Source organism: Virgibacillus chiguensis, assembly GCF_900129865.1.
Classification (GTDB): Bacteria; Bacillota; Bacilli; order Bacillales; family Amphibacillaceae; genus Virgibacillus; species Virgibacillus chiguensis.
In genome coordinates this window covers 115343-230685 of record NZ_FQXD01000003.1, presented here as the reverse complement: position 1 = coordinate 230685, position 115343 = coordinate 115343, and the positions used below count along the sequence as shown (strand labels likewise).

General features: G+C 36.4%; 96 protein-coding genes, 1 tRNA gene, 2 pseudogenes and 1 riboswitch (1 of these 100 cut by a window edge). Of the genes and pseudogenes, 26 read left to right on the top strand and 73 right to left on the bottom strand.

The features are described 5' to 3' along the window. Positions 1 to 44 precede the first annotated feature (44 nt). From BUB45_RS05420 to BUB45_RS05405, 4 genes are all read right to left on the bottom strand, one after another. Positions 45 to 917 (bottom strand): glycine betaine ABC transporter substrate-binding protein, encoded by an 873-nt coding sequence (locus tag BUB45_RS05420; RefSeq protein WP_073006217.1) that lies wholly within the window; start codon positions 915 to 917, stop codon positions 45 to 47. A gap of 171 nt (positions 918 to 1088) precedes the next feature. Then, positions 1089 to 1988 (bottom strand): glycine betaine ABC transporter substrate-binding protein, encoded by a 900-nt coding sequence (locus tag BUB45_RS05415; RefSeq protein WP_073006083.1) that lies wholly within the window; start codon positions 1986 to 1988, stop codon positions 1089 to 1091. Between the two features lie 68 nt (positions 1989 to 2056). Then, positions 2057 to 2914 carry an ABC transporter permease gene (locus BUB45_RS05410; RefSeq protein WP_073006080.1) on the bottom strand — a complete coding sequence of 286 codons (858 nt, stop codon included), beginning with the start codon at positions 2912 to 2914 and terminating at the stop codon, positions 2057 to 2059. Next, entirely contained in the window at positions 2907 to 4106 is a 1200-nt protein-coding gene (locus BUB45_RS05405; protein WP_073006079.1) for a quaternary amine ABC transporter ATP-binding protein, read from the bottom strand. The genes BUB45_RS05410 and BUB45_RS05405 overlap by 8 nt, the downstream gene beginning before the upstream one ends. 357 nt (positions 4107 to 4463) lie before the next feature. On the opposite strand from BUB45_RS05405, the gene BUB45_RS05400 reads away from it, so the two are divergent. Further along, on the top strand, positions 4464 to 4949 hold the full coding sequence (locus BUB45_RS05400; protein WP_073006077.1) for a GbsR/MarR family transcriptional regulator: 486 nt from the start codon (positions 4464 to 4466) through the stop codon (positions 4947 to 4949). Between the two features lie 100 nt (positions 4950 to 5049). Here BUB45_RS05400 and BUB45_RS05395 read toward each other — a convergent pair whose 3' ends face one another. Continuing rightward, a complete protein-coding gene (locus BUB45_RS05395) occupies positions 5050 to 5385 on the bottom strand; it encodes a DUF1878 family protein (protein WP_073006075.1) in 336 nt (111 codons plus the stop codon). A gap of 333 nt (positions 5386 to 5718) precedes the next feature. Between BUB45_RS05395 and BUB45_RS05390 the strand changes: the two genes are divergently transcribed. Together BUB45_RS05390 and BUB45_RS05380 are read left to right on the top strand one after the other, a co-directional pair. Further along, positions 5719 to 6270, top strand: a complete 552-nt coding sequence (locus BUB45_RS05390; protein ID WP_073006073.1) for a DUF3267 domain-containing protein — start codon at positions 5719 to 5721, stop codon at positions 6268 to 6270. Between the two features lie 895 nt (positions 6271 to 7165). Next, positions 7166 to 8056, top strand: a complete 891-nt coding sequence (locus BUB45_RS05380) for a peptidylprolyl isomerase (RefSeq protein ID WP_073006069.1) — start codon at positions 7166 to 7168, stop codon at positions 8054 to 8056. A gap of 49 nt (positions 8057 to 8105) precedes the next feature. On the opposite strand, the gene BUB45_RS05375 is transcribed toward BUB45_RS05380, so the two are convergent. Beyond that, positions 8106 to 8303 (bottom strand): sporulation YhaL family protein, encoded by a 198-nt coding sequence (locus BUB45_RS05375; protein ID WP_084723544.1) that lies wholly within the window; start codon positions 8301 to 8303, stop codon positions 8106 to 8108. Between the two features lie 278 nt (positions 8304 to 8581). On the opposite strand from BUB45_RS05375, the gene BUB45_RS05370 reads away from it, so the two are divergent. Further along, positions 8582 to 9802, top strand: a complete 1221-nt coding sequence (locus tag BUB45_RS05370) for an HD domain-containing protein (protein ID WP_073006067.1) — start codon at positions 8582 to 8584, stop codon at positions 9800 to 9802. A 285-nt stretch (positions 9803 to 10087) separates the two neighbouring features. Here BUB45_RS05370 and BUB45_RS05365 read toward each other — a convergent pair whose 3' ends face one another. From BUB45_RS05365 to BUB45_RS05335, 7 genes are all read right to left on the bottom strand, one after another. Then, a complete protein-coding gene (locus BUB45_RS05365; RefSeq protein ID WP_240458772.1) occupies positions 10088 to 10633 on the bottom strand; it encodes a GbsR/MarR family transcriptional regulator in 546 nt (181 codons plus the stop codon). Positions 10634 to 10692: 59 nt separating this feature from the next. Further along, on the bottom strand, positions 10693 to 13653 hold the full coding sequence (locus tag BUB45_RS05360; protein ID WP_073006065.1) for an ATP-binding protein: 2961 nt from the start codon (positions 13651 to 13653) through the stop codon (positions 10693 to 10695). Between the two features lie 9 nt (positions 13654 to 13662). Next, entirely contained in the window at positions 13663 to 14886 is a 1224-nt protein-coding gene (locus BUB45_RS05355) for a metallophosphoesterase family protein (protein WP_073006064.1), read from the bottom strand. A 273-nt stretch (positions 14887 to 15159) separates the two neighbouring features. Next, a complete protein-coding gene (locus BUB45_RS05350) occupies positions 15160 to 16410 on the bottom strand; it encodes an ABC transporter permease (protein WP_073006062.1) in 1251 nt (416 codons plus the stop codon). After that, positions 16403 to 17299, bottom strand: a complete 897-nt coding sequence (locus BUB45_RS05345) for an ABC transporter ATP-binding protein (protein WP_073006060.1) — start codon at positions 17297 to 17299, stop codon at positions 16403 to 16405. The genes BUB45_RS05350 and BUB45_RS05345 overlap by 8 nt, the downstream gene beginning before the upstream one ends. A 339-nt stretch (positions 17300 to 17638) precedes the next feature. After that, positions 17639 to 17962 (bottom strand): hypothetical protein, encoded by a 324-nt coding sequence (locus BUB45_RS05340; protein WP_073006059.1) that lies wholly within the window; start codon positions 17960 to 17962, stop codon positions 17639 to 17641. Next, the gene (locus tag BUB45_RS05335; RefSeq protein ID WP_073006058.1) at positions 17952 to 18161 is read right to left on the bottom strand and encodes a helix-turn-helix transcriptional regulator; all 210 of its coding nucleotides are present in this window, start codon (positions 18159 to 18161) and stop codon (positions 17952 to 17954) included. The genes BUB45_RS05340 and BUB45_RS05335 overlap by 11 nt, the downstream gene beginning before the upstream one ends. Positions 18162 to 18457: 296 nt before the next feature. Between BUB45_RS05335 and BUB45_RS05330 the strand changes: the two genes are divergently transcribed. Beyond that, positions 18458 to 18643: a YhzD family protein gene (locus tag BUB45_RS05330; RefSeq protein WP_073006056.1), complete on the top strand. Its 186-nt coding sequence runs from the start codon at positions 18458 to 18460 to the stop codon at positions 18641 to 18643. 92 nt (positions 18644 to 18735) lie between these two features. On the opposite strand, the gene BUB45_RS05325 is transcribed toward BUB45_RS05330, so the two are convergent. Together BUB45_RS05325 and BUB45_RS05320 are read right to left on the bottom strand one after the other, a co-directional pair. Then, positions 18736 to 19509, bottom strand: coding sequence for an enoyl-CoA hydratase-related protein (locus BUB45_RS05325; RefSeq protein ID WP_073006054.1), 774 nt, complete (start codon positions 19507 to 19509; stop codon positions 18736 to 18738). Positions 19510 to 20364: 855 nt separating this feature from the next. Next, positions 20365 to 20718, bottom strand: coding sequence for a YlbF/YmcA family competence regulator (locus BUB45_RS05320; protein WP_073006042.1), 354 nt, complete (start codon positions 20716 to 20718; stop codon positions 20365 to 20367). 158 nt (positions 20719 to 20876) lie between these two features. Between BUB45_RS05320 and BUB45_RS05315 the strand changes: the two genes are divergently transcribed. Together BUB45_RS05315 and BUB45_RS05310 are read left to right on the top strand one after the other, a co-directional pair. Beyond that, positions 20877 to 21776 carry a PucR family transcriptional regulator gene (locus BUB45_RS05315; protein ID WP_073006041.1) on the top strand — a complete coding sequence of 300 codons (900 nt, stop codon included), beginning with the start codon at positions 20877 to 20879 and terminating at the stop codon, positions 21774 to 21776. A gap of 91 nt (positions 21777 to 21867) precedes the next feature. Further along, positions 21868 to 22965: an ABC transporter ATP-binding protein gene (locus BUB45_RS05310; protein ID WP_073006039.1), complete on the top strand. Its 1098-nt coding sequence runs from the start codon at positions 21868 to 21870 to the stop codon at positions 22963 to 22965. A gap of 320 nt (positions 22966 to 23285) precedes the next feature. On the opposite strand, the gene BUB45_RS05305 is transcribed toward BUB45_RS05310, so the two are convergent. Beyond that, complete coding sequence (locus tag BUB45_RS05305; RefSeq protein ID WP_073006037.1) at positions 23286 to 23483, bottom strand: alpha/beta-type small acid-soluble spore protein; 198 nt, start codon at positions 23481 to 23483, stop codon at positions 23286 to 23288. Between the two features lie 424 nt (positions 23484 to 23907). Then, positions 23908 to 25293 (bottom strand): class II fumarate hydratase, encoded by a 1386-nt coding sequence (fumC, locus tag BUB45_RS05300; RefSeq protein ID WP_073006035.1) that lies wholly within the window; start codon positions 25291 to 25293, stop codon positions 23908 to 23910. Positions 25294 to 25582: 289 nt separating this feature from the next. On the opposite strand from fumC, the gene BUB45_RS05295 reads away from it, so the two are divergent. Beyond that, positions 25583 to 26494 (top strand): zinc dependent phospholipase C family protein, encoded by a 912-nt coding sequence (locus tag BUB45_RS05295; RefSeq protein ID WP_073006033.1) that lies wholly within the window; start codon positions 25583 to 25585, stop codon positions 26492 to 26494. 30 nt (positions 26495 to 26524) lie between these two features. Here BUB45_RS05295 and BUB45_RS05290 read toward each other — a convergent pair whose 3' ends face one another. Beyond that, complete coding sequence (locus BUB45_RS05290; protein ID WP_073006031.1) at positions 26525 to 27820, bottom strand: MFS transporter; 1296 nt, start codon at positions 27818 to 27820, stop codon at positions 26525 to 26527. Positions 27821 to 28137: 317 nt separating this feature from the next. Here BUB45_RS05290 and BUB45_RS05285 point away from each other — a divergent pair, with 317 nt between their 5' ends. The 4 genes from BUB45_RS05285 (at position 28138) to BUB45_RS20110 (ending at position 30382) form a co-directional block, all read left to right on the top strand. Beyond that, on the top strand, positions 28138 to 28866 hold the full coding sequence (locus BUB45_RS05285; protein WP_073006029.1) for a MerR family DNA-binding transcriptional regulator: 729 nt from the start codon (positions 28138 to 28140) through the stop codon (positions 28864 to 28866). A gap of 21 nt (positions 28867 to 28887) precedes the next feature. Further along, positions 28888 to 29496 carry a GNAT family N-acetyltransferase gene (locus BUB45_RS05280; protein ID WP_073006028.1) on the top strand — a complete coding sequence of 203 codons (609 nt, stop codon included), beginning with the start codon at positions 28888 to 28890 and terminating at the stop codon, positions 29494 to 29496. A 260-nt stretch (positions 29497 to 29756) separates the two neighbouring features. Then, positions 29757 to 29906, top strand: coding sequence for a hypothetical protein (locus tag BUB45_RS20115; protein ID WP_176087306.1), 150 nt, complete (start codon positions 29757 to 29759; stop codon positions 29904 to 29906). Between the two features lie 299 nt (positions 29907 to 30205). Next, complete coding sequence (locus BUB45_RS20110; protein ID WP_212590746.1) at positions 30206 to 30382, top strand: hypothetical protein; 177 nt, start codon at positions 30206 to 30208, stop codon at positions 30380 to 30382. A 104-nt stretch (positions 30383 to 30486) separates the two neighbouring features. Here the strand turns inward: BUB45_RS20110 and BUB45_RS05275 are convergent, their stop codons facing one another. Then, positions 30487 to 30720, bottom strand: a complete 234-nt coding sequence (locus BUB45_RS05275) for an IDEAL domain-containing protein (RefSeq protein ID WP_073006026.1) — start codon at positions 30718 to 30720, stop codon at positions 30487 to 30489. A gap of 311 nt (positions 30721 to 31031) precedes the next feature. Between BUB45_RS05275 and BUB45_RS05270 the strand changes: the two genes are divergently transcribed. Then, positions 31032 to 31904: a cation diffusion facilitator family transporter gene (locus BUB45_RS05270; RefSeq protein WP_073006024.1), complete on the top strand. Its 873-nt coding sequence runs from the start codon at positions 31032 to 31034 to the stop codon at positions 31902 to 31904. A gap of 317 nt (positions 31905 to 32221) precedes the next feature. Here BUB45_RS05270 and BUB45_RS05265 read toward each other — a convergent pair whose 3' ends face one another. The 3 genes from BUB45_RS05265 to BUB45_RS20105 all read right to left on the bottom strand — a co-directional run bounded on the left by BUB45_RS05265 (position 32222) and on the right by BUB45_RS20105 (position 33678). Beyond that, a complete protein-coding gene (locus BUB45_RS05265; RefSeq protein ID WP_073006023.1) occupies positions 32222 to 32512 on the bottom strand; it encodes an AzlD domain-containing protein in 291 nt (96 codons plus the stop codon). Continuing rightward, positions 32509 to 33192 (bottom strand): AzlC family ABC transporter permease, encoded by a 684-nt coding sequence (locus tag BUB45_RS05260; protein ID WP_073006212.1) that lies wholly within the window; start codon positions 33190 to 33192, stop codon positions 32509 to 32511. The genes BUB45_RS05265 and BUB45_RS05260 overlap by 4 nt, the downstream gene beginning before the upstream one ends. A 285-nt stretch (positions 33193 to 33477) precedes the next feature. Beyond that, complete coding sequence (locus BUB45_RS20105) at positions 33478 to 33678, bottom strand: hypothetical protein (RefSeq protein WP_212590745.1); 201 nt, start codon at positions 33676 to 33678, stop codon at positions 33478 to 33480. Between the two features lie 206 nt (positions 33679 to 33884). On the opposite strand from BUB45_RS20105, the gene nhaC reads away from it, so the two are divergent. Continuing rightward, the gene (nhaC, locus tag BUB45_RS05255) at positions 33885 to 35261 is read left to right on the top strand and encodes a Na+/H+ antiporter NhaC (protein WP_073006021.1); all 1377 of its coding nucleotides are present in this window, start codon (positions 33885 to 33887) and stop codon (positions 35259 to 35261) included. A 212-nt stretch (positions 35262 to 35473) separates the two neighbouring features. On the opposite strand, the gene map is transcribed toward nhaC, so the two are convergent. From map to BUB45_RS05230, 5 genes are all read right to left on the bottom strand, one after another. After that, positions 35474 to 36226, bottom strand: coding sequence for a type I methionyl aminopeptidase (gene map / locus BUB45_RS05250; RefSeq protein WP_073006019.1), 753 nt, complete (start codon positions 36224 to 36226; stop codon positions 35474 to 35476). A 459-nt stretch (positions 36227 to 36685) separates the two neighbouring features. After that, positions 36686 to 36793, bottom strand: coding sequence for a YjcZ family sporulation protein (locus BUB45_RS05245; RefSeq protein ID WP_073006017.1), 108 nt, complete (start codon positions 36791 to 36793; stop codon positions 36686 to 36688). Positions 36794 to 36968: 175 nt separating this feature from the next. Further along, entirely contained in the window at positions 36969 to 37727 is a 759-nt protein-coding gene (locus tag BUB45_RS05240) for a (S)-benzoin forming benzil reductase (RefSeq protein ID WP_073006015.1), read from the bottom strand. A gap of 76 nt (positions 37728 to 37803) precedes the next feature. After that, positions 37804 to 39171, bottom strand: coding sequence for a dipeptidase (locus BUB45_RS05235; protein ID WP_073006013.1), 1368 nt, complete (start codon positions 39169 to 39171; stop codon positions 37804 to 37806). A gap of 165 nt (positions 39172 to 39336) precedes the next feature. Beyond that, a complete protein-coding gene (locus tag BUB45_RS05230) occupies positions 39337 to 39957 on the bottom strand; it encodes a YhcN/YlaJ family sporulation lipoprotein (RefSeq protein ID WP_073006011.1) in 621 nt (206 codons plus the stop codon). A 310-nt stretch (positions 39958 to 40267) separates the two neighbouring features. Between BUB45_RS05230 and BUB45_RS05225 the strand changes: the two genes are divergently transcribed. Beyond that, positions 40268 to 40504: a YhdB family protein gene (locus BUB45_RS05225; protein WP_073006010.1), complete on the top strand. Its 237-nt coding sequence runs from the start codon at positions 40268 to 40270 to the stop codon at positions 40502 to 40504. A 58-nt stretch (positions 40505 to 40562) separates the two neighbouring features. Here BUB45_RS05225 and BUB45_RS05220 read toward each other — a convergent pair whose 3' ends face one another. Further along, positions 40563 to 41300 carry an anti-sigma factor domain-containing protein gene (locus tag BUB45_RS05220; protein WP_073006008.1) on the bottom strand — a complete coding sequence of 246 codons (738 nt, stop codon included), beginning with the start codon at positions 41298 to 41300 and terminating at the stop codon, positions 40563 to 40565. After that, positions 41297 to 42025 (bottom strand): RNA polymerase sigma-I factor, encoded by a 729-nt coding sequence (gene sigI / locus BUB45_RS05215; protein ID WP_073006006.1) that lies wholly within the window; start codon positions 42023 to 42025, stop codon positions 41297 to 41299. The genes BUB45_RS05220 and sigI overlap by 4 nt, the downstream gene beginning before the upstream one ends. A 1137-nt stretch (positions 42026 to 43162) precedes the next feature. Between sigI and BUB45_RS05205 the strand changes: the two genes are divergently transcribed. Next, a complete protein-coding gene (locus BUB45_RS05205) occupies positions 43163 to 44740 on the top strand; it encodes a BCCT family transporter (RefSeq protein WP_073006003.1) in 1578 nt (525 codons plus the stop codon). A gap of 208 nt (positions 44741 to 44948) precedes the next feature. Here BUB45_RS05205 and BUB45_RS05200 read toward each other — a convergent pair whose 3' ends face one another. The 4 genes from BUB45_RS05200 to BUB45_RS05185 form a co-directional block, all read right to left on the bottom strand. Further along, positions 44949 to 45770: a S1C family serine protease gene (locus BUB45_RS05200; protein WP_073006001.1), complete on the bottom strand. Its 822-nt coding sequence runs from the start codon at positions 45768 to 45770 to the stop codon at positions 44949 to 44951. A 31-nt stretch (positions 45771 to 45801) separates the two neighbouring features. Next, a complete protein-coding gene (locus BUB45_RS05195; protein ID WP_073005999.1) occupies positions 45802 to 47823 on the bottom strand; it encodes an ABC transporter ATP-binding protein in 2022 nt (673 codons plus the stop codon). After that, on the bottom strand, positions 47823 to 49571 hold the full coding sequence (locus BUB45_RS05190; RefSeq protein ID WP_073005997.1) for an ABC transporter ATP-binding protein: 1749 nt from the start codon (positions 49569 to 49571) through the stop codon (positions 47823 to 47825). Before BUB45_RS05190 ends, BUB45_RS05195 begins: the two co-directional genes overlap by 1 nt. A 450-nt stretch (positions 49572 to 50021) precedes the next feature. Continuing rightward, a complete protein-coding gene (locus tag BUB45_RS05185; RefSeq protein WP_073005995.1) occupies positions 50022 to 51092 on the bottom strand; it encodes an undecaprenyldiphospho-muramoylpentapeptide beta-N-acetylglucosaminyltransferase in 1071 nt (356 codons plus the stop codon). A gap of 392 nt (positions 51093 to 51484) precedes the next feature. Between BUB45_RS05185 and BUB45_RS05180 the strand changes: the two genes are divergently transcribed. Beyond that, entirely contained in the window at positions 51485 to 52843 is a 1359-nt protein-coding gene (locus BUB45_RS05180; RefSeq protein ID WP_073005993.1) for an MATE family efflux transporter, read from the top strand. Positions 52844 to 53034: 191 nt separating this feature from the next. Here the strand turns inward: BUB45_RS05180 and BUB45_RS05175 are convergent, their stop codons facing one another. The 8 genes from BUB45_RS05175 to BUB45_RS05140 all read right to left on the bottom strand — a co-directional run bounded on the left by BUB45_RS05175 (position 53035) and on the right by BUB45_RS05140 (position 64884). Beyond that, a complete protein-coding gene (locus tag BUB45_RS05175; RefSeq protein ID WP_073005992.1) occupies positions 53035 to 54222 on the bottom strand; it encodes a NupC/NupG family nucleoside CNT transporter in 1188 nt (395 codons plus the stop codon). A 694-nt stretch (positions 54223 to 54916) separates the two neighbouring features. Then, a complete protein-coding gene (gene odhB, locus BUB45_RS05170) occupies positions 54917 to 56167 on the bottom strand; it encodes a 2-oxoglutarate dehydrogenase complex dihydrolipoyllysine-residue succinyltransferase (protein WP_073005990.1) in 1251 nt (416 codons plus the stop codon). Further along, positions 56160 to 59015, bottom strand: coding sequence for a 2-oxoglutarate dehydrogenase E1 component (locus BUB45_RS05165; protein ID WP_073005988.1), 2856 nt, complete (start codon positions 59013 to 59015; stop codon positions 56160 to 56162). Before BUB45_RS05165 ends, odhB begins: the two co-directional genes overlap by 8 nt. A 1005-nt stretch (positions 59016 to 60020) precedes the next feature. Then, positions 60021 to 60494: a tRNA (uridine(34)/cytosine(34)/5-carboxymethylaminomethyluridine(34)-2'-O)-methyltransferase TrmL gene (gene trmL / locus BUB45_RS05160; RefSeq protein ID WP_073005986.1), complete on the bottom strand. Its 474-nt coding sequence runs from the start codon at positions 60492 to 60494 to the stop codon at positions 60021 to 60023. A gap of 260 nt (positions 60495 to 60754) precedes the next feature. Beyond that, positions 60755 to 61606 carry an amidase domain-containing protein gene (locus tag BUB45_RS05155; RefSeq protein WP_073005984.1) on the bottom strand — a complete coding sequence of 284 codons (852 nt, stop codon included), beginning with the start codon at positions 61604 to 61606 and terminating at the stop codon, positions 60755 to 60757. Positions 61607 to 61684: 78 nt separating this feature from the next. Then, positions 61685 to 62827, bottom strand: a complete 1143-nt coding sequence (gene queG, locus BUB45_RS05150) for a tRNA epoxyqueuosine(34) reductase QueG (protein ID WP_073005983.1) — start codon at positions 62825 to 62827, stop codon at positions 61685 to 61687. An 11-nt stretch (positions 62828 to 62838) separates the two neighbouring features. After that, positions 62839 to 64542, bottom strand: coding sequence for an ABC-ATPase domain-containing protein (locus tag BUB45_RS05145; protein WP_073005981.1), 1704 nt, complete (start codon positions 64540 to 64542; stop codon positions 62839 to 62841). Positions 64543 to 64810: 268 nt separating this feature from the next. Beyond that, a tRNA-Gly gene (locus BUB45_RS05140) sits at positions 64811 to 64884 on the bottom strand. Between the two features lie 253 nt (positions 64885 to 65137). On the opposite strand from BUB45_RS05140, the gene dat reads away from it, so the two are divergent. The 3 genes from dat to BUB45_RS05125 all read left to right on the top strand — a co-directional run bounded on the left by dat (position 65138) and on the right by BUB45_RS05125 (position 68734). After that, positions 65138 to 66010, top strand: coding sequence for a D-amino-acid transaminase (gene dat / locus BUB45_RS05135; protein ID WP_073005979.1), 873 nt, complete (start codon positions 65138 to 65140; stop codon positions 66008 to 66010). Positions 66011 to 66105: 95 nt separating this feature from the next. Beyond that, positions 66106 to 66609, top strand: coding sequence for a DNA topology modulation protein (locus tag BUB45_RS05130; protein WP_073005977.1), 504 nt, complete (start codon positions 66106 to 66108; stop codon positions 66607 to 66609). 124 nt (positions 66610 to 66733) lie between these two features. Beyond that, positions 66734 to 68734 (top strand): S9 family peptidase, encoded by a 2001-nt coding sequence (locus BUB45_RS05125; RefSeq protein ID WP_073005976.1) that lies wholly within the window; start codon positions 66734 to 66736, stop codon positions 68732 to 68734. A gap of 27 nt (positions 68735 to 68761) precedes the next feature. Here the strand turns inward: BUB45_RS05125 and carB are convergent, their stop codons facing one another. The 11 genes from carB to BUB45_RS05070 form a co-directional block, all read right to left on the bottom strand. Further along, entirely contained in the window at positions 68762 to 72007 is a 3246-nt protein-coding gene (carB, locus tag BUB45_RS05120) for a carbamoyl-phosphate synthase (glutamine-hydrolyzing) large subunit (RefSeq protein ID WP_170861715.1), read from the bottom strand. Next, positions 71986 to 73077 carry a carbamoyl phosphate synthase small subunit gene (locus tag BUB45_RS05115; RefSeq protein WP_073005972.1) on the bottom strand — a complete coding sequence of 364 codons (1092 nt, stop codon included), beginning with the start codon at positions 73075 to 73077 and terminating at the stop codon, positions 71986 to 71988. The genes carB and BUB45_RS05115 overlap by 22 nt, the downstream gene beginning before the upstream one ends. 382 nt (positions 73078 to 73459) lie before the next feature. After that, positions 73460 to 74407, bottom strand: a complete 948-nt coding sequence (locus BUB45_RS05110; protein ID WP_425303953.1) for an alpha/beta hydrolase — start codon at positions 74405 to 74407, stop codon at positions 73460 to 73462. A 226-nt stretch (positions 74408 to 74633) separates the two neighbouring features. Further along, positions 74634 to 76829, bottom strand: coding sequence for a YhgE/Pip domain-containing protein (locus BUB45_RS05105; protein ID WP_073005969.1), 2196 nt, complete (start codon positions 76827 to 76829; stop codon positions 74634 to 74636). 364 nt (positions 76830 to 77193) lie between these two features. Continuing rightward, complete coding sequence (locus BUB45_RS05100; RefSeq protein WP_073005967.1) at positions 77194 to 78306, bottom strand: ABC transporter permease; 1113 nt, start codon at positions 78304 to 78306, stop codon at positions 77194 to 77196. Then, positions 78303 to 79559, bottom strand: coding sequence for an ABC-2 transporter permease (locus tag BUB45_RS05095; RefSeq protein ID WP_073005965.1), 1257 nt, complete (start codon positions 79557 to 79559; stop codon positions 78303 to 78305). Before BUB45_RS05095 ends, BUB45_RS05100 begins: the two co-directional genes overlap by 4 nt. A gap of 11 nt (positions 79560 to 79570) precedes the next feature. After that, positions 79571 to 80503, bottom strand: a complete 933-nt coding sequence (locus tag BUB45_RS05090; RefSeq protein ID WP_073005963.1) for an ABC transporter ATP-binding protein — start codon at positions 80501 to 80503, stop codon at positions 79571 to 79573. 192 nt (positions 80504 to 80695) lie between these two features. Then, entirely contained in the window at positions 80696 to 81337 is a 642-nt protein-coding gene (locus BUB45_RS05085; RefSeq protein WP_073005962.1) for a response regulator transcription factor, read from the bottom strand. After that, a complete protein-coding gene (locus BUB45_RS05080) occupies positions 81315 to 82421 on the bottom strand; it encodes a sensor histidine kinase (protein WP_139300092.1) in 1107 nt (368 codons plus the stop codon). Before BUB45_RS05080 ends, BUB45_RS05085 begins: the two co-directional genes overlap by 23 nt. A 215-nt stretch (positions 82422 to 82636) precedes the next feature. Then, complete coding sequence (locus BUB45_RS05075; RefSeq protein WP_073005959.1) at positions 82637 to 83482, bottom strand: SAM hydrolase/SAM-dependent halogenase family protein; 846 nt, start codon at positions 83480 to 83482, stop codon at positions 82637 to 82639. 1224 nt (positions 83483 to 84706) lie between these two features. Beyond that, positions 84707 to 85207, bottom strand: a complete 501-nt coding sequence (locus BUB45_RS05070; protein ID WP_073005957.1) for a DNA-deoxyinosine glycosylase — start codon at positions 85205 to 85207, stop codon at positions 84707 to 84709. 75 nt (positions 85208 to 85282) lie between these two features. On the opposite strand from BUB45_RS05070, the gene BUB45_RS05065 reads away from it, so the two are divergent. Continuing rightward, positions 85283 to 86218 carry an NADP-dependent oxidoreductase gene (locus BUB45_RS05065; protein ID WP_073005955.1) on the top strand — a complete coding sequence of 312 codons (936 nt, stop codon included), beginning with the start codon at positions 85283 to 85285 and terminating at the stop codon, positions 86216 to 86218. A 224-nt stretch (positions 86219 to 86442) separates the two neighbouring features. On the opposite strand, the gene BUB45_RS05060 is transcribed toward BUB45_RS05065, so the two are convergent. The 10 genes and pseudogenes from BUB45_RS05060 to pruA form a co-directional block, all read right to left on the bottom strand. Continuing rightward, positions 86443 to 86838 (bottom strand): hypothetical protein, encoded by a 396-nt coding sequence (locus tag BUB45_RS05060; protein WP_073005954.1) that lies wholly within the window; start codon positions 86836 to 86838, stop codon positions 86443 to 86445. Positions 86839 to 87098: 260 nt separating this feature from the next. After that, a pseudogene (locus BUB45_RS05055) lies at positions 87099 to 88530 on the bottom strand (MDR family MFS transporter). Positions 88531 to 88785: 255 nt separating this feature from the next. Beyond that, positions 88786 to 90078: a nucleobase:cation symporter-2 family protein gene (locus BUB45_RS05050; protein ID WP_073005952.1), complete on the bottom strand. Its 1293-nt coding sequence runs from the start codon at positions 90076 to 90078 to the stop codon at positions 88786 to 88788. Between the two features lies 1 nt (position 90079). Beyond that, positions 90080 to 90661, bottom strand: coding sequence for a xanthine phosphoribosyltransferase (locus tag BUB45_RS05045; RefSeq protein WP_073005950.1), 582 nt, complete (start codon positions 90659 to 90661; stop codon positions 90080 to 90082). Between the two features lie 285 nt (positions 90662 to 90946). Then, a riboswitch (purine riboswitch) is annotated at positions 90947 to 91048 on the bottom strand. Positions 91049 to 91127: 79 nt separating this feature from the next. Then, positions 91128 to 91496 carry a VOC family protein gene (locus tag BUB45_RS05040; protein ID WP_073005948.1) on the bottom strand — a complete coding sequence of 123 codons (369 nt, stop codon included), beginning with the start codon at positions 91494 to 91496 and terminating at the stop codon, positions 91128 to 91130. Between the two features lie 161 nt (positions 91497 to 91657). Beyond that, positions 91658 to 92008 (bottom strand): hypothetical protein, encoded by a 351-nt coding sequence (locus tag BUB45_RS05035; protein ID WP_073005947.1) that lies wholly within the window; start codon positions 92006 to 92008, stop codon positions 91658 to 91660. Between the two features lie 226 nt (positions 92009 to 92234). Next, positions 92235 to 93425 carry an MFS transporter gene (locus tag BUB45_RS05030; RefSeq protein ID WP_073005945.1) on the bottom strand — a complete coding sequence of 397 codons (1191 nt, stop codon included), beginning with the start codon at positions 93423 to 93425 and terminating at the stop codon, positions 92235 to 92237. A gap of 581 nt (positions 93426 to 94006) precedes the next feature. Then, positions 94007 to 94177: a hypothetical protein gene (locus BUB45_RS05020; RefSeq protein ID WP_181917331.1), complete on the bottom strand. Its 171-nt coding sequence runs from the start codon at positions 94175 to 94177 to the stop codon at positions 94007 to 94009. 59 nt (positions 94178 to 94236) lie between these two features. Beyond that, entirely contained in the window at positions 94237 to 95154 is a 918-nt protein-coding gene (locus tag BUB45_RS05015) for a proline dehydrogenase family protein (protein ID WP_073005939.1), read from the bottom strand. A 264-nt stretch (positions 95155 to 95418) separates the two neighbouring features. Further along, positions 95419 to 96966, bottom strand: coding sequence for an L-glutamate gamma-semialdehyde dehydrogenase (gene pruA / locus BUB45_RS05010; RefSeq protein ID WP_073005937.1), 1548 nt, complete (start codon positions 96964 to 96966; stop codon positions 95419 to 95421). Positions 96967 to 97371: 405 nt separating this feature from the next. Between pruA and BUB45_RS05005 the strand changes: the two genes are divergently transcribed. Next, the gene (locus BUB45_RS05005; protein WP_073005935.1) at positions 97372 to 97920 is read left to right on the top strand and encodes a helix-turn-helix domain-containing protein; all 549 of its coding nucleotides are present in this window, start codon (positions 97372 to 97374) and stop codon (positions 97918 to 97920) included. 399 nt (positions 97921 to 98319) lie between these two features. On the opposite strand, the gene BUB45_RS05000 is transcribed toward BUB45_RS05005, so the two are convergent. The 6 genes and pseudogenes from BUB45_RS05000 to BUB45_RS04975 all read right to left on the bottom strand — a co-directional run bounded on the left by BUB45_RS05000 (position 98320) and on the right by BUB45_RS04975 (position 105363). Next, positions 98320 to 98865, bottom strand: a complete 546-nt coding sequence (locus BUB45_RS05000) for a helix-turn-helix domain-containing protein (RefSeq protein ID WP_280157340.1) — start codon at positions 98863 to 98865, stop codon at positions 98320 to 98322. A 611-nt stretch (positions 98866 to 99476) separates the two neighbouring features. Then, the gene (locus BUB45_RS04995; protein WP_073005931.1) at positions 99477 to 101144 is read right to left on the bottom strand and encodes a glycoside hydrolase family 13 protein; all 1668 of its coding nucleotides are present in this window, start codon (positions 101142 to 101144) and stop codon (positions 99477 to 99479) included. 55 nt (positions 101145 to 101199) lie between these two features. Then, positions 101200 to 101988, bottom strand: coding sequence for an endonuclease/exonuclease/phosphatase family protein (locus tag BUB45_RS04990; protein ID WP_073005929.1), 789 nt, complete (start codon positions 101986 to 101988; stop codon positions 101200 to 101202). Then, positions 101985 to 103619, bottom strand: coding sequence for a PTS transporter subunit IIBC (locus BUB45_RS04985; protein WP_073005927.1), 1635 nt, complete (start codon positions 103617 to 103619; stop codon positions 101985 to 101987). Before BUB45_RS04985 ends, BUB45_RS04990 begins: the two co-directional genes overlap by 4 nt. A gap of 398 nt (positions 103620 to 104017) precedes the next feature. Next, positions 104018 to 104403, bottom strand: a pseudogene (locus BUB45_RS04980) (RidA family protein). A gap of 45 nt (positions 104404 to 104448) precedes the next feature. Next, positions 104449 to 105363, bottom strand: coding sequence for a hydroxymethylglutaryl-CoA lyase (locus BUB45_RS04975; protein ID WP_073006210.1), 915 nt, complete (start codon positions 105361 to 105363; stop codon positions 104449 to 104451). A 792-nt stretch (positions 105364 to 106155) separates the two neighbouring features. Between BUB45_RS04975 and BUB45_RS04970 the strand changes: the two genes are divergently transcribed. The 4 genes from BUB45_RS04970 (at position 106156) to BUB45_RS04955 (ending at position 109092) form a co-directional block, all read left to right on the top strand. Beyond that, complete coding sequence (locus BUB45_RS04970; protein ID WP_084723540.1) at positions 106156 to 106638, top strand: MerR family transcriptional regulator; 483 nt, start codon at positions 106156 to 106158, stop codon at positions 106636 to 106638. Between the two features lie 37 nt (positions 106639 to 106675). Continuing rightward, the gene (locus BUB45_RS04965) at positions 106676 to 106882 is read left to right on the top strand and encodes a YkvS family protein (protein WP_073005924.1); all 207 of its coding nucleotides are present in this window, start codon (positions 106676 to 106678) and stop codon (positions 106880 to 106882) included. 362 nt (positions 106883 to 107244) lie between these two features. After that, positions 107245 to 108030, top strand: a complete 786-nt coding sequence (locus BUB45_RS04960) for an enoyl-CoA hydratase-related protein (RefSeq protein ID WP_073005923.1) — start codon at positions 107245 to 107247, stop codon at positions 108028 to 108030. Between the two features lie 21 nt (positions 108031 to 108051). Next, a complete protein-coding gene (locus tag BUB45_RS04955) occupies positions 108052 to 109092 on the top strand; it encodes an enoyl-CoA hydratase/isomerase family protein (protein WP_073005921.1) in 1041 nt (346 codons plus the stop codon). A gap of 58 nt (positions 109093 to 109150) precedes the next feature. On the opposite strand, the gene BUB45_RS04950 is transcribed toward BUB45_RS04955, so the two are convergent. The 5 genes from BUB45_RS04950 to BUB45_RS04930 form a co-directional block, all read right to left on the bottom strand. Next, positions 109151 to 110611 carry a CoA-acylating methylmalonate-semialdehyde dehydrogenase gene (locus BUB45_RS04950; RefSeq protein ID WP_073005919.1) on the bottom strand — a complete coding sequence of 487 codons (1461 nt, stop codon included), beginning with the start codon at positions 110609 to 110611 and terminating at the stop codon, positions 109151 to 109153. After that, positions 110608 to 111504: an NAD(P)-dependent oxidoreductase gene (locus BUB45_RS04945; protein ID WP_073005917.1), complete on the bottom strand. Its 897-nt coding sequence runs from the start codon at positions 111502 to 111504 to the stop codon at positions 110608 to 110610. Before BUB45_RS04945 ends, BUB45_RS04950 begins: the two co-directional genes overlap by 4 nt. Positions 111505 to 111622: 118 nt before the next feature. Continuing rightward, entirely contained in the window at positions 111623 to 113287 is a 1665-nt protein-coding gene (locus BUB45_RS04940) for an acyl-CoA dehydrogenase family protein (RefSeq protein ID WP_073005915.1), read from the bottom strand. Positions 113288 to 113689: 402 nt separating this feature from the next. After that, positions 113690 to 114109 (bottom strand): GNAT family N-acetyltransferase, encoded by a 420-nt coding sequence (locus BUB45_RS04935; RefSeq protein ID WP_280157339.1) that lies wholly within the window; start codon positions 114107 to 114109, stop codon positions 113690 to 113692. 179 nt (positions 114110 to 114288) lie between these two features. Continuing rightward, a protein-coding gene (locus BUB45_RS04930) for a sigma 54-interacting transcriptional regulator (RefSeq protein ID WP_244527655.1) crosses the window boundary here: on the bottom strand, positions 114289 to 115343 show its 3' portion. The gene runs 703 nt beyond the window's last position; the window shows 1055 of its 1758 coding nt (coding positions 704-1758); its start codon lies beyond the right edge, outside the window; the stop codon is at positions 114289 to 114291.

Sequence of the window (115343 nt, the reverse complement as noted above, 5' to 3'; positions counted from 1 at the left end):
AAAAACAGAACGAGCATTTCATAGCTCATTCTGTTTCTAGAAATCTATTTAGCTTGTATATCTTCAATAGAATCTATATCCATATAATCAGGTACAACTAAACCAATCTTTGCCCCTTCTAAATTTGCTCCTAAATCCTCAAAATCATCTTCAAACTTCTCATAAAAATCTTTATGAGTTGCTGGCATCCAAGCAGCTAATGTAGCATCTCCGTCCCCATTAGCAACTGCTTCAAACATGACGGCGACATCTACAGGAGTAATTGTCACTTCAAACCCTTTTTGACGCATGACTTCAGCGACAACATTCGCCGAAGCTCGTTCCGAATCCCAAGGTGTAGAAACAAGTTCGAATTCAACACCATCCACATCTTCTACCCCTTCTGTCCACGCTTCTACTTTATCCGGATTAGCCTTAACCCACTGTTTTGCTACTTCAGCAACTTCTTTCCCGCTTTCAGAAGCTTCATACATAATTCCTTCCATATCTTCTACAGACCATTCAAATTGGTCAATTAGCTTATAAGCATTCGGTTTATCTTTTTCCAGCCCTTTTCTTGCTAGTGATTTAATAACCTCTACGTCACCATAAATACCTTTTGGATCTTCCAAGTATTTCAGATTATCGAATTTTGCAAATTTCCAATGTGGATTCCACCCGGTCACAATAATTGGGCTTTCACTTGCAATTGCTTCTTCTAATTCCGTTACCATGGCTGCCGTGGAAGACTGTTCAAGCTCCCAACCTGACAAACTATCATATTCTTCTATCGCCTTCTCTGTTGCTACTGTAATCCCTGCCCCGGGCTCAATCCCCGTGATCGTATAATCTATTTCTTCGCCATAATTCGTCTCACCTGAATCCCCTTCTGCATTGCCTTCTTCTTTCTCCTCAGAACCGCAAGCCGCTAGTAGCATCACGGCAATAATTGAACTAAATAATAACAGTTTACTCCAGCCATTTGCTTTCTGCACTAAACCCTCTCCTTATTCCTTATACTAATTTTTATTAGAAAGCTGATACAGGATAGTATCAGCTTCACATATATATTTCTTTGTGGCTGTTATTTAAACAAAATACATTTCAACTTACTCTACACCTTTTAGCCATTCATCCACTTTATCTTGATTTTCTTCTATCCAATTTGCAGCAGCTTCTGTAGGCTTAGCGCCATCTGAAATCTCAAGCATAACAGCTTCCATATCTTCAGCCGTCCAGCTGAATTGATCTAAAATCTGGTACGCATTTGGCATATCTTCTTCCAATCCTTCACGCACCATCGTTTCAATGGTTTCAGCCTCTCCAAATGAACCTTTTGGATCTTCTAAATATTTCAAGTCATATTTTGCAAATTTCCAATGCGGCGTCCAACCTGTTACTACAATTTCCTCTTCATTTTCAATCGCAGACCCTAACTCCGTTGCCATTGCACCACTTGAAGAGGTCTGTACAGTCCAATTACTTAAGTTCTCATAGTCCTCAACCGCTTTTTCTGAAGCAGCTACAACACCTGCCCCCGGCTCAATACCAGTAATAGTTTGATCAGCTTGTTTATCTAAATCCTCAATACTAGTGACATCCATATATTCTGGTACAACTAAGCCAATCTTTGCACCTTCCAAATTTACGCCTAGTTCTACTACTTGGTCGCCATATTGCTCATATTGACTTTGATGTGTACCAGGAAGCCATGCTGCTACCATACCGTCTGCCTCTCCATTGGCTACCGCTTCCCACATAACGGCATTATCTAGTGGGGTTAACGTAACATCAAAGCCTTGATCTTCCAATACTTTTCCAATTACATGCGTAGAAGCTACTTCAGAATCCCACTCTACATAGACTAATTCTATTTCTTTACTTTCACCTTCGCCAGATGTTCCTTCTTTTGAATCAGATGATTCATCATCTGACCCACATCCAGCTGCAAATAAAGTTAATGAAAGCCCAGTAACTAAGCCAAGGCGTTTCCAATTAAATTTTAACATAATCTAATACTCCCCTTTTTCTTCATAGTTATATGGAAACTTTTCTTTAAGAAAAGGTACCAATGAGCTTATTTTTCTTTTCGATTATTCATACTTTGCGTGAAACGATCCATAATGATCGCTAAAATCACTATACCAATTCCTGCAACAAATCCAGCTCCCGCTTCTGCACGCTGTAATGCTGAAAGAACGTCTCTACCTAAACCAGGTGCTCCGATCATAGATGCAATGACAACCATAGATAAGGCTAACATGACCGTTTGGTTAATTCCTGCCATAATGGTTGATTTCGCCATCGGAAGTTCGACTTTAAACAACTTTTGAGCACCTGTGCTTCCGAAAGCTTCTGAAGCTTCTACTAACTCAGCAGAAACTTGACGAATTCCTAAATTTGTAAAGCGAACAGTAGGTGGGGTAGCAAAAATTAAGGAAGCGAACACACCCGGTACCATTCCGATACCAAAGAACGCTACTGCCGGAATCAAATAGACAAAGGCCGGCATGGTTTGCATAAAATCGAGAATTGGTGTAATAATTGCGGTTGCAATATTACTTTTAGACATGAGAATACCGATAGGAACACCAATAATGACGGATAAAATACTCGCCAACAATACGAGTGTAAATGTGTTAATTAGCTGATCCCATAACCCTTGGTTGTAGATCAACCACAGACCAACAATGGAAAATGCAGCAAGCCCAACTTTCTTTCCTGATATAAAGAACGCTATAATTGCTACAACAAGAATAATAATAAGTGGCGGGACACCCATCAAGGCTTCAGAAGTAACATCCATAAATTTCTCAAACTGTTCTTTCACAGGATCAAATAGAAAGGAAAATGATTCTGTAATCCAATCTGTAGCGTTATCAGTCCATTTAGCTAATGGCATATTTGGTACAGCGTCTAAGACATTATTAAACATGTAAATTCACCTCATTCTCACTGGATAAAGCGGCAATTACTGCCCCTCTAACGATCACGCCTGCTAACTTTTCATTGTCTACAACTGCAACTGGAATAGGTGAATTATAAATTAAATCAAAAATATCATGCATCGGTGTTTCTTTTTCTACAGTTGGAATATCATTTTTCAATATTTCTTTTAAATCCTTGATCCCTGATTTTCTTGCTTCAGATGCATTATCTGCTGTGATATACCCCTTAAGATTTCTTTTACTATCTACCACAAAAATACTTGACAACCCTTCTTCACGCATTCGTTCCAGCGCCACTCTTGGTCCATGCCTATCTAAATTAACAGTTTCCGGTCGCTTCATGATATGTTGTGCTGTTAACACTTTCGAACGATCCACATCCTCGACAAATTTTTCTACATAATCATTCTCTGGATTAACTAAAATCTCTTCTGGTGTACCAATTTGGACAATCGATCCGTCTTTCATAAGTGCAATTCGATCACCAATACGTAATGCTTCGTCTAAATCATGCGTAATAAAGATGATCGTTTTTTGCATTTTATTTTGTAAGTCCATTAATTCATCTTGCATTTCTTTACGAATTAGCGGATCTAAAGCAGAAAAAGCTTCATCCATTAACAGCACTTCCGGGTCATTCGCTAACGCACGTGCGAGGCCGACACGTTGTTGCATACCTCCTGATAACTGGTTTGGTTTTTGATGCATATAACCTCCTAAACCTACCAATTCTAATGCTTCTTTTGCTTTGCTTTGCCGTTTTTCTTTATCCACCTTTTGAATTTCTAAACCGTATTCAGCATTTTGTAAAATGGTACGATGAGGAAATAAACCAAAGTTTTGAAAAACCATGCTTAGCTTTTGTCTACGAACATTACGTAGCGCTTGCTTATCCATTGCTACTAAATCCTCACCATCGATCAAAATCGTACCTTCTGTCGGTTCAATGAGTCGGTTCAACATTCGAACTAAAGTAGATTTCCCGCTACCAGATAACCCCATAATTACAAACACTTCACCTTGCTCTACCGAAAAAGAAGCTCGATTGACTCCAACTGTATTACCAGTCTCTTTCAATATTTCTTCTTTCGATAAACCCTGATCCAATAACTTAATGGATTGCTTCGGATTCTTTCCAAATATTTTAGATACATTCTTTGCCTCTATTACTATCGGCACACTTTTCACCTCGTTATTTAGTTTGCGCAAATGATCATGCAATCGTACTACTACTTTTTGATCATTGCGACTACATACCAAGCCCCTTGAAAAACTAGCATGAAGTTTTCATAGTTTTTCAACAGTTCGGAACATGTCATTTACTTACTTTACAACTATAACTATTTTGTATTTACAACACAAACTTTAAATTCTTTAAGTTTTGTACATATTTTTTATACAGTTAAAACTGAACAAAAAATATGTACGTTATTCTTTATATAACTTCAATATGCTTTAAATTACTACCCAATGACAAAGTTTTAATCGTTTGCTATTTAGTGTAACCTTTATATATCAAGGTTTTAGGAGGATTTTATGAATAAACCTCAAACAGAGAATATAAACAATAAAATTTTACTTGAATTTACAAAGACTATCGAAATGTTTGGACTAACACCATTAGAGTCAAGACTATTTACATATTTATATTTAGCTGACAAACCGATGACACTAGATGATATGGCGGAGGCCCTAGGAAAAAGTAAAACGGCGATGAGTACAAGTATTCGAACGCTCGCAGACCAAAATTTAGTCACACGCGTTTGGAAGAAAGGCGTGCGTAAAAGTCTTTATAGAGCGCATACACAATTATTTAAAGCATTTATGATTTCTTATTTGAACAAGTGGGTAGAAGCGGTGAATCAACAAAAAAGCGCATTTATAGAATTGGAGCAAATGATGAAAGAAATAAAGAGGAATCATACTAATTTAAAATTAAAAGCTACGGAAGAACGTCTTCAAGAGATAATTCAGTTTCACCAGAAAATGGAAGATGTATTTCGTGAGGTAAAAAAGGATTAGCAAAATGACAATAAAGCTGTAAAGCAGGCAGTGGAATTCATTATTTTACCGTAAAATAAGATTGCCAGCTTCTCAGAAGAAAACACATGTATGTTGTATGCTAATCCCCTAAATTTTCCATGATTTTTAAAAACTCATTCATTAAAGAAGGATAATATCCTTCTTTTTTTAGTGCATAAATAGTTTGATGAGGTGCTAATTTTTCAGTTAGCATACCAGCAAAATGGATCAATAAGGAAGAAAAATCTAATAATCCTGCTTCTTTTTGTTTTTTTAATTGGTTTTCTAGCAGATCAAGTAAGTGAATTAAGCGATTGTATTCATCTTCTGTTACACCTTGTTCTATAATTAGCTTTGTAAACGGGTGTGTTTCCTTATCAATAATTTTGGAAAGTAAATGCAAGTGAAAAGCAAACGTTTCTGCCTCATTTTTCATAGGTATTCCCTCGTTTCTCCTTTCCAGCCTATTTTTCTATTATAGCATAAGTAGGAGCACACCCGTATGGTAAAAGGCGTTTCATCTGATGTTCGCAAATAAAAAGATTTCACCATAATATTCGCCGATAAGCTATGTTTTTCTAAAGCTCCTGACATTCAGGGGGAAGAAAGAACCCCCAACTAATTGTAGATTCAATTACTGTTCTATGAGGTAAATGTAAACATTTTTTAACAAGTAAAAAATTTGCTTCAAACCTATTGCTTTTTGCAGCCATTTTTACTATGATTCTTGAAGGATAAGTAACATTTTATAGGAATTGGAGGGATCCACATGAATTGTTGGAAATCCATCAACCTTGCAAAAGACTTTGGTCGTAATCGATTATTTCTTATGTCAAGCTTAATTACGTTGTTCTCTTTTATTCTTTTATATGTAGTAATAACTATGGCACAAGGTTCAACAGCAGAAGTCAGTGAGATCGGAATTTTACCTTTCTTCTTATTTCTCATGCTTCTACCAATGATTCATTCGTCCATGCACATACTTCCTTTAATTCTAATGAATAAACGTATGAAAATCGTCTTTAAATTTAAAAATAGATGCTTTCCTGTGTTCTATTATTATACAAAATATCACTTAACCAAAAAAGCGTATTTACTTGCAACTATAGCACCAACCGCTTTATTAACTATTCCAGGAGTTGTTGCCAGTTATTACTTTCACTCCTATTCGGTGTACATTTTATTACTTACATCCGTAAATATCGGCATTGCTTTCATTGATTTACTATATATTTGTCAGCTCTGGAAAGCGCCCAAATGTTCACTCATAGAGAATAATGAAGACGGCAATGGCTTAGATATACTAATTCAAGGTTCATAACCTAAAGAAGTGCTTACGCTTTATCCAAACAGCTAACTAAAAAATTTCAACCCGCAAATTATATACTCCCTATAATGTGAACAAAGGCTCGGGGGGCCCGTTTAGCAACATAGCGAGTGTAGCGAATTAACGAATGTTTTAGGAATCACGCTCCGGCGCCCTAAGGCAAACCCGTCTTTAGTAGGCCTTCCTATTGAGGCACGAACCGATGATAACTTATCGTAAGGTGATTCGTGAAATCGCCTAGTTGCTTGGCGATGAAGCCGGCCCCATAGCATCAAACTTTTATACTTTCTTATCTCTTAAAAAAGCCGAACAATACCAATTTTATTGTTCGGCTTTTACTATATCGCATTTGTTTATCCCCTACGTTCTGAGAATAGTAGGATTGTTTCATGCTTAGATGGTACGGCAACATGATGTTCTAATCGGATAAAGAAACCAATTAACCCCTATTCAGATGATTAAACTTTTGATACAGTAAAGAATATGATATTTTAAAATGACAAGGAGATTAACAGCCCTTCGTCGTTCCTTTTTAGAGCCAATAAGTATAATCTGTTCTTTAAATATAGGGGGGGGTACCATGAATATCATTTTTCTCATTTATGGATTTATAATATTTCTTATTTTTAATTCTTTAACGCATAAATTGTGTATTAAAATGGAAATGGAAGCACTAAAACAAGGCAAGATGTTCCGAGTCATTAATCTAATGATTACAATTCTTCTAGTCAGTTCCTACTTGCGATTGATGAACGCAATGGTATAACCAAACTATTGACGAAAATTTTTTGTTGTTATTTTAGAAATGAACTGTATTTTTAACTTCATTTTATGTTATATTAATTGCTAGGGGAGAATTATTGTACAAGCAGATTAGGAGTGTTTGAGTATGAAGAAAATAGCAATTGCTGCTACGTTAACTGCTAGTGTATTAGCACTAGGCGCGTGTAGTTCTGGAGATGACGAAGCTGTCGTTGAAACTGGAGCTGGAAATATAACGAAAGATGAGTTTTATGAAGTACTAAAGGATCGCCATGGCGAAGAAGTTTTACAGGAATTGGTGACTGTAGAAGTACTTAACGATAAGTACGATGTTTCTGACGATCAAGTTGATAAAGAAATTAAAAAAATGAAAGACCAACTTGGTGAGCAATATGATATGGCTATTGAACAGCAATTCGGTAGTGAAGATGAATTGCGTAACATGATAAAAATTAGCTTATTGCAGGAAGAAGCGATCGCTGAAGATGTAGACATTAAAGAGGAAGAATTGAAACAGCTTTACGACCGTAAAAACAAAGAAATAAAAGCACAGCATATTTTAGTAGAAGACGAAAAGACTGCTAAGGAAGTTAAGAAGAAGTTAGACGATGGCAAAAAATTTAGTGACTTAGCAAAAGAATATTCTACAGATGGTAGTGCTGAAAAAGGTGGCGACCTAGGTTACTTCTCTGCGGGACAAATGGTGCCAGAATTTGAAGATGCTGCCTATAGTATGAAAAAGGATGAAGTTAGTGATCCAGTCAAAACACAACATGGTTTCCATATTATTAAAGTAAATGATATTCGCGATAAAGAAGAACAACTTGGAAAATATGAAGATGTAAAAGAAGACTTACGTCGTGAGCTATTAACAAAGAAAATGGATCCTACTAAAATGCAGGAAAAAATTGATAAGCTAATTAAAGACGCAGACGTTAAAGTGAAAATTGATAAATACAAAGATTTGTTTAAACAAGACAAGAATAAAGAATCTGAAGATACAGAAGCAAAAGGTTAATATTCAATGTAAAACAGAGGCTAGGCCATTCGTTGGCACTAGCCTCTGTTTATTCATCAGTTGCTTGTTTCCCCCTTTCTTTCAACTCCCTCCCCTTTCTAACACGCTCCATGTATACTTCCCCTTCTTGCTCAATGAAATGCTGTTCCATTCTTCTTTCAGCAACCATTCCCCGAAAAGCCATATATCCGCTAACAAAAATGAGTAAAATCATAGCAAACACCCACCAAGGTACACCGAGTATCATATTATCTCCTCCTACTTGTCTCTTGTACAAGTATATGTTTTCTAAGGGAAAAAATAACCTTCGATATGAAATATCACTTTTCCTTATAAAGGATAGTATCTATGCTCGTTCAGAACAAGGATGCAACAAACAAATAGGAATTTTTCAAACGAAGTTAAGAGCCTTTTTTTCACTCTAGGAAATTTTTAAATTTTTAAGGTTTATAGCAAATTATTTTCGATAAAACATGATTTAAGATACACTTAATTAAGCTTAGTAAAATGGAGTGATGATACATAATGACATTATCTTATTTTTACAATTTTGTTCCTATCACCTTTAACTGCAATGAAGCAGAACGAAAAGAAATTCTTAACCAATTCCCAACGCCCGTTTTACCTGATTCTACGGAGTTTTTTAACATAGCAGATGAATCCCCTGGTAACCATGTGAAAGTTCGAGTACTTCTTAATGAATTTCATGTACAAAAAACAAAAACAAACAAGCAGTATCTTAAAATGCTGTTCAGCAATAATGCTGGTACGATAAATACAAAAATGTGGGATAATCAAGGTGCTGTAGAGAAGTATCAACCTATTTTAGAGAAATACGCTGTTTTTGACATTGAAGGAATAGTCGATGATTTTCGCGGACATAAGTCTTTAACAATTCATCAATTAACTCCTTGCACAGAAGAGATAGACCCGTTCTCATTATTAGCTTATACCCAACAAAATATAGACGATTTAACTATTGAACTATTTTCCTATCTAAATGAATTAGCACTACCATATAAAGACATCGCATTAGGGGCAATGCGTCAATTTTGGGATCAGTTTAGAATTAGACCTGCCGCAAAAGGGTACCACCATAATTATTTAGGTGGCCTATTAAAGCATACGGTTGGCCTAATGAGATTTGCTAGATATATAATTAAAATGGAAGAAAATCATTATAAAGCTGTCATGAAGCTAATTAGTGTAGTAGAAAAAGCTTATAAAAATGAATTATGGTCGCAATTTCAAACAAGTGAAAATCAACAACTTATCTGGAAAGGTACCATAGATCACCTCTACGATATGTTGCAAGGTATGATGGTCTATAAGGAACAAGAACCTAACTATGATGTAATCATGACGAGCATTCTATTTCACGATATTGGTAAGTTATTAGAGTACGACCATGCTGGAAAAACATTTGAAGCATTTAAATTTCTCTTCCCTACAGCTGTCCATTCTGATTTAGAAAATAGAAAGCAAGCGGGAATTACAATGGATGAATTAGGAGTAATGGTTGGTCATATTCCCTATGGCGTATTGATCCTTACAAAGATAATCGAAGCAGAAGGCATAGAATTATCTTTAGGAGCTATTCATCAAATGTCACATTGCATCCTCTGCCATCACGGGCTACCAGAGTGGGGAGCCTGTGTTCGAAAACCGCAATCTATTGAGGGGTATATTATTCATATTGTGGATTTTTTAGACAGCCGATATGAAAATGCTGAAGAGATAAAGTAATTCTTCATTCTCTATTTGTTCCTTTCAAGAGAAACCTAGGCTTGCCATTCATGCTTTATGGAGAAGACTGTTTTTTAAGTACACAGTAAAAAACAGCTTAGGAAAACTTGGCTTTTCGCCAATTCTTATAGCGGAAAACGCGCCGCCGTTTTACTTATACTATAAACCCTATAAAAACCTGATACTTTCCTATAGTGTAAAAAATCCTTGCTATAAATGATAAGCAAGGATTTTTTACATCATTGGTAAGGAGACACCGGATATTTGTTTTACCTTAAAAGATGATTAATGTTTTGGTATATAGTTAAATATTTCACCTGATTCAATCACTTGGATAAATTTCATTAACCATTCATAGTAATTTTTAGCATACTGTAACCGTTCTATATCCGCCTGAATCTTTGCTTTTAATTGTTCATCTTCTGTTTCTTTTGCTATCTGTTGAAGTTCCGCCATTGCTTCTTCCGCTTCTTCAATATTTGTTTCCGTATGGTGACGCCAACGATTGCCAAACAAAGAAGTAAAAGATTTATACCAATCTTCTTCTGATTGATAAAGGTCTTTCCGAATACCACGTTTAAAAGTGGATTCCACCATTTTCATCTCTGACAGCGTCCTCACACCTGTCGACATGCTTGTTTTACTCATTTCAAGTGCATCACGCATATCGTCTAAAGTCATTGGCTTATTAGAAAAATATAATACACCATATAATCTGCCCACTGAAGATGTAAGGCCATAAAGGTTCATATTTTTGGCAATGACTTGAATGAATTTTTCAATTGTTTCATCATATTTTTCCCAGTCTTTGTATTCATTTTTCTCTGGCACTGGATGTCCCTCCACATGCATTATAATCATATAATCTGCAAATAGTTTATCATTTATTGTCAATGAATGCGAATAGAATTTAACATTTGAACAAAACTTCTTTTTTTCGCTACTTCAACAAGGCCTTGCTTACACGTGAAAACGATCACTTGTTGCTCTTGTGCAATGCGTTCAAGTAGCATTGCGACACGCTTTGTACGTAACGAATCAAAATGTACAAATGCATCATCAAGAATAAACGGTAAAGCATGTTCTTCACTCATACTTACACTAACCGCTAAACGTAATGCAACATATAATTGATCCATCGTACCTTGAGATAACTCTTTCACATTTAAACGTGTACCATCCTCTTTTTCTACCGTAAAAAATCGCCCTACAGTCGGTGGGTAAACACAGCGATACTTCTCTACGGTTAATTCGCGAAAATAGACTGAGGTTTTTTCCATCACCTTACTTATATACTTACTCTGATAAGATCGCTTCGCCTGTAATAGCATTTCTTTTGCTACTTTTAATGTCGCCCAATGTCTAGCTTGTTGATGTAATGCTTCCTGCTCCATTTCTTTTTGATGAATCAATGTAGAAAAATCTTCTTTGTTCTCCAATATATCTACTTCCGTATGAACCTTTGCTAATTTTTGCTGTTGTTCGTCTAAATGCGTCTCTAATTCTGTAATGATTTGATGCACTTTTTCCCCTTCCTGTTCCAAGTCAAAAACAGATGGGGTATTAGATAGCAATGCTTGCCACTTTTCTTTAGGAAACAAGGAATCAAGTTGCGCTACTAATTCTTCCTCTTGTTGCTTGAGTGATTGCAATCGTTGCTTCTGCTTTCCTTTCTCGTAATACGCTTCTTCATTTTCTACCAGAGCTGCTTTTAATAAGTGATTCATTTCCAATTCTAAAGGCTTCATTTGTTCGTATACCTGTTGCAATGCCCATTCATTTTCCGCTAACTGATTCTCATAATACGATCGTTGGTTCAGATGTGCTTCATTTTGTGTCAAGGCATCTTCTACATATTGAAATTGCGTTTGCACAGTCTGATCCAACCATTCCCCATTTATACGTTCGATAAACGCGCTTAGTTTCGTATGAATTGTCTGCATCTGTTGTGCTTGTTCATTGTAAATGGTTTCATCTTCTTCCATTCGTTTGTGAATAAACTGTAACTGTTTTAAACTATGAAAGACATCTACCCAATATTGGGGGGCAAGTTGTGCTAAAAATGGATAAATACGTTGCTCAGCAAGAATACGTTCATCCATGCGCCTCATTTGCTCCGATAAAAGTAGTTGTTGTTCTTCTTGTTGTAACGCTTTTACATCGACCGATTTCAATTGTTCGTCCATTGTATCACGCTTTGTGCGAAACTGTAATTCTTGAGCCACAGATTGTTCTAGACGTTCTCTCTCGTCATCTGTTATAGAATAACGCAGCTCACTTGTCGACGCTGTAAACCATCTGTCCATCTCTTTTATCGACTGTGTCCGCATCTTCCATTGAAAAAAAGCTAAAATCACTACAAACGGAACCACAAATAGAAGCATGTTATAATTCGTAACACTACCCGCAAATGCTAAAACGAATGCAACAATGATCCCGCTAAGCAAGAATGATCGTGCTTGCTTTTGTTTTCGCTGCTTTTCTTGCTGCCAATTAACTGCGTTTCTTTTTTGTTGATCCATGGATAAGGAAGGATCAGACGTTTGTGCTTGTTGTAGTTGTGCTTTCCATTGCTTTAATTGATGTTCTTTAGCCATCCGTTCTTGAATAGCTTGTTTCTCTTCCATCAGTTTCTGCCGCTGCTTTGCCAATTGTTGTTTTTCTAGCTGTAGTTGCATTTGTTTTGCATCTAATTGGTCTAAATCCTCTTTTATTTTCTTCCAATTCTTTTCCGTAAAGATAGACAACTCTAGTTTACTTACCTCTTCACGATTTATCGGTAATTGGAGGTCGCTACAAATGGTCTGAAACTGTTGTTGCTGTTTTTGTATTGATTGCGACAAATTATCTGTTTGATCCCGGAAATGTTCATATCGTCCCATTTCTTCCAACACGTTTTTTCCATCATGATTTAAATCCACTGGTAACAATGTTTCGTCTAATAATTTTATTTCATTATGGTAACGCGATTGGTTTGCTTCTAAAACAGCTTGTTTACTCTTTAAAGGCAAGAGCTTCTCTTTTACCTGCTCCCAGCGCTCTATTCCCGCTTCAGGAAAACAAATTTTCTCTGGCATCTGCTTCAATTGCTTATAGATAGATTGAAAAGCTTGAATAGTTGGCAAGGCATGTCTTTGTTTTTCTATAAAAAATCGTTCTTCATATTGATCACTAATACTTTGTTTTATATCCTTTAACGATTGCTCTAATTCCTTTATATGCTTTTGTTTTTCTTGGTACGTTAATTCTATCCGTTTCCAATCGATGGCCTTTGTTTGAATTTCTTGAAGCTTGGTTAATTGTTGATTGATACTTGGGTTCTTTCCAGAAGGTTTAAATAACGCTCCTAGTTGCTGATCCAATCGTTTTTCTACTGTATATAAATTTTTCACCCCTGTTAACCCAATTCCAAGGATAACCTCTCCTAGGTCATCCGCCTGCATGTCGGATATGCCCATTAAATCTTTAGCAGAAAAAGAATAAATAGACTGATAAGTTGCTAACGTCATTCCTTTCAGCTTATCTTGAAGCCAAACTTCTCCTTTTTCATCCCCATCTGCTGTATAAATAACCGCTTCGCTATGCCTACCTTTGTATAAACGTTCAATTATACACATATCCCCATGAAGAGAAACATGCAATCTACCTCCAAATTGTCCGCTTGTCTTCGGGCGATATAATTCACATTGTTTAGGTGGTAAGCCAAATAACATAAATAGAATAAATGTATGCAAAGTAGACTTGCCTGATTCATTTTCTCCGTAAATATAATGGACTGGACCATTAGAAAAATTAAAGGTCTCATTCACCCATTTTCCAAACCCAAAAATGGTTGCTCGTTGAATAATCACATTTCTCCCTCATTCCTTTAACAGTTCATGAACAAGAAGTTGTTTTGCCGCTGTTTTTATCGCTTGTTGTTCTTCCTCTGTTAACGGCGGCAAAAACTTGCGTGCTAGCTTTTGCTTATAAAGGTCTGTTAACAACGGTTGCACTGGCTGTTTTTCAGCTTCACGGAGCATTTCTCCAATGAAGTGGTTGCCATCATATAATGTTTCATCAATATTTGTTTGCCCGTAAATTGTAAAGTGAAAAATGTACGACCAAGGATGAAATTGCTGAAGTGTTTCATTGACTACATCGATCACATCTTCTACGTGTCCATCGCGTTCCCATTCATAGATATGCTCATTCTTACTTTCTAGTTGTACATCGATTAACTGTGGTGTTACAGCTGTCATCTCTTTTAGTGTTGCTAATAGCACGCTCTCCATATCAAAAACAGTGTCACACGCTGTAATGTCTACGGATACATGTTTAATTTGAATAGCTTGTAGTGGCAAAAATTCCAGCTGTGGTTCATTTTTTGTAAGGCGAACATAATAACAGCCTTTTTCTCCTGTTTCTTTACGATGTCGACCTTGAATATTTCCCGGATATATAATTGGAGGTGTCTGTTTTACGATTTGTCGTTGATGAATATGTCCTAGTGCCCAATAATCCATATCTATTTCTGTAAGATCCGATATTTTAAAAGGTGCATACGTATCGTGCTCTGTATTACTTTGCACACTTCCGTGTAACATAGCAATATGAAAGGTTACAGCTGGATTCTTTATCTCATATTCGCCCACTTTATTATCTAACACGGCTCGTTTTTCGTAACTAAAACCGTAAATTTCTGCAACGGGTTCGCCGTTTTTGACATATGTATACGAAGATACCGTTTCATTTGAAAATTCAATCACATTATTAGGATAAGGAACAAAACGAGGATTCCCCTCCACATGATCATGGTTACCATAAGATAAAAACACGGTAATATTATATTGTTGGAGCGTTTCAAAAGCCCGTTTTAGTCGAATTTGCGCTTGCAAGCTTTGTTGCTCATTGTCAAACAAATCTCCTACAAGTAATATAAAGTCTACTTGGTATCGAATCGCCTTATGAACCAAATGTTCCAAAGCTGTAAATGTACTTTTCCGTACTTCTTGAAAGATAGCTTCAGGTGCAGAAGCTAACCCCTTAAATGGGCTGTCTAAATGTAAATCAGCCGCATGAATAAACGTGATTTCTTCTAACACATTTCCACCTCCAGTTCGTTTACTATTTTAGCAAATTCATTATCAGAATGCACGTTCGTCCATTTGTTAGAATCATTGTCGCTCCCATTTCTAAAGGAATTCCTAAATCGTTCGAAAAAAAAGCTAAGAAAGCGTTGGCATGGTTGACTACTTCTCAACAAATTCTCTTTAAAAATATTTGCGAAAACCCCCTATTCTTTATTCTTCCTTTTACTGGAAAAAAGCTCTGCCTTAAAGCAGAGCTTCGACACTTACTGTATTATTTTCAATAAGTTATTTTTCTTTTTTTGATAATGCTAGTGCTTTTTTTAAATCTTTTAGTGAACTAGATCGACCATACAGGAGAACTCCTCCACGGTACACTTTAGCTCCTAGAATCGCTAAAATAATAATGGTTCCAACTAAAAGACCGATAGATAAGGCAATTTCCCAAACAGGAATATCTAACATACCGACTCGGAGAAACATTATCATCGGTGTAAAAAATGGAATGAACGACGTGATTTTAATAAACCCGGCATCTGGTGTAGAAAGACCACTTATTGCGATGATAAATGCGATAACAATTAAAAATGTCATCGGCATAATGATTTGTTGCGCATCTTCAATTCGACTAACTAACGAACCTAACATGGCTGCAAGTGTCGCATAGAGAAGATAACCTAAGAGAAAAAATACGATCGCATAAATATAAATCGACGCAGAAGAAGAACCAATCCCAAACTGCGCAAATAGCTCTTTAGTTGCTTCATCTTTGGCAGTAATAAGCGCATAACCAGCACCTAAAAACAGTACTATTTGTGTTAATCCGACTAACGCTACACCAATAATTTTAGCAAACATATGTGTCACAGGCGATGCACTGGAAATAAGAATTTCCATTACTCGAGATGACTTTTCCGTTGCTACATCTGTGGCAATCATATTGCCATACACAATAACAGTCATGTATAACAAAAATAACATGATGTATACAATGCCACGAGCTTGATTCAGTTCTTCTTCCGTTTTAGCTGATTCATCTAAAGCAATGGTATCAAACACTACTGGTTCATTAATCATAGCTAGTGTCGCTGGATCAACACCAGCTTGCTCTGTAGCATACATTGTTTTCAGCTGCTGTAGCTGTTGCTCTAACGTTGTTTGTAAACTTGACTCGGAAATACTATTCGCGTAATAAGTTGCTTTTGGCAGTTGCTTTTCATTTTTACTCAAAAGGATAAGAGCTGCATATTCTTCTTCCTCTACCGCTTGTTTTGCTTTTTCTTCTGTGTCCTCATAAAGCGTAAGTTCTATATCTTCATTGGTTTGTTCCACATTTTCGGCAAGTGGCTTAAAAAGTTCATCTGTCTCATCAATAACAGCAATTTGATCTTTTTCCCCATCAGAAAAAACATCAATAATCGTTTTTATATTCGTTAAAGCAAATATAAAGACGAGTGTAATGAGTGTTGTAATGATAAATGATTTCGATTTCACTCTAGTCGTATACGTATGCCCTAAAATAATCCAAAACTTATTCATAGGAAGCACCTACTTTCGCAATAAAAATATCATTGAGAGACGGCTCTTCCAACTCAAATTTTCTTACAAATCCCTTGCCTTGTATAGCAGTGAAAATTCCTTGAGACACTGCTTCATTTTCAATTTGCAACTCGCACCCTTCCATAACGGATTTATATTTCGTAACACCAGGAAAATTGCTAAGAAAATCAACGGAAAAGTCAGCATAAACACTTAAGTTTTTCTTACCAAAGGAACGTTTTATCTCCCGTAATGACCCTTGAACGACTTGCTTGCCTTTATGTAATATGCATAAATGCTCACAAAGCTCTTCCACATGCTCCATGCGATGAGAAGAAAAAACAATCGATGTCCCTTGTTCTTTTAAATCCACTACCGCTTCTTTTAGCATTTCCACATTTACTGGATCCAGTCCGGAAAAAGGTTCATCTAAAATTAATAGTTTTGGTTTATGGATAACCGCAGAAATAAACTGGATTTTTTGTTGATTGCCTTTGGATAATTCCTCAACTTTCTTATTTAGATATTCTGGAACTTGAAATCGATCAAGCCAAGATTTTAACTCTTTAATTGCTTCTGTCTTTCCCATTCCTCGAAGCCTTGCTAAATAAGTAAGTTGATCTTTCACAGTTAACTTCGGATAAAGTCCCCTCTCCTCAGGAAGATAGCCAATTAAATGACTCTTTTCATAATTAACTGCCTTTCCCTCCCATGATATGTCTCCAGATGTTTTGTCTAATAATCCTAAAATCATACGAAATGTTGTTGTTTTCCCAGCACCATTTCCGCCCAAAAACCCATACATTTCTCTTTCAGGTATTTCCAACGACAGCTGGTCAACAGCAGTATGAGTCCCAAATTTCTTTGTTACTTCTTTTAGTTGTAACATATTTCGTCTCCTCTCTAACTATATTTAGGCGTTAATATACGCCTTTATTAATAACAGTTTATTTGTTTTCCGAATCGAAATTGTATACGTGCTTGAACCCGTCGCTTCCCCCCCAAGGCATGACTTGTCTGCCAAAAAAAGTTCGGGGTCTCATCCTTTTCCCACAGGAGTCTCTCACATGAAGTTCCAAACGATTGATTACCTGCTCCTACTATTACTGGATATGTCAATTCCTTTGACATTTCTAAGATGTACCTAAATATTGATCTTAGGATCATGTGAGACAATTCTTTCATTCATCTAATAGCATATACGTAAAATAACGGCAAAAGATTCATATCATTCTACTTTTGATCTAAAATAAACGGAAGCAACCATAAAAGATCCACAATGTAATTGGAAAACAATAGACATTACAATGAGATGCAGATAATAATAATTAAACAGCATCATAACAATATATGCGAAAAAAAGGACAAAAAAAGTAATATTCCAAGACTTCGCTTTTGCTTGGTTCATTATTTCTTTATGTCGTTCATCAAATAAACGTTTCTTTTTACCAATAGTTCGGGTGATAAAATAAACAATCGGAAGTAAGAGCAAATTTCCTACAAGAAATATCCAAATGACAATAGGTTTTTCGAGATAAATGTCACTTAACATTCTCATCCCCCTCAAAAATAAAAATATCTTCTATTGTACAGTTAAATGTCTGTGCCAATTTATGAGCCAGTATGAGCGACGGTTTATATTTCCCTTTTTCTAAGGATATGATCGTTTGTCTTGATACTTCCAACTTTTGTGATAATTCCTCTTGTGTCATATCGAACTGAGTACGTTTTTCACGAATAAGTGTTTTCACTTCTCTCAACCTCTTTAGTAAAGTAAGCTTTACGCACAGCTTCCTTTACATTTATTATGCTGTCAATAGAGACAGATTAGAAAAACTCGATTATCCCCAATACCTTTCCCATCGTTTTAAACTTTCTATGGATAAAATAGAAAGAAGGAGTTTCCTTTTCTTTGTCGAATTAACACTATAAAGTCAAAACACATTTTCAATATATATCCAAAGACTTAGGTGAACACTGTAATTAAAATAGAACAGCCTAGATGCGAACTTTAATACTTTAAAACGCAATAAAGGAGAAAGATACTATGCCAAATTATACATTGACTGTGTTTGATCCATCTGGTGAAAAATTGCTAGATGAAACATTTACAGCTACAAATGATGAAGAAGCGAAAAAAATAGGTACAGCTAAATTAGAAAAGGAAGGTTATTCCGAACATACACACCGTTGTGTTACACCAGATGCTAAACTTCTTTTGTTTCATCGTTGACGTATAGAATACTAAAAACGTAACGTCTATACGAAAATCTTTAAAGCTACACGAATAAACCGACCTTTTAACAGTCGGTTTATTCACTTCACCTAAATCCCTCGAAATTCGGGCTTTCGTTTATTTAAGAAAGCTTGTACACCCTCTTCGTGATCTTGTGTTTGTCGTAACTTCCACTGCGCCTCTTTTTCCGCTTCTAAAAAATCAAGAAGCGTTTCTTTTTGGCGTGAATGGTACATCATCTTTGTTTCCACCATAGATAGTATAGGTGTCTGTTTTAATTTATTTGCCAATTGAATGGCATATGGCATCACGCGCTCTGGCGCTAATTCATCGACCAATCCAAGCTTTTTAGCGCTGCTAGCATCTACTTGTTGTAAACTCCAAATAAATTGTTTTGCCCGTTGCGCTCCAATTCGCTCCTTTAACAGAAAATGCCCCCCTCCATCTGGAGCTAAACCAATGCCAATAAACAACATACCAAGCTTTGCTTCTTGCTGTGCTACAACAAAGTCCGCAGTCAATGCATAACTCAGCCCTAGACCTACAGCTGATCCTTGAATAGCGCTGATTACTATTTTTGGCATCATATATAACTTCAACGTAATTTCACCAATTAAATCCATAATGGATGCAAAATCGTTATAGTCTGCTAATTGATTCATCATGGAAATATCTCCACCTGAGCAAAATGCATTGCCTTCACCAGAAAGAATCACAACTTTATCGTCATTTGCCTCCACTTTTTCAATCGTCGTTAATAACTCATCTAACATCTCTAAATGAATCGCATTGTAACGTTCCGGACGATTCAAATGAACATACGAAATTCCTTCCTTACTTTCATAAATAACGGTCGTTCCCATTTCTACTCCCCCTTTGTTTGAACTACATAATAAACTTCATTACTTCCTTTTATTCGGTAAAGTTTTTCATATTCCTGCTTTATTGTTTAGAAAACTTAGCTTCATGCCAGAGCTTTATGGGGAAAATAGTATTTTTTCTTAAACTAAATGAACAAAGGCGCAAGCGCCCGTTCAGCAACATAGCGACTGGAACGAATCAACTGAGATAAAGGAATCACGGTGAGGAACGAACCGATGATGACTTAGCGTAGGTCCATTTCATGAAGTCGCCTCGTTGCTGGGCGCTGGAGCCAGACGTGGCTAAATAACTTAGTAAGTTTATCCACAGCTGCTAAATTTTATAATTTCCTAGACAAGAACAAAGGCGCAAGCGCCCGTTCAGCAACGTAGCGACTGGAACGAATCAACTGAGATAAAGGAATCACGGTGAGGAACGAACCGATGATGACTTAGCGTAGGTCCATTTCATGAAGTCGCCTCGTTGCTGGGCGCTGGAGCCAGACGTGACTAAATAACTTAGTAAGTTTATCTACAGCTGCCCCAGACCATAAAAAAACTGCAGAAATAACTGCAGTTTTTTCAGTGTATAGTAAATCACAAACTGAAGTGCTTGTGTATAACAAAATAACCGAATAGTCACTTTTGCCACCAATCGATGAACAACGAGAGGCCTTCGCTCCATTGCCCTAAGATAAACCATCATCGGTTCGTCCCTAAGAGGAAGGCAGGCTAAAAACGGGATTGCCATCAGGCGTCAGCGTATCCCTGTTTTAATGGCATAATTCCTTTATCTCCATTAATACCATCCATTCACTACGTTACTTAACGGACACCCCACGCCTTTATTGTGGTGTCCTATGCGTTTGCTTCTGGGCCGTAAAGCTCTTCTAAAGGTTTCGTAATAATTCGACTAATATCATTAATTACCATATTAAGCCGTTGTTCCTCTTCCATCAATTTAGAAATTGCTTCATGTTGCTGAACAACTTCAACAACTTGCCTTGCTTTTTCTACTTCTTCTTCCGATATTTCCTGACCTTGCATTTGTTTTTCTTGTAAAGTCATTTGTGTTTCTCGAAAGTTATCAAACATCTGTTTAGCAGATGAGTCGTTCATCACTTCATCATAAGCTTGTTTTAAAGCCTTAAACTCTTCACTTTCACGGATTGCTGTTTCTAATTCATATGCACTATCATAAATATTTGGCAAAATTGTTCCTCCTTCGAATCACTTTCTCATTTACTATAACAAACGAAGCCTTTCATGTATACCGTTTGTTTTAAGACAGGCTATTAGGTATTTTATTTTTTAAACTTGCTTTTACTGCTATAATGTAAAAAACAGCTTCTTAAAAAGGGGTTTTCAACATGAACGAACGTCTAAAAAAAATATTTCCTAATCTTATTATAGAACCAAAAGACGCCTCGCCAACATCAACCGTATATAAATGGTTTTTATTACAAAATGGTACGAAAGTAGGTATTCCTAAACAAGACTTAACAGATAAAGATATACATTTATTAGCAACATTTCTTACCCCTTACCGAGCCAACCTGCCACATCCCACGAAAAAAGAAATACGATGGCAAAGCATTGTCGAACAATCCATTGAACACGTCCCAACTGAGCCATTAACCTCCTACCGATTTGTTTATTTTTCTATGAAGGAAAAACAAATTGAACCGTTGATGTTTAAAGAATCGGTTCAAACACTATTCGATTATGAAATAGCCATTTTATGGAAAAACAGAAATGAAGGGGTATTTATTGAAGAAAAGATGGGAGCCCAAGATGAAAGCATTCCATATGAACAAATCATTGATGTATTAATGAATGACTTATCTGTAAACATACGCTTTTTAGTAGGACCTTATTTAAATAGCTATCAACAAGCAAGTATTCAATATATGCATATATTGACCTACGCGAAAACGGCGTTCAAATATGCAACTAAAGCCGTTTTAAAATATCAAGAAGCATTGCCCTACATATTGTTAGAACAAACGGATGACACATTTCAACATCACTTGTCTGAAGTGGCTTTGCAAGAATTTGCGACCGATAAAGACTTTTTACAAACCATACGTACTTTTTTACAATGTAACTTGAATATATCCGTTACAGCCAAAAAATTATATATGCACAGAAATAGCTTACAATATCGAATAGATAAATTTATTGAAAAAACTGGAATTGATCTTCGGCAATTTCACGAGGCCGTCACTGTCTATTTTGCACTTCTAGCAAACATGCACAAAGACGAATAATATCTTTGTGCATGTTTGCTATTTTCGATTTCCTAACTTTTATCTATACTTAAGTTAGCTAATCAAACGCTTTCAAATCGGAGGAATAAAAATGGCTGAACTACGCTTAGAACATATTCAAAAAGTTTACGACAAAAAAAATGTTGCCGTTGATGACTTTAATCTTCATATCCAAGATAAAGAATTTATTGTCTTTGTTGGTCCATCTGGTTGTGGTAAATCAACAACGCTTCGTATGATTGCAGGATTAGAAGAAATTTCTGATGGCGACTTCTACATTGACGATAAGAAAATGAATGACGTAGCACCTAAAGATCGAGATATTGCAATGGTATTTCAAAACTATGCGCTATACCCTCATATGAATGTCTATGACAACATGGCATTTGGCTTAAAGCTAAGAAAATTTAAAAAAGATGAAATTGATAAGCGTGTAAAGAACGCTGCAAAAATATTAGGGCTAGAACCTTACTTGGATCGTAAGCCAAAAGCATTGTCCGGGGGACAGCGACAAAGGGTAGCGCTAGGAAGAGCTATCGTTCGTGATGCAAAAGTATTCTTAATGGATGAGCCTTTGTCCAACCTTGACGCAAAACTACGTGTGCAAATGCGTGCTGAAATTCAAAAGCTACATCGTCGCTTGCAAACAACTACGATTTATGTTACTCATGATCAAACAGAAGCGATGACAATGGCAACACGACTTGTTGTTATGAAAGACGGAATCATTCAACAAATTGGTGCCCCAAAAGATGTTTATGACAATCCTGATAATGTATTCGTCGGTGGTTTTATCGGATCACCTTCTATGAACTTCTTTACTGGAAAATTATCCGAAACACATTTTGAAATTGGTGATACGAAAATTGCAGTGCCTGAAGGGAAATTAAAGCCATTACGTGAACAAGGATATATAAATAAAGAAGTTACTTTAGGTGTTCGACCTGAAGATATCCATGATGAGCCAGTGTTTATTGAAGCATCTCCAGAAACAAAGATTACCGCTACCATAGAGGTGGCTGATTTAATGGGTGCTGAAACCTTCCTTTATTCCAAGATTAATGAGCAAGATTTCATCGCTCGCATTGATTCGAGAACAGATATTAATGTCGGCTCCAACATTGATTTAGCACTTGATATGAATAAAGCGCACTTTTTTGATATTGAAACAGAATTACGTATTCATTAAGAACATAGGCACGGAGCACCTGTTTAGCAACGTAGCGACTGAAACGAATTAACGAAAGTTTTAGGAATCATGCTCCTGCAACAGAAATATGCTGGTGCTCTTCGGCAAGCCCGTCTTTAGTCGGCCTTCCTATTTAGAACGAACCGATGATGACTTGTCGTAGGGCAATGGAGTGAAGTCGCCTATTTGCTGGGAGCTGAAACCGGACGTCGCTATTCGGTTATTTTTGTTATACAAAAGTACCTCATTTTATAATTTCTTATCTTTAAAAATAGGGAAAAGCTTCTTTTATGAGGCTTTTCCCTTTTCACCATTCATATTTATGCTTTTGGTCCTAATTGTTGTTGTGCTGTTTGCACAAGTCGTTTCGTAATCTCTCCTCCAACTGATCCATTAGCACGAGAAGTAGAATCTGGACCTAAATTCACACCAAATTCTTGAGCAATTTCATACTTCATTTGATCAAGAGCCTGCTGTACGCCAGGAACGACTAGCTGATTTGAACTGTTTCTAGCCATATTTATCACCTCCTGTACCTATAGTGTGAGCAGAATTTCTTTACTTATGATAAATTAGAGTTGGTAAATAATAGGGTTATTTCTGAAAAGGCGGGTTGCGTTGCATATAAAATCGCTGTTATTTATTATTGCGTGAATATGCAATAGCTCTTACAGACCTAAAAAAAAATTGGATAGCGTCAAGTATCAATAAATAAAGCCTCTTTTTGCTCAAACTCTAAAAAATCTGCTATTATGAAGAACATTGTGCTTTTTGCGGTCGTTCCTGTTTGTATGGAGTAGAAAAATTGGATTATCCTCGTCTCTTAGCAACAAAATTTACCGACCGTTTACTTATACTAAACGAGATATTCATGCTTTCTTATGATGCATAAAAAGGCTGTTGCACCATCAGAGTCTGATAGCGCAACAGCCCATTGTTCATTTACTTTGGATAGGTCATTTCCTTAGGATTTACATATTGTTCGAACTGTTCTTCGGTAAGTAAACCTAATTTGACTGCTGTATCTTTCAAGGTTGCATTATTTTCAAAAGCAGCTTTGGCTATTTTAGCTGCATTCTCATATCCAATATGTGGATTTAATGCTGTTACTAACATTAAAGAATCTTTTAAGTTTTTGTCAATATTCTCTAAGTTTGGTTCAATTCCTTTTGCACAACGCTCATCAAATGATACTATGCTATCTGCCAGAAGCTCACAAGATTGTAAGAAATTATATGCGATTACTGGTTTGAAGACATTTAATTCAAAATTACCTTGACTAGCAGCAATACCAATAGTTGCATCATTTCCCATCACTTGGGTGGCAACCATCGTAACTGCTTCGCTTTGCGTTGGGTTTACCTTGCCTGGCATGATGGAACTTCCTGGTTCATTCGCTGGAATATTAATTTCTCCAATCCCACATCTTGGTCCACTTGCAAGCCAGCGCACATCATTAGCTATTTTCATTAAATCAGCAGCCAACGCCTTTAAAGCTCCATGCGCATAAACAGACTCATCGTGACTCGTTAAAGCGTGAAATTTATTCGGAGCGGAAATAAAGTTTTTACCAGTGGTAGCATTTATCTGTTTACACACGTGCTCCGAAAATTCTGGATGAGCGTTTAAACCTGTACCAACAGCGGTGCCGCCTATTGCTAGCTCTTTTAAATAAGTAGTACTTTGCTCAATCATCATTTCTGATTTTTCAAGCATGCGATGCCAACCGCTAATTTCCTGTCCTAATGTAAGGGGTGTAGCATCTTGCAAGTGTGTTCGACCAATTTTTACAATATCTTGATAGTTGTCCATCTTTACTTTCAATGTATCTTTTAATGTGCGTAAAGCAGGCAGAACTTTATCCTCCAGCTTCAATACAAAAGCTATATGCATTGCTGTAGGATATGTATCATTAGAACTTTGAGACTTATTCACATCATCATTAGGATGTAAAGTCCATTCACTTCCTTGTTCTTTCAACCACTTGTTCCCTACATGTGCAATAACTTCATTCACATTCATGTTTGATTGTGTACCGCTACCTGTTTGCCATACTACCAAAGGAAAGTGTTCTGTTAATTCACCTCGAACAATTTGATCTGCAGCTACTTCAATTGCTTCCGCTTTTTTTGGTTCCATAAGACCTAGTTCTTTATTTGCAAGAGCTGCACTTTTTTTTAAAATCGCAAACGCTTTAATTATTTCTAATGGCATTGTCTCTTTACCAATAGGAAAGTTCTGTTTACTTCTTTGTGTTTGCGCCCCCCAATATTTTTCTTTTGGTACATGAATTTCTCCAAGCGTATCTTTTTCTATACGGTACTCCATTGTACATATCCTCCCTATGTTAAATACTCCATTTCTATTGTATCAGAAAATAGCTTAAATTTAATTATAAAGCCTGCCTACATTAACAATTATACTTTTTATTATCTTTTTTTAAAAAAACTTTCTGGTGATAAGCCAAGTTTTTCTATGGGACACAAAATTGTACGGGCTTTTTATTCCCTTCTTTGAAGAATATCTTTTATAATATGTAAAAGATGCCTTCCATAAATTTTATGCACAGTAAGGATATTTGCTTTTGTTAGAGAGTACTTTGAAGGAGGATTCAGTCATGCCCAATATTTGGACTCATATTATGTTTTGTGAAGAAATGGCTGATGCGGTAACAAAGACCCATCAATTTCCAAGTTACGAACCCATGATGAAATTAGGCGCCCAAGGACCTGATCCTTTCTTTTATCACCGTTTTTGGCCATGGATGAAAGAGGGAAAAGCTCAAGAAATAGGCTTAGCATTACATGAAACAAAATGTGGGCCATTTTTACTTGATTTAATACACACAGCTAAAACCATGGATAATCAAGTAAAAGCTTATGTATTTGGCTTCATTACACATCATATATTGGATCGCAATACACATCCATACATTCATTACTACGCAGGTTATGAAGGGAATAAACATCAAAAATTAGAAATCATTATTGATACGTTAATGCTGCATAAGTTCAATAACTTAAAGACATGGAAAACACCGGTTTATAAAGAAATTGACGTTGGAAGGAAATTAGATAAACAAATTGTTCACTTACTTTATCAAATAATTAATAAACACTATCCAGAGTTAAAAGCAACTCCATTCTATATTCAAAAATCATATAAAGATATGAAATTAGCCTTAAAAATATTATCAGATCCATATGGGTGGAAGAACCGTCTCTTCCCTTCCCTTATTTCATCCTATTCTCATCAACCGGTGGAAAATGAGAAGGATTATTTGAATGAGAAAAAAAATACTTGGTATCACCCCGCAACTAGAGAACCAAGCAACAAAAACTTTATTGAACTATATCAACAGGCAAAAACAGAAGGTGTAAAAATCTTAACTACTGTCCATAGTTATTGGAAAGAACAACATGATGAGCTGTATCATGAGTTAGCTCTGCAAATTGGCAACATATCTTATGATACTGGCAAGAGTCTTGCGTTAAAACTAGCCAACCAATATGCTGATCCAATTGTATAGGTACATTTAAATCATGTACTTTGCATGTGGCTATTTTAGTATAACCCCAGCTTCTGAAGCGGGGTTTTGCCTTGCAGCGTCCGCAATACCTTTTTCTATATTCACAAACTTTAATAAAAGGATACCGCCAATGAAAAAGACAAGTAACGAGATAATTCCATAGCGGCTTGATCCTGATAGCTGCCCCACAAGCCCAAATAAGAACGGTCCAAAAATAGCAGCAAACTTAGAGGAAATACCGTAAAAGCCAAAAAACTCAGCATGCTTATGTTCTGGAACCATTCGACCATAAATCGATCTACTTAACGACTGCGCTCCGCCTTGGACAACCCCTACACAAATAGCAAGCAAATAAAAATGCAAAGCGGATGTCATGAAATATCCAAGTAATACAATTCCTGTATATGCATATAAAGAAATCGACAGAGCTTTTTTTGCCGTTATTTTACTAGCAAGCCACCCAAAGAAAAAAGTACAAGGAATGCCTACAAACTGAGTAATCAATAAAGCTACAATTAAACTGTTTCCATCTATTCCAATGTCTCTTCCATAAATGGTAGCCATTTTTATAATGGTAGAAATGCCATCATTATACATCCAGAAAGCTAATAAAAAGATTAATAATTGTTTGTATTGTTTTATATCTTTAAATGTAGTACCAACTCTAGAAAAACCAATGGCTACATAAGATTTATCCCGTTTTACAGCTTGTTTCTTTTCTTCTTTAATATTACGAAAAAGTGGAAGTGAAAATAAAAACCACCATATTCCGACAGTTACAAAAGCTAGCTGACTTGCCGCTGTAGCATTTGAAATTCCAAACCAATCAAACTTTAAAATCATGAGTATGTTAATCGCTAAGAGCACTCCGCCACCTATATATCCCCAAGCAAAACCTGCAGCAGACACTTTATCCATATCGCCTTCTTTGGCGATTTCAGGTAAAAATGCATCGTAAAAAACATTCCCTCCTGAAAATCCAATCGTTCCAATAATGAGTAGTATGGACGCAAATATGTAGTCTCCTTCACCAACGAAAGCGAGTAAAATACTAGCGATCATTCCCATATAAGCAAAAAACTGCAAAAACTGCTTTTTCGCAGCTGAATAATCACTAATCGCCCCTAAGATTGGTGCTAAAATAGCTACGATTAATACAGCAAAAGATTGAGAATACCCCCAAAAGCTAGCCGCTAAGTTTTGATTTGCACCAACTGCTGCGACATCATAATAAAAAACCGGTAAAACCGCCGCCATAACCGTTGTCGCAAACGCAGAATTACCAAAATCGTAAAGCACCCAACTAAGGGTGGTCTTTTTCTTCATTTTGCTTCAACCTCCTTTTCAATTAGCATAACAAAAGTACGAATGAAAACGTCGGTTATTTACAAAAATTTAACACTTCTTTCCTATGTAACAAACATTCCCTTACGTAGTAACTGTACTTTTATTGTAATGCATAAAGTGATGCGTGAACAGTTATTTATATAATATTCTCACTATTAAAATTTTAGGTAAAAATTTTTGTACGTTTTTATTTTGCACTATTGACCTTAGAGTAACTCTAGGGTATATACTATAAGCCAAAGACGTGCGAAATTACAAGGATAGTAATAGACCACACATCTACGAGGAGGTGCAAGATGAAAGATACATACTCTGTTGGGGAAGTAGCAAAATTGCTTCAAATCTCCATTCATACCATTCGCTATTATGAAAAAGTTGGCTTACTTCCTAAAATAGAACGATTAGAAAATGGTTACCGTTATTTTAATACAGAATCGATATTACGCCTAAAAGGTATTGTTTTGCTTAGAGCGTGCGGAATGTCGATAGATAATATTTTAAAAATCCATCAAGATAATTCCATTGAAAATAATCTTAATTTAATGCTAGATACATCTAAAATGCTGGAAAGTCATATTGCAGAACTTCAAAATAAAAAAAGAGAGCTGGATGAAGCCATTATTGCCTCCGAAGAATTTCATACTACATCGAGTTCATCCATTGTAAAAGAGAAAATCACAGGATGGTTTACCCCTTACTTTAAAAATGAGATTTCTCTACCTGATTTTTTAGAGGATGACGATACAGCTTGGCTTCTCCAAGATGAAGAATTTGTTATGGGAAAAATGAACGCATCACAAGAATCGGAAGACTCCCTTTCATTGGAAGATCAGTTATATTTATGCTGTTACTTTTCATTTAATAATGAAGAAGCAATCGAACAAGCCTTAAAAAAGCTACTCGCTTATGCAGCAAATAAAAAGTATAATACGAAAGATTATGCTCTTTTGACAGTATTGTCGAAACCATCCATTTCCCTAGGACATCATTTAGCAGGACGACTGATGCTGGCATTACACAATTAAATTATTAAAGGAGACTATAACATGTATACCATTAAAAAAGGGTTTGACGAATTCAATAGACAAAGAGCAGCAAAACTTTATAGTGAAGCATTTGAGCGAAAATTTTCCAAAGTCGTTGGTAATAGAGAGGTTGTTGAAGGTCTGCTTGAACAATGTATGGACTCTCAGTTTTGTTTTGGTGCCTACAACGAAAACAACCAATTGGTAGGACTGATGGGGTTCCACGTTGACAATCAAGCTTTGATAAAATTAAAGATTTCTAGCTTCATTAAATCTTTTGGTGCTATTCGAGGGATCTATAAAGCATCTTTATTGCAATTGCTTTTTAATCACAAATCGGATAATGCCAAACAATTACTAATGAACGGTGTTGCTATTGAGTCTACTTATCGTGGCAGAGGCATCGGTAGTCAACTTTTCGAAGCGTTATTCACCTTTGTAAAAGCAGAGGGATATGAAAGTATAAAATTGCATGTTATTGATGAAAACCCACGAGCTAAAGCTCTCTACGAACGGCTTGGATTTGTACAAAAAAAACACGAAAAATTGCCTCGATGGGCGACAGATTTATTTGGTGTAAGCGGATTTTCTGCAATGGTATTACCAATAGGAGAAAAGGAAAAGAAATGAACATTCGTGTAAGACTTATATTAGGCGTAGGTATTGGTGTAATTTTAACGTTTTTAGCCAAGAAGTCTCCATCTTCAAGCGTGTGAAGGGTGAAATCCCAGCGGTAAGGTGGAGATGAATTGGCTTTCGGTCAAGTACGTCTTTAGACATGCTAATTGACCGAACGCATGTTACCATAAGAGCATGAAGTGTTCTTTGAAAACTGGATATATGAGGTTGCATGGAGAAACTAATAATGCGAAAACCAAGCGAATCCTTCCATGCGTAAAATATCCAAGGTACGAAAGAAACTCCGATTCGTCGGACATCTAGGGCAGGAACTTCCCGAAGTAACGCTCATGGAGACGAAAGGTTGCTTTCGTCGTGGAAATGAGAAGCTCCCACTTCAAGCGAAGCTAAGTGGTGAGTAGTTCACTTGTTGTTTTCCTTATTGCTCGGTTTCATGAATTCGAGATTCAATCCAAATAGAAAGTTCCAAGCTTCTGGAGTAAAGTTATCCGGGCCGTTATACTTACCTAAGTCCCCCACCTTATGATGTTGCTGTGTTTATACATGGAGACGGACCACATGATCGGACTTCAAATGGGGACTATGCATTTATAATGAACGCTTTACTAAAAAACAATATAGCTTGTTTCTCTTTTGATAAAGCAGGGGTAGGAGACTCTAAAAAGAAAGTTATAACACATATAAAGCGATTTTCAATGATATGGGCGAGACTTATGAATTGGTGATGCTATCGAATGCTACTCACAAACTTTTAGATGCGAAATATAATGGCCAACGAAAAATCTTGACACGTGACGCCTTTTTATGGGGAGATCGGTTTTATACTGATGAGGCACTGTTTACGTTAGTGGATTGGATCAAAAAGACGGTTGATTAATATTTAAAAGAAGGCATATCCATCGTTTGCTAAGTCTTTCTATTTGATAAAAATCACCAAAAAAGCCGCCCTACCAACCTGGCAAGGCAGCTACGTATTACTACTTATTCCCAAAGGAAGGTTTTATACGCTTTACTCCATTTCAAAAAATCGCTTTTATTCCCTTCATCAATGGAACGATTAATTTGTTTCTCAAGATATGCTTTATTATAATTAAAGCATATTTCATCCAAAAGCAGACGACTAGACAATCGCAGTTCAAACGTAATTTCTCGCTTCGCTTTTACCTTTTTTCCATTGTATCGAAAGAATTGATATACAATCTTCTGCTTTTTCATGGAACACTTCCCCCTTGTTCCTTTTCACTATTATCCTAAATTTTTAGAAAAATTTCAATAGGTAAGTGACGAAAAAATATAATTTCCTCTTTTTCCCTAATGAAACATCCTTCTATTCGCTCAATACATATAGTTGCATGCTTCAATTTTTCTCTAGACTCACCAGCACTGCCTTTGGTAGAATCTTAAAGGTATAGCTGAGGACTTTCGAAAGGAAGTTGTTTAAAGATGTATTGTTGGCATATGTTCAGCTGAAACTAAATCGTACATCAAACGTGCAGTTATGTGTCAGAAAACAGGAGGTCCGTATAATGAATCATTCGGATAACTTAAAAAAGGGAGAAAAAGGGGCTTGGATAAGCATCTTTGCGTATATCATATTGGCTGCTAGCAAATTAGTAATTGCTGCAATTGGAAATTCTGAAGCTTTACGTGCCGATGGATTGAACAACGCAACAGATGTTGTTGCTTCCATAGCTGTTTTAGTCGGTCTAAAAATATCTCGCAAACCACCAGATGAAGATCATCATTATGGACATTTCCGAGCAGAAACCATTGCTTCTTTATTTGCGGCTTTTATTATGATGTTAGTAGGAATTCAAGTAATTATAGAAACATTCCAATCTATCTTAAAGGCACATTATGCCCAGCCTGATATGCTAACAGCATGGACAGCATTAGTTGCCACTATCATCATGTTTATGGTTTATTTTTACAATTTACGTCTTTCTAAAGCCGTTTCAAGTTCTGCATTATATGCGGCTGCTCAAGATAACCGCTCCGACGCATTAGTTAGTATTGGTGCTTTTATCGGCATTATCGGTGCTCAGTTTGGTTTGTTTTGGCTAGACCCAATCGCAGGATTAGTCGTAGGTTTTATTATTTGTAAAACAGCTTGGGGTATTTTTAAAGATGCTACACATACATTAACAGATGGTTTTGATGAGAATCAAATAGAAAAAATAAAATCAAGTGTATTAAAAGATCCTGATGTAAAACAGTTGTATGATATTAAAGGAAGAATTCACGGTAATCAAGCATTTGTTGATATTACAATATTGGTTGACCCAAACCTTAATGTAGAAGAAAGCCATGCGATTACCGAACGAATTGAAAGATATTTATATAGGAATTACCATATCACACATGCGCAAATTCACATTGAACCTTACCGAAACTTTTAGAAAAAGGTTTAAAATCGACGGAGGGGGCATGTTCTTTCTGCATTGTTTACCTTATCCCTCCCTTGTCCTGTTAAAGGTGTCCATAGTAGTACATTATCTCCTATCTCTAGTTGGTAAAAGAAATTTGTGCGTAGTGTGTTTTTGTGTGTTAGGCACTTCTCCTCTCCCCACAGGACATGGCATTTTTTAGAGGAAGGTCACGTATACAAACACATACATGAGTTCAAAAATGGACCTACATCCAAACTCACAAAGCTGTTGTCTTTCTAAGGATGTCTGTCATTTTGTTACTCATACGTATATCCCAGCCTGTTTTACTATGTTAGTAAGTACACCGTTACAATAGCTGTAATAACGACAAGTATAATATGAACGCCTAAGTATGCTAATAGAATAGCAACAATACCACCAAACAAGCCGATATGCGGTTCATCTGCTTTTACTGACATAATCCCCGGAAAAATGAGCGCCCCTAACGCAGCATATGGAATAGCATTCAGCCATCGATTTACCCAATCCCGAAATTGCAGTTTATCTACAATAAAAGCTGGTATTACTCTAGGAATCATCGTTACCAGTGCCATCCCGGCTACAATAAACAGCATCATGCTTGTTCCCCCTTTAGGAAATAAATTCCACTTAACCCACCTAATAAAGTACCTAATACAATTGCCCAACCTGTACTCATTCCTAGTTGTACACAGATTGCGTTAATGAGCATAGCTAAAACAGCGATTAATGCCACTTGTTTATTTTTTTTCACAGAAGGCATTAAAAGACCAATAAACATGGCATAAAGAGCAATACCCATGCTCTGGCTTAACCTTTCAGGAATAATTTCTCCAATTATTCCTCCTAAAAAAGAACCAATAACCCATGAGAGATAGGCAGTGAGAATAATTGCACCATAAAAATAAACGCCATGCTTCATACTTGCTTTTTTTGGATACATAGCAGTAACTGCAAAGGTTTCATCTGTTAGTCCCATCGACATGGGAAGTTTCCATTTTAATTCTAACCCTCGCAATCGATTCATAAAAGCAAAACTCATCACAAAATGACGAAAATTGAGTACGAAAGTTGCCACAATAATTTCAAGTGCTCCAGCTCCTACCGCTATCATATTCGCCGCCATAAATTGACTAGCTCCAGCAAACACAAGCACGCTCATTAATGTCAGTTCTGTTAGCGACATCCCTGCCTGTTTTGCCAATACACCGTATGTTATTGCTATTGGAATATATCCAACCATAATGGGAAAGCCCTTAGCGAACCCTTTTTGTATCATAGCTGAAGGAGATTCATTATATCCTTCTCCATAGTTCGTATCCAACACGTCTCCCCCCCAAAAATATAATTTTTGCTATTATACCTTAAAGTAAATAAATTAAAAAGGTTAACTTCTGTAAATTTTGTATTGACAAAATTGCAATTCACAGTTATATTCAATAATAATCTTCTTAAATTATTTTGTTGCAACAATGATTTTTGAAAAACTTATCTATCGTGTAAAAATAAGCGTGCACGCTTCATTTAAATCAATATAAACAATTTAAACATTAAATATGACTTATCATAAAAACAACATAATACAACCTTGAATGATAGTAGACATTTTCTGAGCAGCTATGATAGAGACAGAGTGGTTGGTGTAAACTCTGGCAGGAATTTGATCGAAGTACACATTCGCTTGTAAAAGGTAGAATAAATCGAGCGGCTGGTGTATATACCAGCAAGTTGGGTGGTAACGCGGAGTTAAGCTTCGTCCCTTCATGAGGGATGGGGCTTTTTTGTATTTATATAATGCCTTTTTCGCATTATTACGATTATATGCATCTAACAATTATTTGAAAAACTTGGCTATTGTCAAGTCTTGATGCTCCATAGCCTTGTTTTTTCTTATACTATAAACTAAAAAATCCCATACTTGCCTATAGTGCAAAAAATAACTTCAAAGACAGACAGAAAGGAATGATAATCATGTTTCCAATTCAACCAAAACATCAACCAACTTTATTAGGTGCCATTGCATTTTTTATTATCATTGTTAGTTTAATTAGCTTCTTTATTATTAAGCTGGGAACAAATCCACATATTCCAATTATTTTAGGTATTTTTCTATTACTTGCCTACGGTCTTATTTGCAAGATATCGTTTATTGATTTACAACATGGTCTAGTAGAAGGTGCTAAAACGGGAATGGGTGCAGTATTTCTATTTTTTGTCATTGGTATTCTAATTAGCAGTTGGATGATTAGCGGCACTATTCCAGCACTCATTAACCTTGGCTTTTCTTTTATTGGCACTACTTGGTTCTATGCTGTCGTATTTTCGATTACAGCAATTATCGGCGTCTCTATGGGAAGTTCATTAACAACAACTGCCACAATTGGAGTAGCTTTTATTGGTATGGGGGATGCTATGGGAGCATCAATGGCGATTACAGCAGGTGCTATTGTTTCAGGAGCTTTTTTTGGAGATAAAATGTCACCCCTTTCCGATACGACGAATCTTGCGTCAACTGTAGTAGGCGTAGATTTGTTTGAGCATATTAAGCATATTAGTTTAACGACAATTCCTGCCTTTATTATTTCGTTTATTATATTCGCTTTCCTCTCACCAGAAGCAACTTCAACATCTATCGGAAGTGGAAAAGCGTATCAAGAAGCTTTGGAGGCAACGAATTTAATTCATTGGACTTCTTGGATTCCTCTAATTGTACTAATAATATGTACGTATTTCCGGATACCAGCCTTCATTTCTATTTCGCTTAGTAGCTTAGTTGCTACAGCTTTTGCCGCCTTTACAAGCAATCTAGCGTGGAATGAAATTTGGAGCATTTGGTTTAATGGTTACACTGCGACAACAGATTTTGAACCAGTTAATTCGCTGCTTACAAAAGGTGGAATGAACAGTATGCTGTTTACGATCTCCTTAGTTATTTTGGCTTTAGGGTTTGGTGGTTTATTATTTGTAACTGGAATCATTCCTACATTACTATTAACATTACAAGAAAAATTAAAACGCGTCCGTTCTATTGTCGTTTCAACAGCAGCAACAGCTATTGGAGTAAATATTTTAATTGGTGAACAATATCTCTCGATCATGCTAACAGGCGAAACGTACAAAACGATTTACACAAAAGCGAAACTACCAAAGAAAGTGCTAGCACGTACTTTAGAAGATGCTGGGACGGTTATTAATCCACTCGTACCATGGAGTGTATGTGGGGTATTTATTGCTGATGTTCTAGGTGTCTCTGTCTTAGCCTATTTACCATTTGCTTTTTTCTGCCTGTTAAGTCCCATTATTACGATGATTTTCAGCGGAAAGTCATTTGAAACTTCCAAAAAATAAACAAGATGCTTTCACTTTCATAACCGTATAAAGCTAAAGCAATAAAAACAGTAGCAACTCGTGGATAGTGTTAAACTTCATCGGCTTTTCATGAAACTCAAGCGAAATGATAATAAACTGCAGCGACTTTACTAATTTCCTACTTTATAGTATAAGCAAAACTACGGCTACCGCCATAACAGCTTGGCGATAACCGTAGTTTTGCTAAAAAATCATTTATCTTGCTCTGTAAGTATAATGGGTTCATCTTTTGTTATTACTATCGTATGCTCATACTGTGCAGAACGCCCCTGATCAATGGTTCTGGCAGTCCAATTATTGCTATCCATTTGACTATGCCAGCTTCCCTCATTAATCATAGGCTCTATCGTAATAACCATCCCTTCTTTTAAACGTAATCCTTTATTTGGTAACCCAAAATGAGGGATGTGTGGGTCTTCATGAAGAGTTGGACCAATACCGTGACCGGTGAAATCACGCACAACGGAAAAGCCCTCTTCTTCTGCATATTGCTGAATGGCGTGACCAATGTCGCCAATTCTCTTGCCAGCACGTGCTTGCTCTATTCCTTTATACAACGATGTTTTTGTAACTTCCATCAAACGAAGACCTTTCTCATCTACATTCCCAACCGCATATGTCCATGCAGAGTCGGCAAGCCCTCCATCGACGTTTACAACCATGTCAATCGTTACAATGTCCCCATCGTTTAGCTTTTCGTGGCGAGGAAAACCATGACAAATTTCATCGTTAATAGAGGCACATATAGCATAAGGATATCCATTAAACCCTTTTTGCTCAGGGGTTGCACCATGTTTTCGTAAAAATGATTCTGTAAATGCATCAATTTCCATCGTCGTCATTCCAGGCTTTATTAATTTTGCAATTTCTTTATGGCATTTTACTAATACATTAGCAGCTTTTTGCATTTGTTCTATTTCACGTTTACTTTTTCTTGTAATCATTACATATCCTCTCTTTCCTGTTCGTCTTTAGATAGTCAATTTTTTTGCCTTAAAGCAACTAGTCAAGGTACGTTTACAATAGAAATGCACCGTTACATTATAAGCATTTGCGCACACAACTGGCAGTAAGACATCTACTTCATTAAACAAGGAGAAGTTGCAGATGATCCAACTGCCAGTAATAAACAAGTTTGTAGTCTACAATCAGAAAATTGTAGGATAACGTACTAGTTGAATGATTGTACTATTCGTTTGCAATTTTCACCCATATAAAAGTGTATCATAAATGAAGAAAATCTAAAACGAATTAGACACATTATCAATATAAGTGTGCATTCAAGTAGTTTGGCTTACTGCCAAGTGTTATGGTTAAAGCTGTAGTTTTTCTTATACTATAAAGCTTTAAACTTTTACACTTTCCTATAGTAAAAAAATGCAGAGAGTCTTCTCTGCATTTTTTTAGCAACATCCGTATCCTGTGTAAGCAGTACCGATAATAATTAATAAAATAAATAGTACAACTAATAAGGCGAAACCTCCGCCATAACCGTAACCTTCTTTACCCATTCAGTCCCCTCCTCTGTCAATAACTAATGTATTATATGACAGTTAATTAAAAATGGGAGAGAAACAGTAAAATATGGGCAGTATATATTCATAATTAGAAAAACTTGACAGGTAAAAACTAACAAATCATATCATCATAAACTTCTTCCAATTCTTCAAATTTTGACATTAGCTCTTAAGATAAATAATCCCGCGCATAATAAATTCGTCCATTTTCTATGTTATTGTCTAACATGATTTCTGTAGCTATAGAGGCAATTTTTCCTGCTTGTTGCAACCGTTTAGTTTCATAGTACGCTTTAAATGTGTCTACTGCTTGAAATGCAGATTTTTCACTTGAACGAATCTGTGCTTGCATCTCCGTATCCATAACACCTGGACTGAAAGCAACGATAGTATGTTTTGTATTTAGCTCATCTTGCTCTTTAGCAATGGTTTTTGTATACATGTTTACACTAGCCTTAGAACTACAATAAGCAGTCCATCCAAACGTCGGTTTTTCAGCAGCACCAGAAGTCACTGTTAAACAAGTTAGTGGAATATCTTTTTGATTCGCAAACTGTAAGAACAAATTCGTTAATGCCATTGGCGCGACAGCATTAATCTGAAAATGGTAATTTAAAGACGTAGGTGATATATGAGCTCCCTGATTAATCGGTTCAATGACGGCTGCATTATTCACAAGATAAAGCTTTGTAACGTCATTTTCCATATGCTTTGTAGTGATTGTATCAAGTAGCGTTTCTAGATTTGCTACATCCACTAAATCATAAGTAACACTTTGAAAAGTAACCTTATATTTATCGGCTACACTGTGTAAATCAATAATCTTACTGCGGGAAATACCGATTACATGTACACCGTAACTCAATAACAACTTAGCTATTTCTTTTCCCAACCCTTGTGAAGCGCCTGTAACAATTGCATAATCCATGAACCATCCTACTCTCATAAAAAATTGTTTCCATATGTTACTTGCAAAAATTAATCATTTAGTTGAGATAACCACTTTAATTACCTACTGAATTCCAGTAATAGACAATGGTTTCCATCCCTTTATCAAAGCTATCCAAAGGAAAACTCTCATTAGGTGCATGTAGACGATCTTCTGGTGTTCCAAAGCCTAGTAATACAATAGGGATACCATATATGGATTCTATCCACTCTACTACAGGTATAGAGCCACCCATTCTTACATACACTGTCTCAGCTTGAAAAGCTTTTGTATATGCTTCTGCTGCTTTTTTTATTAAGGGATGATCCGGTTCTACTTTATACGCTTTAGCGGATAATTTTTCTTTTTCCACATGAACTTCAACACCTGACGGCGCTACCTTATAAATATGATCTTCCAATAGTTGTTGAACTATTTCAGGATCTTGTCCAGGTACTAGACGACAAGTTATTTTAGCTGTTGCCGAAGAAGGAATAATTGTCTTCGTGCCTTCCCCTTGGTAGCCACCAAATATTCCATTTACCTCAAAAGTTGGGCGGCCCATTGTATGTTCGACTGGTGTATATCCTTTTTCTGAAACAGTTTGATTTACGCCAGAGGACTTAGCATAATCTTCACTAGGTACAGCTGCCATCATTTTTCGCTCTTCAATAGATAGAGGCTCTACACCATCATAAAAGCCATCGACTGTAATAAACTCTTCTTCATTTTTCATGGAGGATAAAATGTGGCTTAATGCCATAATTGGATTTCTAATTGCCCCACCATACATGCCAGAATGTAAATCATGGTCCGGCCCTTTTACGGTAATCTCCAATCCTGTGAATCCTTTTAAGCCATACAAAATGGTTGGCTGATTTTTAGCAACCATCCCCGAATCAGATATCACTGCAAAATCTGCCGTAAACTGCTCTCGGTATTCTTGCAATATGTTATATAAATTCTCACTACCAATTTCTTCTTCACCTTCAATACATACTTTAACGTTCACAGGTAGTTTTCCTTCTGTTTTTAAAAAAGCTTCAAATACGGCCAAATGCATAAATACTTGTCCCTTGTCGTCACTTGCACCTCGTGCATATAGCCTTCCGTCTCTAATTTCTGGTTGGAATGGGTCACTATGCCATAATTCCATTGGATCAGCTGGTTGCACATCATAATGTCCATAGAACAACACCGTCGGCGCATCTTTTCCAGCGCTATTGTATTCACCATAAACAAGCGGATGGTTATTTGTTGACTGTTTCTCAGCGGAGTCAAAGCCAATCTCTTGCAAATATGTAACAATGAAGTCTGCTGCTTTTTCCATATCTTCCTTATAATCGCTATCTGTGCTAATACTAGGTATTTCTAAGAATTTAAACAGCCGTTTCAGAAAATATGATCGATTTTTTTTTAAGTATAGCAATACTTGTTCACTCATGACGGAGCCCCCTTTAGGTAATTATATATATTTTAGCATATTCTTATTATTTTACTAAAGAGAGCACTTTCTTTGTTCCTGTATTTATTAAACGTAATCATTTCCCGGGAAATTTTGTACTAATTAAATAGGAGTAAACCTCTTTTTAAGGCTTACTCCTTTTAATTAGCGGTTTTGCGGAAATAATCGTTCTATCATATTGCCAAATTGGTCAAAAAATCCTTTGACAGGCTTACCATTCTCCACATCGTTTGCATAGTTTTGTGTTAAATTAACGAAGTCTGGGTTTGTTGAGACATATACATTGTCAATATCAGCGTCAACGGATTGAACAATTTCCTTCACTCTAGATTTCACATCACTTGTGAGATCATTACCTTCATCTACATTATTCATATTATTTGCCGTATTGTTTCCTTTGTTTTTGTTTTCTACGTTCGTATCATTGGAGTCTAACCCTGCTGCAACGTATGCATTGTTACCCATTGTCAATACATATGCTGTGTCAATCTCATCAATTTCATCCGTGATTCTTTCAGCAGACTCCTTAGATACTTCATAACGGCTTTCATTATTACGGTTATTGTTTCTTTCTTGATCACGCTCCGCTTGTCTTGTCATGTCGTAATTTCGGTCACCAGTCATACCATCGCCCGTATTATTGTACCTTGTCTGTTCTACATTATCATTAGCCGCATCATTATCCTTATTGGTGTCATTACCATTCATACATCCTGCTAATACTAAACCAAGAATCGCGATGAAAGTAAATAGTTTCAGTTTCATCTATGTTCTACCTCCTTTGTTTTGCCCTTAGTATGGAGCAAAATAAAAGGATTATACGTTCTCTGACCCACCTTTTTATGGCAAATACACCATTTTTCTTTTAGACAATATATATATAATACGGGAATGCTAAAAAAGAAGTAAAGTCCTCTATTGATGAAGATTTTTCATCTCCATTCTAATACCTTAGGACCCGCTTAATTGGTTTTAAATGAATTACTGCTTCGCTTTTTTCATTTCGAGAAGGAAGCTTATGACAACAGATTATATATGGGGGAAGTAACCCTTATGTTTAAGGAGGGGAAGGAATATGGATATACCTGACTATGATAAAGCACTTTACTATACACTTTGGGGATACTGGGACGATTTGCTTGTACTTATGGTTCGAACAAATGATGACATGTTGTCAAAAAAAATTCAATTATTTTTACATGCTTTCCACTACTCCCTTGATGAAAGAAAAATAATGGAATCGCATGACAATTTACTTTACTATCTAGATCACGCTATGAAGTATGACCCTTCGACAGTTCTGAAATTGTAAGAGAGCTGCTGTTTATAAACAGCAGCTCTCTTACAATTAACAACATAATTGTTGTTACTTAGTAATTATAAAATGATTGTATAATTGCTCTGTCTTCCTTTTTCAATTCCTCCACGTTTTTAAACTGGATACGCATGGGTTTTTTTTCTGCAAGTTCTTTCGCCATTAACTCATTCATGGATAAATTTTGCGCTTCTGCTATATTTCTAATTTCATTTGGGACTTTCACAGTAGTTATTTTCCAATCCTGTAAAGAAACTGATTTTTCCTTTAATTCCTCAAGCAAAGTTACGTCTGTTTCTTGTAACGAACTAACTCCGATAATCATCTGCTTATTCTTATTCGTCAAACCTGCTTGTTCTACCTTTTCAATAAATAATGGAATAACATCGGTTGCATTTTTGTCCTTATAATTCATTAAGTATTGAGAGATTCGTTTAGCTTCGTCATTAATTGATCGTATTCCTTGTACATGTAAATCCTTATCCAGTTTAAATTCAATGCTAGGATTGATATCAATTCCTACATACGCATAAACTCTATTATTATCTGCTACAAAATAAAAAGGCAATACAAATAAACATATCATACTTACAAAGGCAAGGAAGCTAAAAAAGTTATGATACTGCTTCTTTCTTCGCATAAACTTCAGTTCCCCTTGATCTGAAAGTGGCTCAAAACACACTTCCATACCTATATCTACACCTTTTATTGGTATAGCTTTATGAAAAGCGCCATCTTTAGTCAGTACAATCATATACTCACGGCGCTTTTCCATAATTATTCCTTTATTCACTGCTTCACCACCTTTAAATAGTCCTTTAAATATAAATAATCTTCTGTAAGCACAATAAAAACAGCTAAAATATACTTTCTGTTTCGCTCAATTGTCTTTTTACTTATATCGACTTTTTTAACAAGTTGTTTAATTGGTAGCTTACGTTTTGCTAATACGTAATCTCTTAAAGATTTATTCTCATATAATACCTTAGCTGTATGAATGGCCGACTCTCTCGCATCTCGATGCTTTGGGGCTACTTCCGTTAGCTCATCTAAACTTAGCTTGTACACTTTTAATTTCTCTTTAAAATCTAAAATTTCCTGCTTTCTATGCCAAGAATCTTGTGCCAATTGATACTGTTTCTTTACGGCTAGTATTTCGGTGGGATTCTCTAATAAATCTGCATCGTATATTTCATCTAACGATAACACAGTAGGATTCTTTTGCGTATAGCGAATATAATCAATTACTTTTCGTTTAATAACTAGTTTCGCGAACCCTAAAAAAGAGCTACCCCTTTCTCTGTTATAGGATTTAATTGCCTCATTAAAAGCCGAGAGCCCTATACTAAATTCATCATCGTTTGCTATATCTATGTAACGTTTACACACTTCTGATACACATTTTGCAACAAATGGCTGATACGTTTTAAGTAAATAATTTTGAACGGATTGCTCACCATGTTGCGCCATTACAACCAGTTCTTCAAGAGGTGTATCTTTTTTTATATGATCTAACATATAGGAAAAGCCCCCTTGAATAATATAAATTTCGTTTTACTACAATCTTTTTTGGGCGTAATATTCTCCTTCATCAGAAGTTGTCCAAGAAGATTCCTACATTTGTTTATAATTAAATTGCTGCTTTGTTTTCGAAAAATGAGTGCCGATTTTTTTAAATTATTTAAAGCCTTTATATATTTCACGATGTTTTCACCATCTTTATAAAAATTATGAAGCAAATATTAATTAAAATACATATACATTCGACAATTTTCGCCGTTTTCATTAAAAAATATAGCCTTTGATAAATCTAATGCGAAAATTTATTGTTTTATTTTTAAAGTCCTTATCTCCACATGTTTATGGTACAAACGTAGTTCAGCTTAGACTATCTATCTTAAAGTTTTATACTTTTATATAATACATTAGAAGACTTTGGCTATCGCCAAAGTCTTTATGACGATCAAACGCGTCGTTTTTCTTAAACTATAAACCCCAAAAAATTTATGCTTTCTTACCGTAAAAAAATAAATTTATCTTTAACCAGACAAGTTATTATATCTTAACGTATCGCTGGTCTATTAGCTATCACAAAATCGTTACAATTTATTTAAATAGGCGTGACTATTATGTAACAAGATTACTACGTTGCCTCCAAGAGAATGGTACTTGAAGCTTTTTCATTAAGCTGTTTATGTAGAAGTCCTGGCCCGTATTGCTTTATAGTCGTAGAAACTTTCCGTTTTCCCATTCTATATTTCCTTAAAATAATCCCTATAGTACCGACAACACTATCTTACTCGTACATTATATGAAGATTATGTCTCATACTTGCATACTTTTTGGTTCCATTAAAAGACATTATAGTAAAATTTGCTTACTCTGAAAACTGAAATTTTTGCTTTCTCACAGTACAAAGAGGATAGAAATGATGTCTTGCGTAATTTATGGAATATGCTGCTACGTATTAGCAGTAAATACAAGTATATCTAAGGAAATGGACTATTCTTAAACGTAAATCTTATAAATCATTTAAAATATTTATTTTATGAACTTTTTTGCCAGTTGTTTGTTTATGCCTACTTTGTTAAGCTAATAGAGTCCTTAAAAATCGGCAAAATATGACATTAATAATAGAAAGGTGTTTGATCTTGAATGCGATTTAAACTAATTGATTGGCCAACATTTTTAGGGGCACTGGTGATTTTATTAGGGGTTTCTCTACCGCTTATATTTTTCCCAGAGGCTGGAGCTAAAGTTATAGGATTAGCCAATAACTTTATGACAAGTAACTTTGGAATTCTTTATTTATTGATCGGGCTTTTCTGTTTCCTTTTTTTAATTTATGTCGCTTTTAGTAAAAACGGACGTATAAAGTTAGGAAATAGAGAGGATAAGAAAGAATTTAGCACATTTTCTTGGGCTGCTATGTTATTTGCAGCTGGTATTGGTTCAAGTATTCTATATTGGGGAATGATAGAATGGGCTTACTATTACCAAGGACCCCCATTTGGCGCAACTCCGAAATCAAATGAAGCTGTAGAATGGGCCTCTACTTATGGGATCTTTCACTGGGGACCTATTGCTTGGGCTATTTACACATTACCTGCTTTACCAATTGCCTATTTTTACTATGTTCGAAAAAAGCCTGTGTTAAAAGTAAGTGAAGCAGTGCGACCTGTTTTAGGAAAGTTTGTTGATGGTCCGATAGGCAATATTATTGATATTCTATTTATATTCGGTCTTATGGGTGGCGCAGGCACAACATTAGCTTTAGGAACTCCTATGATTGCTGAAGGTGTCCATGACTTAACAGGTATCCCTGTTACATTAGGCTTAAAAGCAGCCATTATGATATTATGTACCATTATTTTTGCAATTAGTGCTTATTCTGGATTACGCCGAGGGATTAAAGTGCTAAGTGATATCAGTATTTGGTTAACCATTCTCTTGATGGCGTTTGTTTTTATATTTGGACCAACTTTGTTTATTAGCGAAACAACTTTTAATAGTCTAGGAATTCTAGCCGATAATTTCTTTCGCATGGCTACATGGTTAGAACCATTTAGAGATTTTGGCGGATTTACTGAAACAGGTTTTCCTGAGTCATGGACTGTTTTTTATTGGGCTTGGTGGGTTGTATATGCACCATTTGTAGGTTTATTTGTCGCCCGTATTTCCAGAGGGCGCACTATTAAAGAAATGGTTTTAGGAACGATGATATATGGAACATTCGGATGTGTCCTATTCTTTGGTATACTTGGCAATTTCGGTCTTTACCTTCAACTAACGGGGGCTTTCGATGTTATTAGCTTTATGAATGAATACGGTGCTCCAGCAGCCATTATTGAAGTCCTTCACCAGTTGCCGATGTCCAATATTGTTGTCGCTGCTTTCTCTATTTTAGCTATTCTATTTTTAGCAACTACATTTGACTCCTCATCTTATATTTTGGCATCTGTTGTTCAAAAACAAGTAACGGGAGAACCATTACGTTGGAACCGTTTATTTTGGGCATTTATGCTCTGTTTATTACCGCTTGTCTTAATGTTTATCGGCGATTTAGAAACATTGCAAACAGCTAGCATTGTTGCTGGCTTCCCACTGATTTTCATCATGTTTCTATTAGCATGGTCATTTGTTAAAGCTTCTAATTATGACTTGCGTATGTCGAGGGAATTTAAGTCTCCAACCATCTTCATTACTGGAAAAGAAAAAAGAGAAAAGCAATAACATGTTAGAAAAACTGGTCTTTTCGCCAAGCCTTATAGCGGAAAACGCCTCTGTTTTTCTTATACATAAAAAACTCCCCTGAAGGTAGACAGATTCTATTTTTTAATCTGTCTACCTTCAGGAGATCTTAAGACTTCTTTTTAATAAGCATGAACGGGGGTATTATATACATATTTTTTTATGAATCTATCCGTATGAGCTAGCTCACCTAATTTGTTCTGTACTCATAATAATAATGAATCGGATAAAACAAACCTACTTTTCCATGCTTTTTATCATCTAATGTCGCAAAGATAATTCCAATCACTTCTCCAGATTCATTCAATACAGGGCTGCCACTATTTCCACGATACACCGGTGCTTCGATCATTACCACTTCTTCTTCCCATGAGCTAAGCGATGTGTAATCAATAATTTCCCCTTCGTTGGCAATCCCATTAAAATTTAACGGATTGCCTATAAAACGAATCGGTTGATCTGGTTGCACAGCTGTCTCTTTGGTCAATTTCAAGAATGGAACATCTTTTACATCTGCTTGCAAAACGGCTAAATCAATAGTTGGATGCGTTTCCTTTACTTCCGCTTCATGTAATCCATCTTCTGGAAAAGCAACAGCGACTTTTTCTTCCCCTTCTACCACATGGTGATTTGTTAAAATGACACCATCTGATGTTATGGAGAAGCCTGTACCTTTAGAGTCCTTTGTTTCAATCGTTACTACTGCTTGTTTGTACGTTTGTATATCATCCTGCAGCGAGAGCTTAGCTGATTTGTAGAGAAAATCTATCGCTGGAATAGAAAACGTCTGAGGGAGAAGAGCAACAACATTTAATAATAGCATCCATGCAATTAACCAAAACACCCATTTAGGAAATGGACGCTTGGGGCGTTTGTTCTCTTTAGCTTCTCTTTCTCTTGCCAGTGCTTTCTCTTTTTCCCTCTGCACAAGTTCATATAGTTCTTCTTCATCTATTTCTTCATATAAATCTTCATCTATAATATCATGCTTTTGCTCTTCATTTTTATCCATAAGCCACCCCACAACATGAATAATTCCTATTTTAAACAGCAGATTTACTACTTTGTTGCATCTGATACATGTGATAATAGATACCTTTTGCTTGTAACAAAGTATTATGATCTCCCTTTTCTTTTATCGTACCATGATCTAATACAAAAATGGTATTAGCTTGTTGGATGGTTGATAATCGATGTGCAATCACCAATGTCGTACGCCCTATTTTAAGAATTTCTAAAGCTTTTTGAATCATTGCTTCTGTCTCCGTATCAATATTAGCGGTAGCTTCATCTAATATAAGAATTGCAGGATCAAAAGCGAGTGCGCGTGCAAAGGATATTAGTTGCCTCTCTCCTAATGAGAAAGTCGTGCCTCCCTCACCAACTTCTGCTTCATACTGATTTGGAAGCTTTTCAATAAATGTGTCAGCGCCAACTGCCTTTAACGCTTGTTTTGCTTTATCAATTGAAATGGCTGGATCATTCATCGTTACATTAGAAATAATTGTTCCCGAGAATAAAAAAGGGTCTTGAAGCACAATTCCCATATGACTTCGAGTTTGTTGTCTGGACCAATCAAGTGTTGAATAGCCATCAATGGTGATTATTCCTTGTTGTGGATCATAAAACCGAAACAACACATTCATAATAGAGCTTTTTCCTGAACCCGTATGCCCAACAAAAGCTGCCGTTTCGCCAGGTTTTATTTCAAATGAAATATCCCGTAGCACATAATCTTCCTCTTTATAAGCAAACCATACGTTATCAAAACGAATATGTCCGTTATAACGCTCCACTTTGTTGTCAGTTACGTCTTCCCCTTTATGATCTATTAAAGTAAATACACGTCTTCCTGCAACCCTTGCTTGCTCAATTAGAGGTAATTGATTCACAATATCAGTAACCGGTTCAAATAGCCGCGTTAAATAATCGGTAAACGCATAAAGTAGGCCTACAGATATGGCGCTTGTCGATTCTAGCGATGCAGAACCAAAATACCAAATAAAACCAACAAAAGCAATATTTCGAAATACAGTCACCAAGTTATACGAAGTTAAAGCACTTAATTTCACCAACTTACGCTGATAGATATAATGTTTTTGATTTAACTTCTCAAACTCTTGCTTTGTCTTTTTTTCTCTTTGGAATGCTTGAATAATTGGCATACCTTGAATTGCTTCATTAATATTTCCATTAATTTCACTTATCGTTGAACGGATCACTTGATTGTATTTCGTACCAAAATGCTTATATAACTTCATCCATCCCCAAATTAACGGGATTAATAGTAAACACCATAAAGCAAGTCGCGCATCCAATAGAAACAGGGCCACAAATATTCCTGCCATATAGATAACACTTGTAACTATAATCGATAATACACGTTCATATAAATCTCGAATTGCCTCGGTATCATTTGTAATTCTAGCTACGATCTTACCAGCAGGCTGATCGACGAAATAATTAATGGGAATGCGCTGTGTATGCTCAAATAAGTCATTTCGCATCTTTCTGACAATCTGATTAGAAGCTTTTTGCAATAAAAAAGTTTGATAAAATTGAAAGAAACCAGCAATAACTAATAAGCCAACATATAAGCTAAGCAAATAAAGAATAGGTCTTTGTTCTGGCTTAAAAAATGGATAGATTTCTGCTAAAGACAATTTATTAGCAGTAAATTGTTGCTCAGCTTCGGCTGTTTTTACCGTGAGCGTATCGTCTTGAATTTGCCTTTCACCTTCAAGCGGTACGACATCATAAATAAAATAATAGCTTGATCCTACCGCTAAAATAGTAACCATATCTTCTGAAGTTGTTTCATCGTTTTCCATGCGGTCTGATCGTTTAAAATGTTTGCTTTTATACTCCACTGTATAGCGGTCATCTTGCTCTCTTACTTGTTTCCAAGTCCCTTCTATGCCTAAAATATGCTCATCTATAACCCGCTTCGCAATTAATGGACCCGCTAGTTCAAGAACGACGGCAATAATTAAGCATATCAAGCCAATTAGAATATGTTTCTTAAACGGAAAAGCATATGCAACTAATCGTTTTTCTGTAGACATTACCCTGTCACCTCCACCCCATGAAGCTGCTGTTGTACATATTGGGTGTAATACCAACCTTGCAGCTGCATCAACTCATCATGTGTTCCCCGCTCAACAATTTGCCCCTCATGGAGCACGATAATATGATCTGCATGGGTTACAGCAGACAGTCGGTGAGCGGCAATAATTGTCGTTTTATTTTGCCTCTCTGCTCGTAAATGCTCTAAAATGTTTGCTTCTGTATTTCCATCCACAGCTGATAAAGAATCGTCTAGTATTAGGAGTTCAGGACACTTAATAAAAGCTCTCGCCAAGGCGACTCTTTGCTTTTGACCTCCTGATAAAGTCACACCGCTCTCTCCAACTTGTGTATCTAACCCATTTGGGAGCTGTTTTATATCATTTAAGAAATGGGCGAGCTCCATCACTCGAAATATTTCTTCATCGGTTGCGTCTTCTTTACCAAACTGAATATTTTCTCGAATTGTTTTCGAGAACATCATTTGATCCTGAGGAACATACCCAATCCAAGAGCGAATCGTATTCAAAGATAAATCACTCACATTTACATCTGATATACGAATCTCTCCTTTAACTCCTGAATATTGACGTAATAATAATTTAAATAAAGTTGTTTTTCCCGCCCCTGTTTTCCCAACTACCCCAAGTGTCTCTCCTTGTTTAATTTGAAAAGACACCTGTTCTAATTGATTTTTATCCGTATTCGGATAAGCAAACGAAACATGATCAAATGTGATAGATGTTACTTTTTCTACATGTACGGGCACATCCGACTCTGTTACATCCGCTTGATAATGTAATATATGGTTTATTCGATCCAAGGAAGCATTTCCTCGTTGTAAAACATTAATTAACTCCCCTACGGCAAACATAGGCCAAATAAGCATACCTAAATATACGTTAAATGTTACTAAATCTCCTAATGTTAATACATTTTCAAAAACAAGCAAAGCCCCATATCCAAGTCCAATCGTATACGACAATCCAACAAGTATTTTCATCGTTGGTTCAAATAAAGCATCAATCTTAGCTACAGCAATATTTTTGTCATATACATCTTTAGTACGTTGTTCAAAGCGCTTCGCATCATATTTCTCCTGCACAAAAGCTCGAATAACCCGAACGCCTTTAATGGATTCCAATACTTCGTTATTCATTTCTCCAAACGCTGCTTGTGCTGTGGAAAATCGTTTATGAATAGCAGCGCCATATTTATTCATTACTATAGCCATAATTGGCAATGGAATAAGCGCGGCAAGTGTCAGCTTCCAACTAATTGTAAAGCCCATCATCGCAATGATCATGAGCATAAAAATGCTAGAATCGACCAATGTAAGCACACCAAAACCTGCTGTTAAACTAATTGCTTTTAAATCGTTCGTACTTCGCGCCATTAAATCTCCAGTTCGATATTTACTGAAAAATATTGGTGTCATGGATAAAAAATGCTGCATCAGTTTACTACGCATCCATTTTTCTAAAATGACAGCGCCACTAAATAGTGTGTAATCCCATAAAAATGAAATGGAATAATGAATGATGATTAAAAGTACGTATCCAATAATAATAGCTGTCAGCAATTGTAATGTTAATGTTTCAAATTGAATTTGATCAATGGTATAACCAGCAATCTTGGGTGGGATCAATCCAATAGCGCTAGCTATAATTAGGGAAATAATAGCAAATACATACCGTTTCCAATAGTACCTAAAAAACCAATTTAATTTTTTAAAAACACGAAACATAATACTCCTCTTTTCTTTCCAAGGCTTTTAGAATGTTACCTCAAGCGAATTCCCCCATACAAAACCCATAGTAGTTTTTATAGCATTAAAAAAATTTTGCTTATTTTAAATTTTAAGCAGTGGCTATTGTTTTGCATATACTATAAAAACGTAAAATTTTGATACTTTCCGAACAAAAAAATGCGCATTCATCTATGACGAATGCGCATTTTTGAAAAGCATACGAATACACTTTTTCACATAAAAAGGTCACAGATAGACGTGACCTTTTTTCGTGAATAAGTCTATAAGTTGATTGTTAAACAGACTCCGCTTGAGGCCACAAAATAATACGTATATTGGTTTGTTGTTGTTTGAAATAATTGTTTTTTCATCATTGTGACCTCCCTTCCAGTTTTAACTAATTATAGATGGATATATATTGAAAGTCAATATAATTTTTCAAATTTCTTATTTGCCCACTTCTTCTAAAATAGCTAATACTCTTTCACGGGACTGCTCTGTTTGATATTGCTTCATGGTATCTATCATAATTGGTGCATGTTCTCTTAATAAAGCAAGTTCTTTCACTAATGTTTCTTCTGTTAAAGATTCTTCTTCCAATACACGAGCGTACCTTTTTTCTGCAAAGGATTTGGCATTAATTATTTGATCACCACGGCTCGCTTGTCGTGATAAAGGAATAAGTAACATCGGTTTACGTAAAGCTAGAAATTCAAATATTGCATTCGAACCAGCTCTCGATAAAATAAAATCACTTGCTGCAAATATATCTTTTAATTCATCATGCACATATTCGAATTGCGTGTAACCTAGTTTATTAATGCTACGATCTATCTTTCCCTCTCCGCAAATATGGATAATCTGAAAAGTAGAAAGTAATTCTGGTAAACTTTGACGAACTGTTTCATTAATCTTTTGTGAACCACCACTACCTCCCATAATAAGAAGCACTGGTTTCTGGCTATTTAAACCAGCTATAGTGCGCCCACGTTCCTTTTCTCCTTGAAAAAGTTCATCTCGAATAACTGCTCCGACATACTCTGATTTTTTTTCTGGTAAATACTTCATTGTTTCTGGAAATGTCGCCAATACCTTTTTCGCAAACGGCATAGCAATTTTATTTGCTAAGCCTGGTGTATAATCAGATTCGTGAATAACCGCTGGAACATTTGTTAATTTTGCTGCTAATAAAACTGGTACAGATACAAACCCTCCTTTGGAAAAAATGACCTTTGGCTTTTGTTTCCTTATAATTCTTACTGCTTGCCACGTCCCTTTTAAAACTTTAAATGGGTCTTTTATATTTTCAACCGAAGCATAACGTCGTAGCTTCCCCGTAGAAATAGGGTGATAAGTCACCCCGTTCAGCTTTTCAATAAGCTTACGTTCAATACCCGTTTTTGAACCAATATAATCAACTTCCCAGCCTTTCTCCTGATAATACGGAATTAAAGCTAGGTTGACGATGACATGCCCAGCGGTTCCCCCACCAGTGAATAAAATACGTTTATGTGTCATAAGATGAATATCCTTCCTTTCCAAGTCATTCATAAAGCGTTATAATGTCTCTTATATATGTGTGTTTAACAAAGGCTCAGGGCGCCCGGTTTGCAACATAGCGACTGGAGCGAATCAACGAAAGTTTTAGGAAGCCTACCACTAAAACAGGGGGATGCCTAGGCACTAAGGCAAGCCCGTTTTAAGTTTATACTAAATCGCCTTTTCTCATGGTCTTTTTCATAAAAACTGGGCTATTGCCAAGTTTTTATGGCGAGACAACAGCTTCGTTATGCCTATACGATAGAGCCTAAAATTTTTGTGCTTTCCTATCATATAAATAAAACCTTGGAAGAAAAATTTACGTCCTCTTCTATCCTAATAAAAATCACATAAAAAAGGAAGAGAATTATATGTATCGTACAACAAGTTTAAGCGAAAAATTAACCTTATTTATTACGATTGTTATCCCCATTTTAATTACCCAAGTAAGTATGTATGTAATGAATATTTTTGATACGATGATGTCTGGTCGTGCAAGTGCAGCAGATTTAGCTGGGGTAGCAATCGGTTCCAGTTTATGGGTCCCTATTTTCACAGGAGTTAATGGCATATTATTAGCTATTACTCCCATTATTGCCCAATTATTAGGAGCAAAATCAGAAGAACAAATTAGTAAGAAAGTGAAGCAAGCATTATACCTTTCTGTTACACTTGCCCTTTTCGTCTTTCTATTTGGAGCCATACTTCTTGACCCCATCTTGCAATTAATGGATCTTGAAAACGACGTTGAACACATAGCAAAATTTTATTTAGTAGCACTCAGTACAGGTATTATTCCGTTGTTTATTTTTAATACATTACGAAGCTTTATCGACGCGCTTGGTCAAACCAGAATCTCTATGTTTATCATCCTACTGTCCTTACCATTAAACCTAATCTTTAACTACATGTTTATTTTTGGTGAATTTAGTATACCTACTTATGGCGGTATCGGTGCGGGAATCGCTACATCAATCACTTATTGGCTTATTTGTCTTATAACGTTCGTTGTTATTCATCGACTGTATCCATTTCGCAAATTTTCTATTTTATCTTATTGGATTAAACCATCGTTTAAAGCATGGTGGGGACAATTAAAAATTGGCGTGCCTATTGGAGCTGCGATGTTTTTTGAAACGAGCATTTTTTCTGCCGTCACTTTATTAATGAGCGCATACAGCACGTATACCATTGCAGCTCATCAAGCAGCCATGAACTTTGCTTCTCTTTTATATATGATTCCCCTTAGCGTTGGTATGGCATTAACAATTGCAATTGGCTTTGAAGTTGGAGCTAAGCGTTTCGATCAAGCGCGTATATATGGGTATATTGGAATAAGCGGTGGAATTTTCATCGCATTATTTGCTGGCTTGGTGCTCTATTTTACGAAAGATGGGGTAGCTCTACTTTATAACTCTAATCCAGAAGTAGTTCATTTGACCAAGCATTTTCTGATTTACGCTATTTTCTATCAACTAGCTGATGCCTTCGGTGCGCCTATTCAAGGAGCGCTTCGAGGATACAAAGACGTGAACGCTACATTAGTGATCGCTTTCATTTCCTACTGGGTAATTGGCTTACCTGTTGGTTGGCTGCTAGCGAATTACACTGCTTTAGAACCTTTTGGTTATTGGGTCGGAATTATTACTGGACTATCATGCGGAGCTATAGCATTATTAACACGCTTATTGTATTTACAGCGTAAGTGTAAGAAAAAGATGCATGCGTAAATTTTCTTTTGCTAACTTGTAGCTCGGGATGCTCTTTCCTTGTTTAGCAAAAGACTTGGCTTATTGCTAAATTTTATGACGAAAGCCGTCCTCTTGTTTATACCTTTAATATCTTATTAATAGTACAAAAAAACTGTCCTAGCACAAAGCTTAGGACAGTTTTAATAACAAAACTGCAAATGTCTTCTGTTTTATAAAAACATTCCTACAACAGAAGCGGATAAAATAGAGGCTAGTGTTGCTCCAATTAAAAGTTTCATTCCAAAACGAGACACGCTAACAGCTTTTTCCTCATCAATTCCTTTTACAGTACCAGCAATAATACCAATAGAAGAGAAGTTAGCAAAGCTGGTTAGAAATACCGTAACAATACCGATTGTTTTTTCCGACATATCCCCCATCGCTTGTTGAAATTGTAGCATAGCGACAAATTCATTTGTCACAATTTTCGTACCCATAATAGAACCTGCTTGAATAACTTCACCAGGAGAAATTCCCATCAATAAACCAATAGGCGCTAAAACATAACCTAAGATGTCTTCTAGGGTTACACCAGCAAAGACGAGTTGAATAAGTGCGTTAACTAACTCAAGAGAAGCAATAAAAGCAATTAGCATAGCTGCAACAATAAGAGCAATTTTCCCACCTTCTAGTGCACCATTTCCCATTGCTTCAAAAATGCTTTTCTCTTTACTAACGTTTTTTATGTCTACAACGTCTTCTTCTTTTGGTACATTGACCGGTGCAATAACAGAAGCAATCATTAAAGCACTGAACATATTTAACGGAAGTGCGACTAGCACGTATTGTGGTGGAAGCATTTGTAAATATGCACCAACAATGGATGCTGAAACAGATCCCATTGCGGAAGCACTTACAATATAAAGCCGATTAGCATTTAAATGATGAAATTGAGACCGAATTGCAATCAATGCTTCAGATTGCCCGAAAAAGATACTATTTACCGCATTAAATGATTCTACTCTAGGCAGTCCAGTAACTTTAGAAATCAACCAACCTAAATATTTAATAATTGGTGGCAAAATTTTCAAATATGTTAGAACAGAAAGCAAGGTAGCAAAGAAGACGATTAAAAGTAGAACGTTAAAGAAAAAGACGCCACCCTCTTGTAGTTCAAATCCTCCTACAACAAAACTGATTCCCACATTACCAAATTCAATTAATTTATTGAATCCCTCTGAAATCTTTTTAATAACCCATTGTCCAACACCCGTTTCAAACATAAACAGTGTAATTAAAATTTGAAAAATCAACATAATTCCAATTGCTTTATAATTAACATTTTTCTTATCATTCGACATTAAAAATGCTAACCCAAGTACAACGACAACGGCTAATAAACCTAGTAAAATATGCAAGGTGTTTTTCCTCCCTTATTTTGTAACTGTTTTCATAACTTCTTTTAAATCCATTTTAACAAGTTGTCTGACGTCATGCAAGTGATTGTTTTTTCTGTCAAATCACCCATTTTTATATGTATTTATTGAAAATCCGACAGCAATTAGCAAAATTAGCGTCATCTCTATAACAAAACTTATTAGCTATTATTTCTATGCAAATATTTTCCCTGATTAGCCTAATTGTTAACCTTATATTTCATTTAACTCATCAACGGGTAAACAGCTTTACAAAGTAATGCTTCCATTAAAAATTAGTTTTTCATCTCATCTTAAAACTCGTTTGTTCGCAAAAGGTAATAACGAAATACTAGACTAGCATTTACATCTCTATTTCCTGCTTACGTAATATCTTTAATTTTTAACCCCTTTACTTATAAGGATTTCGAAAAGGACAAAGGCTCGGGGCGCCCGGTTAGCAACGTAGCGAGTGGAACGAAGCGACTGGGATAAAGGAATCATGGTGAGACAGTGTTGACGAACCAATGATGACTTATCGTAGGGCGATTCGTGAAGTCGCCTAGTTGCTGGGTGCTGGATCCGGACATGACTAAATAACTTAGTAAGTTTATCCACAGCTGCAAATTTTATAATTCCCTAGACCACCTAGAAAACCCCCGTTTCATAAAGAAACAGGGGTATGATTTAGTTTCCATTATCCTTCTAATAATAAATCGTAAGGATCTTCTAATAATTGTTTAACACGAACAAGGAATTGTACCGCCTCTTTGCCATCTACAATACGGTGATCATAGGATAGCGCTAAATACATCATTGGACGTACTTCAATACTATCATCTGGCATTACAACGGCACGTTTTTGAATATTATGCATTCCTAAAATTCCTACTTGAGGTGCATTTAGTATTGGTGTGGAAAGCATAGAACCAAATGTTCCACCGTTTGTAATCGTAAATGAACCACCTTGTAAGTCACTCATTTCTAGCTTCTTATCACGCGCTTTCTTACCTAAGTTACCAATTTCTTTTTCCACTCCTGCAAAATCGAGACGATCAGCATCTCGTACTACAGGAACTACTAAACCATCTTCTGTAGATACTGCAATACCAATATCATAGAATTTCTTCATTACTATTTCATTACCTTGAATTTCTGCATTAAGCAATGGAAAATCTTTTAATGCACCAACGACAGCTTTTGTAAAGAAAGACATGAAGCCTAACTTCACACCATGCTTTTCAATAAACTTCTCTTTACGTTCACTACGTAGCTTCATAACATTGGTTAAATCTACTTCATTAAACGTTGTAAGCATAGCAGCTTCTTGTTGTACTTCAACTAGACGTTTAGCAATAGTTTGACGGCGACGGGACATTTTTACTCGTTCAACCGGTTTATCAAACTCTGTTTTCTCAACAGGCTTCTTCTCTTCTTTTTGCTTGCTTGATTTTGCTGTACCTTTCGCAGCATCTTCCACATCTTCTGGACGAATGCGGCCTAATGGGTCGCGTGGGCTCACCTTACTTAGATCAATACCTAGCTCCCTAGCACGCTTTCTAGCAGCTGGTGAAGCGATTACGTCACCACTTGTTTGGGTCTCTTCTCTTACTTCTTCCTCCATGTCTTGTTTTGGAGACGCTTCTGTCTGCTTTTCTTCTTTTGCATCAGCTTGACCTTGAGCAGATTCAGTATTTGCATTTCCTGCTTCTACATTTTCGTCAATTTTTGCAATGATGTCGCCAACTTCTACATCATCGCCTTCGACTTGAATTATTTCAGTAATTACACCAGAATATTCAGAGTTTACTTCCACATTCACTTTATCTGTTTCTAACTCAACAACTGGATCGCCTTTTTCTACTTTATCCCCTTGCTTCACTAACCATTCCGCAATGGTACCTTCTGTAATAGATTCAGCTAGCTCTGGTACTTTTATTTCATTCATTAGAATCTCCTCCTTGTGATGGGGCTATTGCTTCCTGAATAATCTGCTTCTGTTCTGTTTTATGCACATTTGGCTCGCCTACTGCTGGAGACGAACGGTCTGGACGACCAATATAGCGCAACTTCTGCCCGTCTTGTAGCAAATCTCTTAAATAATCGTCAACAAAGTCCCAAGACCCCATGTTTTTCGGCTCTTCTTGGACCCATACAATTTCCTCTAAATTTGGCAACTGCTTTATTTCGCTCGCTAATTGTTCTTTAGGAAACGGATATATTTGTTCTACCCTGAGTGCTCGCAACCAATCAAATTTTTCTTCTGAATGTGCTATTTCTTCTTCAATATCTACCATTATCTTACCACTACCTAGAAGTAAGCGTTTCGCATTTTTCTTGCTTACTTTTAAGTTAGGTTGATCTCGTAACGCTAGGAACTTACCATTTGTAAACTCTTCTGCTGATGAAGCCATTCGCTCATTTCGTATTAAACTACTTTTAGGCGTCATTATGATTAACGGTCTAGCCTCTTCACGATTACGCAATGCAGCTTGACGGCGCATTAAATGGAAAAATTGAGCAGATGAAGTAACATATGCTACAATCCAGTTATTCTCTGCAGCCATTTGTAAAAAGCGTTCCAAGCGAGCACTAGAATGTTCTGGCCCTTGACCTTCATACCCGTGTGGAAGCAACATAACCATATTGGATTTTTCGCCCCACTTCGCCCGAGAAGAAGAAATAAATTGATCAAATACAACTTGAGCCGCATTAGCAAAATCTCCAAATTGCGCTTCCCAAATAACAAGTGTATTTGTTGCTTCAACACTATACCCGTATTCGTACCCTAGCACACCTGCTTCAGACAACGGGCTGTTCCGAATGTCAAAAGAAGCTTTTGCTTCATCTATAATATGCAAGGGACTAACTTTTTCATTTGTTTCCACATCGTGTAACACAAGATGACGATGCGCAAAAGTTCCTCTTTCTGAATCTTGTCCGGTTAGTCGAATTGGGATGCCGTCTCGTAAAATAGAAGCATATGCTAAAGCTTCTCCAGTTCCCCAATCCGCTTTTTCCCCATCATTAAGCGCATGCTCACGTCGTTTTAAAATACGTTCTAGTTTTCTGTTGCTGTTAAAACCTTCAGGTCGTTTCAACATCCCTTTATTTAGGGATTGTAACGTTTCTAAATCAATAGCTGTTTCAAACTGATCCAAACCATTTTTCAAAGCTTTTGGCATTGGTTTTGGTTCGCAATCTCCTGTTTCATTCTCTTTCATATTATTATAAATGTCCCGCAACTTGGACTCTGTATTTTGCTTCATTTCTTCCAATTGTCCATCGTTAATAATCCCTTTTTGTTCCAAGTCATTTGCAAAAACTTGTGAAACGGAAGGGTGATTATCAATTAGACTATACAAATCTGGCTGAGTCATTCTTGGTTCGTCCATTTCATTGTGACCATAGCGGCGATAACCAACTAAATCAATCAGAAAATCTTTATGGAATTTCTGGCGATACTCGTAAGCAATTTGAATAGCTGAAATACACGCAATTGGATCGTCTGCATTCACATGGATAATGGGAATTTCAAAACCTTTTGCGAGATCACTTGCATATCGAGTAGAACGACCATCTTCTTGATCGGTAGTGTATCCGAGTAAATTATTAGCAATAATATGCAAGGAACCACCAGTCGTATAGCCTGGCAATCCACTTAGATTTAAAGTCTCTGCAACCACACCTTCGCCGATAAACGCCGCATCTCCATGAATTAATACAGGGATTGCTTTATTTACATCCTGCTTAGGATAACCTTTTTCATAACGATAATCTTGTGCTGCACGTGCAAAGCCTTTGACAACCGGGTTAACAAATTCTAAATGTGAAGGGTTGTGTGCTAAACGAATCCGTGTCGTTCCCTCTTTCACATCTGGTTCCTTTGTTGCACCGAAATGATATTTCACGTCACCTGTCCAGCCATAATTAATGCCGGTTGAACCTTCAGAAGGTATCAGTTCTTTATTTGGCGAATGGTGAAACTCTGAGAAAATTTTATCATAAGGTTTTCCAAGAATATGTGCTAAAACAGCAAGGCGACCACGATGAGCCATCCCCATCATAATATTCTCTACTTTGTCCGCGCTTGCATTTTTTACAATCTGATCAAGCATAGGGACCATGACTTCTAAGCCTTCAATGGAAAAACGCTTTTGACCAACAAAGGTTTTTTGTAAAAATCCTTCAAAGCCTTCTACTTGAGCAAGTCGGTCAAGCAACTGAATTCTCTCGTCATTTGGTAGATTAAGCCTCGCCTTACCAGTTTCAATTAGATCCATTAACCAATTGCGTTCTTCTTCGTTATTTACATGATCAAATTCAAACGCAATTGTGCCAGAATAATACTTTTTCAATTCTTTTACTACATCTAATCCATTTTTTACATGGCTAGGAGCTTTTTCCCATAACCAAGAAGCTGGAATGCTCATTAAGTCTTCTTGTGTCAATCCATAGCTTTCTGCATCTACTAAGTTAGACGTTCGCTCACTTCTTCCAACTGGATAAATATCTGCCACGAGATGCCCAAAACGTCGAATAGCCTCAACAAGTTTCATTGCTGAGGTAAGTTTCTTCACATCGTCTATGGATGCAGCTTGAGTTTCTGCTACAGTTGAAACACCTGCTTGGGATAACCATTGAGGGGCTCCATGCTCATCGAACATCTTTTTAATGGATGGATCTACTGCCTCTGGATCCGCTTTGTATAAATCATATTGTTCTTCTACATACCCCATGTTAGGACCATGAAATTCTGACCAGAATCGCTCATTGGATTCTTCATATTGTGCCACCTTCTATACCCCCATTAAAAGTTACGTTATCCGTATGAAACGGTATACATTATTCACTGTTCATTATAGAACTGAGTACCTATTACTTCAACTAATATACCCTATTTTGTTAGCGGAAACAACAGCCTGCTCGAACGTTTTATATAATTTAAATTTTCTAATGATTCCTTTAATAAAAGCAATATATTTTTACTATACAAATTTAACCGTTGTTCATTCCATTTATATTTCAAAATTCATTCATTTGCTACCTTCACAAACGTACATTTTATAAACAATGTTAAATGGAGAAAAATATTGTTTACGATACATGTTGTTTCATTTTCACTAATCATTCGTTATAATAGAATCACTAGAAATTATACTGTCTGTAACAAAAGGAGGATGACAAGATGAAATTAGCATTAATATTAGGGGTAGCTATTGTATTTATAACTTCTTGCTTCACTGCGGGGTACGAATCAAAACCAGGTATGCCGAGAAAACAACAAAGGACATAACTTTCCTATTGCAGATTTATAAGAAAGCCTCTACTTGAACATAGGCGCGGGGCGTGCGTCCGTTTAACAACGTAGTGAATGAAGCAAATCAACGAAAGATTTAAGGATTATGCCACTAAAACAAGGGGTATGCCGACTTCGGTCGACATACCCGTTTTTTAGTCGGCCTTGCTCTTAGTAACGAACTGATGATGACTTAGCTTAGGGCGATTCGTGAAGTAAGTCGCCTCGTTACTGGCGATGGATCCGGACGGGGCGTATTCTTTGGTTGCGCCATAGCATCTTTCTTATCTTTGAAGCAAAGGCATAGTAAGCATCTAGTTACTATGCCTTTTGCCAACACATTTAAATTTTTTCCATTTAAAATGCGCTGCACCAAAAGGATAGGAATACAACGTTCAGAGTGATACCTGTAGAGAATAACACGCATCTTTCATTTATGAAGTTGAGGAAGCAATAAAGTACAGCGGAGACAACTACTTTACCTTGCTAGACTTTCTCTAAATTAAAATAGCCCAGGAAAACCTTGTTGCCTTAAAGCTTCGTAAATAATAATCGCCGCAGTGTTGGATAAGTTTAATGACCTCACTTTATCCCCCATGTGAATGCGTAAACAACGGTCTTCTTTCCCTTCTAGTAATTGCTTTGGTATGCCATTTGTTTCCCTACCAAACACAAAGAATAACGGTTCACCCTCGTCACTAAAATCAAAATCGGTATAGTGCTTCGTCCCAAAGTTTTCAATATAATAAAAACTTCCTTTTGGATATGCTTCATATAAAGCTTGAATAGACGGATATTCATGGATATCTACATCATGCCAATAGTCTAACCCTGCCCTACGTAGCATTTTATCATCTGTAGAAAACCCAAGCGGGTGAATTAAATGAAGTGTTGCATTGGTTGCTAAACATGTTCTTGCGATATTGCCAGTGTTAGCTGGAATTTCTGGTTGATATAATACGACATGTAAACTCACTATTCTCTATTCTCCTTACTTCTTCATTCAGTGTTTAGTATAGCATTACTTTTTTCATTGGTGAAGTTATCTGTAAGACGTAGTAACTTTCTTAGAAAAAATTAACTTATAATCAGATCTTATGACGAAAAACACTATCTAAACAAAAATACTCTCTGTTAAATTATTAAAAATGCAGCTTATGTTCATGCTTCAAAAAACGGCAGTGCTAATAAAATATTACTCTAGTTATATTACCTAAAGCTCGGGTACTAGGAAAGTTATTCTATGTGAATACGAAAAAACTTATATTGAATGTCAGGTGTCCATGCTGTTGAATCTTCATACGACCAATAACGGTTACGACTATTATCTGTATGTGCATTGACAAGTGGCATCCCATTTGCATCTTTGGCAACTACAATTGTATTGTGGTCCCATCTCCCATCTCCGGTAAAATCATAACATATAACATCACCTGGTATAAGCTGATTAGCAGTTTTCATTTCTTCCCCTCTTAATCCACTTGTTGCTCCTGCTAAATACCAGCGTAATGAATGTGCAACTGCCCAACTAAAACTCCAATTGGTATCTTGATACCACCATCCCCGCTCGCGAACAGGAGCACCATGCATTGGCGCACCGCCCGCATATAAACATTGTGATACATAGTTCGTACAATCTACCGGAAATTGACGATAGGCAGGATTATAATCATTCCACCAACGTTCTGCATATTGTACCGCAGCCTGACGATTGTATTTACTTCTGCTATTTAAAGAAGAACTATCGCCTTGCTTAAACATTTCCGTCTTAACTAGATCTTCCTGTTTGTAGTCATGGCGACGATGTGCTTGCATGTTACCTTGATGATCTTTCTTAAACAAATAAGGAGTGACAGACTCTTCTAAATATAGTTGCTTTTGCTGCTTAATAAGATATTGGACATGTAGATGATACTGGTGAATATTCTCTTGTTCATAACTTAATTTACTATATACATGCCCATTTCCTTTAATTTGAATAATTTCAGCGCCTCGCTCAGCGAATAATGCTTGCTTCCTTGCCCACCAATCATCTTCATTTCGATCTATTGCAAAAAAATCTTGCCAATATCTTTTAAGTTGTTCCATAAAAAAATCCCCTCCATATGAAAGTATATGGAGGGAAAGCTTGACACATCATCATTTTTTACATGGTAGGTGCTACATTCATGAATGATATACATCTTCAAAAGCAAGTCCTTTTTCCATTTCCACTAGCACCTGTTCATCCTTTTCTTCTTGCATCGCTTCCCTTATAGCTTGGAAAGCTTCTTTTGTGCCAATTTTCCCTAAAGACCAAGCTGCAGTTCCACGTATAACAGGTCGGGGGTCATTTTTCATCACTGTTATCATGTCTGCTACAGCCGTTTTGTCCTTATAGTGTCCTAAAGCAATAAGTGAATTACGCTGAATTGGCTTTTTACCGCGCCACGAACCTGAAATATGGCCGAATGTCTGTTTAAATTCACGGTTGGATAGTTTTAACATGGGAATTAACTTTGGCTTAGCGACTTCATGCTCTGGCTCAAATTCACGATGATGATGAAAGTCTATCTTTAAATTTTTTGGGCAAACCATCTGACATGTGTCACAGCCGTATACACGATTACCAATTTTCGAACGAAATTCATCTGGTAAAAAATCTTTTGTTTGCGTTAAAAAGGCGATACATCGCTTGGCATTTAGCTGTCCACCTTGCACAATTGCTCCTGTAGGACAAGCATCTATACATTTCGTACAAGATCCGCAGCTATCATCAACAGGCTCATCTGGCGTAAACGGAACATTTGTTATGAGTTCTCCTAAATAAACAAATGAACCAAACTCTGGAGTTATAATGGAGGTGTTTTTCCCACTAAAACCAATACCTGCCCGTTCTGCAACAGCCCGATCAGATAGTTCACCCGTGTCCACCATCACTTTGTTTTTTCCATCTGGGACTCTTTCTTGAATGAAGGACGCAAGCTTTTCTAATCGTTCTCGCATGACAATGTGATAATCAACGCCCCAAGAAGCTCTAGCAAATAATCCCCGTCGTTCTTCCTTTGTACTTCTTGGTGCACCTTTCATGCGGGAGGGATACGCTAAAGCAATGGAAATAATTGATTTTGCTTCTGGTAATAATCGCATAGGCTCCGTTCTTTCGTCTATGGACCCTTTTTCGAAGCCGGACTGATAATCCAATTCTTGCTGTCTGCGCAGCCTCTCTTTTAATTCGGTAAACACATCAGCTGAGGCGAAACCAATTTTATCAATCCCAATTTGTTTACTGTATGCAATTATTTCCTGCTTTAGTTGATCTGTGTCCATGTCATCTCCTCCTAATGCTGCTTTACAACAGCTGTACGCATACGATTAACCACTGCTGCAATTTCAAACTTACGTGGCCTTGCTAAATCTCCTGGATGCTGATTCGAGTACGGGGTAAAGGAAGCAAGGCCGCGTTTATTCATTTGTTCTTCTACCTCAGCTAACAGCTGGGGTAGCGTTTGATTGGCTAGCTTATTCTGGCGATCTAAGTATTGGAGAATTTCTGCAATCATTCTTGTTTGTGAAGCATCTACCAACTGCTCCACCTCAGAAAAAGTAATATCGGTTGTTCCCATTAAAATATGATTCAACCCTTTAGCTTGAACTTTTGAACGCTTGCCTTTTCTCGTCTGTAAAGTCTGTTGTTGAAAATAGCGCTGCTCTCTTATTTGAATTGGGACATCCAATTTTTCGTTTCTTTCTAACGGATAGTTTTCTATAATTACTTTCGCTTCCTTTGTAGCATTATCAGGAATGTAATTTTCTAAACGAATTACTGTATCCGCATGTGCAAAATAATCTCCCGATCCGCCCATAACAATAATCGTCGATACGGCTAATTCATCGCGGATCTGCTGAATCTTATCAATAAATGGGGTGATTGGCTCTTTGTCAGCATCAACAAGTAACTGCATACGATGATCACGAATCATAAAGTTGGTCGCGCTCGTATCCTCATCAATAAGTAATGTAGTCGCCCCCGCTTCTAACGCTTCCATGACATTTGCAGCTTGGGAAGTACTTCCACTTGCATTATCCGTTGAGAAAAATGTCGTATCTTGACAATAAGGCAAGTTGTTAATAAATGGGGAAATGTCTACACCGGTTACTTTTCGACCATCTTCAGCTCGAATTTTTACCGCAGCAGGGTCTGTTAATACATACTCTCTACCGTCTCCTTGTACATGATTATAAACACCACGTTCAATGGCTTGTAATAATGTACTTTTCCCATGGTAGCCACCACCAACAATTAACGTAATACCTTGTTTAATTGCCATACCTTTTATTGGCTCTTTGGCATGTGGAATGTCGATAGTGACCTCATTTTCAGGGGGACTTTGAAAAGGTATCGCTCGTTTTAATGGACGATTACTAATACCGCTTTCTCTTGGCAATGTAGAACCATTCGCCAAAAAAGCTACCCAGCCATTTTGTTTCATTTTTTGACGAATTGCCTCTTGCTGATCTGCAAGTTGTATAGACTGGTTCACTGTTTCATCCTTCATAGCAAAAACAGATCGTTCCATAATAGACGGTAACACTTGTGTAAATAGCTTTTCTGCTTCTTTTCCATTAATCTTTCTTCCATTAGCAGGTAAACCAATTGAAATACAGATCGTTATGGATGTAGCATTTATTTGCACAGCCGTCCGCTCTAATTTTTCTTGTCCTGGACGATCAAATAAGATCAACCCGCTTTTGCCAGATCCTTTGATAAACGTAGATTGTTTAGCGGCTGCTTTTCCTATCCACCGTGCAAATACGTCCTCTGCGGCAACTTTTCTTGAATAGGTTTGCAGCCAAGCTGATCGGATGGGCCGTTCATTACTAGGGATAATAATGCGTATTTTAGAAGGTGAAGCAAACGGGTCACCTTGTACGTAATCAACCGCTAATTGATAATGATTTGCTTGATAATGGCCTTGAATACGCTTAAACCCTTTATAACCCTTTCCGTCCAATTCTCTTAAAAGCTGTATTAAGTTATGCATACATACACCTCCGATTATACATCATACAGTTTCATCATTTTCTACCGTTAGATTTTACATGTTCCCACGCTATAAGTAAAACAAACATCTACTTGCTGGTTGACAATAAATCACATTAAAAACCTTGGTTTATTGCATAGTTTCTTTTAACTTTATCATAGATGAATCGTTCGCTTGAAAGAAACACCATCGTTTCTTATCGTACAACGTAAAAAACGCAATACTTCGTACCCTTACTAATACGAAATACTGCGTTAAGACATATGTATGGAGCGGATGAAGGGAATCGAACCCTCGTCATCAGCTTGGAAGGCTGAGGTTTTACCATTAAACTACACCCGCATCAAAAAATGTGTTTTTTTGACTGCAAAAATAATTATAGCAATTACTTTGCTATAAATCAAGGGGGAAATTCACTTTTTTCGACAAAAAGTTTACAAATTATTTACATTAGCTTTATAAAACAATCTTATTCCACTTTTGTTACAATCTTTTAGTATTACAATGATAGCTTTATGTAGTTAGGTGATTTGTATATTTACAATTTAGGGAAGAAGTTATAGAATAGTCATAAGATTTAGGGAGGAGAGAAAGTATGACTGTATATCCAATCGTCATAGCACAGCAAAATTTCACCCACCAAGATAGCTTGCATTACCCGTTTGAGGAACGTGGGTTGCAATTTGGTGATGGTATTTATGAGGTCATTCGAATTTATAAAGGGAACTACTACCTTTTAAAAGAACATATGGATCGTTTATTTCGTTCAGCGGAAGCGATTAAAATTGATCTAAATATAACGAAAGAAGAACTCACTCGTCTGTTACTCAAATTATTAGAAAAGAATAAAATGACTACGGATGGAAAAGTATATTTACAGGCAACTAGGGGGTCAGCACCTCGAGATCACGTTTTCCCAGTAGATACGCCTGCAAATTTATATGCTTATGTCCAAGATTTACCACGTCCTAGCGAAAAATTAAAGAATGGGATTTGCACGATTACAACCCCAGATGTTCGTTGGGAAAATTGTTACATTAAAAGTTTGAATTTGCTTCCGAACGTTCTTGCTAAACAAGAAGCAAAGGAAAATAATTGCTATGAAGCTATCTTACACAGAGGGGAACTTGTTACCGAATGTAGTTCATCCAACATTTACATAGTTAAAAATGGAGAAATTTACACGCATCCAACAACAAATCGCATCTTACACGGTTGTGTACGTATGCGTGTTGAAAAATTTGCTAACGACCTTTCCATACCGTTTCATGAGCAAGCTTTTTATAAAGAAGCTATTTTTCAGGCAGATGAAGTTTTCCTATCCAGTAGCACATCGGAAGTAATGCCTGTCGTTCGAGTAGATAATCAGCACATTCAAGATGGGAAACCTGGAGCAATCACGCGGAAACTACAAAAAGCCTATGAATTAGATGCTTCTATTACAGAAAATAATATTACGCAAGCTTAATATATTATCATGCGAAGTCGTTCAAGGCTTCGTTTTTTTCTAACATTCTCAGCTAAACTGCTCGGTTTTAATCTCACTAGAAGGGAGGCTTTATTTTGAAAAAAATCATGATTATTGGAAGCCCTGGTTCAGGAAAATCAACTTTAGCTAGACATTTAAGCGAATTATTGCATATCCCCGCTTATCATATGGACTCCATTTTTTGGCAACCTGGCTGGGTGCCGATAAAACGAAAAAAACTTGTTGAGGAAACCAAAAAGCTAATGGAAAAAGACACGTGGATTATTGACGGTAATTACAGTGCAACGATGGATATACGTTTGAAAGAAGCTGACACGATTATCTTTTTACATTTTTCCACCATGCGTTGCTTGTATGGAATTACGAAACGGCGCCTCCAGTATCATAAACAAACACGCCCTGACTTAGCTGCAGGCTGTCCCGAAAAACTGGATTGGGAATTCTTTCAATGGGTTCGCAAATTTAATAAGCGGAAAGCTCCGCACATCTACGAACTTCTAACGAACTATCCAGACAAACAGCAGATTATTTTCAAAAATAGATCCCAGTTACAAAAATTTCTTCAAGATAGTAGCTAAGATCCCTAAAACACGAACCATTATAATTTCTAATGAAAAATCTAAATTATTTTTCATTAGCTAATTGATTCGGGAATCGAAATAGTTTAAACTATGGTTACATATTCGTAAAGGAGTGTTTTTCATGCATGATAAACGAGCATTGCAAACAGAAGATATCTTACAACTGAACGTTGTCAGTGACCCACAATTCACACCAGATGGTCAAGCTTTCACATACACTCTCACTACTATTCATGAACAAAATGAGTACGAATCACAGTTGATGTATCAAAATTTAAAGGAAAAACAGACTACTCCTTGGACCTTTCACTCATCCAAAAATAGTAAACTACGACTTTCCCCTGACGGAAAACGAGCTGTCTTTCAATCTACTAGAAGTGGACGTCCGCAATTGTGGTTACTCCACACAGATGGAGGAGAAGCAAAACAGTTAACAACTTTCCGCTATGGCGCTATGGATCCCATGTGGTCAAAAGATAGCCAACATATTTTCTTTACCGCCCCCCTCGAACACGATGATGATATACATAATCAAACAGAGCCTTCGAAAGAGGAAGAAAAGAAGGAAAAAGAAGCAAAGAAAAAACAGCCATTCATGATCAACCGTTTAAAATACAAATCAGATGCACGAGGGTTTCATGATGATACACGCTCACAGATCATTAGACTGACAATAGATAATTCTTCCTTACTGCAAATAACAGACGGTGATGCCGACTATCGTTTGCAAGATATCTCACCTGATAGCACAACGCTTTTATACACGGCTAATCTAAATGATCATGCAGATTATGAGTTAAATAATGACCTCTACTGTTTCCAAATGTTCACCAAAGAAACAACCAAACTTACAGATGGGAAAGGGATTTATCACAATGCTCGTTTTTCCCCTGATGGTAGTAAAATTGCCTGTTTCGGACATGAGTTTGCGTATAAAGGCGCTTCCCTTACTGAACTTTATTTGTTTGACATAAAAACAAAAGAAAAAAGTTGCCTAAGTTCTGATTGGGATATAGAGATTGGTGATGCAATGATTGGCGATACACGCCTTGGTGAATCCGAAATTGGCCCTGTTTGGAATGAAGATAGTTCAAAGATTTTCTTTATTGTAACAAATCAAGGTGCTACGGAATTACATGCTGCATCAATTTATGGAAAAAAAGAGGAAATATATAAGGATAATAACCATATTTTCGGTTTTGCTTATAACAAACACTGTCAGTGCTTCATCCTCGGCATAAGCAGCCCAACTAATCCAGGTGAATTTTATTTATTGCATGACAATGGTTCTTTAGAAGCCCTTACAGACCATAACTGTGCCTTCTTAAAAGAAATAGCGCTTCAAGAACCTGAGGAATTGTCTATTCAAACAGAAGATAATTGGCAAGTTCAAGGTTGGGTTTTACGTCCTTATGCGTTTATAGAAGGAAAGAAATATCCTACCATACTAGAAATACATGGTGGTCCTCACGCCATGTATGGGCAGGCATTTTTCTTTGAAATGCAGCTCTTAGCCGCAAAAGGCTATGTCGTCTTATATACGAACCCCCGTGGAAGTCATGGATACGGACAATCATTTGTTAACGCATGTAGAGGCGATTATGGTGGGGGCGATTATCGTGACGTGATGACAGCTGTAGATGACGCCATTGAAAAGTTTAGCTTTATTGATACAGAGCGCCTCGGCGTAACAGGAGGAAGTTATGGTGGTTTCATGACAAATTGGATTGTGGGGCATACCAATCGTTTTAAAGCGGCTGTGACACAACGTTCTATATCAAATTGGCTCAGTTTTTATGGTGTAAGTGATATTGGATTTTTCTTTACAGAATGGGAGCATGGAGTAAACCTATTAGATGATCCAACAAAGCTATGGGAATTCTCCCCATTAAAATACGCTGCAAATATTGAAACACCACTCCTCATTCTTCATGGTGAATTAGACTACCGTTGTCCCATTGAGCAAGGGGAACAACTATTTATTACATTAAAGCATCTAAAAAAAGAAGTAGAATTCATTCGCTTCCCTAACGCAAATCACGAGCTTAGCAGAAGCGGTGATCCAAACATGCGCATGGAGCGGTTGCAACATATGCTGAGATGGTTTGACACATATCTTTAGATGGACTCGAGAGCTGATAAGTACCATTCAGCTCTCGATTATTTGGTGATCTTTTACTAACAAGGCCTGATAATCTTGTAATGCTAATATTTCTAGCCCGCTATAATTACTTGTGTTTTTTATCACAATAGCTGCAAATGTTTCTATGCTCGTAAAACAAGGAATTTGGTTTCGTACTGCCCATTCCCGAAGGTTGAAGCCAAAGCTACGATTATTTCTTCCTTGTTCTGGCAAATTTAACACCATATCAGGTCGATTGTTTTCCAAAATAATGGCGAGATCATCTTTGTGATGAATCACTTTCGTAATCAAAATACCATTTTCTTGCAAAAATTGAGCCGTTCCTTTTGTTGCAATCAATGACATGCCCATCTTACTAGCAGCTTGAATCGTTTGCAGACTAGATGATTTCATACGATCTGCAATAGATACGACCAGCGTAAGGCCTTTGCCTTCTTTTACTTCACCAAGAATCGAAATAGCGATTTTGGCAAAAACTTCCTCTTGACGACGCGATATAGCCATAATTTCTCCTGTTGATTTCATTTCAGGTCCTAATACAGCGTCCACTCCCTTTAACTTTCCTGTAGAAAAAACAGGTGCCTTCATTATATGAAATGACGGTTCAAGACATAGATTGCTTTTCGTCGTAATATCTTTTAAAGCAGCTCCAAGTTGTACTTGAACTGCCCATTTCACCATTGGTATATTTGTTATCTTACTTATGATTGGAACTGTTCTTGATGCTCTAGGGTTCACCTCCAACACATACACTTCACCATCTTGTAAGATAAACTGAATATTCATCATCCCAATATTCGGTACCGTTTGAGCAATTTTTTTAGCTATTGCGTTGATTTTTTGCTTTTCTACATCTATCAATGTAAGCGGAGGACAAACAGCTAAACTATCACCGGAGTGCACACCAGCCTTTTCAATATGCTCAAAAATAGCAGGGATAAGAATGTCTTCCCCATCGCTTATAACATCCACTTCACATTCTTTTCCAGGCAAATATGCATCAATGAGCAGTGGCCAACAGTGATCATTTGTGTCCTCTTGAATACGTGATACATACACGTTAAGTTCTTCCTGATTATAAGCTATAAACATGGACTGTCCTCCAATGACATAAGAAGGACGAATTAACACAGGAAACCCTAATTGTTCCTCTGCACCGCTTAATTGCGCGAGATTGTAGGCCATAAATCCATTCATGTGTGGAATGGAACATGCATCTAACATGTCATAAAATAGCTCTCGCTCTTCCATTTGATCAATATGTTGTGGACTAGTTCCTAATATACGTATTCCTTCCTCGTCCAATTCTGTCGCCAAATTCACCGCTGTTTGACCACCAAATTGAATCAACACTCCATATACTTTTTCTTTAACAATAATATGCAAAATATCTTCAAGTACTAAAGGTTCAAAATAGAGTTTATCCGCAACAGCGTAATCCGTACTTACCGTTTCTGGATTATTATTGATGACAATGGCTTCGCACCCAAGTTGCTTCACTGCTAAAGCAGCATGAACGGAACAATAATCGAACTCAACTCCTTGCCCTATCCGAATTGGTCCTGATCCTACAATTACTATTTTCTTCCTCCCTTGACTTACTTTCACTTCATCTTTTCCGTGCCAAGTAGAATAATAATAAGGGGATGTAGCAGTGAATTCTCCTGCACAAGTATCTACTAATTTATAAGCAGGCTGCATATGTAACCGTTTATATTTATTTCTTATTTCATATGGCTTCACACCAATTAACTTAGCAATCTGGTGATCACTTATATTGAATCGCTTTGCTTGCATGAGTAAATCTTTTGGAATCTCGTCCAAACGATAGGTTGTTAATTCTTTTTCTAAAGCAATTATTCGTTTTATTTTATTTAAAAACCAAAGATCTATTTGCGTTAGCTCATGGAGGTCATCCATAGACCAGTTGCGATATATTGCTTCAGCAATTGCAAATAAACGCAAATCAGTCGCCTCTGTAATTTGTTGATGCAAAATCGCATCTGTTACATTGCTTAGTTTAGGCGAAAACAAGCTATATATACCCACCTCCAATGAACGGACCGCTTTATTTAGGGCTCCTTCAAATGTCCGGTCAATTGCCATAACTTCACCAGTCGCTTTCATTTGCGTCCCCAGTATGTGATCTGCTTCGGTAAACTTATCAAAAGGAAAGCGTGGTAATTTAACAACGACATAATCTAATGCAGGTTCAAATGCCGCTGAAGTTGTACCCGTAACCGGATTGATAATTTCATCTAAATGATATCCAATGGCACATTTCGTAGCTACACATGCTATTGGATAACCTGTTGCTTTGGAGGCAAGTGCCGACGACCTACTTACTCTTGGATTCACTTCAATAATGCAATAGGTATTCGAATTAGGATCTAAAGCAAACTGAATATTACAGCCTCCTATTACATCAAGTGCGCGGATTACTTTTAATGAAGCCGAACGTAACATCTGATACTGCTGATCCGTTAATGTTTGTGAAGGAGCAACTACCGTCGAATCACCTGTATGCACACCAACAGGATCTATATTCTCCATATTACAAACAATGACACATGTATCATTTGCATCACGCACTACTTCATACTCTATTTCTTTCCAACCTTTAATGCTTTTCTCGACAAGGACTTGATGAATGGGGCTAAGCGCAAGAGCTGTGTGTAATTTTTCTACAAGTTCTGTTTCATTATAAGCAAACCCTCCTCCTTCTCCACCAAGCGTATATGCAGGCCTTAATATAACAGGAAAGCCAATTTCTTCAGCAAAAAGAATTCCTTCCTTTACATTTTCCACTACTTTTGACTGAGAAACGGGCTCATTTATATGAAGCATTAACTGACGAAATGCCTCTCTGCTTTCCCCTTTTTGAATCGATGCTACACTCGTTCCAAGCACTTTTACATTGTATTTATCCAAAATACCTTGATTATGCAACGCGATCGTTACATTTAGTCCAGTTTGCCCTCCAAGCGTGCCAATGAACCCATCTGGGTTTTCCTTCGCTATAATTTTCTCCACATTTTCTACCGTAATGTCCTCCATATAAACACGATCTGCAATTTCTTTATCTGTCATTATCGTTGCTGGGTTATTATTTACTAAAACAACTATTATTCCTTCTTCTTGCAGTGCTAAGCACGCTTGCGTACCAGCATAATCAAATTCTGCTGCTTGACCGATGACAATTGGACCGGAACCTACTACGAGCACTTTTCTTAAACTTTTTCCCATAAGTATTCTTCCTTTAACTGTTTGACCTGTTGAACAAAATCCGTCAGAATGTATGTCGTATCTCTTGGACCTGGATGAGCTTCTGGATGAAATTGCACCGTCGTAATTGGCAATTGCTTATGTTTCATCCCTTCGACAGAATTGTCATGAACATGTTCGAAAGTAAGTTGAAAAATAGATTCGTTCACACTTTCTCTATTTACTACATAACCATGATTTTGCGCAGTTATATTTATTTTTCCTGTTTGTAAATCTTTTACTGGATGATTTGCTCCCCTATGTCCAAATAGCAATTTTTCTGTTTTCGCACCATATGCTAGGGCAATAAGTTGGTGCCCTAAACAAATTCCCAGTGTTGGAAAGGATTCAGCAACTGATCTAATTTTCGGAAAATAAATTTGTAGCTCACTAGGATTCCCTGGACCATTACTAATCACAATGCCATCTGGGTTTAGTGCTTCAATTGCTTCCATATCATAATGATAGGGTACAATTGTTACTTTACATCCTTCATTCACAAGGAAATGTACCATCGATTTTTTAAAACCAAAATCAATGATGACTATATGACAACTACCTGCACCTGTTTGTACCATCGATGTTACAGCTACTTGTCGAACGAGCTTTTTTGCATCCGGCAAAATAAATTCATGTTTATAGTCTGGAAAAGGTTTCTCTAACACCAGCTTCCCTTTTATCGTTCCATGTTTCCTAATAGCAACAACTAGCGACCTCGTATCCACATTTTTCAATCCTGGAATACAATGTTTCTTTAATATATCCGTTACCGTTGCCTGCGATTGAAAATGGTTTGGTTCTTCACAAAGGTCATTCATAATAACACCTGCTACTTGAAGGAAATCGCTTTCTGAATCTTCGTGATTTATTCCATAAGTCCCAATGATAGGGTAGGTTAGTGTAATCATTTGCCCAGCATAAGATGGGTCTGTTAACATTTCCTGATAACCTGTCATACTCGTATTAAACACGACCTCACCTACACACTCTCCTCTATACCCTATCCATTCTCCAGAAAATACCTCCCCAGTTTCTAAAACGAGCTGTCCCTTTGTCATATTATTCATTCACCTCTTAGATTAAATTCTAATTATTCCATATTATAGAGGTACTATTTGGTTAATTCAAGTATATTTATAAAATTTTATTTATAATTATGCAAAAAAGGGTTACCGTTATCCTTAATATAGAACATGGCCTTTTTGAAAAACTTTGCTTTCCGGCAAATCTTATGGCGAAACTTGTGGTTATTCTTATACTAAACCTTATAATTTCACCCCAGATATAAGGTGCTGTCGTCTTCCACTTTAAAAATTCAAAAATGGAAGCTGACCAAGTCTACTTGGGAGCGTACAGCACCTTCATCCATTTTTCGTATGAACCAACTCGCGTGGAATAAAAGCAGGTCCCTGCCGTATAAAAGATTCATTTTATAAATTCCTATTGTGTTAAAAACTCATGTAACTTTTCTATATAATCTTCTTTATGTGTAACAAAAGCTTCACCATGCCCTGCCCCATCGAATATAATCAACTCTTTATCACTATTTGTTTGCGCATATAACGCTTCACTCATACGAGTAGGTACAAATGTATCTGCACTCCCATGAATAAACAATATAGGTATGTCTGTTTTTTTCACTTGTTCTACTGCGGAAGCTTCTTTTAAACCATACCCAGCACGTACTTTCGTCACCGCACTTGTACTAGGTAACAGTGGAAATGAAGGTAAATGGAACATTCGATCCATTTGGTAAGCAAACATGTCATACACACTCGTATAAGGACTATCTGCTACAATTGCTTTTACATTATTAGGGAGTTTCTCACCGCTTGCCATTAATACAGTTGCAGCCCCCATAGAAACCCCGTGTAACACAATTTCTGCATCTTCTCCTTGTTCTTCAATTACTCTATGAATCCAATCTACGTAATCCAGGCGATCATGCCAGCCGAACCCAATATAATTTCCTTCACTTTCACCATGACCTCTTAAATCCGCTGTAAACATATTATAACCAAGTTCTTCATAGTAGTGTTGACCAAACATTCCCATGTCTAAGCCACTTCCTAAATAGCCATGTGCGAAAATAACTGTTTTATTTGTTTCTTTCTTTGCAGGTAAATAATAGCCTTGTAGTTTTAGCCCGTCGTAAGATGTCATATTCCACGTTTCAAAGTTCTGTTCACGGACCCAATCTCGCCAATCTCCTTCAAGCATTTCGTCTAACGCTTGCGCAGAAACTTCAAGATCTTCATTTCCTTGCAAAAAATCCTTTTGATTACGTGCAATTGCTAAATGATAAAAATAGAAACTAGCAATTATATCAATAATAAATAATAATATAATGACACTAACACTTATATACAAAACTCTTTTTTTCCTCAACAGTCTTTTCCACCTTTCACATCTTTCTTATTTATTATATAGGGAAAAAGCCTTATATAAAACTAACACGCAGCTGGTACTTGTTTACAAGTAATGAAAAATACTTAGGATAGAACTTCCTGCATATGAGGTCTCTAAACTATTCTTTTACACGTAATTGCGTCTAAACGAATAGTTAAAAAGCCCCATTTGATACGTCTTTCGTATCAAATGGGACTTCTTTGTTTTAGTGAAATAAACCAGATTCTTTGGATTTTTTCTTCAGTTTATTTGTATGCCGATTAATGATTGGTTTAAAGAACGCACCTAGTACGATAGCTACAACCCCAAAAAAGCTGAGGTATAAAATATCCTTGCTCGCTCTCTCCCAAACGATACCGCCAACAGATTCTCGTAATAAGTCAATGGCGTAGGTAAACGGAAGAAATGGATTAATCATTTGGAAAAACTCTGGTAACAATACAACAGGATAGGTTCCTCCCGATCCAGCAATTTGCAGAACGAGAAATACAATTGCCATTGCTTTTCCGACATCACCAAACACGGAAACAACTGTATAAATAATAAGCATAAAAATAAAACTAATAAATATCCCAAACGTCATAAACCAATATGGCGCAGCCGCATCGACTCCTAGTAAGAGTAAATCACCTGCTGTTACAATAATCGTCTGTAAAAAACCAATTCCCATAAATGTATATAACCGTCCGAAATACATTTGTCGTTCTGTATAATTAATTTGGTCGTGCACATCGGTGGCTAGTAAAGAAATGAGCAGTAACCCACCAACCCATATTGCCAAAGCTGTATAAAATGGTGTCATACCAGTACCATAATTCTCCATTGGGAACAGCTTATTCTGATTTAGCTGAACAGGTTCCGCAAAGAAACCTTTCTCAGCTTCTGGGTCATTTTGCAACAGGTTAATAATTTCATTCATGTCCGTTTCACCTTTAATGCTACGAATTCTGTCCGCTAGCTCATTAACCTTACTATTCACATATGGGAATTCACCTAAGGCTTGCTTAAGAACATCTTCTCCTTTCCCTAAATTACTCTCTGTACTACCAAGAATACGTTCTACTTCTGGTATTGTCTCTTGAATATCTACCAAGATCCCTCGGGCTTCTGAAAGCGTACTTTTTGCTCGACTAATTTCCTCCATCACTGTAGGTTCAATCGATGCTTTATATTCTTTAACAAAAGCATCAATATTTGCCGAAGTATTTTCAGCCACTTGCTGCAAATCATTTACCATTTGATCTACATCTTTATCTTTCGCATCTATAAATTGGATAACTTCTTTATTTGTCTCTTTTATATTCGTTAAGGCTTCTTGTAATGTCGTCAGTCTTTTAATAACCTGATCCATTTGTTCACGATTCACGTTTGAGCTATTCCCTTGCTCACTTTCGTTGTTGTCCGTTTGATCATTTTGTTGTTTCAATTGCTCTAACGAACTAATCACTGCCCCCACTCTATTAGCGCCATCGTCAAGCTGTTGGTTTATTTGATTAGCAAGTTCTTTTCCACCACTAAAATCAACATCTACTTTCTGAACATCTTGCAGAAAGTTGTTTGCTTTACTCGCAACATCTTGCACTGTACGTAAATCCTGTTCAATTTGCGGAGCCATTTTATTTAATCGATCTTCTGCTTCTTTCAAAAAAGACGTTGTATTATCAATGGTTGTTAATCCATTATCGGTTGCTTTTTGCGCATCAGGAATTAAGTTTTGTGCCTTATTAACGATATCTTGTGCCTGGTTTGCGTCAGATAATGATTGATTAAGCAAATCATTAATTTCCGGAAGCTTTTTCTCCATTTCAAATACGTAATTTTCAAAGCGTTTAATATCAGGTAAATCTTTCTCTAGTTCAATACCTAATTGGTTAAACATATCAAAGATTACCCCATTGACCGTAGAAATAAATTGACTACTTATTTGCTCGACAATAACCGAGGCACCTTTTTCCGTAATTTTCGGCGCAATCGCATTGACTTTTTCATTCACATAGTATTCTACGTTTGCTTTTTCTGGATTGTCTTCCATAACGCTACCCAATTGTTTTGAAAAATCCTTTGGAATAACGATAACAGCAAAATAATCACCGTACTCCACTTCTTCCATTGCCGTCTTTCGATCTGTAAATCGCCAATCCATTGCTTTATTTTCTTGAAGTGTGTCTACAAGATCTTTCCCAACGTCAATGTTTTCCCCTCTCACTGTTGCGCCCTGATCTTCATTCACTACTCCAACGGGGATCTGATCCGTTTGCCCATAAGGGTCCCAAGACGCCTTAATATTAAACCAAGCATAGAAAGAGGGTAAGAAAATAAGCCCACCAATGATAATCAGCGCCACCCAGTTCTTACTCAATTTTTTTATATCTGTCATAAATATTCTTAAGCTGTTTTTCATAGATTCACGCAACCTTCTAACCAAAAATGAATGACTGTTCATTTTTTAGTGATAAAAAACGAATATAATGGATGATTATAACAACGTTAATAGAACAATACCAGCCATAAGTATAAATCAATTAATTCTTAATACTCTAACAAAATAATTTTAGTTGGATTCTACAGTGTACGATTACCAAAAAACACGCCACTCAAACTACAAAAATGTAAATTATTCTTAACACAAGTTTGGTTAGACACAGAGTAACTCTCTATTCTCCGAAAATTGTTTAAGCATTTCCTATCCCCTATTGGAATAAGAATAGACCCCCTTGCAGCAATTATATGTTATTGCAAAAGGATCTATTCAACCACTGCACTAATTATATATGTCGCCTTTCCATTAAATGTATGCCCACACCAATCATAACAGTTCCCATTAGTAACAGAATACTCACCGGGTAGAAAAGTTCTTCCAACGAATAACCATAGTTTACAACCCCATGTAAAATTTCCATGCCATAAGTTAATGGATTTATTTTTGATATGGCAATTAGAAAGTTGGATTCTACAATTTCGATCGGCCAATAGGCACCACCAACCATAGCCATACAAACTGCTAGAATGGTAATAAATGCATTAAATTGTTGGGAATTTTTCACTATGGCTGTTAACAAAATACTTAATGCAACAATGGTAAAAACATAGGGAATTAAAAGTAATAATGTTTCCGGAAATTTCCCATTAAAGTCAACGCCAAAAACAAAATAGAAAAACGAGAATATAATCAATACTTGCAAGTACCCTATACAAAAACTGTAAATCATATTTCCAGCGTACATTTTCCATTTCTTAACTGGAGATAAAATAAGCCGATCCCAAACCCCTTCCTGCTTTTCAATTAGCATTGGTAACACATTATAAGCAACCGTATAAATAACGAAAAACAAACCAAAGCCAAATACATACTGATAAATTGGATCGTACATCATCGTCTGATCAGTAGTAAAATTGCTTGTAGTAACAGAGAAAACAGGATTTTTTGAAGCTTCGTCAATCTCCTTTTGCAACGCATTCTCCGTTTGTTTTAAATCACCTATATGCTCTATTATTTTTTGCCGTTGTCCATATTCTGTATAAGCTTGACGTATCATATTGTCCACGGACGAAACCGTTGTTGATTCTACACCTACGATTAACTCATATGTGTCTTTATTTAGTATGGCGCCAACTTCTGCTTTTCCTTCCTTCACAGATTGAATTAATGCATCTTCTTCCACCTCTTTAAAGGAAATGCTTTCTTCATCATTCAATGTTGTAAGGATAGAAGAACCTGTTACTTCCTCGTCCGCAATTACTATGGGAACGCTAGATCGACTCTCAAAACCAGTTAGTCCCATAATAAGCGCAAACACAATACATATTCCAGTAAAACCGAGAAACGCCCACGGATTACGTAATAGATGTTTTAGCTTAGCAAGTAAGATTGCTGTCATACCATTCTCCCCCTTTTAGGAAATGTCATTGCAGCAATCATAATCATGGCAAAACCAAAAACAGAAAGAAATAAAATATGATTACCAATTTTCCCAATAGATTCCCCTCTTAATATTGCTAAATAGGCTGACATTCCTGATCCATTAGGAGTAAAATTACCAATTAGTTCAATGACTTGGACATTTTCTCCAATTGGAAAAAAGCTACCTCCAACTAAAGCGAGTATGGACACAATGACACTTGAAAATAAATTGGTTACCGTTTCGGAATGCATTCGATAACTAATTGCTGTTAATAAGACAGTAATACCTCCAACCGAAATGGAAAATGCAATCGTTATTAAAATAAAAGCTGTTAAATCATCCCATGATACATCAAAGATAAGCCAAGCAAAACCATAAATAACGAATAATTGTATGAGCGAAAAAATTACAGCTGAACAAAGGACACCTGTAAAATAGGTCCATTTTGACATATTAGCTAGAATAATGCGCGCAAACACAAAGCTTTGCTTTTCCCGAAATGCTATAAGCCCAATTGTTGAAGCAACAAATAGTGCATTCATTACAGCCATGCCAACAGTGTAATATTCTTTTGCCGTTATAGGTTTGCTTTGCTCAAGATTTTTTTGTTGGCCTTCAACAGATATAGTAGATAAAGCTGCCTCGTTTTGATCCATTCCTTTTTCTTCAAGTAATGACTCCAAAGTAAGCTGTTGCTGAAAGCTTTTAATAATACTTTGAATAGCTCCTGCACTAAGTTGTTTCTCTTCGTTTTCATACAGTTGTAACTGTGGAGCCTGCTTACGATCTAACAAAATGTATGAAAGGTATTGATAGGAAAAATCTTCTGGAACTTCAATAACTGCAGTATACGTGTCCTCCTGCAATATTTTACTTTTTTCTTCCACACTAATTTCTTCTAACTCCATCATTTTCGAAATCTCTTTTGTATGAAAAATTGTTTTTAACGTTTGAATAGGTAAACGTTTTTCTATGTTTGCTACTGTGTCCTCCGTCAATCCCAGGTCCGTTTCAAAATCACGTTTAAATTTTTCAAATTGCTCCCTTTCTGAACTGTGCTCTATCATAGCGACTTTCGCATGCATACCTGGCGAGTCTCCATCCATAAAGTTCCCTAAAGCTGACCCTAAAATTACAATAAGAACAACTGGTAAAGCGAGAAGTAACAACAGCTCTACAGGACTTCTCCATAATAGAAGGAATTGTTTTTTAATAATTTGCCCAATCATCTGCCACTCTCCTAATCTCGCAACGCTCTACCAGTAAGATGTAAAAACACATCTTCTAATGTCGGTGTTTTTATATTGACAGAAATTAACTCGATGTTTGCCTCATCTGCCATTGCAATTAAATCTTTAAATAGATTAACCTCTTTAGAAACCATGACGGTAATCTGTTTATCCATTACATCCACACTATTTACAAGTGGATATGTTTTTAATTCATAAATAAATGGATTGGTTAGATGGCTTGCTTTAATTACGATTGATTTTTCACCAGATAGAATACGGTTTATTTCTTCCTTTGTTCCAGCTGCAATAAGATTCCCTTTATCCATGATATAAATGCGATTACATAAATACTCGACTTCTTCCATATAATGGCTCGTATAAAGAATTGTGACATTCATTTCTTTGTTTAATTGTTTTACCGTTTCTAAAATATACTTTCTCGATTGCGCATCAATCCCAACAGTCGGCTCATCCATAATAAGTAATTCTGGTTCATGTAATAAAGCTACTCCAATATTTAACCGTCGCTTCATCCCACCAGAGTATGTTTTCACTACTTCTTTCTTTCGATCTGCTAAACCAATTATTTGTAGAACGTCTTCTATACGTTTTTGTAATTGTTTTCCTTTAATCTGATAAATCCTACCAAAAAATCGTAAATTTTCTTCCGCAGTTAAATCCTCGTATAGCGCAATTTCTTGTGGTACAATGCCAGCAACTTTACGAAAAGACGTAGGGTTTTTTAAAATACTTCGATTGTCAAAGTAGACTTCCCCTGCTGTTGGCTCCACTAATGAAGACATAATAGATATAGCTGTTGACTTCCCGGCTCCATTTGGCCCTAGTAAGCCAACAATTTCACCACGTTCCATGAACATATTCATATTCTTAACTGCATACGTTTGTTTAAATTTCTTTGAAATATTTACTAATTCAAGCATAACATTCCTCCTTTTAATCATCTTATCGGTTTTACTTTCTATTTTGCAGTATCTTCAGTCATAAAATAAAAAAATAAAAGTGACGGAGGTCACTTTTATTACTCTATAAGAAATGATTTATAGATAAAAAACAAAGTTTTTCTAAAATAAATAAGTTATTCATCGTTTTAAGTTCATACTTTCATAGAAGCATTACATCGTTAAGTGATGTTTCACAGCGAAAATAGCAAGTTGCGTCCGATCTCGTAAGTTAGTTTTTTGTAAAATTTGTGTCAAATGGTTTTTTATCGTCCCAAGAGACAAATGTAATGTTTGAGCTATTTCCTTGTTTGTTTTTCCTTCCCCTACTAATCTGGTAATGAGTAATTCTCGCTCTGATAAAGGAACGTCTAATTCTGTCTTGTTTTGTTCTGTACCTTTTAGTAAACGCGGCATCACTTTAGCAGCTACCTCTTCATGAATCGTCATTCCACCACGCATACAGCTATGTACTGCATCAATCAACTTTTTTGACTCTGTAGTTTTAAGCAAAAAGCCTTCTGCCCCTTCTTTTAAAGCTGATAAAACATAGTCATCATCATTAAACGTTGTTAAGATGAGAATTTTTACAGAGGGGTTCATTTGTTTAATAATCCGAGTAGCTTCAATACCATTCATGACCGGCATTCTAACATCCATCATTACTAAGTCAACAACATGTTGTTCAACAATTTTAATTGCTTCTTTTCCATTCGCAGCTTCAAACGGTACGCTAATTTGCTCATCTTGCTGTAAAATTACTTTTAAACCTTGCCGAACAATAGCTTGATCTTCAACAACTAGAATTCGCCACATGCTTTTCAATCTCCTTTACAACGCATGGAATAGTTCCTACAACTACAAAATGCTGCTCTGTTTGATAAATATGTAATTTACCATGTATCTCCTCTATTCGTTTTCGCATGTTTGTTAACCCAAACCCAACAACAAACTGTCTAGCCTGTAAAATTCGGTTTCTAATCTCAAAAGTGACATCATCCACTGCCGATTTTCCTAACTCTACTTGTACTTCTCGATAAGAGGAATGCCGCATGACATTTGTTAAAGCTTCTTGTATCGCTCGATATAAAGTAATACTTTGCTTATTTGTAAGCGCAACTGATAGAACACCTTGCTTCATCGTAAACTTCACCATTAGCTGACTTTCTGCTTCTAACTTTCGAATAAGTTGAACAACAGATGCTACACCCTGAATCTCTTCCTGGTGTAAAGCCTTTACAGCCTCTCTTGTTTCTTTTAAAGCTTCTTTGGCCATTATTTTTAACTCTTCATAGTCACGTTCCTTATTTTGAATGGATAAAATTTCTATTTTCATCATAAGCGCTGTTAAGCGGTGTCCGACAGAATCATGAATGTCGCGAGCAATATTTGTCCTTTCCTCTAATCTCGCCTCTCGATCAGCTGAAGCATTCATTCGTTTGTTTTTTCGAAATTCGCCAAGTAGTTGCTCATACATTTGCCTTAGCTCTTGCCTTTCTGTAAAAATCCTATTTCCGACTAATATTAAACTAACAAAAAGAATATGTAATAAGATTACTTCGATTATGAAATCTTTAATTAAAATCGTGTACAAAATGGAAATTACAAAATTAACGATGAGATAGCCTTTCAGTAAATATCCTTGTAACCTAAAAGTAGCATCGACAACGAGAAAATAAAGATAAGTGATGATATAAAATTGCTCAGTCCCTACTGTCCACATGTGTAGAATTGCAATAACAGACAGGACAACATAGAAATAGATATGATGCTTTTGTAACGATAATAAGCAAAAAAAGGCAAAAGAAACTGCAAATAAACTAATGCTAAACGGTATATAATTACTATCAAACAAAATAAGCATAAGCCATAAACAACTAAACAAGCTAACCCTTCCCATAAATACCCCCACAGTTTCACTCCTCTCTCCTTCAACATGCACTTGCCACCAAGTATTAAAAAACAAAATTTAAGTGTTTGACGTTCCAGATTTCCTTATACCACAAACCTAATACTTTCAAAAACAAGCGTCTACAATCATAGTCAATCAACGACGGTAAACGGTGATTATTCTCTATAGTGTAACAGAAAAGCCAAGTTTAGAAACCATTCCATTCACTCGTCAACTTTCTGAATAAAAACTCCCCAACTTGTTCCCGTTCCTATATGATACGCTTTAGCAAAAGAACCTTGATTAAGCGCAATAGCTCCTTTATCTAATGAATTAATATATAGTAAGGGTTCTCCTAAATGTGTTTCAGCAAATGAACGGACAAATAATAGTTTGTTTTTGTATACATCCTTCTGATGATGCGAAATCGTAACATACAGCCTATCCCCATATTGATAGTCAGCTTCAACTAATAAACGACGATCTATGTTTGTCCACACATTTCCAAATCGCACATCAAGTATGTCGATACATCCACGAATGATTCCTTTATTAATTGCAGCGTTCTCTTCTTTTAAACAAGTAATTCGGTCTTCATCCCTTTTCGGTCCAACTTCTTCATAACGAATGACACCAGCAGAAAGTCTTGCAGCTGTATATGCGTAAATATCCCTTCCATGAAAAGTGTGTGACTCTCCGGATCGCGGCAATCGGTTTATTTTTTCATCAATGATTCGAACTTCTTTTATACCAATATGGCTCTTAACATGCGTCAGTGTTCCGTTATCTGGTGTTACAATATACTGGTCGCTATTTGTTTTAACAACAACACTTAATCGATCCGTTCCTACCCCAGGGTCGACAACAGAAACAAACACCGTTTCTTCTGGCCAATAGGACATCGTTTGATATAAACGGTAAGATGCTTCCCAAATATTATATGGAGAAATATGATGTGTTAAATCAAAAACTTGAATGGATGGATCCACCGATTTAGCAACACCATACATAGCACTAACCGCACCATCACTTAAACCAAAGTCTGTTTGTAATACAACATGCTTTAACATTTCTATTCCTCCAATATTTTATCATAAGGATATCTCTTTACTTATCCTACTAGAGATTACAGTTGTTACACTTTTTTCATTTAACTTATGTCTTTAAGTACCGTTTCTTATGTTTAAAAAATCTTTATGTATCATTCAGTCACTATGGCAAAAAACGATGTTTCCTAAGTACAAAAACACGCTCCCATCTCCAATTCTGGATAAGGACGTGATTATATTTACGTCATACCACCTAATTTTACAGCAGCTACTATATACAGTTTTCCAAATATGCTTACTCAAAAACTCGATCACACTTTGACATCAAGTACAGTTTGCAGCTGATACTTAGGTTACTCAAACAAAAAACGTTCCGTCGTAATCTACAAATGATTAAAAACGATGTTTAAAGAGGTCATTGTATGCCATTCAACTTTTCTACTGAACCAGTCTTGTCGTAAAATCTCTATCATAAAAAGTGGCTTATAGCTTCATTAAAACCTGTCCATCTTTCATTTTGTCAAAACATGTATTCATGCTAACAATAGCCTATTTACCCACAGAATTGCCTATTTTCTACTTACGTAATTTGAAAAGAAACAAATCTAGGTTTATAACCTACGAAAAAGCAAATATAGCATAGGGAATATTGCTTAATTAATTGAAAAATAAGAATTTTATACCATTTCCTAATAATTCCCACAAATCACTGCTGGATTATAGTATAATGAGGGGGACGGGTTATGCAGAGGGCGAAAGCAGTGAAGAAGATTTCTTCATGCTTGGCGACTGGTAATCCCTTAGAGAAAGGGGCTGAATGAATTGATACCAATTGACAAGACGATTGAACTGATGTTTTCGTTCGCAACGCTTGTATTGTTAATTGTAAATAGCCGCGAAAGCAAATAAAGCCTCTCTGCCGACGGAGTTAGTAAAGGATAATGATGACGCCACTAATGACATGATGTGCCATGCTATCCTATAGCGAAGTCGCCATAAGGATAACCCGTCGCAGGAGTCGTAAGTTGCCGCTTACGACTCCTTTGCTGTCCCCCGTCCAACTAAAAAATCACTGCATCATCTCTCTAATCCTTTCATTGCAATTCCATTTCAAACAACCAATCTTATACTATTAGCGAACAGTTACACTTATTCATACTAAACGCTAAACTAATTATTTCTTCCTACTACATTCATTATACCCTATTTTCTGACTACTAATCGACAATAAACATAAGCTATTCGTCAAATATAATTCAAAATCACCTTCCACGCTTCCACCTTATCTACAAAACGCTTTGTATATTTCCCTGGAATTGGGCTCGTTGAAGGTAGCTTAACCACATCTACTTGAGCTAAATGCTCTTGCTTAAAATACTTATTTAACAGTTGATAGGATTTCCCTCCATTACAAGCGATTAATTTGATGGCAGGATACTTATGTAATAAAGAAGGAATATCATTAGGGGTTTCATCTTTAATATTTGCATCTAAACTGCCTGCTCGATAACAAGTCCCTACCGTATCCCAAAGTGCTAAGCAATGTTTTTTACAAACCTGCAACTTTTGCGTATAATCGAATACCTTAGGTTCTTGAAGGATCGTGAACAGGATATCCCAAAACTGATTTCTTGGGTTTCCATAGTACTCTTGTCGTTGAAGTGATTGTTTTCCTGGCATGGAACCAAGAATAAGCACTTTAGGATCTTTTGGTAAAACAGGTTGAAAAGATGATAGTCTTTCCATCTTACTACCTCCTATGCATAATCTGAACAGAACCCTTAGATTATAATACTAACATCTTTAGAAAGTAGGGAAAACATGAAAGCTATTATTATAAATCAATATGGTCATGCAAACCAGCTTCAAGAACGTGATGTTCCTAAGCCACAAATAAAGGATAATCAAGTGCTTGTAGAGATGCACGCTACAAGCATTAACCCAATCGATTGGAAAGTTCGTGAAGGTTATTTAAAGGAGATGCTACCACTTGAGTTCCCCATTATCCTTGGTTGGGATGCTGCTGGTATCGTTCAAGAAATTGGTTCGAGCGTTACAAAATTTAAAACTGGTGACCGTGTATTTGCCCGTCCAGCAACAAGTGCACAAGGAACTTATGCAGAATACACCGCGATAGACGAAGATAAACTAGCGCTTCTTCCTGAAAATATTACATTTGATGAAGCAGCAGCTGTACCTTTAGCCGGTTTAACGGCTTGGCAATGCCTTTTTGACTTTGGCCAAGTCAAAGCGGATGACAAAGTATTCATTCACGCTGGGTCTGGAGGAGTCGGAACATACGCCATTCAATTTGCAAAACATGTTGGCGCATATGTAGCTACTACAGCAAGCGAGAACAATAAGGAACTTGTTGAATCTTTAGGAGCGGACAAGTTTATTAATTATAAAAAAGAAGATTTCACTGAAATCATTAAAGACTACGATTTAGTTATTGATACCATTGGTGGAGAAGTACAAGAAAAGAGCATGCATGTATTAAAAGAAGGTGGAAAATTAGTTTCCATTGTTCAACCACCAAATGAAGCTTTAGCAAAAGAATTAGGGATTACAGCTGGATTTTTATGGTTACAAGCAAATGGAAAGCAACTCGAGGAAATAGCAAAGTTAATGGAAAGCGGTCATGTCAAATCCATTGTTGGACATCACTTCCCGCTAACGCAAGAAGGAGTACAACAAGCTCACCAGCTTAGTGAAACGCATCATGCTAAAGGAAAAATCATTATAAATATGAAGTAAATATTTGATGATGTGGTCATAAACGACATGACCACATCATCTTTTTTGGCAGTATACTGCATGTGGTGGCATCCTCAATCGCAATAGAGTATAACAGTTTAAAAGCTGGTCAACAAGTCAAGTTTTTCTAATGGAAAACGAGCTCAAATAAAAAAATTGTGCCGTGAACATCACGCCAACTTATTTAAAAAAGTTCTTTTTATACCTCATGTAACGTCCATAACTTAAGTGTTCTCTTTGTTTCTATCTTTACGAACATACGTTCTTGTTCTTATGTGATTTATCCAAGTATGAAAGTAAACAGACAATTTTTTTCCTACGTTATCTTTTAAAAATAAACCTAATGAAAACAGTAAGTAGAGATGGAGCAGCACAATAATAAAAGCATTTAAATTAATAGCCAATATTTGTTTAAAAACATACATGAACCCATTCGTGTTTGTTGGTTTTCCATTTATAAATAGAAAAGCTACTAACGGTGAAGCAATAGCTAAAACAATCGATGCATAGGCAAAAGGAATCCATTGATCGCGAAAATTATGAATAATTGCAAGCAAAAACGTAGCAACAATAAAAATAACATACATAAAGACTAGTGTTGCAGACAACAAATTCAACATATATCACCTCTTTAAGCATGTACCTCACTTACTTCCTTTACAACCTTTTTTATATGGTAAGTAAGCATAAAGAAAGCTGTCGTATACGTTAAGTGACAGTGTTTTTCGTCATGGTACTCGATGATAAGCTAAGTTCCTCTAAAAGAAACTTGTACTAAAATAACTATTCATATGAAGCCCCTATATGATTCCGCGTAGATATTTTTAAAGATACTTGCAATTACTTTTAATATAAGTTATTTCCACAACATTAGCCATACTCAAGCTTCCTGTTGTTCTAAAACTTTTTCTTTTATTTTTTTGGACGTCTTGTCTTTTACGAAGAAAGCTAAGATAAGACCAAGGAAGGAAATTGCTGTTGCAACATAAAACGCCATGTTCACCCCATGTATTTGTCCTGTAACAGTTACTACTTTACCAGTACTCAAAGCCGTCACAGTCATAATTGTAATTAATAAAGCTGTTCCAATGGATGCGGCAACTTGGCGCATTGTATTCGTCATTGCTGAGCCATGTGGAATTAAACGATAGGATAATTGATTTAACCCCGCCGTCGTAGAAGGCATCATAATCATGGATATACCAAACATTCGAACTGCAAAGACGATAGTTAAATAAGTAAATGACGTATCTACAGACAGATTGGTATACAATAATGACGTAATCGTTAATAAGAATAGCCCAATGATGACTAAATATCTAGCACCAAATCGGTCAAAAATTCTTCCATTGATCGGCGACATAATTCCCATAAGTAGTGCGCCTGGCAAAATCATTAAACCAGATTCAAATGGCGTAAATCCCGCCATATTTTGCATATAGATTGGCAGAATGGTTTCTGCAGAAATTAAGCCAAATCATTCCAATGATCATCGTAATGGTAAATATTTTGTTTTTAAATACTCGAAATTCTAAAATTGGCTCTCTTAGCTTAAATTGACGTGTAATAAATAGTGCTAAAGTAATTACTCCGATAGCTAACGACACAAGCACCGATTGATCGATCCACCCACTATTACCAGCACTACTGAATCCGTAAAGTATTCCTCCAAAACCGAGGGTTGAATATACTATGGATAAGATATCAACTTTTGGATAGGTACGTTTTGTTATATTCTTCATCACAAAATACGCAATGATAACGTTCATAATAGCTAAAGGTAAAACGACATAAAAAATAGACCTCCAATCGAAATGCTCAACTAACCAACCAGAAATAGATGGTCCTAAAGCAGGGGCAAAACCAATTACAAGCCCAACCATTCCCATGGCAGTTCCTCTTTTTTCAATTGGAAACATAAATAAGAAGATGGCCATCATCAGTGGCATCATAACTCCAGCACCAGCAGCTTGAATAACTCTTCCCGTCATTAATAGAAAAAAGCTTGGTGATATGGCGCAAATAAATGTACCAACAGAAAATGTTCCCATAGCTGTAATAAATAATTGTCTTGTAGTAAAGGTTTCAATTAAAAAAGCAGTAATAGGTATCATAATGCCGTTTACGAGCATAAAAATCGTCGTTACCCATTGGGCGGTATTTTCCGTTAAATGTAAGTCTTGCATAATAGGAGGTATAGCTGTGGTAAGTAATGTCTGATTTAAAATGGCTAAAAAAGCTCCAGTAATCAGCACGATAACGATCGGTAATTTATTCATATTCTCTACTTCTTTTACGGATTGACGTACCATCCTATTCCCCCTTTCTCTTTGAAAACAACCAAATACGACTTATATAGAAAAGTATCTCTTATTCTATCATAAGTCTATTGGATAATAAATAAAGTAAAATTTCACGCAATAGAGTTATAGGAAAGGTGCTTCAACGAAGAAAAGCGGAACAGAGTGGAGATCAAAATACCGTTATTCACTCCCTTCGCTTTTTTTCTAATCAGGTTTTGAAGGGAGAATAAATACGGTACTTCATATGTTGTGGCATCTATCTCTTTATACTTCTTGCTCACGCAAACTAATATGCTCATTGGTTTTTCTTTGCGGCAACATATGGAATAAGATGTTTAGTACTATAGCTGTAACACTTCCTGCCACGATGCCATTACTTGTTAATATTTGAATGCTTTCGGGAAATTTGGCAAACAATTCAGGTACCACAGTTACACCTAGCCCCATTCCTACAGAACATGCCACAATCATCGCATTTTCCGATGATTTCATAATGACAGGACCGAGCATTTTAATTCCTTGAGAAATTACCATACCAAACATAGCAATCATCGCACCACCTAATACAGGAGTTGGAATAATTGTCGTTAAAGCGGCAATCTTAGGAATGAAACCAAGCGTTATAAGCATGACACCAGTAATAACGATAATGCTTTTCTTTTTCACACCAGTCATTTGCATCAAACCGACATTTTGAGAAAAAGCGGTGTATGGAAAGGCGTTAAAAAAGCCTCCCATTAAAATAGCTAATCCTTCCGCCCGGTAACCGTTTGCCAAGTCCTTCCCTTTGAGTTTTCGATCTGTTATATCTCCCAAGGCAAAATATACACCTGTAGATTCTACTAACGAAACGATAGCTACTAAGGTCATCGTTAAAATAGCAGACCATTCAAATGTTGGTGTACCAAAATAAAAGGGGTGCGGTAAATGAAGATAGGAAGCTTCTCGAACAGCTTGAAAATCAACTAACCCCATCATCCCAGCCGCTAATGTTCCGATAATTAAACCTACTAAAATAGCAATAGATTTCATAAATCCTTTAGCAAATCGATATAATATAATAATAAATAATAGCGTCCCAAAGGATAAACTTATGTTTACTAATGAGCCAAAGTCACTTGCTCCTTGCCCGCCCCCCATATTATTAATAGCTACAGGTATAAGCGTAATACCAATAATTGTTACAACAGAACCTGTCACCACTGGAGGAAAGAGTTTCACCAACTTACCAAATATCCCACTTACAGCAATGACAAAAAGCCCAGATACAAGAATAGCTCCATATATAGCAGTCACTCCATAACTAGAGCCAATTGCTATCATCGGACCTACCGCAGTAAAAGTACAGCCCAAAACGACAGGTAAGCCAATTCCAAAGAATCGGTTTCGTAAAACCTGTAATATAGTCGCTACACCACACATTAAAATATCAATAGCAACAAGATACGTTAGTTGAGCTGACGTTAAGCCAAGTGCATCACCTACAATAAGTGGTACTAAAATAGCCCCTGCATACATTGCTAATAAATGTTGTAGCCCTAAAGCAGCATTCTTCATGTTAGTTTTCCTCCTCTAAAAAGGTGACATTTCCGTCTGATAAATGTGCTATTCTGGCAAGGGACTCTACTCGATAACCAGCGTTACGAATGGATTTTCCACCATCTTGAAAACTTTTTTCAATTACAATACCTATCCCAGCAATCGTTGCTTTAGCTTGCTTTAAAATATCAATCAAACCAAATACGGCTTGTCCATTAGCTAAGAAATCATCAATAATGAGAACTGTATCGTCCTGAGTTATAAACGTTTGCGAAATTGAAATTTCATTTGTTTCTTGCTTGGTGAAAGAATGGACTTGTGCAGAATAAAGATGATCCGTTAATGTTAGAGATTTACGTTTTCTTGCAAACACAACAGGTACCTTTAAAACTAAACCCGCCATCACGGCAGGAGCAATTCCTGAAGATTCCAAAGTCAATATTTTCGTTATCCCAGCAGCTGCAAATCGATCAGCAAATTCTTTTCCAATCTCCTCCATTAAGGCAGGGTCAATTTGATGATTTAAAAAAGCATCCACCTTTAAAACCGTGTTGGATAATACTTTTCCTTCTGCTAAAATAGTCTGTTTTAAACGCTCCATGATGATAAACTTCCTTTCCATGTCAATATGCATACAAGATTTTCATTTTTAAAAGGTGGACTTCAATGAAGCTTTTATGCAGTTAAATAAGTCCAATTAGGAAAGGAGTGCTATACGGTAAATCTGCATATTTTCCGATTATGAAAAAACTCGAAAATCCGCTTCCGTCAACCTAACTATGAACGGAAACTGATTTTCGAGTTAAAAGAGAAACGATCGTATTTTGCATAAGAAAACTTCACGTGATGGCGAAATGCGAACACTTTTCTTACAGTGTAAAATACAATCTATATCAGTTATTTTCATAGTCGGTTTATTTACGGTAAACCGGTAGAAACTCGCAAGCCTTATCCCTGCTATTATATGAAAATCGTATTTATTTGAATGTAATTAGTATAGCACGTCACCGTGAATAAACAACCCGCAAATAAATAAAACTAACATTACTATTTTTCTGATATTTTTTCTAACTTTTCTCCAAAAATTCTAGCCGATTTCCGAATGGATCACTAACGTAGAAGCGTTTATAATTTGGCCATCGCTCGTCTTCCAAATAAGCTACATCGTGGTCTTGTAAATATTGTTTTAGCTCATCTAAATGTTTTACGTAAATAGCAGGATGTGCTTTTCTTGCTGGCACAAATGGTTCTTCCACACAAATATGTATGTGAACATCACCTGATTGAAGCCAAATTCCGCCATTTTTTTGTAAATTCTCTGGTTTATTCATTTCTTTAAATCCTAGAACATGAACGTAAATTGCCTTTGCTGTTTGTTCCTCATCTTTTGGTGCTGTTAATTGAACATGATCCAATTTTTCATAATAAAATGCCATCTTATCCCCTCCCTGTTTTTAGTATAAGGGGAAATGACATCGCTTGCTAATACCGTTTTACTATCACATGATATAATGACTAATTATGATGTTTGTTTTTAATGCTATTAAGAGTTACTTTCCGAAAAAAAAGAGAACTCCACTTCTTTTCAACGTACGATTCAAGCAAAATCAACTGTTTTTCCGAAGCCAATCGAAAGAGCTTTCGCATAAATCCCCCTTGCTACAGCTAAGTCAAAGTAAGCCGTACCGACGGATTTAAAAAAAGTGATTGCCTCATCAGATCCGCGAATAATATGCTCCTGTCGAATCCGTTCATTTAATTCCGCAAACACCTTGGAAAAATCCCAATTACTTTGACTAACAGCATAAATCAGTTCTCCCGCTTCTTCTTTTGCACTATCCAAATCGTCTACTACGATTTGATCAGCTCTTTTAATTGTTTTTACATCTACCTCTCTCATTGTAGGAAGAAAGGAACCTACCCCGTTACTATGTGTGAATATCTTCACCAGTAAACACCTGATGAAGCTTTTAATTAAGGATACCATTCAACGGGTATTATCATTCTTTGCATCCTTTAAGAGAATTGCTAATACCAACTAATCCCAAATGCTTAGAGCAACTTCCGTCCTTTCAGCTCAACTCAAAATTAACACTTTCAATTTTTATTAAATTAACCAGCTTCACTAATGCCAGTTAATTATTAAAAACGATATTTACTTAAGATATTTTTTCTCAATGTTTTGCACGGTTAAACTTATCATTTAATATCCCTACAAGAGATGCCGACATAATAATTAAACCACTTAAAATAGTCGCAAACTGAATATTTATGTACTCTATTAAAAATCCAAAAATGTAGTAACCGATTGGTAAAAATAAAAGACCACCAAACATTTGCAGACTTGTTACACGACCGAGATATTCTTCTTCAATTAATTCTTGAACGGTACTATCCCATATAATTACAAAAGATGTAATGGAAAAACCTATACCAAACATAATTATTAAAGACATTAGAAAATAATTTGAAAATGACAAAAACAATATTAATAGTCCCAAACTAAACATAAATATATAGTATTTTTTAAAGCTCTTGGAAACTTCTGATTGTTTACTAATTAACCATGCCCCTAAAAATGCCCCTAGCGCCATACTACTTAAAAACCAACCAAAACTTTCAATTCCATTGAAATATTCATTTGCATAAATTGGAAGGATGATAACATCAAATGAAGCGACACCTATGTTAACTATGGAACCAATCAAGATACTTAAACCTAACCACTTATGTTTAAATAAGATTTGAAATCCTTCCTTAAATTGTAGGAACATTGTTTTTTTAAATTCTGATTGTGGTTTTTTTTCTAATGAAATTAATACAAAGGTAAAGGCGGCAAGCAAAAATGATAAACCATTCATTCCAAAGGCTATAAATATGCCAAAAGTCGCAATTAAATAGGCGGCTAAAACAGGTCCCACCATTTCCAGTACTTGTTGTGCCATCGATCTATAGGAATTCGCTTTAACTAGATGTTGTCTATCAACAATACTCGGCAAAATCGCTTTTAATGTTGGTCGATATAAAGTGTTCAATGCTCCCAAGAAAAAGCTAAGTAAGTAAATATGCCAAATGAGTATATTTCCACTTAATATTAGATAGGTAATAAGTAAAAGGGCAAGACCCCTCATTATGTTAATGACTACAATCAGAAATTTTTTAGGGAGTTGATCTACGAGCATGCCACCAAAAAGAAGAAGAAAGAGTTGAGGTATAATAAACATACTTTGAGTTGCACTGATGTCACTTGCTTGACCATCCAAGTAGATAATTAGAAAAGGCAAGGAGGTTGAAAATAAAGCAATCCCTGTAAATGAAATGATTTGGCCACTAAATAACATAGTGAAGTTTTTATTTCTCCACATTTTTCACCCCTCCTGATGATATTCTATTACAAATATATATATTTGTATAACATTATATAATCTTTCTATTCTCAAAAATATAAATAAAAATGAATTAAATCTATACTTCGTTTATTATATGTTATAAATTGAGGGGAAAAATTTAGGTGGTGATTTATAAAAAATATTTTTTTATTAATTAACTTAGGCGATCATAAATGCCAATAGAAATTCCAACTAAACATGTTCATAGAAAAAAGGGATGCTCCTTTTGTAGAATAAAGTTAGCACACAAAATTCACAGAAAAGAGGGCTTCCCTTTGAACGGTCTTGGTAACGATAGTGTAAAAAGTTTTTTTGTAAATGAATACACTTTCCAATTAAAAAGAAGATCATTTATGCAAAAACCATCAGAAATTTGGAAAGAGAATGTCGTACTGTAGAAGATGTTCCAGACAGGTAGTAGATCTCGTGCTACAGTTAACAATATTAGCAGATTTCATGACAGATTTGGCAGTTTGTACTACTAGGATGGATTTATTTACTCCCCATTCGATTAATTTATCCTTAAATGCGAAAGTTTTTTCTAATATACGATTATATCAAATAATTTCTTTAACAGAAGCAATATCTGACGATACATCCGCACTTGGCATATATAAATCGGAGCCATTGAACGTTGGAATATGTATAACTGTCCGATGCGGATTTTTAATCATTGCATTATTTTTTGCTTGTAACCCTTGCTTCAAATCTTTTATTGCATCGAGCATGAAATAATTTTCTCGTATTTCTTTTTTCGATAAAATTAACATATAGGATTCTTTTCCGCTTATTTCTTAAAAATTCCTTTTAATACGAAAGCAACATTAGCAGGCCTTTCAGCTAGTCTTCGCATATTATAGCCGAACCAATCATCGCCATAAGGCATGTATACACGTACTTTGTACCCTTCTTTTAGTAATTGTTTCTGAAGCTCAAGTCGAATTCCATAAAGCATTTGAAACTCAAACTGCTCTTTGGAAATTTGATATGTTTGTTCCAGTTCTTTTGTATAAGTAATGATCTCATCATCATGAGTAGCTACTGCCGTGTAATTACCATTTAACAAGTTCTGCTTAATAATTTTTTTATAATTCTTATCTACATCTGATTTATTAGGAAAAGCAACTTTTTCTGATTCCTTATATGCCCCCTTTACTAATCGCAAGTATGGGTTATATGGATTTAATGCTTCTAAATCTTCTTCTACTCGGTATAAATAGGCTTGCAATACAGTTCCTACATTATCATACTCCTGTTTAAGACTCGTAAAAATATGTAACGTTTTCTCTAATCGTGCATAGTCTTCCATATCTATCGTAACAATAACATCATTTTCTTTACCTGCTTGTAATATTTTGTGCATATTATCCATCACAAGCTCATGAGATATATCTAACCCAAGTGAAGTAAGCTTTAAAGATAATTCGGATTGTAAGCCTTCTTTAGCAATTACTTCAATTGCTTTGACACATTCCTCCGCAGACTGTTTAGCCTCTGATTCACTATCTATAAACTCCCCTAGGTGGTCTACAGTGACAACAAAACCTTTTTCATTTAAAGCCTTTATTTTTTGTGCAGCTTCTTGAATATTTACCCCTGCGACAAAACGTGAAGCTCCAAAACGAAAGCCATATTTTTTTGCTACTTTTGTTAAAGTTTTATTATTAGATAGAAACAAAAAGAAATTTCGCATTATTTGTTCCATGAACTTTCCCCTCCCGACTTTCTCTAAGCTTTGGTTGCTATCATTTTATATTGTATATAGGGAAGTATAAAATTTTAGGATTTATCGTATAAGAAAAACGACAGCACTTTTCGCCATTGAGACTGGCGTTTTCTAATAACGAGATAGCGTCAAGTCAATTGCCTTATTCTGTTTGTAGTTAAACTATCTCCCTCTGTTTTTATGCATAAACAGAGGGAGATGTGACTATTCATTTTAGCAAGAATGCCCTATTTACTTTAAGAACTAAAACATTTCTGAAGTTGTTTTACCTTGCATATGATGTATCAAGTAGTCTGGTCCTCCTGCTTTGGAATCCGTTCCAGACATATTAAATCCACCGAATGGCTGATAACCTACAATTGCTGCTGTGCAGCCACGATTAAAGTAAAGGTTTCCAACATGAAAATCTTCTCTCGCTTGTTCAAGATGAGCACGATTGTTTGTAATAACAGCGCCAGTCAGACCATACTCGGTATTATTTGCAATTTCAATTGCTTCCGTAAAATCTTTAGCCTTCGTAAGGCCAACAACAGGGCCAAATATCTCTTCTTGCATAATCCGACCTTTCGAATCCACATCGGCGAATACGGTTGGCTTTATAAACCAACCTTTGCTATCATCACCTTCACCACCGGCGATTAACTCTCCTTCCTGCTTACCAATATCAATATACCCCATTATTTTATCATATGCGGCTTGGTCAATAACCGGCCCCATATAATTTGCAGAGTCTACTGGATCACCTACCGTTAACGCCTCTGTTAACTCTACAACACGGGTTTTCACATCTTCATACACGTCCTCATGAATAACAGCCCGAGAACAAGCAGAACATTTTTGTCCAGAGAAACCAAAAGCAGATTGAACAATGGACTGGGCGGCCAATTCTAAATCAGCTTCACGGTCGACGACGATGGTATCTTTTCCACCCATTTCAATAATTGTTCGCTTCAGCCACTTTTGACCTTCATGTACCACAGCAGCTCGTTCAAAAATACGTGTCCCAACTTCACGAGAGCCTGTAAAGCTTACAAAACGTGTTCGCGGATGATCCACTAAATAATCCCCAACGTCTTTGCCTGACCCAGGAATAAAATTGATCACACCAGCTGGAAGACCCGCTTCTTCGAGCACTTCCATAAATTTATAAGCGATTACAGGTGTAGCACTAGCCGGTTTTAGCAACACTGTATTCCCAGTTACCATAGCAGCAGCAGTTGTACCTGCCATAATGGCAAATAAGAAGTTCCAAGGTGAGATAACAACACCAACACCGAGTGGGATGTAGTGAAATTGATTATGTTCAATAGGACGACTATTTATTTTAATACCGTCTTTTAATGTAAGCATTTGCCTTCCATAGTATTCCAAAAAGTCAATCGCTTCCGCGGTATCAGCATCTGCTTCCTTCCAAGGTTTGCCACCTTCTTTCACTAAGTGTGCAGTAAATTCGTGCTTTCTGCGACGAATAATGGCAGCTGCACGAAATAACAAATCAGCGCGAAACTTTGGATCTGATTTACGCCATGATGCGAATGTTTCATCTGCTGTTTGCATTGCTTTTTCTGCTAACGCTTGATTTGCTTTGGAAACATAACCAACAACTTCATCTTTATTTGCAGGATTTAGAGAGATAATTTTTTCTTCTGTCGTAATTCTCTCTCCACCAATAATTAACGGATATTCTTTTCCAAGATCTTGTTCAACTTTTTCCAAGGCTTTTACCATTTTCTGCCTATTTTCTTCAACTGTAAAATCTGTAAATGGTTCATGTTTGTAAGCTACTACCATACAAAAACCTCCTTCAATATTTTCGCCACTCTACAGGAAGCGTTTTCAAATGTTGCAATTTGTTCAACCATAATTTAACTATTATTAAGCGCCGCATCCCCCTTCAGCAATGAATTACTAAGTTTTACTACAAGTCAGCTTCCCATAACTGCATTTGAACACATACTAAATTGCAAACGATAGTAATTTTCACACAATTTAACGCGAAACTATTTAAGTATTACTTAAATTATGGTTAACTAAATTATAAGATAGTTTCATCTTTTTCGTCAACCGATTCTTAGAGAAGAAAGCTCATTTTATAAATAGCGTGTTCACATATACCTTTCATTGGTATAAAAACGCTTTTATTCTCTAAAGTTAAAAGGTATATCTTATAAGAAATGGTGTGGAGGAGGGCAAACGATGCAACTGACAACACATATAGGAAAAAGAATAAACGAGCTGCGAAAGAGAAAAAAATTAACGTTAAAAAACATCTCTGAGCAAACCGGGCTATCAATTAGCTTCTTATCACAATTAGAGCACGGAAAAACCTCTGCTACTTTAGAGTCACTTAAAAGAATTTCAGAATCACTTGATGTAAACCCGAGCTATTTTTTCTCAGAAACAGATGATGACTCGCGTTCTACAATTACTAGAAATACGGTAGACACAGCAAACTTGACAGAAAATAGATTTATTTATAAAAGTTTATCAGGAGGCATGAAAGATCCCGCGTTTATTCCAAATTTAATTATTCTCGATCCTGGTGCAAATCGTGGTAATAACTTTTCTCATAAGGGGCATGAATTTTTATTTGTCCTAGAAGGCACCTTAACCATTGAAGTAAATAATTGTGTGAATGTTTTACAGCCATATGATTGTGTATTTCTTGACTCTTCTAAACCACATTATTGGTTTAATAAGACAGATAAACCGATAAAATTTTTATGCATTTCGACAAACGATTAATTCTATGGAAAAAATCGGCGGCATATCGAGAAATTTTTATGGAGAAAGTCTTCGTTTAACTTTCCTATCGTGTAAAAAACGGAGAGCGTCGGGGAATTGATAGGAGCGTTGCTTTATTTACACTATGTTCTGCTATCATCCACTTTCACGCAGGGATAATACCTTCACTACTAGGAGGCGAAGTAAATGGTGGCTTCCTACTTTTTTCGGCTATTGCTTTTACTACTTAGAACCTTCGTACAAACGGATCCTACTGCCTAAAATATCCAGTTCAAACTGTCCGAGGAAGGTTAAGAAAACTTGTTGTTATCGCCAAATATTTATAGCGAAAGCAAGTTTCCTTATAACTATAAACCTTCCTATAGTAGAAAAACGCCACGGATGGAAGTTTGACTGGATTTACAATTGGTTATCAATAAAAATAGTTAGTACACGTGCAGGTTCATTATTGACTGGAATAAATAAATGAGGTTTATCCCCTTTAAAATAAGCGCTATCCCCTTGTTCCATATAATGTTTTCTACCTTCATAACGCAAATGAATCGCACCTTCCAATACATAGATGAATTCATCTTGAGAGTGAGTATAAGACTCTTCCCTTACATTCATATCCCTCGGCGTAACATATACAATTGTCGGTTCAACGCCTGTGAATGGAGATCGGTTCGCCAACAATTCATAGGAATACCCCATATTGTCGTCCCCAACTTTAAATTGCCGTTTATTAGAAGGAAGTAAGACGAGATCACGATCTTCTTGGTCATCTAAAAGCCATGATAGTGGCACGTTTAACGCTTCACTTATTTTAGATAAAGTAGCAATTGCTGAAGCTGTCTGTCCGTTTTCTATTTTCGACAGTAAACTTTTGGATATACCACATTCATCTGCGACCTGTTGTTGCGTTTTCTTCGCGCGTAAACGCATTTGCTTTACTTTTGCTCCAATGTTATTCAGATTTATAGCAGCTCGCTCCTTCCATGTATAACATTTCTTTTCTCAAATTTTTTATTAGTGGATTTCAATTATTTAAAAATGTTCTTTTATCTCCCACTTATTGTTCGTAGTCTTAAAAGAGCTTGGGTTATGTATAAGCCCTAAAACACCTAAGACCTGTGAACAAACTAGGTATATAGGTGCTATCGTCTCGAATAAGATTTGTTCAGCCCGCATTCTTTCAAATTTTGCAAGCGTCTTGTTGTAACTTTTCTATTGGCATAAATGATACATAAATATATTTAATCATAGAATAGAAGAAAATTGTCGTCAAATATTTGTATGTGTCTAGTTTTTCTCAACTAATTATAAACACTATATTTTTCACTCTATTCTAAACACTTTTACTGGCGTTCATACAATAATTGTTTTATAAAAAGCACAAGCGTCGTAATGTAGGTAGTGACAACTGCGGAAAAACACTATACTTTCCATGTGCCCAAGCTCAGACTCCACAAAAAAGCAGGATATTATCAAAAATCTTAGCTATTCTACAGCACAAAAAAAGAAGGTTAAGTGATCCGCTAAATTACCTGCGGCCACTTAACTTTCTTTTAGCGTACTTAAATTAATTCATACACTCTAGCTTCATACGGTTTTAAAGTTATCTGTTCCAACGAGTTAGACGCGTCAGCTTTATAATTGGCTAAAAGCAGTTTTCCTTCTTTAGATGTAATCGTTTTTGGTAATTTAAAGGTGGTTTTCTCAGCAAATAGATTCGTTAATACAAGCATTTGTTGATTATCCAACGTTCTCGTATAGGCATAGACTTGGTCATGATCCTCCAAAATAAGATCATAACGTCCGTAGATGAATACATCATTTTCTTTTCTTATTTGAATCATTTTACGATAATAATGGTAGATCGAATTAACGTCTATTTGTTGCTGTTCCACATTAATTTGTTTATAATTTGAATTTACCTTCAACCACGGCGTCCCCGTTGTAAAGCCAGCGTTGGCTTGATTATTCCATTGCATTGGGGTTCTCGAGTTATCACGACCATTTTTCCAAATAATTTCCATGATTTCCTCATGACTTTTTCCATTTTCCAGTTCTTCCGCATACATATTTTTAATCGATACATCATTATAATCGTCAATAGAATCAAATTGAACATTAGTCATACCAATTTCTTGACCTTGGTATATAAAAGGCGTTCCTTGCATTAAAAAATAAAGTGTGGCAAGACACTTTGCCGATTCTTGCCAGTAAACTCCATCATCACCCCACGTCGATACGGAGCGGGGCTGATCATGATTTTCTAAAAATAAAGCATTCCAACCATTCCCCTCTAAACCTTTTTGCCATTTTGTCAATGTTTGTTTTAAAGCGTGCACATCTAAGCCACCTGTAACACTTTTCCCCCACAAGTCCAGATGTTCGAATTGAAACACCATATTAAATTTACCTTGTTCTTCACCAACCCATAAGTGAGCGTCATCGATGGTAACCCCATTTGCTTCACCAACAGTCATAATATCATAGTTTGAAAAGGTCTCCTTTTTCAATTCTTCTAAAAAATTATGAATACCAGGTTGGTTCATGTGACCTGCAAAAGAAGGTACATATTTTTTATTATCTGGATTTGGGAGATCAGGAAAACCAGGCGCTTTTTTTATATGTGAAATAGCATCTACACGAAAGCCATCAATACCTTTATCTAACCACCAGTTCACCATATCATATAAACTTTTACGTACAGTAGGATTTTCCCAATTTAAATCCGGTTGCTTTTTAGAAAAAACATGTAAATAATAGGCTTTTGTTTGTTCATCATATTCCCATGCAGAACCGCCAAAAATAGAAGCCCAATTATTTGGCTTTTTCCCATTTTTTCCTTCATGCCAAATATAATAATCTCGGTATGGATTATCCGTTGATGATCTTGATTCAATAAACCACGGATGCTCATCAGATGTATGGTTAATCACTAAGTCCATAATTAATTTCATTCCACGTTGATGAACTTCAGCTAATAATAGATCAAAATCTTCCATCGTTCCAAACTCAGCCATGATTGCTTGATAATCACTAATATCATACCCGTTATCATCGTTAGGTGATTGGTAAACAGGGCTTAGCCAAATGACGTCCATTCCCAAGTCCTTTAAATAATCGAGCCTTTGAATGACACCGGGTATATCGCCAATGCCATCCCCATTTGAATCCATAAAGCTACGTGGATAAACTTGATAAGCAGTTGCTTCTTTCCACCAAATTCTTTTCATCGCTGTCTTCTCCTTCTTACCTTTTCTACATTTCTACTTCATAATTAAATTCCCTTTATATGCTGATGGTGACATCTACGCCAAAATGATCAGAAATAATGGGCAAATTCATTCCATTAAAAATCACTTGCGAACGAATAACTTCAACCTTCGCAGAAGAAAAAATATAATCAATTCGTTTATTCGTATGACTATCTTGCCAACCAGCAATATCACCACATACTGTAATGCCTGCATCTTTTTCTTTCGCTAACTGATAAGTGTCATAATACCCTACATGTTGAACATAATCATACCCTTCATTCTCTAATGATGCTTCATTGTTAAAGTCACCTACTAAGAAATGAAGCCGATCCTTAGGGACGGACTTGACTAGTCGATCGATTTGCCTTTTAAAAGGTTCTACGCTATCGTTCCACCAGCCCATATGACAGGAATAAAAGTCCACTTCTTTTCCGTTTATATCTATTGTCATACCAACCACTTTTCGAGCCTTCCAATAAGAGGTATCTTCACTTTCACTCACAAAGAATGATTGTCCATTAACTACCTTATGCTTTGTTAATAAAGCGACTCCTTCTTCAAATCGATCATAAGCAATATGTGCATAGTCCCAAATGAATGCATACGTTGACCCTAATGCTTGCAATTCTTTTTGCAGCAATAAAATAAAGTTATCTGCTCTCATGTTCTTACTCACTTTTTTTGCTGTAATGGTTTGATTTACTTCCTGCAACGCAATAACGTCATAGGATAGATGATGAATTGTTTCTGCTAGAATAGAGAGCTTATCTAGTTGCGAATCTTCTAGCCAAGAATGGCAATTTAACGTTAATAGCCTCACGATCTATCCTCCAAATAATCAATCACTTTCGATTTCAATACATCTGCTTTCGGGCCATATATTGCTTGAATACCTGTCCCTCTAACTACTAATCCCATAGCGCCTGTTTTTTTCCAATCTGCTTCTGACGCTACTTGTTCTACATCTTTCAACGACACACGTAATCTGGTCATACATGCATCTACCTCATCAATGTTTTCTTTCCCACCTAACATGTTTACAATAGCGACTACCTCTTCATCTCCTTGAAAGGATCCGCCTTTTTCCACTTCATCATCTGAATAATTACCAGCGCGGCCTGGTGTTGCTAAATTCATTTTTTTAATGAACAAGTAAAACAGAAAGTAACTACATACGAAGAACACAATACAGGTGAGTACAAAGTTGATAACATCTCCTAAAAGCCCTGCATTTATAGCCATTGGTAACCTGGTAAAAAATTCAACTAAGCCAAATGAATGTAAGCGTAAATCAATCAAATCCACGATAGCAAAGCTCAACCCTGCTACGATAGCGTAAACAAAGTAAAGTAAGGGAGCTGCAAACATAAACATAAATTCAAGTGGCTCTGTTACACCAGTAATAAACACAGCTATACCTGCTGAAAAGAACATCGATTTATATTTTACACGTTTGTCTTTATCCACATTACGATACATTGCTAAAGCAGCACCCATTAACACAGCGGTGGATAAAATCATTTGTCCCATTTTAAACCTTGCCGGTGTTACATCTTGCATTAATTGATGATAAGCTGTTGTATCACCATTAGCTTTTAAATTTACTAAGTCAGATATCCAAGCTAACCATAGTGGATCTTGTCCAGCTACGATTTCACCTGCTGTTGCACCTGTTAAAACGGTATAGGTGCCACCTAATTCCGTATAATTAATTGGAACAGTTAACATATGATGTAGGCCAAACGGAAGCAATAATCGTTCAAGCATTCCCATCGTAAAAGGAGCTAAGAATGGTGCAGCATCTTTTGAATTTGCTAACCAGACTCCGAAATCATTAATTAACCCTTGAATAAAAGGCCATACAACTGACATAACAAGTGCGATGATAACAGACCAAATAATCACTACAAACGGGACGAACCTTTTCCCATTAAAAAAAGATAATGCTTGTGGTAATTTGCTGTAATTATAATAGTTGTTATAAATGATCGCTCCGACAAACCCGGAAATAATACCAATAAATACTCCCATATTTAACGCTGGGGCACCTAATATGGTTGTAAAGTAATTATCTACTATGAGGTCGCTTCCAAATAAAGAATGAACGGTAGCTTTTGCATCGGTAAACATGTCATTTGTTACACCAAAAACAGCACCTGTAATTCGGTTAATTAAAATAAAGGCGAGGAGTGCAGCAAAAGCTCCACCAGCTCTTTCTTTTGCCCAAGCACCACCGATAGCAACTGCAAATAATATATGTAAATTATTTATAATTGCCCAACCTATATCTTCCATTACTCGTCCAACTGTAAGGAAAAAATAAATATCCCCAGACATGCCTAAAACTTTTCCTAAAGAAATCATGATACCAGCTGCAGGCATCACAGCCACTACAACGAGTAAAACCTTTCCTAATTTCTGCCAAAAATCAAATGAAATTACATTCTTCATGCTGTCTTCCTTTCTCTATTGTAATAAAAAACCTAAAAGGTGCAATCGTTTTCTACAACCGTTTTCTTTTACACCCCAAGATAATATTTTGTATATACTACAACATCCAATGTATTTAAAACAAAATAATGAATGCTCCAATAACAATTCAGCACAAATGTTGCGCAAACGATTGCGCTTAGTACATTAACATCATATAAGATAAATTAAAATCGGTCAATACCAAATAGATTACTTTTTTACTAATTTGCAGTGCGACATAGAAAAAGAAGGCTAGTCGCCAAATCTTTATGACGAAAGCCTTCATTTTGTTATACTAACATGTGTATTTTCTATTGTGGAACAAAACATAGAAATATATCATATTAAAGCTCTTAACTTCTAGTTTCCTATGAAAGTTACTCTTCTTTGCACGTCATAGCATCTATTTCAACTTTACATCGTGGAGCTGCTAAAGCTACTACATACACCATCGTAGTACACGGCAAATGATCACCAAGAAAATCATGAGTCACTTTTTTTCGAGCTTCTGTATCTATATTTTCTACTAGATAAAATACCAATTTCGTAATATCTTTTATTTCCATATTAGCTGCAACTAAATTATTTTCTATATTTTGAAACGCCAATCCCATTTGCTCTAATGCACTTTCTGGAACATTTCCATCTACACACATACCTTGTCCAGAAATAGTTAACCACCTCATTGGGTTTGAAATTTCGATTTGATGCACATAGGGCGCTACAGGAGATGAACATTTTTTGGATTTCTAGCTATTTTCAAAACAATCACTCCTAGTAATATCATACCGTTTCGTTAGAAAAAGCTTTATACTGTCTTTTTATAATCGTTTGCTTGTGAAGCTACTGTTTTACTTGGTAATTTCTTGCCAATTTTATCTTGAATAAATAAAGCCGCTTGTTGCATTTTATCTTCTTTAATGCCTGTTTTTATACCTAGACCGTGTAACAAATAAAGTACATCATTTGTTGCCACATTTCCTGCCGCACCTCTTGCGTAAGGACAACCGCCTAAACCTCCTACAGAACTATCAAAACGAGTGATTCCATATCGTAGAGACGTTAAAATATTTGCTATCGCCATCCCTCTTGTATCATGAAAATGCATGATTAACTGCTCCGAGCTAAACTCAGTCAACATCCGTTCCAAGAGGGCTTCAACTTGTGAAGGGACTGCTGTTCCAATTGTATCTCCTAATGAAATGGCATCTACACCATCTTCCATTAGCTGATTACATACACGAATAACTTGTTCAGGGTCCACTTTACCTTCATAAGGACAATCGAAAACCGTTGACACATAACCAGTCACATATTTATTGGCTTGCTTTGCTTCTTTAATTACTTTACGCAATACTGGATATGTTTCTGAAATAGATTTATTAATATTTTTTTTATTATGTGTTTCACTTACTGACATGAATATGGATGCTCCATCAATCCCGACTTCTAATGCATGCTCTAAACCTTTTAAATTTGGCACAAGTGCAGAATAAAAGACGTTCTTATTTCGTTTTATTTTTCTCCCTACTTCTTGAGCATCCCTCAGCTGTGGGATCCATTTTGGATGAACAAATGAAGAATATTCGATCTCGCCAACCCCAGACTCAGACAGCATATTGATCCATTTAACCTTATCGTCCGTTTCAATAAACGCTTCCTCATTTTGTAACCCATCTCTTGGCCCTACTTCTTTAAGCCGAATATAGTTAGGATAATTCACTTTTCTCCCCCTCTCATAAAATCCGTGCTTTGCTAAACAACTTCCAATAGCATCCAAAACAATGATTCACTCCTGTGTACTTTGGAATTAATCAATAGGTACATACGAAGCTAAGTTAGAATGCGCTTTCAATCCATAATATGAGATGACGACGATGTTGTTATTTTCTAGTATAAAATTCACATGTATTCGAGTATGTTTATTTTTATTCAACATTGTTGAATAAAGTATATTACAAAAATTCAGGTATCGTCAACCCGTTTTATGATCTAACTTTTAAAGACATGTCGCAACGTATACTATTCGTAAAAATTCATACATTCACTTTTCTTCTTTTCAGAAATATATTTTCATGATAAAATTACTTCAAGTTTTTAGAGGAATTAGCTTATGTCAAGAAGGTGTAATAACGACTTGATACATGCAAACTCAACATGAAAAACCTTGTTAGAAAGATTTTGTTTTCCTTATACTATAAACAAAAAAATCTTATACACTTCTATAGGGTAAAACACACCGTTATTCCTCTTACATTTTCAATGCTTTACTTTTACTCTCAATAATGAGCAGCAGCGTTAACACACGGTGTCTCAGTCAAAAAATTCATCCAAAACAAACCTATAACAATGACAACGGTTACCTTTTTCTAATCGCATTCCAAAGAAAATTACTTATTTATTCCACATTTTTCACATAATACTACCGTCTCCATCCATTAAAATAGATCGTAAAGTTCATAATTTTTGACAAGGGTAAGCTAGATTTCCAATAAGCCTTGTTCAAATAACATAATTGTATGAAATAATTGTTTGGACAAACAAGAAAGTGGTGACAGTAGTGGAATTACTTAGCCTTCAAGGATTAGCACATATTGTAGGTGTTCCACCATCCATTCTGGCAACATGGATAAAACAATTTGCCATGTATGTACCTAAAGCACAGGAAGAGGATGAAAATTACTATCTTCCTGAAGCAATTGATGTTCTAAAATACATTAAACAATGTAAACAAGCGCAGTATAGTTTTACGGAAATTGAAAATTTATTACTATCTGAATTCACAAGCATAGAAAATAAATCAGCATCAACTGTTTATCAGACAGAAGACAAAGAAACGATTCGTTGTATGATGCAAACCATTGGTTTGACTGTAACGAACATGAATCAACTTACCGAATCATTTCATGCGTTAGAACACAAGTATAAAGAACAAACACGAGAATTAAACACATTAAAAAAACAAATAGAGCTACTCCATAGCAAACAAATTCAATGACCTTTTCCATTAATTCTGTTTAAAAGGAGGAAAAACTATGTTTAAACCTGATACAAAAACAGCTAAGCCAGGTGATATTATCGAATTTAAAAGAGAGGATGTACTTTTACAAGGAAAAGTACTACCTTCAAGCTGTAAACAAAGTATCATTGTCGATATTTCAAAAGCACAGAATTTAGCTGAGTTAAACAACGGTTATTCTACTACTGTTGTAGCTCATAAAAATTACCGTGTTATTGGATAACATGTATCGTTTTCTTTTCCCGTTCAATGTCTAAAATGAAGGACCTTATAACATCTATGTTCGTGATAAAATGTGGCATAATGTATGTACTTAATTGACGTTAGAATGCAGACACCTTACCGATCGCAAGTTGAATCGTAATTTGTAGAATTGCTTTTAAATCATGTATAATTGTGTAGACAGTTATACATGATTTTTTGTTTGCTTATCCTATGTTTAAAAAAGGAACGCATCATGTAAAGCCTATCAATTAACTATATTAGCTACATTCTTCTCTATTTTTATACACTTTGTAAGCTTTGGCATAGGATTTGCTTTAATAAAAAAACAGGACTGTTGATGAACTGAAGGAGGAACTTACTATGGAATTTAATCACGTTACAGTAATTTATGAAGAAAATATCGCTATCTTGACCTTAGATTCACCACCAGCTAACGCCCTATCCTCAGCAATGATTACAGAATTACGCACCATGTTAAAACAATTTCAAGACGATTCCAATGTACATGCTATTATTTTAACTGGAGCAGGCAAATTTTTTGCTGCTGGGGCTAATATTAAAGAGTTTGTACCAGCAATGGGAAATTATCAAAAAGGAATGGATATGTCTAAAGCGGGACAGGATTTATGCAATGAATTGGAATTTATGACAAAGCCGGTAATTGCAGCAATAAATGGACCAGCACTTGGCGGAGGTTTAGAAGTAGCAATGGGCTGCCACTTCCGAATCGCATCTGAAAAAGCAACAATTGGCTTACCTGAAGTAAAACTTGGACTTGTCCCATCATTCGGCGGGACACAACGTCTTTCACGAATCACTAGCGTAGCTACTGCGTTAGAATTAATTCTTACCGGAAAACATATAGACGGCGATAAAGCACTAGAGTTAGGTATTGTTCAAGCAAAAGTTTCTAGTGACGAGCTAATGTCAACTGCGAAGACAATTGCCCGTTCTTTTATAGAAGGAAATAGTATGCAAAGTATTACAAGAGCTGTTGAAAGCGTCGTTCAGGGGGCACAGAAATCTTTTTCGGATGGATTGCAGAGAGAAAAGGAAATCTTTGGTGAGTTATTTCTAACAGAAGATGCTAAAGAAGGCGTTCAGGCTTTTGTCGAAAAACGCAAACCTGATTTTCGCCACCAATAATACATAGGAGGTCATAGGAAGATGAGCGATGTTTTATTTTCCAAAAAAGAACATGGCATTGCAACCATTACATTAAATAGACCAAAAGCAATTAATTCGTTAACATCAGGTATGCTTTCGCCAATTTATGAGAGATTGCTAGAATGGGAAAATGATTCTGATGTGCAATTAATTATTTTAAATGGTGAAGGACAAAAAGGGTTTTGTGCTGGTGGAGATATAAAAACATTATATCAGGCAAAAGAAAACGAAGAAGCGTTTGAAAAAGCAATGGATTTTTTTGAAATAGAATACGCAACGGATAAATTCATCGCTAATTTCCCAAAGCCAATAATCGCATTGCTCGATGGTGTTGTCATGGGAGGTGGCGTTGGACTCTCTTACGGAGCTAGCCATCGTATCATAACAGAAAAAACAAAATGGGCGATGCCTGAAATGAACATTAGCTTTTTCCCAGATGTCGGTGCAGCATACTTCCTTAATCAAGCTCCGGGCTACGTTGGAAGGTATTTAGCACTAACGTCGGAGATTATAAAAGGTGCAGATATTCTATATGCTAATGCTGCTGATTATTATATAACAACATCGCAAATAGAACCACTAATCAAAGCAGTTTATAATATAAATTGGCTGCATGAAACAGAAACAGAACTAAAATTAACTCAATTGATAAAAAGCTTCGAAACTGAATTAAAATCTGAAAGTAATTTGGCGCAGCATCAAGAGGAAATTAACCATCATTTCGCGCATCAAACAGTAGAAAAAATTGTTGCTTCTCTGGCGTCAGCTGATAGTCTATTTGCAACAGAAACAAAAAATACGATTGTCTCTAAATCACCTATTTCTCTAAAAGTTACTTTAGAGCAGCTAATTCGTGGAGAGAACCAAACTTTAGCAAAATGTTTGGAAACCGATCTAATTATTGCTAAAAATTTCTTGAAAACAAATGATTTTTATGAAGGGGTACGTTCCGTCGTCATTGACAAAGATAAACAACCAATCTATCAATACAAGCAATTATCCGACGTCTCTCAATCTGTTGTAGAATCATTTTTTCAGTAAAAAACGATGTCAAAACAGCCGAACAATAGGTTAAAATGTTCGGCTGTTTTCAAATAACCTAGAACCAGCGTTCCGTTACTACTTTCTTTCTTGTATAGAATTGCACCCCGTCTTTTCCGTTCGTTCCTAAATCACCATAAAACGAAGCTTTATTTCCTGCGAAAGCAAAAAATGCCATCGGAGCTGGAACATTTACATTCACACCGACCATTCCTGCATCAATTTGGTCACGGAACGTTTGCGCATGTTTTCCGCTTGACGTATAAATGACCGCCCCATTTGCAAATCTCGATGTATTCGTTAGCGCTATCCCTTCTTGTAAATCCTTCACTCTTACTACACTTAACACAGGAGCAAAAATCTCATCCTGCCAAATCTTCATATCTGGTGTAACATGATCAAAAATAGTCGCACCTACATAGTAGCCATCTGGCGTTTCTTCTTCAATCGTTCTGCCGTCTATGAGTAGTTCAGCCCCTTCCTCTACTCCCTGATCAATATAGCCAACTACTTTATCTTTGTGAGATTGTCGGATGAGTGGACCAACAAATGTTGAATCATCTAATCCATCTCCAGCCTTTAATTTTTTTGTTTCTTCCGTTAATAAATGCAAAAATGCATCTGCTACCTCATCTACAACGGCAACAACCGAACAGGCCATGCAACGCTCTCCACTGCTTCCAAACGCAGCACCAATGACACCTTGGACTGTTTTTTCTAAATTACAATCAGGCATGACGACAGCGTGATTTTTCGCACCTGCTAATGCTTGCACCCGTTTCCCGTGTGCCGTACCTGTCTGATATACATGCTTAGCTACTGGCTCTGATCCTACAAAAGAAATTGCCTCAATATCCGGATGCTGTAACACCCGATTTACAACCTCTTTCCCTCCGTGAACGAGGTTAAGTACACCCTCAGGGAAACCTGCTTCATAAAATAATTCAACTAATCGTTCTGCTAAAATCGGTGTACGTTCAGACGTCTTTAAAACAAATGTATTTCCACAAGCGATAGCTAGCGGGTACATCCATAGTGGAACCATCATCGGAAAATTAAATGGTGTGATGCCTGCCACTACACCTAATGGATAACGCCAGATAGTCCCATCGATGCCACTTGCAATTTGTGGCAATGCATCACCCATCATTAAATTCGGAGTAGATGTTGCTAATTCAACTACTTCTATTCCGCGTTGTACTTCTCCCCTTGCATCTCTGAGCGATTTCCCATTTTCCAATGTAATAATTTTTGCCAAACTTTCTTTATGCTCTTTTAATAAATGCAAATAATTAAATAAATAACGCGCACGGTTTGGAACAGGGACATTCGCCCAATCCTCATAAGCATTTTTAGCTGCTGCTACCGCTTGATCGACGTCTTCCTCCGTTGATAGCACAACTTGGGCAATGATTTCACCTGTTGCTGGATTAGGTATATCATGTTTTTCTGCACCAGATGAAGCCACCCAGCTATTTCCAATATAATTTTTCATCACTTTTACTTCTTGCGATATCATTTTTCAGCCTCCTTTTTAGCCGACTGTTCCTTTACCCGTTCATAAAGAACAGCCATATCCTGATCTCCATATCCTTCTTTTTCCACTTGTTGATATAAAGATAATAACGTTTTGCTAATGGGTAAATCTAATTGATTGTTTTCCGCTGCTTCCATAGCAAACTCTAAATCTTTACGCAATAATTTTAAAGAAAAACCAGGTTCAAAATCATTGTTGGCAATAAACGCCTTATAGTTTCGTTCATAAATACGGCTTTGCCCGTAACTCACACTTAACATAGAATATAAGTCATCTAAATTAATATTTTTCTTTATAGCAATATGCAACGCTTCACTGACACCAGCTGTATAAAATCCAATTAGTAAATTATTAATTAGTTTCACCGTTGTACCGCTATCAATTTGTTCATTAACATGAAAAACATTGCCACCAATCACTTCAAAAATTGGTAAAACACGCTCAAAAACTTCTCTTCTGCCTCCCGCCATTACGGTTAACGTTTGCTGTTCTGCACCGACGACACCACCACTTACAGGAGAAGCCAGAAAAGGAATTTCTTTCTCTGCACAGGCTTGATCAATCATTTGGTTCAATTCGGGAGAAACGGTGCTTGTATCGACGAGTATTTTCGTTTTATCTCCTTGTTCAATTAATCCATCGGCAGCTAAATATACTTCCTCGACAGCTTTCACCGATGGAAGACTTGTCAAAATGACATCACTGGAAACGAGAACTTGCCCAATCGTTGTCGCAATTCTTCCTCCTTGCTCTTTCAATGAAAGGACAGCCTGTTCATTAATGTCATATCCAGTAACGGTATATCCTTCTTTTACTAAACCAATCGCCATTGGCAATCCCATATTTCCTAAGCCGATAAACCCAATTCGCTTCATATTCTTCCTCCTTGTTCCCATTGTACGTAACGAAATTATGTTCCATTACTACTTCGCATACGATCCATACGATATTTTAAGGTAATACTTCGACATTCATTGCTAAAACATTTAAAATCTAAAATCCATTACGGTTAATCATTTCTTTTGCAATGGTCTGTTTCTTTGCAATAATATTTGTGTATAGCACAGGGAACGAACGCACCTCCCTTATTCGCTCTTCGTATGTTTCCATTTCTTCTGAAATAGAAGCAAGTAAAGCGATTGTATGCTTTTCAACTCGTTGGTAGGCTTCCTCACAAAAGACGTCAGCTAGATTGATATATAGTGAATCTTTCTCCAACATAGCCTTAATCTCTGTAGCTTGCATAAGATAAATATCTTCTAATATAAGAGCTAGTCGATGTAAATGAAATTGATCGAGATGTGGAAGTTCGCCTGTTTCAGAAAGCGCATTCAAAACCGTTCTTAATAGTTTATTCGCATAGCGAATAAATATATTCTCTTCCTTCTCGACGGATAAAATGACAGATGAGTCTTTTGTATACTGCTTTAAAAACGCCTTAGCAGTTGTTAGTCGATTAATTTCATTTGTTCCTTCAAAGATTCGATTTATTCTTGCATCTCGATATATACGCTCTACCTCATATTCTTGCATATACCCATATCCGCCATGGATTTGCACAGCCTCGTCGATGACATAATCAAGCGTTTCAGAAGCTTTCACCTTATTAATGGAGCAAGCCATTGCATAATCCGATAACCTTTCCAATATATCCCCTTTGTTGTCTTGCTCCGTTTCGTCTAACCTATTCACCGTGTAATAGGCTGCACTTTCTGCTCCATATATTTCAAGCGCCATATTAGCTAATTTCTCTTGCACCATTCCAAAGTGAATGATTGGCTGTTTAAACTGCTTACGTTCTTTTCCGTATTCTACGGCGAGGCGTAACGCTTGTTTGGAAGTTCCAATATTAGCAAAAGCTAGCTTTAATCGTGCTAGATTTAAAATATTCAGCGCAATTTTATGCCCTTTCCCAACTTCACCTAGTATATCTTCTTCTTTCAAACGAACATCCTCTAAAATTAAAGTCGCCGTTGAAGAACCCTTAATGCCTAACTTCTTTTCCTCAGGTCCTACGGATACACCTGGCTGGTCACGCTCAACAACAAAAGCAGTAATGCCATCTGAAGTATTAGCAAACACTACATATACTTGAGCTATATGTGCATTCGTTATCCATTGCTTTTCTCCATTTAATGTCCAGCCTGAACCATCTACTGCCTTTTTAGCTGTCGTCTTAGCAGATAATGCATCAGACCCAGCATCTGGTTCTGTTAATGCATAGGCACCAACCCATTCACCGGAAACTAACTTCGGTAGATATCTGGTTTTTTGTTTTTCACTCCCAAAATATACAAAAGGTAACGTACCTACGCCTGTATGAATATTGAAAGATACGCTAAATGATCCGCCAAAACCCATTTTTTCAGCAATAATTCCAGCCATACGCTTTCCCATTTCTAAACCACCATAAGCTTCAGGCACTTCCGCACCTAACAGCCCTAATTCACCAGTCGCTCGAAACAATTCACGAGCAATTTCATAATCATGCGCTTCCAACTTATCTAAATTTGGCGTTACTTGCTCTTCTACAAACTTTTCAATCATCCCTATAAGCAGTTCCTCTTCCTCTGCAAATGGATTCGTGGAATCCTCCTTAAGAATCCACTGTTTATTTGGAAAAATAGAATCTTTATCATGAAAGTTTACTTTTTCCATTACCTATCCCCCTTTCCATTTCTTAATGCAAATTACATGCCAAATTATAAAATTTAAACAATAAAAATTAGACTAAACAATGAAACTTTTTCTTTTTTGTTTAAAAACTCGTCTTTAAGATTTGTCAAAAGGCGAAAATGGAAATCTTAGTAAGACTAAATAAATCTAGCTTATCGTCAAGTTTCAATACTAAAAGTCTATAGTTGATTCCATCTAGTGGTGTTAAATAACCGAGAATAGTATGAACAAACAATGGAACAACTGTCTAACTGTTTAAACAATAATACATTTTTTGCTTCAAAAACTTATTTTTTAAATAATTCGTCTTATTGCCAAATTCTTAATGATGAAAAAGACCATCGTTTTATTAGTGATTAGCGAGATCTTGAGGGATTGCAACGATTAGTTCAGTCCGTTTCTGCGGAGCATTGCTCTATATTGAACTCCAATTAAATTTTTTCGGTAATATCGAAGCGATACCTGTCTCTCACTTGTTTCCGTTTCCGTCATATTTTTCTGCTTATAGATAAAACCTCTTGCTTCATAAAAAGGAATTCCTAATTGATTTCCTTCTTGAACCGATACCCACTGCTCTTTCGCTCCCTCAGCTACTTGTTGTTCCGTTAATGCTGCGAGCAATTTACTGCCAATTCCCAAATAGCGATACAAACTATCTACGTAAAGAACATAGATTTCAGTCGAGCCATCTTTCATTGCCCCACCAATAACGCCAACCACTTTCATGCTAACTAACGCTATATAAGAATACAAACCAGCTTGTACATCCTGAGCAACTTTTCCCGGGTTGTACCAATAGGCTATATTTTGTTTTTGGTATTTTGCGCTTCATATTCCAGCTACTGTTTGTTTCCAACCTTCTGCACAAATTCTTGCTATATCATCTACATGTACCAATTGCGGTTTTACAATAGATATAGTCATTCGCACCTCCTATTTATCCACCTTACAAATAGACTTTGAACTACCTTACCAGTCATCTGTTAAAAATTGTTTAATTTATAACGAGCCAACTTATTGTAGAGCGTAGCCCTTGACATACCTAACCTTTCAGCTGCCTTTGTTTTATTTCCTTGTACTTGCTTTAATGTTTGCGTAATCATTTCTTTTTCTTGTTTTGTAGCCTCTTCTAAAAGTTGGCCCTTTCGATGATTGTATGGGTGATACGTTTGAAAAAAAGTCTCCCTTACCGAAGCAGGCAAATGATTAAATGTTATGTGGTTCCCATCTGTTAACACATATAGTCTTTCTATTATATTCATTAACTCACGCACATTTCCAGGCCAATGGTGCTGTTTCATCCATTGCAATACATGTTGATCAAAGGTTTTTTCTCCTTGTTTATAACTCTTCGCTAACTGCTGTAATTGATAGGCAATTAAAGTAGGTAAATCCTCCAACCGTTCTCGTAACGGCGGTATCTCAATAGGAATAACATAGAGCCGGTAGTATAAATCTTCGCGAAATTTCCCATCCTTGACCATTTGTTGCAAATTTTGATTCGTTGCCGTAATTAAACGAAAGTTCACGCCTACAGCTTTTCTATCTCCTACTCGTTCCACTTTCCTTTCTTGCAACACACGTAAAATTTTGGCTTGCATGTTAAAAGGCATATCGCCAATTTCATCAAGAAAAATCGTACCCTCGTGTGCCAATTCAAATTTTCCTGGTTTTCCATCTCGATGTGCGCCAGTAAATGCACCTTTTGCATAACCAAACAATTCAGATTCCATTAATCCATCTGGAATAGCAGCACAATTCACGCTAATAAATCTTCCATTTTTAGCAGCACTCGCATCATGAATGGCTTTTGCAAACTGTTCTTTACCCACCCCACTTTCTCCTGTTAACAATACAGCCGCACTTGAATCTGCAGCTTTTCGAGCTATTTTTTTCGCTTCAGTAAGCGCTTTACTATTACCTAAAATATTCTCGAATTTAACAACTTCTAACGCCGGGCTATCAGATATTATAGGTAGGTTTTCCACTCGTCGCCTTTTATCCAATTGATCCATCTTTTGTATTACTTCATAGATTT

Coding starts and splice junctions, on each gene's coding strand:
- BUB45_RS05420 (WP_073006217.1), bottom strand. CDS start 917: ATGCTACTAGCGGCTTGCGGTTCTGAGGAGAAAGAAGAAGGCAATGCA.
- BUB45_RS05415 (WP_073006083.1), bottom strand. CDS start 1,988: ATGTTAAAATTTAATTGGAAACGCCTTGGCTTAGTTACTGGGCTTTCA.
- BUB45_RS05410 (WP_073006080.1), bottom strand. CDS start 2,914: ATGTTTAATAATGTCTTAGACGCTGTACCAAATATGCCATTAGCTAAA.
- BUB45_RS05400 (WP_073006077.1), top strand. CDS start 4,464: ATGAATAAACCTCAAACAGAGAATATAAACAATAAAATTTTACTTGAA.
- BUB45_RS05395 (WP_073006075.1), bottom strand. CDS start 5,385: ATGAAAAATGAGGCAGAAACGTTTGCTTTTCACTTGCATTTACTTTCC.
- BUB45_RS05390 (WP_073006073.1), top strand. CDS start 5,719: ATGAATTGTTGGAAATCCATCAACCTTGCAAAAGACTTTGGTCGTAAT.
- BUB45_RS05380 (WP_073006069.1), top strand. CDS start 7,166: ATGAAGAAAATAGCAATTGCTGCTACGTTAACTGCTAGTGTATTAGCA.
- BUB45_RS05375 (WP_084723544.1), bottom strand. CDS start 8,303: ATGATACTCGGTGTACCTTGGTGGGTGTTTGCTATGATTTTACTCATT.
- BUB45_RS05370 (WP_073006067.1), top strand. CDS start 8,582: ATGACATTATCTTATTTTTACAATTTTGTTCCTATCACCTTTAACTGC.
- BUB45_RS05350 (WP_073006062.1), bottom strand. CDS start 16,410: ATGAATAAGTTTTGGATTATTTTAGGGCATACGTATACGACTAGAGTG.
- BUB45_RS05345 (WP_073006060.1), bottom strand. CDS start 17,299: ATGTTACAACTAAAAGAAGTAACAAAGAAATTTGGGACTCATACTGCT.
- BUB45_RS05340 (WP_073006059.1), bottom strand. CDS start 17,962: ATGTTAAGTGACATTTATCTCGAAAAACCTATTGTCATTTGGATATTT.
- BUB45_RS05330 (WP_073006056.1), top strand. CDS start 18,458: ATGCCAAATTATACATTGACTGTGTTTGATCCATCTGGTGAAAAATTG.
- BUB45_RS05325 (WP_073006054.1), bottom strand. CDS start 19,509: ATGGGAACGACCGTTATTTATGAAAGTAAGGAAGGAATTTCGTATGTT.
- BUB45_RS05315 (WP_073006041.1), top strand. CDS start 20,877: ATGAACGAACGTCTAAAAAAAATATTTCCTAATCTTATTATAGAACCA.
- BUB45_RS05310 (WP_073006039.1), top strand. CDS start 21,868: ATGGCTGAACTACGCTTAGAACATATTCAAAAAGTTTACGACAAAAAA.
- BUB45_RS05305 (WP_073006037.1), bottom strand. CDS start 23,483: ATGGCTAGAAACAGTTCAAATCAGCTAGTCGTTCCTGGCGTACAGCAG.
- fumC (WP_073006035.1), bottom strand. CDS start 25,293: ATGGAGTACCGTATAGAAAAAGATACGCTTGGAGAAATTCATGTACCA.
- BUB45_RS05295 (WP_073006033.1), top strand. CDS start 25,583: ATGCCCAATATTTGGACTCATATTATGTTTTGTGAAGAAATGGCTGAT.
- BUB45_RS05290 (WP_073006031.1), bottom strand. CDS start 27,820: ATGAAGAAAAAGACCACCCTTAGTTGGGTGCTTTACGATTTTGGTAAT.
- BUB45_RS05285 (WP_073006029.1), top strand. CDS start 28,138: ATGAAAGATACATACTCTGTTGGGGAAGTAGCAAAATTGCTTCAAATC.
- BUB45_RS05280 (WP_073006028.1), top strand. CDS start 28,888: ATGTATACCATTAAAAAAGGGTTTGACGAATTCAATAGACAAAGAGCA.
- BUB45_RS20115 (WP_176087306.1), top strand. CDS start 29,757: ATGCGTAAAATATCCAAGGTACGAAAGAAACTCCGATTCGTCGGACAT.
- BUB45_RS20110 (WP_212590746.1), top strand. CDS start 30,206: ATGGGCGAGACTTATGAATTGGTGATGCTATCGAATGCTACTCACAAA.
- BUB45_RS05275 (WP_073006026.1), bottom strand. CDS start 30,720: ATGAAAAAGCAGAAGATTGTATATCAATTCTTTCGATACAATGGAAAA.
- BUB45_RS05270 (WP_073006024.1), top strand. CDS start 31,032: ATGAATCATTCGGATAACTTAAAAAAGGGAGAAAAAGGGGCTTGGATA.
- BUB45_RS05265 (WP_073006023.1), bottom strand. CDS start 32,512: ATGATGCTGTTTATTGTAGCCGGGATGGCACTGGTAACGATGATTCCT.
- BUB45_RS05260 (WP_073006212.1), bottom strand. CDS start 33,192: ATGATACAAAAAGGGTTCGCTAAGGGCTTTCCCATTATGGTTGGATAT.
- BUB45_RS20105 (WP_212590745.1), bottom strand. CDS start 33,678: ATGAAGGGACGAAGCTTAACTCCGCGTTACCACCCAACTTGCTGGTAT.
- nhaC (WP_073006021.1), top strand. CDS start 33,885: ATGTTTCCAATTCAACCAAAACATCAACCAACTTTATTAGGTGCCATT.
- map (WP_073006019.1), bottom strand. CDS start 36,226: ATGATTACAAGAAAAAGTAAACGTGAAATAGAACAAATGCAAAAAGCT.
- BUB45_RS05245 (WP_073006017.1), bottom strand. CDS start 36,793: ATGGGTAAAGAAGGTTACGGTTATGGCGGAGGTTTCGCCTTATTAGTT.
- BUB45_RS05240 (WP_073006015.1), bottom strand. CDS start 37,727: ATGGATTATGCAATTGTTACAGGCGCTTCACAAGGGTTGGGAAAAGAA.
- BUB45_RS05235 (WP_073006013.1), bottom strand. CDS start 39,171: ATGAGTGAACAAGTATTGCTATACTTAAAAAAAAATCGATCATATTTT.
- BUB45_RS05230 (WP_073006011.1), bottom strand. CDS start 39,957: ATGAAACTGAAACTATTTACTTTCATCGCGATTCTTGGTTTAGTATTA.
- BUB45_RS05225 (WP_073006010.1), top strand. CDS start 40,268: ATGGATATACCTGACTATGATAAAGCACTTTACTATACACTTTGGGGA.
- sigI (WP_073006006.1), bottom strand. CDS start 42,025: ATGTTAGATCATATAAAAAAAGATACACCTCTTGAAGAACTGGTTGTA.
- BUB45_RS05205 (WP_073006003.1), top strand. CDS start 43,163: ATGCGATTTAAACTAATTGATTGGCCAACATTTTTAGGGGCACTGGTG.
- BUB45_RS05200 (WP_073006001.1), bottom strand. CDS start 45,770: ATGGATAAAAATGAAGAGCAAAAGCATGATATTATAGATGAAGATTTA.
- BUB45_RS05195 (WP_073005999.1), bottom strand. CDS start 47,823: ATGTCTACAGAAAAACGATTAGTTGCATATGCTTTTCCGTTTAAGAAA.
- BUB45_RS05190 (WP_073005997.1), bottom strand. CDS start 49,571: ATGTTTCGTGTTTTTAAAAAATTAAATTGGTTTTTTAGGTACTATTGG.
- BUB45_RS05185 (WP_073005995.1), bottom strand. CDS start 51,092: ATGACACATAAACGTATTTTATTCACTGGTGGGGGAACCGCTGGGCAT.
- BUB45_RS05180 (WP_073005993.1), top strand. CDS start 51,485: ATGTATCGTACAACAAGTTTAAGCGAAAAATTAACCTTATTTATTACG.
- odhB (WP_073005990.1), bottom strand. CDS start 56,167: ATGAATGAAATAAAAGTACCAGAGCTAGCTGAATCTATTACAGAAGGT.
- BUB45_RS05155 (WP_073005984.1), bottom strand. CDS start 61,606: ATGGAACAACTTAAAAGATATTGGCAAGATTTTTTTGCAATAGATCGA.
- queG (WP_073005983.1), bottom strand. CDS start 62,827: ATGGACACAGATCAACTAAAGCAGGAAATAATTGCATACAGTAAACAA.
- BUB45_RS05145 (WP_073005981.1), bottom strand. CDS start 64,542: ATGCATAACTTAATACAGCTTTTAAGAGAATTGGACGGAAAGGGTTAT.
- dat (WP_073005979.1), top strand. CDS start 65,138: ATGACTGTATATCCAATCGTCATAGCACAGCAAAATTTCACCCACCAA.
- BUB45_RS05125 (WP_073005976.1), top strand. CDS start 66,734: ATGCATGATAAACGAGCATTGCAAACAGAAGATATCTTACAACTGAAC.
- BUB45_RS05115 (WP_073005972.1), bottom strand. CDS start 73,077: ATGACAAAGGGACAGCTCGTTTTAGAAACTGGGGAGGTATTTTCTGGA.
- BUB45_RS05105 (WP_073005969.1), bottom strand. CDS start 76,829: ATGAAAAACAGCTTAAGAATATTTATGACAGATATAAAAAAATTGAGT.
- BUB45_RS05100 (WP_073005967.1), bottom strand. CDS start 78,306: ATGACAGCAATCTTACTTGCTAAGCTAAAACATCTATTACGTAATCCG.
- BUB45_RS05095 (WP_073005965.1), bottom strand. CDS start 79,559: ATGATTGGGCAAATTATTAAAAAACAATTCCTTCTATTATGGAGAAGT.
- BUB45_RS05090 (WP_073005963.1), bottom strand. CDS start 80,503: ATGCTTGAATTAGTAAATATTTCAAAGAAATTTAAACAAACGTATGCA.
- BUB45_RS05085 (WP_073005962.1), bottom strand. CDS start 81,337: ATGTGGCGAATTCTAGTTGTTGAAGATCAAGCTATTGTTCGGCAAGGT.
- BUB45_RS05080 (WP_139300092.1), bottom strand. CDS start 82,421: ATGGGAAGGGTTAGCTTGTTTAGTTGTTTATGGCTTATGCTTATTTTG.
- BUB45_RS05075 (WP_073005959.1), bottom strand. CDS start 83,482: ATGTTAAAGCATGTTGTATTACAAACAGACTTTGGTTTAAGTGATGGT.
- BUB45_RS05070 (WP_073005957.1), bottom strand. CDS start 85,207: ATGGAAAGACTATCATCTTTTCAACCTGTTTTACCAAAAGATCCTAAA.
- BUB45_RS05065 (WP_073005955.1), top strand. CDS start 85,283: ATGAAAGCTATTATTATAAATCAATATGGTCATGCAAACCAGCTTCAA.
- BUB45_RS05060 (WP_073005954.1), bottom strand. CDS start 86,838: ATGTTGAATTTGTTGTCTGCAACACTAGTCTTTATGTATGTTATTTTT.
- BUB45_RS05050 (WP_073005952.1), bottom strand. CDS start 90,078: ATGAAGAATGCTGCTTTAGGGCTACAACATTTATTAGCAATGTATGCA.
- BUB45_RS05045 (WP_073005950.1), bottom strand. CDS start 90,661: ATGGAGCGTTTAAAACAGACTATTTTAGCAGAAGGAAAAGTATTATCC.
- BUB45_RS05040 (WP_073005948.1), bottom strand. CDS start 91,496: ATGGCATTTTATTATGAAAAATTGGATCATGTTCAATTAACAGCACCA.
- BUB45_RS05030 (WP_073005945.1), bottom strand. CDS start 93,425: ATGTGGAGAAATAAAAACTTCACTATGTTATTTAGTGGCCAAATCATT.
- BUB45_RS05020 (WP_181917331.1), bottom strand. CDS start 94,177: ATGCTCGATGCAATAAAAGATTTGAAGCAAGGGTTACAAGCAAAAAAT.
- BUB45_RS05015 (WP_073005939.1), bottom strand. CDS start 95,154: ATGGAACAAATAATGCGAAATTTCTTTTTGTTTCTATCTAATAATAAA.
- pruA (WP_073005937.1), bottom strand. CDS start 96,966: ATGGTAGTAGCTTACAAACATGAACCATTTACAGATTTTACAGTTGAA.
- BUB45_RS05005 (WP_073005935.1), top strand. CDS start 97,372: ATGCAACTGACAACACATATAGGAAAAAGAATAAACGAGCTGCGAAAG.
- BUB45_RS04995 (WP_073005931.1), bottom strand. CDS start 101,144: ATGAAAAGAATTTGGTGGAAAGAAGCAACTGCTTATCAAGTTTATCCA.
- BUB45_RS04985 (WP_073005927.1), bottom strand. CDS start 103,619: ATGAAGAATGTAATTTCATTTGATTTTTGGCAGAAATTAGGAAAGGTT.
- BUB45_RS04965 (WP_073005924.1), top strand. CDS start 106,676: ATGTTTAAACCTGATACAAAAACAGCTAAGCCAGGTGATATTATCGAA.
- BUB45_RS04960 (WP_073005923.1), top strand. CDS start 107,245: ATGGAATTTAATCACGTTACAGTAATTTATGAAGAAAATATCGCTATC.
- BUB45_RS04955 (WP_073005921.1), top strand. CDS start 108,052: ATGAGCGATGTTTTATTTTCCAAAAAAGAACATGGCATTGCAACCATT.
- BUB45_RS04950 (WP_073005919.1), bottom strand. CDS start 110,611: ATGATATCGCAAGAAGTAAAAGTGATGAAAAATTATATTGGAAATAGC.
- BUB45_RS04945 (WP_073005917.1), bottom strand. CDS start 111,504: ATGAAGCGAATTGGGTTTATCGGCTTAGGAAATATGGGATTGCCAATG.
- BUB45_RS04940 (WP_073005915.1), bottom strand. CDS start 113,287: ATGGAAAAAGTAAACTTTCATGATAAAGATTCTATTTTTCCAAATAAA.